83 protein-coding genes, 2 tRNA genes and 3 pseudogenes (1 of these 88 cut by a window edge) are annotated in these 91,597 nt (G+C 63.0%); 57 read left to right on the plus strand and 31 right to left on the minus strand.

Features of this window, described 5'->3' with window-relative positions; genetic code table 11:
• From uvrC to HMPREF3173_RS23810, 4 genes are all read left to right on the plus strand, one after another.
• Window positions 1-1,743, plus strand: the 3' portion of a protein-coding gene (uvrC, locus tag HMPREF3173_RS05640; RefSeq protein ID WP_070571852.1) for an excinuclease ABC subunit UvrC. It extends 81 nt beyond the left edge of the window; the window shows 1,743 of its 1,824 coding nt (coding positions 82-1,824); its start codon lies off the left edge, out of view; it ends in the stop codon at window positions 1,741-1,743.
• Window positions 1,744-1,776: 33 nt separating this feature from the next.
• Window positions 1,777-2,337, plus strand: a complete 561-nt coding sequence (gene pgsA, locus HMPREF3173_RS05645; RefSeq protein WP_043209203.1) for a CDP-diacylglycerol--glycerol-3-phosphate 3-phosphatidyltransferase — start codon at window positions 1,777-1,779, stop codon at window positions 2,335-2,337.
• A 64-nt stretch (window positions 2,338-2,401) separates the two neighbouring features.
• Window positions 2,402-2,477 (plus strand) — tRNA-Gly (locus HMPREF3173_RS05650).
• Window positions 2,478-2,494: 17 nt separating this feature from the next.
• The gene (locus HMPREF3173_RS23810; protein WP_371906662.1) at window positions 2,495-3,001 is read left to right on the plus strand and encodes a nuclear transport factor 2 family protein; all 507 of its coding nucleotides are present in this window, start codon (window positions 2,495-2,497) and stop codon (window positions 2,999-3,001) included.
• Here HMPREF3173_RS23810 and HMPREF3173_RS05660 read toward each other — a convergent pair.
• Together HMPREF3173_RS05660 and nhaA are read right to left on the minus strand one after the other, a co-directional pair.
• Window positions 2,985-4,106, minus strand: a complete 1,122-nt coding sequence (locus HMPREF3173_RS05660; protein WP_070571854.1) for a mechanosensitive ion channel family protein — start codon at window positions 4,104-4,106, stop codon at window positions 2,985-2,987. The two genes, HMPREF3173_RS23810 and HMPREF3173_RS05660, sit on opposite strands and share 17 nt — an antisense overlap.
• 117 nt (window positions 4,107-4,223) lie before the next feature.
• Entirely contained in the window at window positions 4,224-5,417 is a 1,194-nt protein-coding gene (nhaA, locus tag HMPREF3173_RS05665; RefSeq protein WP_070571855.1) for a Na+/H+ antiporter NhaA, read from the minus strand.
• A 463-nt stretch (window positions 5,418-5,880) separates the two neighbouring features.
• Here nhaA and HMPREF3173_RS05670 point away from each other — a divergent pair, with 463 nt between their 5' ends.
• On the plus strand, window positions 5,881-6,852 hold the full coding sequence (locus HMPREF3173_RS05670) for a helix-turn-helix transcriptional regulator (protein ID WP_070571856.1): 972 nt from the start codon (window positions 5,881-5,883) through the stop codon (window positions 6,850-6,852).
• Window positions 6,853-6,878: 26 nt separating this feature from the next.
• Here the strand turns inward: HMPREF3173_RS05670 and HMPREF3173_RS05675 are convergent, their stop codons facing one another.
• The 7 genes from HMPREF3173_RS05675 to HMPREF3173_RS05705 form a co-directional block, all read right to left on the minus strand.
• Window positions 6,879-8,795, minus strand: a complete 1,917-nt coding sequence (locus tag HMPREF3173_RS05675; RefSeq protein WP_070571857.1) for a tyrosine-protein phosphatase — start codon at window positions 8,793-8,795, stop codon at window positions 6,879-6,881.
• A 287-nt stretch (window positions 8,796-9,082) separates the two neighbouring features.
• Window positions 9,083-9,454 (minus strand): RidA family protein, encoded by a 372-nt coding sequence (locus tag HMPREF3173_RS05680; RefSeq protein WP_070571858.1) that lies wholly within the window; start codon window positions 9,452-9,454, stop codon window positions 9,083-9,085.
• A 29-nt stretch (window positions 9,455-9,483) separates the two neighbouring features.
• Entirely contained in the window at window positions 9,484-10,179 is a 696-nt protein-coding gene (locus HMPREF3173_RS05685; protein ID WP_070571859.1) for a DUF3726 domain-containing protein, read from the minus strand.
• Window positions 10,180-10,181: 2 nt separating this feature from the next.
• Window positions 10,182-11,876 carry a hypothetical protein gene (locus HMPREF3173_RS05690; protein WP_070571860.1) on the minus strand — a complete coding sequence of 565 codons (1,695 nt, stop codon included), beginning with the start codon at window positions 11,874-11,876 and terminating at the stop codon, window positions 10,182-10,184.
• 26 nt (window positions 11,877-11,902) lie between these two features.
• The gene (locus HMPREF3173_RS05695; protein ID WP_070571861.1) at window positions 11,903-13,453 is read right to left on the minus strand and encodes a BCCT family transporter; all 1,551 of its coding nucleotides are present in this window, start codon (window positions 13,451-13,453) and stop codon (window positions 11,903-11,905) included.
• 54 nt (window positions 13,454-13,507) lie between these two features.
• A complete protein-coding gene (locus HMPREF3173_RS05700; protein WP_070571862.1) occupies window positions 13,508-14,494 on the minus strand; it encodes a dipeptidase in 987 nt (328 codons plus the stop codon).
• A gap of 13 nt (window positions 14,495-14,507) precedes the next feature.
• Window positions 14,508-15,941: an aldehyde dehydrogenase family protein gene (locus HMPREF3173_RS05705; RefSeq protein WP_070571863.1), complete on the minus strand. Its 1,434-nt coding sequence runs from the start codon at window positions 15,939-15,941 to the stop codon at window positions 14,508-14,510.
• A gap of 95 nt (window positions 15,942-16,036) precedes the next feature.
• On the opposite strand from HMPREF3173_RS05705, the gene HMPREF3173_RS05710 reads away from it, so the two are divergent.
• Window positions 16,037-16,924, plus strand: coding sequence for a LysR family transcriptional regulator (locus HMPREF3173_RS05710; protein ID WP_070571864.1), 888 nt, complete (start codon window positions 16,037-16,039; stop codon window positions 16,922-16,924).
• Between the two features lie 73 nt (window positions 16,925-16,997).
• Here HMPREF3173_RS05710 and HMPREF3173_RS05715 read toward each other — a convergent pair whose 3' ends face one another.
• Window positions 16,998-17,564, minus strand: coding sequence for a hypothetical protein (locus HMPREF3173_RS05715; protein ID WP_256544003.1), 567 nt, complete (start codon window positions 17,562-17,564; stop codon window positions 16,998-17,000).
• A gap of 239 nt (window positions 17,565-17,803) precedes the next feature.
• Here HMPREF3173_RS05715 and HMPREF3173_RS05720 point away from each other — a divergent pair, with 239 nt between their 5' ends.
• From HMPREF3173_RS05720 to HMPREF3173_RS05745, 6 genes are all read left to right on the plus strand, one after another.
• Window positions 17,804-18,784, plus strand: coding sequence for a quinone oxidoreductase family protein (locus HMPREF3173_RS05720; protein WP_070571866.1), 981 nt, complete (start codon window positions 17,804-17,806; stop codon window positions 18,782-18,784).
• A 13-nt stretch (window positions 18,785-18,797) separates the two neighbouring features.
• The gene (locus HMPREF3173_RS05725; RefSeq protein ID WP_070571867.1) at window positions 18,798-19,646 is read left to right on the plus strand and encodes a TauD/TfdA dioxygenase family protein; all 849 of its coding nucleotides are present in this window, start codon (window positions 18,798-18,800) and stop codon (window positions 19,644-19,646) included.
• Window positions 19,647-19,701: 55 nt separating this feature from the next.
• Window positions 19,702-20,754, plus strand: coding sequence for a beta-keto acid cleavage family enzyme (locus HMPREF3173_RS05730; RefSeq protein ID WP_043215843.1), 1,053 nt, complete (start codon window positions 19,702-19,704; stop codon window positions 20,752-20,754).
• A gap of 185 nt (window positions 20,755-20,939) precedes the next feature.
• Window positions 20,940-22,247, plus strand: coding sequence for an MFS transporter (locus HMPREF3173_RS05735; RefSeq protein ID WP_070571868.1), 1,308 nt, complete (start codon window positions 20,940-20,942; stop codon window positions 22,245-22,247).
• Window positions 22,244-22,885, plus strand: coding sequence for a DsbA family oxidoreductase (locus HMPREF3173_RS05740; protein WP_070571869.1), 642 nt, complete (start codon window positions 22,244-22,246; stop codon window positions 22,883-22,885). The genes HMPREF3173_RS05735 and HMPREF3173_RS05740 overlap by 4 nt, the downstream gene beginning before the upstream one ends.
• Complete coding sequence (locus HMPREF3173_RS05745) at window positions 22,882-23,205, plus strand: Rieske (2Fe-2S) protein (protein WP_070571870.1); 324 nt, start codon at window positions 22,882-22,884, stop codon at window positions 23,203-23,205. Before HMPREF3173_RS05740 ends, HMPREF3173_RS05745 begins: the two co-directional genes overlap by 4 nt.
• 32 nt (window positions 23,206-23,237) lie before the next feature.
• Here the strand turns inward: HMPREF3173_RS05745 and HMPREF3173_RS05750 are convergent, their stop codons facing one another.
• Window positions 23,238-24,251, minus strand: coding sequence for an AraC family transcriptional regulator (locus tag HMPREF3173_RS05750; protein ID WP_070571871.1), 1,014 nt, complete (start codon window positions 24,249-24,251; stop codon window positions 23,238-23,240).
• A gap of 276 nt (window positions 24,252-24,527) precedes the next feature.
• Between HMPREF3173_RS05750 and HMPREF3173_RS05755 the strand changes: the two genes are divergently transcribed.
• The 8 genes from HMPREF3173_RS05755 (at window position 24,528) to HMPREF3173_RS05790 (ending at window position 36,152) form a co-directional block, all read left to right on the plus strand.
• Complete coding sequence (locus HMPREF3173_RS05755; RefSeq protein ID WP_070571872.1) at window positions 24,528-25,094, plus strand: RBBP9/YdeN family alpha/beta hydrolase; 567 nt, start codon at window positions 24,528-24,530, stop codon at window positions 25,092-25,094.
• A gap of 76 nt (window positions 25,095-25,170) precedes the next feature.
• Complete coding sequence (locus HMPREF3173_RS05760) at window positions 25,171-27,105, plus strand: DUF1302 domain-containing protein (protein WP_070571873.1); 1,935 nt, start codon at window positions 25,171-25,173, stop codon at window positions 27,103-27,105.
• Window positions 27,106-27,123: 18 nt separating this feature from the next.
• Window positions 27,124-28,485, plus strand: coding sequence for a DUF1329 domain-containing protein (locus HMPREF3173_RS05765; protein ID WP_043215716.1), 1,362 nt, complete (start codon window positions 27,124-27,126; stop codon window positions 28,483-28,485).
• Window positions 28,486-28,546: 61 nt separating this feature from the next.
• The gene (locus tag HMPREF3173_RS05770; protein ID WP_070571874.1) at window positions 28,547-29,614 is read left to right on the plus strand and encodes a WD40/YVTN/BNR-like repeat-containing protein; all 1,068 of its coding nucleotides are present in this window, start codon (window positions 28,547-28,549) and stop codon (window positions 29,612-29,614) included.
• Between the two features lie 28 nt (window positions 29,615-29,642).
• Entirely contained in the window at window positions 29,643-32,117 is a 2,475-nt protein-coding gene (locus tag HMPREF3173_RS05775) for an efflux RND transporter permease subunit (protein WP_070571875.1), read from the plus strand.
• A complete protein-coding gene (locus HMPREF3173_RS05780) occupies window positions 32,110-33,882 on the plus strand; it encodes an acyl-CoA dehydrogenase C-terminal domain-containing protein (RefSeq protein WP_070571876.1) in 1,773 nt (590 codons plus the stop codon). The genes HMPREF3173_RS05775 and HMPREF3173_RS05780 overlap by 8 nt, the downstream gene beginning before the upstream one ends.
• A gap of 11 nt (window positions 33,883-33,893) precedes the next feature.
• Complete coding sequence (locus HMPREF3173_RS05785; protein ID WP_070571910.1) at window positions 33,894-35,534, plus strand: fatty acid--CoA ligase; 1,641 nt, start codon at window positions 33,894-33,896, stop codon at window positions 35,532-35,534.
• Between the two features lie 162 nt (window positions 35,535-35,696).
• Window positions 35,697-36,152, plus strand: a complete 456-nt coding sequence (locus tag HMPREF3173_RS05790; protein ID WP_070571877.1) for an REP-associated tyrosine transposase — start codon at window positions 35,697-35,699, stop codon at window positions 36,150-36,152.
• A gap of 271 nt (window positions 36,153-36,423) precedes the next feature.
• On the opposite strand, the gene HMPREF3173_RS05795 is transcribed toward HMPREF3173_RS05790, so the two are convergent.
• Window positions 36,424-37,338, minus strand: coding sequence for a LysR family transcriptional regulator (locus tag HMPREF3173_RS05795; RefSeq protein ID WP_070571911.1), 915 nt, complete (start codon window positions 37,336-37,338; stop codon window positions 36,424-36,426).
• Window positions 37,339-37,641: 303 nt separating this feature from the next.
• Here HMPREF3173_RS05795 and speB point away from each other — a divergent pair, with 303 nt between their 5' ends.
• The 10 genes from speB to HMPREF3173_RS05845 all read left to right on the plus strand — a co-directional run bounded on the left by speB (window position 37,642) and on the right by HMPREF3173_RS05845 (window position 50,874).
• A complete protein-coding gene (gene speB / locus HMPREF3173_RS05800; protein WP_070571878.1) occupies window positions 37,642-38,613 on the plus strand; it encodes an agmatinase in 972 nt (323 codons plus the stop codon).
• Window positions 38,614-38,628: 15 nt separating this feature from the next.
• Entirely contained in the window at window positions 38,629-40,137 is a 1,509-nt protein-coding gene (locus tag HMPREF3173_RS05805; RefSeq protein ID WP_070571879.1) for an aldehyde dehydrogenase family protein, read from the plus strand.
• Between the two features lie 96 nt (window positions 40,138-40,233).
• A complete protein-coding gene (locus HMPREF3173_RS05810) occupies window positions 40,234-40,413 on the plus strand; it encodes a hypothetical protein (RefSeq protein ID WP_070571880.1) in 180 nt (59 codons plus the stop codon).
• Window positions 40,410-41,888, plus strand: coding sequence for a purine-cytosine permease family protein (locus HMPREF3173_RS05815; RefSeq protein WP_070571881.1), 1,479 nt, complete (start codon window positions 40,410-40,412; stop codon window positions 41,886-41,888). Before HMPREF3173_RS05810 ends, HMPREF3173_RS05815 begins: the two co-directional genes overlap by 4 nt.
• On the plus strand, window positions 41,885-43,570 hold the full coding sequence (betA, locus tag HMPREF3173_RS05820) for a choline dehydrogenase (protein ID WP_070571882.1): 1,686 nt from the start codon (window positions 41,885-41,887) through the stop codon (window positions 43,568-43,570). Before HMPREF3173_RS05815 ends, betA begins: the two co-directional genes overlap by 4 nt.
• A 139-nt stretch (window positions 43,571-43,709) precedes the next feature.
• Window positions 43,710-45,206, plus strand: a complete 1,497-nt coding sequence (locus HMPREF3173_RS05825; RefSeq protein WP_070571883.1) for a MocR-like pyridoxine biosynthesis transcription factor PdxR — start codon at window positions 43,710-43,712, stop codon at window positions 45,204-45,206.
• 114 nt (window positions 45,207-45,320) lie between these two features.
• Window positions 45,321-46,391, plus strand: coding sequence for a sugar phosphate isomerase/epimerase family protein (locus HMPREF3173_RS05830; protein WP_070571912.1), 1,071 nt, complete (start codon window positions 45,321-45,323; stop codon window positions 46,389-46,391).
• Window positions 46,392-46,421: 30 nt separating this feature from the next.
• Window positions 46,422-47,681, plus strand: coding sequence for an MFS transporter (locus tag HMPREF3173_RS05835; protein WP_070571884.1), 1,260 nt, complete (start codon window positions 46,422-46,424; stop codon window positions 47,679-47,681).
• 256 nt (window positions 47,682-47,937) lie between these two features.
• Window positions 47,938-49,440 carry a glycine betaine/L-proline transporter ProP gene (proP, locus tag HMPREF3173_RS05840; protein WP_043214829.1) on the plus strand — a complete coding sequence of 501 codons (1,503 nt, stop codon included), beginning with the start codon at window positions 47,938-47,940 and terminating at the stop codon, window positions 49,438-49,440.
• 312 nt (window positions 49,441-49,752) lie between these two features.
• Window positions 49,753-50,874: a glycosyltransferase 61 family protein gene (locus HMPREF3173_RS05845; protein ID WP_070571885.1), complete on the plus strand. Its 1,122-nt coding sequence runs from the start codon at window positions 49,753-49,755 to the stop codon at window positions 50,872-50,874.
• Window positions 50,875-51,211: 337 nt separating this feature from the next.
• Here HMPREF3173_RS05845 and HMPREF3173_RS05850 read toward each other — a convergent pair whose 3' ends face one another.
• Window positions 51,212-51,880: a DUF3313 domain-containing protein gene (locus tag HMPREF3173_RS05850; protein WP_070571886.1), complete on the minus strand. Its 669-nt coding sequence runs from the start codon at window positions 51,878-51,880 to the stop codon at window positions 51,212-51,214.
• Window positions 51,881-52,115: 235 nt separating this feature from the next.
• On the opposite strand from HMPREF3173_RS05850, the gene HMPREF3173_RS05855 reads away from it, so the two are divergent.
• Entirely contained in the window at window positions 52,116-52,685 is a 570-nt protein-coding gene (locus tag HMPREF3173_RS05855; protein ID WP_070571887.1) for an SPOR domain-containing protein, read from the plus strand.
• A 101-nt stretch (window positions 52,686-52,786) separates the two neighbouring features.
• A complete protein-coding gene (locus HMPREF3173_RS05860; protein ID WP_043214816.1) occupies window positions 52,787-53,212 on the plus strand; it encodes a GTP pyrophosphokinase in 426 nt (141 codons plus the stop codon).
• Here the strand turns inward: HMPREF3173_RS05860 and HMPREF3173_RS05865 are convergent, their stop codons facing one another.
• From HMPREF3173_RS05865 to HMPREF3173_RS05875, 3 genes are all read right to left on the minus strand, one after another.
• Complete coding sequence (locus HMPREF3173_RS05865; RefSeq protein WP_070571888.1) at window positions 53,213-53,905, minus strand: endonuclease; 693 nt, start codon at window positions 53,903-53,905, stop codon at window positions 53,213-53,215. It abuts the gene before it with no gap.
• A gap of 6 nt (window positions 53,906-53,911) precedes the next feature.
• Complete coding sequence (locus HMPREF3173_RS05870) at window positions 53,912-54,154, minus strand: DUF1654 domain-containing protein (RefSeq protein ID WP_043214811.1); 243 nt, start codon at window positions 54,152-54,154, stop codon at window positions 53,912-53,914.
• Window positions 54,155-54,389: 235 nt separating this feature from the next.
• Entirely contained in the window at window positions 54,390-55,478 is a 1,089-nt protein-coding gene (locus tag HMPREF3173_RS05875; RefSeq protein WP_043214809.1) for an asparaginase, read from the minus strand.
• Window positions 55,479-55,833: 355 nt separating this feature from the next.
• Here HMPREF3173_RS05875 and HMPREF3173_RS05880 point away from each other — a divergent pair, with 355 nt between their 5' ends.
• The 7 genes from HMPREF3173_RS05880 to HMPREF3173_RS05910 all read left to right on the plus strand — a co-directional run bounded on the left by HMPREF3173_RS05880 (window position 55,834) and on the right by HMPREF3173_RS05910 (window position 62,953).
• Window positions 55,834-56,787: a sugar ABC transporter substrate-binding protein gene (locus tag HMPREF3173_RS05880; protein WP_070571889.1), complete on the plus strand. Its 954-nt coding sequence runs from the start codon at window positions 55,834-55,836 to the stop codon at window positions 56,785-56,787.
• 160 nt (window positions 56,788-56,947) lie between these two features.
• Complete coding sequence (locus HMPREF3173_RS05885; RefSeq protein WP_070571890.1) at window positions 56,948-58,498, plus strand: sugar ABC transporter ATP-binding protein; 1,551 nt, start codon at window positions 56,948-56,950, stop codon at window positions 58,496-58,498.
• The gene (locus HMPREF3173_RS05890) at window positions 58,495-59,490 is read left to right on the plus strand and encodes an ABC transporter permease (protein WP_070571891.1); all 996 of its coding nucleotides are present in this window, start codon (window positions 58,495-58,497) and stop codon (window positions 59,488-59,490) included. Before HMPREF3173_RS05885 ends, HMPREF3173_RS05890 begins: the two co-directional genes overlap by 4 nt.
• Before the next feature lie 4 nt (window positions 59,491-59,494).
• Window positions 59,495-60,517 carry a LacI family DNA-binding transcriptional regulator gene (locus HMPREF3173_RS05895; RefSeq protein WP_043214798.1) on the plus strand — a complete coding sequence of 341 codons (1,023 nt, stop codon included), beginning with the start codon at window positions 59,495-59,497 and terminating at the stop codon, window positions 60,515-60,517.
• Window positions 60,518-60,526: 9 nt separating this feature from the next.
• Window positions 60,527-61,435: a ribokinase gene (gene rbsK, locus HMPREF3173_RS05900; RefSeq protein WP_070571892.1), complete on the plus strand. Its 909-nt coding sequence runs from the start codon at window positions 60,527-60,529 to the stop codon at window positions 61,433-61,435.
• Window positions 61,432-61,830, plus strand: a complete 399-nt coding sequence (gene rbsD / locus HMPREF3173_RS05905) for a D-ribose pyranase (RefSeq protein ID WP_070571893.1) — start codon at window positions 61,432-61,434, stop codon at window positions 61,828-61,830. Before rbsK ends, rbsD begins: the two co-directional genes overlap by 4 nt.
• Before the next feature lie 115 nt (window positions 61,831-61,945).
• Window positions 61,946-62,953, plus strand: coding sequence for a nucleoside hydrolase (locus HMPREF3173_RS05910; RefSeq protein WP_070571894.1), 1,008 nt, complete (start codon window positions 61,946-61,948; stop codon window positions 62,951-62,953).
• Here the strand turns inward: HMPREF3173_RS05910 and HMPREF3173_RS05915 are convergent.
• Window positions 62,925-63,137: a hypothetical protein gene (locus tag HMPREF3173_RS05915; protein ID WP_070571895.1), complete on the minus strand. Its 213-nt coding sequence runs from the start codon at window positions 63,135-63,137 to the stop codon at window positions 62,925-62,927. The two genes, HMPREF3173_RS05910 and HMPREF3173_RS05915, sit on opposite strands and share 29 nt — an antisense overlap.
• Window positions 63,138-63,408: 271 nt before the next feature.
• Between HMPREF3173_RS05915 and HMPREF3173_RS05920 the strand changes: the two genes are divergently transcribed.
• The gene (locus HMPREF3173_RS05920) at window positions 63,409-63,732 is read left to right on the plus strand and encodes an I78 family peptidase inhibitor (RefSeq protein WP_070571896.1); all 324 of its coding nucleotides are present in this window, start codon (window positions 63,409-63,411) and stop codon (window positions 63,730-63,732) included.
• Between the two features lie 75 nt (window positions 63,733-63,807).
• On the opposite strand, the gene HMPREF3173_RS05925 is transcribed toward HMPREF3173_RS05920, so the two are convergent.
• On the minus strand, window positions 63,808-64,020 hold the full coding sequence (locus tag HMPREF3173_RS05925; protein ID WP_070091905.1) for a cold-shock protein: 213 nt from the start codon (window positions 64,018-64,020) through the stop codon (window positions 63,808-63,810).
• 161 nt (window positions 64,021-64,181) lie between these two features.
• Window positions 64,182-64,484 (minus strand): hypothetical protein, encoded by a 303-nt coding sequence (locus HMPREF3173_RS05930; RefSeq protein ID WP_043215857.1) that lies wholly within the window; start codon window positions 64,482-64,484, stop codon window positions 64,182-64,184.
• Window positions 64,485-64,817: 333 nt separating this feature from the next.
• Between HMPREF3173_RS05930 and thrS the strand changes: the two genes are divergently transcribed.
• From thrS to HMPREF3173_RS05975, 9 genes are all read left to right on the plus strand, one after another.
• The gene (gene thrS, locus HMPREF3173_RS05935; RefSeq protein ID WP_043215858.1) at window positions 64,818-66,740 is read left to right on the plus strand and encodes a threonine--tRNA ligase; all 1,923 of its coding nucleotides are present in this window, start codon (window positions 64,818-64,820) and stop codon (window positions 66,738-66,740) included.
• Window positions 66,740-67,291, plus strand: a complete 552-nt coding sequence (infC, locus tag HMPREF3173_RS05940) for a translation initiation factor IF-3 (protein ID WP_170831750.1) — start codon at window positions 66,740-66,742, stop codon at window positions 67,289-67,291. Before thrS ends, infC begins: the two co-directional genes overlap by 1 nt.
• Window positions 67,292-67,351: 60 nt before the next feature.
• On the plus strand, window positions 67,352-67,546 hold the full coding sequence (gene rpmI / locus HMPREF3173_RS05945; RefSeq protein ID WP_003250667.1) for a 50S ribosomal protein L35: 195 nt from the start codon (window positions 67,352-67,354) through the stop codon (window positions 67,544-67,546).
• Window positions 67,547-67,574: 28 nt separating this feature from the next.
• Window positions 67,575-67,931, plus strand: a complete 357-nt coding sequence (rplT, locus tag HMPREF3173_RS05950; protein WP_003250671.1) for a 50S ribosomal protein L20 — start codon at window positions 67,575-67,577, stop codon at window positions 67,929-67,931.
• Between the two features lie 111 nt (window positions 67,932-68,042).
• Window positions 68,043-69,059 (plus strand): phenylalanine--tRNA ligase subunit alpha, encoded by a 1,017-nt coding sequence (gene pheS / locus HMPREF3173_RS05955; RefSeq protein ID WP_043215859.1) that lies wholly within the window; start codon window positions 68,043-68,045, stop codon window positions 69,057-69,059.
• Window positions 69,060-69,090: 31 nt separating this feature from the next.
• On the plus strand, window positions 69,091-71,472 hold the full coding sequence (pheT, locus tag HMPREF3173_RS05960; RefSeq protein ID WP_070571897.1) for a phenylalanine--tRNA ligase subunit beta: 2,382 nt from the start codon (window positions 69,091-69,093) through the stop codon (window positions 71,470-71,472).
• A gap of 3 nt (window positions 71,473-71,475) precedes the next feature.
• Entirely contained in the window at window positions 71,476-71,778 is a 303-nt protein-coding gene (ihfA, locus tag HMPREF3173_RS05965) for an integration host factor subunit alpha (protein ID WP_003250679.1), read from the plus strand.
• Complete coding sequence (locus HMPREF3173_RS05970; protein WP_043213594.1) at window positions 71,759-72,115, plus strand: MerR family transcriptional regulator; 357 nt, start codon at window positions 71,759-71,761, stop codon at window positions 72,113-72,115. The genes ihfA and HMPREF3173_RS05970 overlap by 20 nt, the downstream gene beginning before the upstream one ends.
• A gap of 100 nt (window positions 72,116-72,215) precedes the next feature.
• Window positions 72,216-72,292: transfer RNA gene (locus tag HMPREF3173_RS05975), tRNA-Pro, on the plus strand.
• A 260-nt stretch (window positions 72,293-72,552) separates the two neighbouring features.
• On the opposite strand, the pseudogene HMPREF3173_RS05980 reads toward HMPREF3173_RS05975, so the two are convergent.
• Window positions 72,553-74,345 (minus strand): annotated as a pseudogene (locus HMPREF3173_RS05980) (DNA/RNA helicase domain-containing protein).
• A gap of 144 nt (window positions 74,346-74,489) precedes the next feature.
• Window positions 74,490-74,873, minus strand: coding sequence for a nucleotide pyrophosphohydrolase (locus HMPREF3173_RS05985; protein ID WP_070571898.1), 384 nt, complete (start codon window positions 74,871-74,873; stop codon window positions 74,490-74,492).
• Window positions 74,874-75,424: 551 nt separating this feature from the next.
• On the opposite strand from HMPREF3173_RS05985, the gene HMPREF3173_RS05990 reads away from it, so the two are divergent.
• Window positions 75,425-75,658, plus strand: coding sequence for a hypothetical protein (locus tag HMPREF3173_RS05990; protein WP_043213600.1), 234 nt, complete (start codon window positions 75,425-75,427; stop codon window positions 75,656-75,658).
• 309 nt (window positions 75,659-75,967) lie between these two features.
• Here HMPREF3173_RS05990 and HMPREF3173_RS05995 read toward each other — a convergent pair whose 3' ends face one another.
• Window positions 75,968-76,879 carry an HNH endonuclease gene (locus tag HMPREF3173_RS05995; RefSeq protein WP_256544017.1) on the minus strand — a complete coding sequence of 304 codons (912 nt, stop codon included), beginning with the start codon at window positions 76,877-76,879 and terminating at the stop codon, window positions 75,968-75,970.
• Between the two features lie 274 nt (window positions 76,880-77,153).
• Window positions 77,154-78,134 carry a sensor domain-containing diguanylate cyclase gene (locus HMPREF3173_RS06000; protein WP_256544018.1) on the minus strand — a complete coding sequence of 327 codons (981 nt, stop codon included), beginning with the start codon at window positions 78,132-78,134 and terminating at the stop codon, window positions 77,154-77,156.
• Here HMPREF3173_RS06000 and HMPREF3173_RS24835 point away from each other — a divergent pair.
• Window positions 78,063-78,275, plus strand: a complete 213-nt coding sequence (locus tag HMPREF3173_RS24835; protein WP_256544026.1) for a hypothetical protein — start codon at window positions 78,063-78,065, stop codon at window positions 78,273-78,275. The genes HMPREF3173_RS06000 and HMPREF3173_RS24835 overlap by 72 nt on opposite strands.
• 146 nt (window positions 78,276-78,421) lie before the next feature.
• Window positions 78,422-79,330, plus strand: a complete 909-nt coding sequence (gene glsB / locus HMPREF3173_RS06005; RefSeq protein ID WP_043213650.1) for a glutaminase B — start codon at window positions 78,422-78,424, stop codon at window positions 79,328-79,330.
• Between the two features lie 74 nt (window positions 79,331-79,404).
• Here glsB and HMPREF3173_RS06010 read toward each other — a convergent pair whose 3' ends face one another.
• From HMPREF3173_RS06010 to HMPREF3173_RS06020, 3 genes are all read right to left on the minus strand, one after another.
• The gene (locus tag HMPREF3173_RS06010) at window positions 79,405-79,875 is read right to left on the minus strand and encodes a GIY-YIG nuclease family protein (RefSeq protein ID WP_070571900.1); all 471 of its coding nucleotides are present in this window, start codon (window positions 79,873-79,875) and stop codon (window positions 79,405-79,407) included.
• A gap of 41 nt (window positions 79,876-79,916) precedes the next feature.
• Window positions 79,917-80,834, minus strand: coding sequence for a hypothetical protein (locus tag HMPREF3173_RS06015; RefSeq protein ID WP_070571901.1), 918 nt, complete (start codon window positions 80,832-80,834; stop codon window positions 79,917-79,919).
• A 95-nt stretch (window positions 80,835-80,929) separates the two neighbouring features.
• Window positions 80,930-81,697: a hypothetical protein gene (locus tag HMPREF3173_RS06020; RefSeq protein WP_070571902.1), complete on the minus strand. Its 768-nt coding sequence runs from the start codon at window positions 81,695-81,697 to the stop codon at window positions 80,930-80,932.
• Window positions 81,698-82,037: 340 nt separating this feature from the next.
• Here HMPREF3173_RS06020 and HMPREF3173_RS23815 point away from each other — a divergent pair, with 340 nt between their 5' ends.
• The 3 genes from HMPREF3173_RS23815 (at window position 82,038) to HMPREF3173_RS06030 (ending at window position 83,378) form a co-directional block, all read left to right on the plus strand.
• Window positions 82,038-82,538: a hypothetical protein gene (locus HMPREF3173_RS23815; RefSeq protein ID WP_139146818.1), complete on the plus strand. Its 501-nt coding sequence runs from the start codon at window positions 82,038-82,040 to the stop codon at window positions 82,536-82,538.
• Window positions 82,539-82,614: 76 nt separating this feature from the next.
• Window positions 82,615-82,926 (plus strand): hypothetical protein, encoded by a 312-nt coding sequence (locus tag HMPREF3173_RS23820; protein WP_139146819.1) that lies wholly within the window; start codon window positions 82,615-82,617, stop codon window positions 82,924-82,926.
• Window positions 82,923-83,378: a hypothetical protein gene (locus tag HMPREF3173_RS06030; RefSeq protein ID WP_070571903.1), complete on the plus strand. Its 456-nt coding sequence runs from the start codon at window positions 82,923-82,925 to the stop codon at window positions 83,376-83,378. Before HMPREF3173_RS23820 ends, HMPREF3173_RS06030 begins: the two co-directional genes overlap by 4 nt.
• A 275-nt stretch (window positions 83,379-83,653) precedes the next feature.
• Here HMPREF3173_RS06030 and HMPREF3173_RS06035 read toward each other — a convergent pair whose 3' ends face one another.
• Entirely contained in the window at window positions 83,654-84,931 is a 1,278-nt protein-coding gene (locus HMPREF3173_RS06035; RefSeq protein ID WP_070571904.1) for a bifunctional O-acetylhomoserine aminocarboxypropyltransferase/cysteine synthase, read from the minus strand.
• Between the two features lie 187 nt (window positions 84,932-85,118).
• Here HMPREF3173_RS06035 and HMPREF3173_RS06040 point away from each other — a divergent pair, with 187 nt between their 5' ends.
• Window positions 85,119-86,756 (plus strand): hypothetical protein, encoded by a 1,638-nt coding sequence (locus tag HMPREF3173_RS06040; protein ID WP_070571905.1) that lies wholly within the window; start codon window positions 85,119-85,121, stop codon window positions 86,754-86,756.
• A gap of 1 nt (window position 86,757) precedes the next feature.
• Here the strand turns inward: HMPREF3173_RS06040 and HMPREF3173_RS06045 are convergent, their stop codons facing one another.
• Window positions 86,758-87,750: a 5'-nucleotidase gene (locus tag HMPREF3173_RS06045; protein WP_070571906.1), complete on the minus strand. Its 993-nt coding sequence runs from the start codon at window positions 87,748-87,750 to the stop codon at window positions 86,758-86,760.
• The gene (locus tag HMPREF3173_RS06050; RefSeq protein ID WP_256544021.1) at window positions 87,687-88,364 is read right to left on the minus strand and encodes a nitrogen regulation protein NR(II); all 678 of its coding nucleotides are present in this window, start codon (window positions 88,362-88,364) and stop codon (window positions 87,687-87,689) included. The genes HMPREF3173_RS06045 and HMPREF3173_RS06050 overlap by 64 nt, the downstream gene beginning before the upstream one ends.
• Before the next feature lie 501 nt (window positions 88,365-88,865).
• Here HMPREF3173_RS06050 and HMPREF3173_RS06055 point away from each other — a divergent pair.
• The gene (locus HMPREF3173_RS06055) at window positions 88,866-90,479 is read left to right on the plus strand and encodes a phosphoethanolamine transferase (protein WP_070571907.1); all 1,614 of its coding nucleotides are present in this window, start codon (window positions 88,866-88,868) and stop codon (window positions 90,477-90,479) included.
• Window positions 90,480-90,536: 57 nt separating this feature from the next.
• Here the strand turns inward: HMPREF3173_RS06055 and HMPREF3173_RS06060 are convergent.
• Window positions 90,537-90,806 (minus strand): annotated as a pseudogene (locus HMPREF3173_RS06060) (GTP-binding protein); the annotation flags it as partial.
• Window positions 90,806-91,076, minus strand: a pseudogene (locus HMPREF3173_RS23825) (phosphoadenosine phosphosulfate reductase family protein); the annotation flags it as partial. The pseudogenes HMPREF3173_RS06060 and HMPREF3173_RS23825, both read right to left, overlap by 1 nt.
• Window positions 91,077-91,597 lie beyond the last annotated feature (521 nt).

Here is a 91,597-nt window from a genome sequence, read left to right on the forward strand (position 1 = left end):
GCGCGGCTGCTCTACGTGGGCAAAGCCAAGAACCTCAAGAAACGCCTGGCCAGTTATTTTCGCAAGACGGGTCTTGCGCCCAAGACGGCAGCCCTGGTGGGGCGCATCGCACAGGTCGAGACCACCATCACCGCCAACGAGACCGAGGCGTTGCTGCTGGAGCAGACGCTGATCAAAGAATGGCGTCCGCCCTATAACATCCTGCTGCGCGACGACAAATCCTACCCCTATGTCTTTCTTTCCGACGGTGAATTCCCACGGCTGGGCATTCATCGTGGCGCCAAGAAGGCCAAGGGGCGTTACTTCGGTCCGTACCCTAGCGCTGGCGCCATTCGCGAGAGCCTGAGCCTGCTGCAAAAAGCCTTCTCGGTGCGCCAGTGTGAGGACAGCTATTACGCCAACCGCACCCGGCCATGCCTGCAATACCAGATCAAGCGCTGCAAAGGCCCGTGCGTCGGCCTGGTGACGCCAGAGGAGTACGCTGAGGATGTGCGCCATTCGATGATGTTCCTCGAAGGCCGCAGCCAGCAATTGGGCAATGAACTCAATGCCGAGATGGAAAAGGCCGCCATGGCCCTGAACTTCGAGAAGGCGGCAGAGTTGCGCGACCAGATCGCCTTGCTGCGCCGAGTGCAGGACCAACAGTACATGGAAGGTGGCTCGGGGGATGTCGACGTCGTGGCTGCCTTCGTCAACCCGGGTGGCGCCTGCGTGCACCTGATCAGCGTGCGGGGCGGGCGGGTACTGGGCAGCAAGAACTTCTTTCCCCAGGTGGGCATCGAGGAGGAGGTGGCCGAGGTCATGGCCGCGTTCTTGTCCCAGTACTACCTGGGCAATGCCGAGCGCGAACTGCCGGGCGAATTGATCGTCAACGTGACCCACGAAGACTTTGCCGCCATCAGCGAGGCGGTGCAGACCCTGCGTGGCCGGGAACTGGCCATCAGCCATAGAGTGCGTGGCACGCGGGCACGCTGGCAGCAGTTGGCGGTCACCAATGCCGAACAGGCCCTCAATGCCCGCCTGGCCAACCGCCAGCATATGGCCGCGCGTTTCGAGGCCCTGGCCCAGGTGCTGGGCCTCGATGAAGTGCCCCAGCGCCTGGAATGCTACGACATCAGCCATTCCAGCGGTGAAGCCACCGTGGCCAGTTGCGTGGTGTTCGGCCCGGAAGGGCCGCTCAAGTCCGACTATCGACGTTTCAACATCGAAGGCGTGACCGCCGGCGACGACTACGCCGCCATGCACCAGGCCCTGACGCGCCGCTTCGGTCGCATCAAGGACGGCGAGGGCAAGCTGCCCGACGTGCTCCTGGTGGACGGCGGCAAGGGACAGTTGAACATGGCCCGCGAGGTCATGCAGGAACTTGCCCTGACCGACCTGACCTTGCTCGGCGTGGCCAAGGGTGTGACCCGCAAGGCTGGTTTCGAAACCTTGTACCTCAACGACGTGGCCCACGAGTTCACCCTCAAGGGGGATTCACCGGCCTTGCACCTGATCCAACAGATCCGCGACGAAGCCCACCGTTTTGCCATCACCGGCCACCGTGCCCGGCGCGGCAAGGCCCGGCGCACCTCGAGCCTGGAGGACGTGGCCGGGGTCGGGCCCAAGCGCCGTCGTGACCTGCTGAAACATTTCGGCGGCCTGCAGGAGCTCAACCGCGCCAGCATCGATGAAATCGCCAAGGCCCCAGGTATCAGTAAAAAGCTTGCCGAGTCGATTTATGCCAGCCTGCATAGCGAGTAGAATGCCACCCTCAACCCGCAGCCAGTCGTACCGATGAATATTCCAAACCTGCTCACCGTTCTACGCGTCCTGCTCATCCCGATCTTCATCCTGCTGTTCTATGTGCCCTATCACTGGAGCTACATTGCCGCCAGCACGGTGTTCGCCATTGCCGCCGCCACTGACTGGCTGGACGGCTACCTGGCCCGTCGCCTGCAGCAGAGCACGCCATTCGGTGCCTTCCTGGACCCGGTGGCGGACAAGCTGATGGTTGCGGTCGCCTTGGTGTTGCTGGTGCAGGTGCATGCCAATTTCTGGCTGACGTTGCCGGCTGCGGTGATCATCGGTCGCGAGATCGTGGTTTCGGCGCTGCGTGAATGGATGGCGGAACTGGGGGCGAGGGCGCATGTGGCCGTGTCCAACCTCGGCAAGTGGAAAACCGCCGCGCAGATGCTGGCGCTGGTCATTCTGCTGGCCAATCCACCGGTGTTGACCTTCTGGGTGGTGCTCGGCTACGCCTTGCTGCTGGTCGCCGCTGGCCTGACGCTGCTGTCGATGGTCCACTACCTGGTCGCTGCCTGGCCACACCTGCGCGAAGGCTCGGAGCAGAAGTAAAAGTTTTTTTGAATCAAAGGGTTGACGTTGTTTTGCAGATCGCTACAATGGCACCCATCACGACGCGGGAATAGCTCAGTTGGTAGAGCACGACCTTGCCAAGGTCGGGGTCGCGAGTTCGAGTCTCGTTTCCCGCTCCAAATTCAGCGTTCATGGGGTGTCAACCGATATCCCGGAACGCTTCCAGAAAAGGCCAAAGATTTTATCTTTGGCCTTTTTTGTTTTCCCGTTTCCAATACGCCACGCCATTCAGAGAGCTCAAGCATCGTTACTTGAACGCCTGCGATCTCAAGGACGTGACCGCGATTCGCGACTGTTTCGCTCAAGGCCCGGTGCTGATCGACTACGGCCCGCTGGGCGTGTTCAACGACCGCGAACCGTTCCTGGCGCTATACCGCGAACTGGCCTGTGTGCCCCGGGTGATCATCTGCACCACGCCGCCAACCCGCAGATCGACTACCAAGACCCAGACAATGCCCAGGCGCGCTGGGCCTTGCACTACCAGAACCGCGACGCTGAAACCGGCGTAACCCGCCAGCTCGGTGGCTTCTACCAGGACTGCTACCGGCGAGAGGCGGGTCAGTGGCGCATCGTCGAAACGGTATTTCGCGGGCACTTCGAAGTGGTGCGGCCAAAGCCCGGACCGATCAGTCCCTGGCCTTGAACACGCCGGCTTCGCGGCCCATCTGGTTCGAAGCCGGAGGCAGGGAGGTCACTTTGATCGCCCGCGCCGGCACGGCGAACTTGGCCCCGATGCTTGCGAACTGCTCGAGCAGCTGGAAGTTGATCGCCTGCTGGATGTCCATGTACAGGTTGTAGCCGGGGTCGAGCACGATGTAGACGCATTCGAACTCCAACGACTCCTTGCCGAAACCGCGCAGGTGCGCGCGGTCGAAGCGTACCTGCTGCTGGGACTTGATCACCTGGGCGACGATGCCCGGCGCCTTTTTCACCGCCTCGGTGGGCGTGTCGTAGGACAGGCCGAATTCAAAGACGATGCGCCGTTCCTGCAGGCGTTTGTAGTTCTGGATGGTGCTGCTGATCATGCCGGCGTTGGCCATGACGATCTGCTCGCCGCCCAGGCTGCGGATGCGCGTGGTCTTCAGACCAATGTGCTCGACCGTGCCGGCCAGTGGGCCGATGACGATGAAATCGCCCACCTCGAATGGCTTGTCCACGGCGATGGAGAGGGAAGCGAACAGGTCGCCGAGGATGTTCTGCACTGCCAGCGCCACGGCGATCCCGCCCACGCCGAGGCTGGCGACGAAGGCGGTGATGTTCACCCCCAGGTTCGACAGCATCGACAGCAACACCATCGACCACAGTAGCACCCGCGCGCCCCAGGCCGACAGGGTGGCCAGGGCGCTGCCTTGGTAGAAGCCCTCGGCGCTGTGCCGCGCGAAATAGCGGGCAAGGCCCAGGGCGATGGCGCGGTTGGCCCACAGGCCGATCTGCAGGGCGGCGACCACGAACCACAGGCTGCCGACCCGGTCCAGCCAGCGCTCGGGCAGGTCCAGCACGCCCAGGCCCACCAGCAGCGCGGCGAGCAGCAACAGCACGTTGCTGGTGCCATCGAGGACTTTGGCCAGGACTTGAGCGAAATGCCCATCGTGGGAGGACCAATGCTGGACCCGGCGCTTGACGAAGCTGATCGCCCAGCGAGCGATCAGGAAGGTGAGGATGCTGACCGCCAGGGCCAGCATCAGGTTGAGTACAGAGATGCCAAAGAGCGTCGTGGTCGTCAGCGATTCGAGGAATCGTTCGTTCATCGTCGGTTGCCCTCCAAGGCAGTGTTGAACACGTGCTCGTTAGAAGGGCATTGGCATCGGGGGTTGGACCGCATGTGTGCGGCCCTCGACGAACGGTGCGCGCGTGACTGCCGCGCTTCAGGCCTGGCGCTTGGGCGCAAAGCGCAGGATGGCGCAGGCGACGAGCGCCGACACCAGCGAGCCGAGCAGGATGCCGATCTTGGCCTCGTCGATCCGCTCGGGCTGCCCTGGGAAAGCCAGCTCGCCGATGAACAGGCTCATGGTAAAGCCGATGCCGCACAGCATCGCCACCCCGTAGATCTGCAGCCAGCTGGCGCCGCGCGGCTTGGCCGCAAGGCCGGTCCTGACCGCCAGCCAGACGCCTGCGAACACGCCCAGCTGTTTGCCCAGCAGCAGGCCCAAGGCAATGGCCAGTGGCAGCGGGGCGAGCACATCGCTCACGCTCAAGTGGCTGAAGGAAACCCCCGCATTGGCAAAGCCAAAGGCCGGCACGATCAAGAACCCGACCCAAGGCGCCAGGGCGTGCTCAAGCTTGAGCAGCGGGCTGGCTTTGCCGACCCCGGCGCTGTAGGGAATCAGCAGCGCGCCGACCACGCCAGCGATGGTGGCGTGCACACCCGACAGCAAGGTGACGTACCACAGCGCCGCGACACCCAGCAGGTACGGCCACAGCGACACCACGCGCAGACGGTTGAACGCCAGCAGCACGAGGATGATCCCGCCTGCTGCAGCCAGGGCCAGCAGATTGATCGACGAGGTGTAGAACAGCGCGATGATCGCCACGGCGCCCATGTCATCGATGATCGCCACCGAGACCAGCATCACCTTCAGCGACAGCGGTGCGTGCCGACCCAGCAGCGCCAGGGCGCCGACGGCGAAGGCGATATCCGTGGCCGCGGGGATGGCCCAGCCGCTGGCAAGGCCCGGCTCGCTGCGCGAGATCGCCAGGAAGATCAGCGCCGGGACGGCCATGCCCATCAAGGCCGGCAACGCTGGCAGGCGGCGTTGCTCCCAGGTGGCCAGACGGCCATCGACCAGCTCTCGCTTGATTTCCAGCCCCACCAGCAGGAAGAACACCGCCATCAACCCGTCGTTGATCCACAGGTGAACGGTCATCGGGCCGAGCTTGTCGCTGAGCGTGGGCCCCACGGGCAAGTGCAACAGGTGTTGGTAAGTGCTGGCCCAAGGGCTGTTGGCCAGGACGATGGCCAGGGCAGCGGTGATCATCAGCAGCACGCCGCCAGTGGCCTCGCTGGTCAGCAGGCGGTGCAGCAGCGACGGCCGCGCAAGGGTGGGTACAGGTGCATTCATACGGGAGTCCTCGTTCATGACGTCACCTTCGCGAGGGCAGCGGCGCGTCGGAATGCGGACACAGCAAAACGATGGCCCCGGACGTTCCGGGCCACTGCAGCAAAGGATGGGAAGAAGGGAAGGGGATGGCGCTCGGAAAGCCCGGCAGAGACATGGCGGAGCGGGAGACGCCAAAAAGGTGTGCAGGCTGCATGCAACATGAAAATAGCTCTCGGAAAACAAATGAATGTTCTCCGTATTCGGGAAGGCTCCCGGGCGCACGCAGCACACGCCAGGCGACAATTCTACGAGGATGATTCGCTATTTTCTGTAGGAATTTACTTCGAAATGTTGCCGCGGTTGTGTTGTGTTTTGCTCAAACCCGGACCGCGTGCTGCGTCAATGTGCAGGTCACGTCGCTGTCATGCCCCCTTGGTAAGGTCCAGGCGCCCATGCGTCCAAACAACAAGAAGGTGACCCTAAGGTGTTTTCCGGCACGCCCCGCAAACAGATCATCCTCCGCTCCCGAGGCCTGCGCAGCGACGCTTTCGGTGCGTTGTTCTCGCGGATGTTCGACAACCTCTATGCCGACTCGCTGGCGCTGTCGGACGACATCGTCATCAGTGGCGTCTATGGGCGGCACGAGGGCGTCAGCTTTCGCCGCATGCACTACCGGGGCGATTGCTCCATCACCTTTGGCGCCCCGCAGGATGAGATCACCTTCGTGCTGCCCAGCGCCGGGCGGGTCGTCTTCGAGCACGGCGTCGAGACGACCGGCAGGCCCGGAATGGGCCTGGCCATCGACAAGCGGACAATCCGGGCCCTGCATTTTGCCGACGACCATGCCCAGTGCGGCATGTCGATCCGCCGGGGGCTGATCACCGAGCGGCTGGCGAGCCTGTTGGGGCGTCCGGTGTTGCAGCCGATCCGCTTCGAGCCTGTGGTTGACCTGGGCCTGGCGGCGTACCCGGGCATTCGAGCGTTGCTCGAGCTGGCCACAGGGAACGAGTTCGACCCGTTGATCCACGCGGGCGTGCTGATGCCGGTGCGGTTGCAGGAAATGCTGGTCGACGCGGTGCTCGAAGCCTGGCCGCACAACCACAGCGAAGCGCTGCGCCGGCCCTCGCCGCAAATCGCGCCGCGGCACGTGAAGCTGGCCATGGACTACATCCGCGCCAACCCCCACAGCCTGACCAGCGGGGCCGAGCTGGCAGCGCTGGCCAACGTTAGCCTGCGGGCTCTGCAGCAGGGCTTCAAGCGGTTCGTGGGGGCATCGATCGTCGATTATCAACGCCAGGTACGCCTGGAGCGGGCCTATGAAGCCCTGGCACGTGGGGAGTCCGGCTCGGTGTCGGAGGTGGCGTTGCGTCATGGGTTCAGCAACGCCGGACGGTTTTCGCACTACTTCCAACAGGCCTATGGCGTGAGCCCCGCTAAGGTGCTGCGGGGAGTGTAAGCCCCCGCTCTGCAGGGCAGTGGAGGTCAGAACGCGTAGCTGGCCTTCAGGCTCCCGCTCACCCCATGGCTGTCACCGCCCCCCATGGCCGCCACTTCACCGCCCACGCTGAACGCACCCAGGTTGGCCATGAGGTTGACCCCGCCGGTGAACTGGTCGCGATTGTCGAACGCGGCGCGTTGTTCGATATCCAGCCCCAGCAGATGACCTTCGCTGTCCACCTGATGATCCCCAAGCACATGCTCGTAACCCACCGAGAAGCCCGGCACCAGCTGCCAGCCGCTGTCCAGGTGCACCGCCGCCAGGTTGCCCTGAAGGTTGGCCACGGCGCTGCGTCGGGTCTGCCCGATGCCATCGACGTCCAGGGCCAGCTCGCTGCCTTTTTCAGTGAACCCCGACAGGTCCACATGACTGACCCTCACGCCCAGGCTCGGTTCCAGCACCAGCGCGCCGCTGTTCAGGCGATAGCCCAAGGCAACGCTCGCCCCCGCCAGGCTGCCGTGACTGTCGCCCTTGGCCCGGCCCAGGCCGCCGCCCAGGTCGCGCTTGCTTTGATAGTCGAACCAGCCGGCGCTGGCCTTGGCATCGATGAACAGCCCTCGCTCCAGGCTGCCGGGAGCGAAGCGGGCACCTGCACTGAGGAAGGTCAGGTCGGTGTCTGCCTCACCGCCAGCGCCGCCGACGTTGCCGTTGCTGTAGCCGAAGCCGGCATAGGCACTGAGCTGCTCGGAAACGCGCTGGGTCACGCCGATCATCAGGCCCTGGCTGTGCTCGTTGCTGCTTTGTGCATGGGACGAGCCGTCGGTACCCACATAGCCGGCCAGCGCCGTGCTCCACAGGCGCGACTGACCAGGCTTGAGGTCCGCGCCATGGGTGAAGGGCGCCGCTGCCTGGTCGATCATCGCGCCCTGGCGCAGCAGGTAGCTGGCCGCATCCGCATGCACCTGGCCCCCGACAGTGGATTCCACGCCCCCCAAAGTGCCGGCATCGATGGCCGATTGCAGGTAGTAGTTGTAGGCGCTGTAAGTGCCAGAGAGCGGGCTGTCCTGCAGGTCCTGCAACAGACGTGCGCCGGCGGCAGCGTTGCCTTGCAGGCTGGCCTGGCCGGGCAGGCTGTTATAGCGGACCATCTTGCCGCGCAGCACGTAGATCGTTTCCTGGGACAGGCCCAGGCCCTGTTTGAGGTAGTTGTCCATGGTGCCGTAGCGCGCCTTGACCTCATCGAGCCCTGCCTGCAGGTAGCTGGCGTCCACGCCGATCATCGGCCCGTAGATGGCCGCCAGGTTCGGCGGTAGCGCTGCCAGCGTCGCCGCGATGCGGTCGGCGGTGTAGTCGTTGGTGGCCAGGTAGTTGGCCATGAGGGTGGCGTCGTCCACCCCGGCGATGCTTTGCAGTACCACGGCGGTCCAGCCGGTGCGGTCCTTGCCGGCGGTGCAATGGAACAATGTCGCGCCTTCGGCGCCGGCCAGTTCGTTGAACAGCACGGTGTACTGGCTGCGCATGCCCGCGTCATAGACGAATGCGCGGTTGGTCTCCTTCATCATGGCAATCGCCTCGTCGGCGTTGTGGAAGGTGATGTTGGTGATGTCCACCCCCGAGGTGGTCGCACCGATGATGTCGATGTTCTGGTAGCGCACGCCGGGCGGCAGGCGGTCAGGCGTGGCGGCGATCTCGTTGGGGGTGCGCAGGTCGAACACCTTGCCGATGTTCAGTCTGGTGAGGGTGGCCATGTCCGCACTGGTCGGTGTCACGGCGTTGGTGCGGTAGAACACGCCGGCGCGCAGGGTCCCATTGTGGGCGGTGCTGTACGCGGTGGTGGTGCCGGCAATGTCGCGGAAGTTGTCCATGCCCACCAGGCGCGGAGTGTTGAGCGGTTCGGCAGCGTGAGCGGCGCCAATGGCGAGGGTGAGCAGGGACAGGGAACACAGGACGCGTGAATACACGGATCTAGCCTCGTTGTTGTGTAGGGGCTAGCCACTATTAGCGCGTTCGTTGGGCCGCGATATTGCCCAGGCCCCTGGCAACGACGATGAGTGCGCGATCGGTCTGCGCGGTGCGCGATCTGTCTATCCACCTCCTGTTCTTGCAGGGTTTTCGAGGCCCATTCGCGTGTAAATCGACACCCACCTGGTCCCCGGTGAATCTTGTGCGAGCGGGTTAACCGAACTGCCGTGAACGGCACGGCCGGTGCCTTGCGCGGGCGAGGCTGCCAGGCAGCCTCAGGGTGGGTTTACACGCAGGCGTAGACCACCAGTTCCACCAGCATTTCCTCCCGCGCCAAACCGGCCACCACCACGGCTGCACGGTTGGGGTAGGGCGCCTGGAAATAATCGGTGTACAGGCTGTTGACCGTGGCCAGGTAACTGCGGTCGGTGACGTAGATCAGCACTTGGGTCACGGCGTCCAGCGAGCTGCCGGCCGCCTCCAGGGTGTGCCGCAGATTATCCAGGGTCTGGCGGGTCTGGGCCTCGATGCCGCCAGAGACGACCTGGCCGTGGGCGTCGATGGGAATCTGTGCGGTGTACAGAGTGCCATTGCCGACGACCGCCCATTCCAATGGGGCCTTGGAGGCGAACAGGTTGGTCTTGATCGCATGTTTCATGAAGGAAATTCCTGAGTGTCCGGTAAGGGTCAGTCGGCATCGCTGCCGCCGCCCGCGCCATGACGGCGGGAGGCTTCGGTGCTTTCGACGAGGATGTGATCGGCCATCTGCTTGAGTCTGCGCCAGGTGTGTTCGCTGACCGTGAACCCTTGGTTGAGCAGGCTGTGGGTCGCGGCGACCGGAGCGATGGCCCGGGCAGGCCGACTGAACAACACCGTGATGCTCTGCTCGATCGCATCCCCGGCGCCGGGCGGGGCGTCGCTGTGCAGTTGAGGATGGTTGGCGTCTGCGGCGAAGCTGGCCACATGGCGCTGGCGGGCATCGTCCCAGCGGGCCTGCACCTGCAGCCCCAGCTCGGCTGCCCGGCTCAGGTAGCCCAGCAACAGCAGACGGTTGTGGCAGTGGTGAATACGCAGCACCGCCTGACCGCTGCGCAGGGCCTTGCCCAGCGCCAATTCCACCACGGTCGCGGCGCAACGCAGCACGCTCTGTCCCTTGGCGTCGATCACCAGCAGGGCGCTGTCTTCGTAGCACAGGGTGAACGGCTGCTCGGCTTCGCTTTGCAGGTAGTCCAGGGCTTTTTCCAGCGTGCCGATGCCGTCCAGCCCCTGCAGGTGCAACCAGCCGACCAGGTCGGCGGCGTCCTCGCAGTCGCCAGCGGCAAAGCCCATGCCTTCGAAGGCCTTGCGGCACATCACCTGGATTTCGTTGAGCGATACGCGCATGGTCACAGCCCCTCCTGCGGCATCACCGCGAAGTTCCAGTCGTCATCGAACGGCTGGCCGATGTCGCTGACCAGCGGCGCGCCCTGGAACAGCGTGATGCGTACCCAGCGACTGGACTTTGGGTCGAACTTGCCCGCGCCGAAGAACGCCAGTTTGCAGCGCAGCAGGTGGATCGGCAGCATGTCCTGGGCCAGCAGGTTGGCGCGGATTTCGCCATAGCTGGTATGCGCCATGCCTTGCAGGCGGCGCACCGTGCCCTTGAACGCCGGTTGGGCGATGAGGAAATGCGCGGTCAGTGCCTGGGGCTGCTCGCGCAGGTGCTCGACTAACGCCCCATGACAGCGCTGGATGTTGCGGGCGATGCCCAGTTGCATCTCTTTTTCGGCGCCCGGCTCCTCGGCGCGCATGCCCAGGCGCGGCTCTTCTTTTTCGGCCGAGCGGTACCAGAAGAAGTGCTCGGCTTCGACATTGCCGAAGTCGTAGGCCAGGGCCCAGGCGTACTGCCGCTCGATGAGTTCACGCAACTGCGCAAGGGGCATCTGGGCATCCAGGCGCAGGCCTTCGACCACACCCATCTGCTCGGCCAGCGGCGTGACCTGCTCGGGGTACAGCTCCAGCAACAGGCTCACCAGCAGTTCCTGGCAACCTAGCCCGGCATGGGCTTCGCTCCAGGCCAGCAGGCGCGGCCAGAGATCGTCGCTTGCCGGCTGGCCACCGAGCCAGTCGGCCAACGCCGACAGCTCGGCGAGGGTGCGCAGGTTTTGCTCGTGCTGGCGCACATCTTCGGTCCGGGTCTGGCTCAGGTGCAGGTGGGCGCGGCTGAGCAACCGGTGAAGGCGGGCCAGATGCGCAGGTTCGGCCGATCGTGCCAGTACCTGCGCCAGGGCGGTTTCCCGCGTGCTGATCCAGCGCTCCACGAGCTGCGGGTGATTGATCAAAAAAGGCGCCATGCCCAGGCCCGTGGCATTGCCTACGCCCAGGTAGCGTTGCAGTGCCGGGGCCAGCTGTACCGCCCGTTGTGGGTTGAGCGCACGGGCCATGTGCTCGATCTGCTCGATGCTGAAATGGCGCAGCAGGTACACCGTGAACATCTGCGCGCTGAACGGCTGGTTGAAGTCCGGGTTACTTTGTAGGCAACCGAAGTCGGCGATGCCGAACTTACCGTTGCCGTACACGGCGGTGGTGCGGTAGAGGTAGCCCACCTCGGCCAGCTGACGCGGGTCCGGTTGCTGACCTTCGGCCAGCGCCACCAGGAACCGGTCGAAGTTGCGCAGGCTGCGGTTGGCCCGGGACAGCACCAGCACACGGGCATCGAAGCGCCCGGCCTCTTGCAGCGGCACGTTGCGCGCAAGGTCGGCCAGTTGCGCGGCGTCGACATCCCCGGCCACCAGCACGAAGGTCACGTCCCACTGGTCGGCGATCACCCGGTCGCTGCGCTTTTCCGGCGGCAGGTAGGCCGAGAAGATCACGCAGTGGTAATGGGCACTCGGCGTGTCGATGCGGTAGATCACAGTGCCGAAACCTTCGCCATCGAGGTCGAAGCGGCTGCGCTGGATCTGCCAGCGCTGGTTCATCATCCGCCGCATGCTGCTGCGCACGAAGCTCAGCGGGCTTTGGAAGTGGCTGCCCAGCCGGGCCAGGTCCATGACCTGGTCGGCAGGGCGCAGCGTGGGGGTGGCAAGCACGGAATTGGACATTGTTGTCGTACCTGGATGCATCATGTTCAGACGCCTTGTTCGCGGGCCATGTGCCGGGCGATGCGCACCGCATCCCACAACGCTGGCAGGATCACCAGCGACACCGGCACCGCGGTGATGACAATGAAGGACTGCAGGGCGGTCACGCCGCCTGCGCCGATGGTGATCAGCACCACCGCCGCCAGGCCCATGCCGATGGCCCAGAAGCCGCACAGCCATTTCTTCGGTTTATCGTTGCTGGACATCGCCAGCGCCACGGTGAAGGCCATGGCATCGCCGTTGGTGGCCACCGAGATGAAGCTCAGGAACAGGAACAGCGCGCTGATCAGGCCGCCCAGCGGCAGGTTCTGCGTCACGCCCAGCAGCAGGTCCTCGGGTTGGGCGCCATGAGCGGTGACAATGCCTGGGGTCTGCAACTCAAGGCCAATGCCGGTCCCGCCGACCACGGTGAACCAGAACATGGTCACCAACGGTGCGATGATCGACAGGGTCATGATGATCTCGCGGATGGTGCGGCCCCGCGAGATCCGCGCGACGTACAGCGCCACCATCGGCGCATAGCCGATGAACCAGCCCCAGTAGAACACCGTCCACCAGTCCAGCCACTTGGGATCGGCGCGGAACATCGTCATCGGGATGAAGTGCTCCACGTGCAGGGCGAAGGCCTGCGGGAAGCCGCCGAGGATGAACAGCGTCGGCCCGAACACCACCATGAACACGGCCAGGCCAATCATCAGCCAGACGTTGATCTCGCTGACGAAGCGGATGCCCTTGAGCCCTACCAGGCAGGAGACGGTGTACATCGCCGTGACCAGCACGATGGTGATCGATTGGGTGACGATGCCGTTGGGCACACCCCACACCGCATGCAAGGCGCTGCTGATCTGCAAGCCCAGGAAACCGATCGGGCCGATGGTGCCGGCGACCACCGCGATGATCGAGGTGGCGTCGGCCAGGGTGCCGATCGGGCCTTTGAGCGCGCGTTCGCCGAACAGCGGGTAGAGCAGGGTGCGCGGAGCCAGCGGCAAGCCTTTGTCGTAGTGCAGGTGCATCAGCACGATCGCCAGCAAGCTGCCGAGCACCGCCCAGGCCAGGAAACCCCAGTGCACGAAGGACTGCGCCAGGGCCGCGGTGGCCGCCGCTTCGCTGTGCGGTTGCATGCCCGCGAACAGCGGTGGCGGGCTGGCAAAGTGCATCAGCGGCTCGGCGGCGGCCCAGAAGGCGCCGCCGCCGGCGAGCAGGGCGCACATGATCACGGCGATCCAGTTGAAGGTGCTGATGTCCGGGCGTTGGGTCACGCCGCCCAGGCGTACCCGTCCGCACTTGGAAAAGCCAATGGCCAGACTGACCACGAAGGTCGCCAGCATCAGCACCTGCCAGTACAGGCCAAAGGCCTTGGTCGACCAGGCGAAGAGGGTGTTGACCAAGGCCGACACCGCATCGATGTCGATCAATGCCGCCAACAGGAATGCGCCGAGAAAGCCGCCGCTGATCAGAAACAGCGGCCAGTCGATGTCCCGCGACAGCGGCAGGCGCAGGGTCTGGTCGTCAGCCGGCAGGGTGGTTGGGTTTTTCATTTAGCCTCCGGAACCTGTGATTGTTGTTTTTGTAAGGCTGTCCGTGCGAGGGGCTCAGGCCTGCGCCGTGGTGGCGGTTTCCAGCAGGCGCAACCAGTTCAGCCCCATGATCTTGCGCACGTCTTCTTCGGCAAAGCCACGGGCGCGCAGGCCCTGGGCGATGTTGGGGAAGTCGCGGCTGTCGCGGAACCATTGCAACGGCGCTGGCCAGTTGGCGTTGTCCTTGGAGCCTTCGCCGTAGTCTTTCTCCTTGCTCCAGCGGCCGTTGCGCATCCATTCGAGCACCGACAGCGGCTGTCCCTGGCACAGGTCGGTGCCGATGCCGATGTGCTCGACGCCCATCAGGTCGGCGGTACGCGCGACCATGTCGCAGAAGCTCTCCAGGGAGCACTCCGAAGCGCCCTTGAGGTGGAACGGGTAGGTGCTAAAGCCCAGCAGCCCGCCGGACTCGGCGATTGCGCGCAGCACCGCGTCGGACTTGTTGCGCTTGGCGGCGTGAAAGCTCGATGGGTTGGCGTGGGAGATGATCACTGGCCGGGTCGACAGCTCGATGGCCTCCAGCGTGCTGCGTTCGGCGCTGTGGGACATGTCGATCAGCATGCCGACGCGGTTCATCTCGGCGATAACTTGGCGCCCGAAGCGGCTGATGCCGTTGTCTTCGCGCTCGTAGCAACCGCTGGCCAGCAGGCTCTGGTTGTTGTAGGTCAGCTGCATGACGAACACCCCGAGCTGGCGGAAGACTTCCACCAGGGCGATGTCGTCCTCGATCGGCGAGCAGTTCTGGAAGCCGAAGAAGATCCCCACGCGGCCCTCTTCATGGGCCAGGCGAATGTCGCTGGCCGAGCGTACCGGGCGGATCAGTTCGGGCCAGGTCTCGAAGCGGCGGTTCCACTCGCCCAGGCGCGACAGGGTTTCGCGAGCGTTCTCGTGGTAGGCGATGGTGGCGTGCACCGCGCTCAGGCCACCGGCCTGCATTTGCTGGAATATTTCCGGGCTCCAGTTGGAGTACTGCAGGCCGTCGATCATCAAGAGGTCGTGCATGGCGCGTATTCCTTCAGGGCCGCAGGTAGGTGGTCTTGACCACGGTGTAGAAGTCGCGGGCGTACTGGCCCTGTTCGCGTGGGCCGAAGCTCGACGCTTTGCGACCGCCGAACGGCACGTGGTAGTCGGTGCCGGCGGTGGGCAGGTTGACCATCACGCAGCCGGTCTGGGCGCGGCGCTTGAACTCACTGGCGTGGCGCAGGGACTGGGTGATGATGCCGGCGGTAAGGCCGTATTGGGTGTCGTTGAGCGTGGCTAGGGCTTCTTCGAAGTCGCGCACACGGATCACGCAGGCGATGGGGCCAAAGACCTCTTCGCGGTTGATGCGCATGTCGTTGCGGCTGTCGATGAACAGTGCCGGGCGCATGTAATAGCCGTCGGTGTCCAGCTGCAGGCGTTCGCCGCCTTCGATCAAGGTGGCGCCTTCGGCCTGGGCCAGCTGCAGGTACTCCAGGTTCTGCTCCAGCTGGCGCGCATCGGCGACCGGGCCGATCTGCACCCCGGCTTGCAGGGCATGGCCGACCTTGAGCTGGCGCATGCGCAGGCGCAGGGCCTCGACGAAGCGGTCGTGGATTGCCTCGCAGACGATCAAGCGCGAAGACGCCGTGCACTTCTGCCCGGTGCCGAAGAACGCCCCGTTGAGCGCGCATTCCACCGCCAGGTCCAGGTCGGCGTCGTCCATCACCACCAGAGCGTTCTTGCTGCCCATCTCCAGTTGGCAGCGCACCAGGTTGCCGGCGGTGGCGACGGCGACGCGGCGGCCGGTTTCCAGGGATCCGGTGAAGGTCAGGGCGTCGATGTCGGCCGAGTTGACCAGGGTTTCGCCAACGTTGGCGCCGCTGCCCATGACCAGGTTGAAGGTGCCGGCGGGCAGGCCTTGGCGGCTGATGATCTCGGTCAAGGCCCAGGCGCTGGCCGGCACCAGATTGGCCGGTTTGAACACCACGGCATTGCCGAAGGCCAGGGCCGGGGCGATCTTCCAGGCCGCCGTGGCCATGGGGAAGTTCCACGGGGTGATGATGCCTACCACGCCCACCGGCTCGCGGTGCACTTCGATGTCGATCCCCGGACGCACGGAGGCGGCGGTCTCGCCCATCTGGCGCAGCACTTCGGCGGCGTAGTAGTGGAAGAACTGGCCGCTGCGGTTGACCTCGCCGATGCCTTCGGCCAGGGGCTTGCCTTCTTCACGCGAGAGCAGCTCGCCGAGTTCTTCCTTGCGGGCGATCAGCTCGTCGCCGATGGCCATCAGCACCTGCTGGCGGGCCTCAAGGCCCGAGGCGGCCCACAGGGGTTGCGCGGCGCGGGCGGCCTGGATGGCCTGGCGGGCCTGTTCGGCGCTGGCCTGGTGGTACTCGCCGATCAGGTCGCGAGTATCCGAGGGGCTGTGATTCGCCAGGGTGGCCTGGCCTTCGCACCACTGGCCATCGATGTAGTTCTTGTACGTCATGGATGAAAGCCTCCGTTTGCCTGGCTCTCATCTTGCGAGCAATATGCAGCAAATAAAAATTAATAAAAAAAATGCTTTGATAAGGATCGCTAACCATGCTGCCCGAACTGAAGATTGCCCAACTGCGCTATTTCGTGCTGGTCGCCGAACTCAAGAGCTTCCACGCCGCCGCACGTCAGGCGTTTCGCACCCAGCCGGCCATTTCCCTGGCGGTGCGGGAGCTGGAGCAGAAACTGGGTCAGGCACTGGTCGAGAAGGGCGGGGGCCGCGTGGAGCTCACGCCGTTCGGCGAGCATTGCCTGCCGCTGTTTCGCGGCTTGATCGAACACCACGACCGCATCGCCCGCGAGGCAACCTTGCTGGCCCGGCACGAGATCGGCCAGGTCAGCATCGCCACTGTGCCCTCGGTGGCCAGCCGCTTGCTGCCAGGGCCGTTGGCGCGTTTCGTGGCCGAGCACCCGAACGTGCAAGTCAGCATCCAGGACGGCACGGCCGAAAGTGTTCAGCAACTGTTGACCAAGGGGCAGGTGGACTTCGGGATCAGCAGCCTGTGGATGGAGGACGAGCAGATCGAGTTCACGCCGATCGCCCATGACCAGGTGGGCGTGGTGTGCCGGGCCGATCATCCGCTGGTGCAGGTGGGCGAGGCCTTGCATTGGTCGCAGCTGCAGGGCCTGCCGATGATCGGCAACGGCACCTCCCGGCTACTGGAAGGCACGGATGCGGCGTGTTTGCTGGAGCACAGCCGGTTGTTCGTCTCCAACATGATTTCGTTGATCGCGATGCTGGAAGAAGGGGTAGGGATCAGCACCTTGCCGTACCTGGCGTTTCCGCTTGAAAACGAAAAGCTCGCCTTCCTGCCCTTGGCCGCGCCCAAGGTGGAGCGCCAGATCGGCATGCTCACCCGCAAAGGGCGCAGCCTGTCGCCAGCGGCGGGGGCGTTGATGGCGTTCTTGCAGGCGCAATTGCCGAGCGCTGAATGAAGGCCCACAGGTACCACGTCGCGCTTGGACCTGTGGGGCAAAACCTACGATGGGCTGCAACACCGCCACACCTTCAGCGAGAGGTCTCGACGCGCAGCACCTCGGTGTAGATGGCATCGACCGTCTGGCCAACCTTGAGGTTCTTCATGCGCGCTTGAAGATCGGGGTTCTCGACCTTGACCACCTGCACTTTGCCTTCAGGCGGCAGCAGGGTCACTTCGTGGTTCTTCAGGTCGATCTTGCTGATCTTGGAGGTGATCTTGACCTGGCGGAACGCCTCGCCGCCGGGGTTGGGGTTGTCCTTGGTGGCGCGGATGGTGCCGGACTCCTCGCTCATCTTCGGCGCGCCACCGACCTCGGTATTGAGTTCGTAGGCGACCGCCCGGGTCACGTAGATGTCCACGTTGTCCCCCACCTTGAGGTTGGGCAAGGCCTTGGCTTTCTCGGTGAGCTGGAAGGTCACAGGTTTCTTGTTGGGGCCTTCGACGGTGACCTGGTAGTTCGGCGCATCCACCGCCAGTACATGGGTGGAGACGTGGCTTTCCAGGGCTTCGCTGCCCAGCGGTAGCGGGGCCGCAACGACGGTGAAACTGGCGGCGCAGGTCAGCGAGGCCAGGGCGAGGGAGCGGGTGAATTTCATCGGGCTTCTTTCCATGTAGTCGATTCCGGTTAGGCGTGCGCTGCGCACGCGCCTAGCAAGCATAGCCAGACCCTGGCGATATGCCTGTCACCAGGATGGCCCGTGACGAAGCGCCGCTCGCTGTCACCAAATGAAAAACCCGTGTCGTCGGATGCGAAGCACCTGCCGGGCGCAGCGCTTAGAGTCCAATCAACCTGAACTGACGCACTGCGTCCAGATCGATCGATTGGAGTGAAAGCATGGCCAAAGTCGTACGCTTCTATGAACCTGGCGGTCCCGAGGTATTGCGCTATGAAGATGCCGAGGTCGGCGAACCGGGGCCTGGCCAGGTGCGCTTGCGCCATGTGGCAGTGGGCCTGAACTACGCCGATACGTATTTTCGCAATGGCACCTATCCGATCCCGATGCCCAACGGCATCGGCGTCGAAGCGGCCGGCGTGGTGCAGGCGGTGGGCGAGGGCGTGACCGGCGTGGTGGTGGGCGACCGGGTGACCTACACCGGCTTTCTCAACACCTTGGGCGCCTACTGCACCGAGCGCCTGATCCCGGCCAATGCGCTGATCAAACTGCCGGAAGCCATCGCCTTCGAAACCGCGGCGGCCATGACCATGCGTGGCCTGACCTCGGCCTACCTGATGCGCCGGCTGTACGACTTCAAGCCCGGTGACTCGGTGCTGCTGCACGCCGCCGCCGGTGGCGTCGGCCTGATCGTCTCGCAGTGGGCCAAGCTGTTGGGCGTGAATGTGATCGGCACGGTGTCCACCGAGGCCAAGGCCGAGCTTGCCCGCGCGCACGGTTGCACTCACACCATCAACTACAGCGTCGAGGACGTGGCCAAGCGCGTGCGCGAACTCACCGACGGGGTCGGTGTGAACGTGGTATTCGACAGCGTTGGCCGCAGCACCTTCATGGCCTCGCTCGACTCGCTCAAGCGTCGCGGGCTGATGGTTTGCGTCGGCACCGCCTCCGGCACCATCGAGCCGTTCGACCCGCAGTTGCTGGCGATCAAGGGTTCCCTGCACCTGACCCGTCCGGCGCTGGCCGACTACATCGCCGATCCGGCCGAGAAAGCCGATCTTGCCGGCGAGCTGTTCGACCATGTCAGCAGCGGTCGCATCAAGATCGAGATCAACCAGCACTACGCCTTGCAGGACGCGGTCCAGGCCCATCGTGACCTGGAAGCACGCAAAACCACCGGCTCGTCGATCTTCATCATCTGAAGAGGGCAACACCATGCACGTAGAACAACTGACCTGCGCCATCGGTGCCGAGCTGATCGGGGTCAAGCTGGCGGATGCGATCCACGACGATGTTCTGTTCGAACAGATCCGTGCGCAATTGCTCAAGCACCGCGTGCTGTTCCTGCGCGACCAGGCCATCACCCGCGCCGAGCATGTGGCCTTCGCTCGGCGCTTCGGTGAACTGGAGGATCATCCGGTGGCCGGCAGCGATCCGGACCACCCAGGCCTGGTGCAGATCTACAAGCGCCCCGACCAGCCGGCCGACCGTTACGAAAACGCCTGGCACACCGACGCCACCTGGCGCGAGGCCCCGCCCATGGGCTGTGTGCTGCGCTGCGTGGAGTGTCCGCCGGTGGGGGGCGACACCATGTGGGCGAACATGGTGCTGGCCTACCAGAACCTGCCGGATGAGGTGAAAGCCAAGATCGAAGGCCTGCGCGCACGCCACAGCATCGAGGCGAGCTTCGGTGCCGCCATGCCGCTGGAAAAACGCCTGGCGCTGAAGGCCCAGTACCCCGACGCCGAGCACCCGGTAGTGCGCACCCACCCGGAAACCGGGGAGCAGGTGCTGTTCGTCAACGCCTTCACCACCCATTTCACCAACTACCACACCCCGCAGCGGGTGCGCTTCGGCCAGGACGCCAACCCCGGTGCCGGAGACCTGCTGCGCTATCTGGTCAGTCAGGCCTACTTGCCCGAGTACCAGGTCCGCTGGCGCTGGTCGCCGGGCAGCATCGCCATCTGGGACAACCGCAGCACCCAGCATTACGCGGTCATGGACTACCCGCCCTGTCACCGCAAGATGGAGCGGGCCGGGATCAAAGGCGATCGCACATTCTGAGTCACCCGCCGCCGGTTGGCGGCACCAGGACAATAACAATAGCGAGGACTACTTCATGCAATTCTTCGACGACTCGTTGCACCCGGAAAACATGGAAAAGGTGGTGATCACCGTGGCCCCTTATGGCCCGGAGTGGATGCCCGAGGACTTCCCCGAAGACATCCCGCTGACCATGGACGAGCAGGTGCAAAAGGCAGTCGACTGCTACGAGGCCGGCGCCACCGTGCTGCACCTGCACGTGCGCGAGCTGGACGGCAAGGGCTCCAAGCGCCTGTCCAAGTTCAACGAGCTGATCGCCGGCGTACGTGAAGCGGTACCGGACATGATCATCCAGGTGGGCGGCTCGATTTCCTTTGCCCCGGAGAGCGAGGGCGAGGCGGCCAAGTGGCTGTCAGACGACACCCGGCACATGCTGGCCGAACTGACGCCCAAGCCCGACCAGGTGACGGTGGCGATCAACACCACCCAGATGAACATCATGGAGCTGCTGTACCCCGAGTACCTCGAAGGCACCTCCCTGGCCCACCCGGCCATCCAGGCGGCCTACAGCGAAATGACCGTGCCAGCCGGGCCGGCCTGGGTGCGCGAGCACCTGCGTCGCCTGCAGGCCAGCAACATCCAGCCGCACTTCCAACTGACCGGCATGCACGCCCTGGAAACCCTCGAGCGCATCGTGCGTCGGGGCGACTACATGGGCCCGCTGAATCTGACCTGGATCGGCATCGGCGGCGGTTTCGACGGCCCCAACCCGTTCAACTTCTTCAACTTCATCCACCGCGCGCCGGATGGCTGCACCCTGACCGCCGAATCGCTGCTCAAGAACGTGCTGCCGTTCAACACCATGGCATTGGCCATGGGCCTGCACCCGCGCTGTGGCAACGAAGACACCATCATCGACCAGCACGGCAAGCGCTTCACCTCGGTGCAGCAGATCCAGCAGACCGTGCGCGTGGCCCACGAGCTGGGCCGGGAAATCGCTACCGGCAAAGAGGCCCGCGCCATCTATCGCATTGGCGAGCAGTACAGCAGCATCGAGCAGACACTCAAGGCCAACGGCATGGCGCCCAACCGCCAGCCCGGACGCAAGGGCGTGCCGCAGCGCGCCTGATGGCGCGTGGGCCCTGTAGACGCGGTCTTGCGGCCCGAAAGATTGACGTCGCTGCAACGATGGCTTGGGCTGCTTTGCAGCCCTATCGCGGCGCAAGACCGCGTCTTTAGAGGCGGCCCAGGTTTTTTGGCTTCATCTCATAACAACAAAAACAACATCCACGCCAGATACCCCAAGGAGGCAGCATGGCCGCCTATCTCGCCAGCGCCGCAGACGATGACGCTGACACTTCCCGTGGCATATCCAGGCGCTATGCCTGGGTGGTCTTTGCCTTGACCTTTGGCCTGTTGATCTCCGACTACATGTCGCGACAGGTACTCAATGCGGTCTTTCCTCTGCTCAAGCAAGAATGGGTCCTGAGCGACAGCCAGCTGGGGCTGCTCAGCGGCATTGTCGCGCTGATGGTGGGGCTTCTGACCTTTCCGTTGTCGCTGCTAGCCGACCGCTTCGGCCGGGTCCGCAGCCTGGTGCTGATGGCCGTGCTCTGGAGCCTGGCCACCTTGGGCTGCGCCCTGGCGCAGAACTACCCGCAGATGTTCGTGGCGCGGTTTCTGGTGGGGGTGGGCGAGGCTGCCTACGGCAGCGTCGGCATCGCCGTGGTGGTCGCGGTATTCCCCCGTGACATGCGCGCCACCCTGGCGGGCGCCTTCATGGCTGGTGGCATGTTCGGCTCGGTGTTGGGCATGGCTCTGGGCGGGGTGCTGGCCGAGCATTTCGGCTGGCGTTGGTCGTTCGCCGGCATGGCGTTGTTCGGGTTGCTGCTGGCCCTGATCTATCCGATGGTGGTCAAGGAGGCCAAGGTCGCGCCGCGGCGGCTGGACAAGGCCCTGTGCAAGGCAGCCCGGCCGTTGCGCACCCTGTACAGCAGCCGCTCGGTGATCGCCGCCTATGTCGGCAGCGGCCTGCAGCTGTTCGTCGGCGGCACGGTGATCGTGTGGATGCCCAGCTACCTGAGCCGCTACTACGCCATGGGCACCGACCGGGCCGGGGTGATCGCCGCGATCATCGTGCTGTGCAGCGGTGTGGGCATGATCCTCTGCGCTATGCTCTGCGACCGCCTGGGGCGTGTGCGCCAGGACCGCAAGATCAGCCTGGCCATTGCCTATTGCCTGGGCAGTTGCCTGCTGCTGTCGGTGGCCTTCGCCTTGCCCATGGGCACGGCGCAACTGGTGCTGATCTGCCTGGGGATGATGGTCGCGGCAGGCACCAGCGGGCCGTCCAGTGCGATGGTCGCGAACCTGACTCACTATTCGGTGCACGGCACGGCGTTCGCCACCCTGACCTTGGCCAACAACCTGCTGGGCCTGGCCACCGGACCGTTGATCACCGGGCGCGTATCCGATGTGCTTGGCCTGCACGCGGCGATGCAGTTGGTACCGCTGATGAGCCTTGGCGCTGCGCTGGTGTTCTTCATCGCCAAGCGTCACTACCACCGGGACATGGCCCGTCTGCAGGACAACGAGCCGACCCTGGTCCCTGGAGCGCAGCCATGATGCAGACGGTGACGTTGGATGTGTTCTTTGACTTCATTTGCCCGTGGTGCCTGATTGGCCAGCGCCACCTGGACCAGGCCCTGGCGCGGTTGCGTCGCGAGCAGCCGCAGCGCCAGGTCCGGGTGCACTGGCAGGGTGTGCAGTTGCTGCCTGGCCTTGCTGCTGAAGGGGTGCCGTTCGAGGCGTTCTACCGCGAGCGGCTGGGCAGCGACGAAGCGGTGCGCCAGCGCCAGGCCCAGGTGCGCGACGCGGCGAGCGCGGTGGGTGAGCACATCGAATTTGCCCGGATCCGGCGCATGCCCAATACCGCCAATGCCCATCGTCTGTTGCAGCGCGTGCAGGCGCTGGGCAACCGGCAACAGGCCGATGCCTTGCTGATGCGATTGTTCGCGGCGTATTTCCATGAAGGGCAGGACCTGGGCGATCGCACGACCTTGCTCGCCATCGCCCAGGGCTGTGGCCTGATGCACGCGCAGGTTGCCGATTGCCTGCGCGAGGATGCACGGCCATTCATGGGCGAGCAGGGGCGGGCGGCGGGTGGGGTGCCGTGTTTTGTCGTCGACCGGCGTCGAGTGGTGTCGGGCGCGCAACCTGCTGATGTGTTGTTCGAGGCCTTGTGCGAAGCGCAACCGGCATGAGCCGGCGTGTCGCGGTGCCTCCGGGCAAGTTGCCGCCGCGTAACGGCAGGGCGTTGTTCGAGTATCAGGATAAAAGCCTGGCCTTGTTCGATGTCGAGGGTGTGCTCTATGTCATCGACGACAGTTGCCCGCACCAGGGGGCCTCGTTGTGCGGTGGGCGCCTGGAAGGACGCATTATCCAGTGCTGCGCCCATGGGCTTCGCTTCGACCTGACCAGCGGGTACCTGCTCAATTCCACGGTGCTAAAGGTGGCCCGTTATCCGGTGGAGCGGGAAGGGGAGGCCGTGTTCATCCTGATCGAGGCCGAGGTGGCCTGCTGATCCCCCGGGGCTGCGCTGCGGCCCCAAGCACTTCAATGCGCCGCCGAGGGCGGATGACTGGCCCGCCAGCTGGCCGGCGGCATGCCGAACTGGGCGATGAACCAGCGGGTGAAGGAGCTGGGCATCGAATAGCCGAGCATGTCGGCAATGCGTCCCAGCGAATAATTGGGGTTCTCCAGGTAGCGCAGCACCAGGTCGCGGCGCACGCCGTTGACCAGGTCACTGAAGGTCACGCCACAGTCCTCCAGGCGCCGCTGTAGCGTGCGCACGTTCATGCCTTGGGTCTGCGCCACCTGTTCGATGGTAGCGCGGCCCATGGGCAGCAGCAGGTAGATGGTCTTGCGCATTTCCAGCTCCAGCGACGGTGTGCCGCTGGCCTGCAGGGTGTCCAGGTAGCGCTGGGCCAGGCGTGCCATGGCTTCGTTGGCCAGTGGGGTGGTGGTGTCAAGGTCGGTCGCCGGGCACACGATGCCGTTGAACTCACTGCCGAACACCAGCTTGCAGCCGAAGATACGCCGGTGGATGGTCGGATCGGCGGGCGCGGTGTGGGTGAAGTTGGCGCTGATCGGCCGCCAATGCGCGCCCAGCAGGGCCGCGCACAGGCGCAGCATCACGCCGATGGCCAGCTCCGTGGCCTGGCGACTGCCGTGGGCGCGGTCGGTGACCACCTCTTCGCGAATGATCACCGTCTTGCCGGCTTCCTCGACATGGATGGCCAAGGCATCGTTGAGCAAGTGCCGATACTGCACGATTACCTGCAAGGCATCGCGCAGGGTGCGCTGGTGGCTGAGCAGCAGGCTGATCTCGCCGAAGTCCGACAGTTGGCGCAGTTCCGCCATGCGCAGGCCGAAGGTCTCGCACTGGCTGGCCTGTGCCGAAGCCTCCAGCAAGGCGATCACCGTGGCGGCTGGGATGCGCTGGTTGGGGTCGTCCAGAAGGCTGGCGCTGAGCCCGACCTGGGCCAGCAAGGCATGGGGGTTCAGCCCCACATGACGGGACACTTCGAGGTAGTTGGTCAGGCTTGCAGCACGTACGAGGGCGGTCATTTTATTGTTTTCCACGCGTTCTCATTAGGTGACCCGCGACGGCCCACGGGTCTCTTCTTATAGCTCGGGTGTCACCAAATGAGAAGCTGCTGTTGGTCTGGAAATTTCGGCCATTTCCCCATAACCCAGGCGATGTCGACCCCCGGCAAAGTCGCTGTCATCAAATGAAAAGTCACTGACGCCCAATGTAAAGCGCCTGGCTGGACCGCTCATTACTGTGAGGTCCAACGCGCCCCTGCGACCAGGTGGCGCACCACCCCTGGCTGAGGTGCCGACGTGGAAAAACTGCATACCAACGCGACCGTCTTGATCGTTCCCGGCCTGCGCGAGCACGTTGCCGAGCATTGGCAGACCTTGCTCCACGCACGCCTGGCCAAGGTGCGTACGGTGCCGCCGCTGGAGATCAATGGCCTGGACTGCAATGCCCGGGTCGAGGCAATCCAGCGCGAGATCGAGCAGATCGACGGCGATGTGGTGCTGGTGGCCCACAGCGCCGGGGTGCTGATGGTTGCCCACTGGGCGGCGCGCCATCAGCGGCCGATCAAGGGCGCGCTGCTGGCCGCACCGCCGGACTTGCAGGCCCAGTGGCCCGCCGCCTACCCAAGCCCCGAACGCCTGCAGGAAAACGGCTGGACACCCTTGCCGCTCGCGCCGTTGCCGTTCCCCAGCATCGTCGCGGCCAGCAGCAACGATCACCTGGCCAGCCTGGACGCCGCCGTCGCCATGGCCAAGGCCTGGGGCAGCGAGTTGCTGGCGCTGGGCGCGGTCGGCCATCTCAACCCGGCTGCCGGTTTTGGCCCCTGGCCCCAGGCCGAGGCGCTGATCCAACAACTCGACCGCTGATACCGCAATACCGCTTGACCAACGCCCGCGCACGACGGGCGGTGAACAGAACAATAACAATAACCGGAGTCACGCAATGCCCAAGTCACGCACCCACTGTCTGCTGGTCTGCACCGTTGGCCTGCTCACCTTGCCTGGTGCCCAGGCCTTCGAAGTCGATACCGGCCATGAGGACTGGTCCGTTCGCCTGGACAACACCGTCAAGTACAACTACGGCGTCCGCACCCAGAGCGCCGACAAGCGCATGCTGGCCACGCCGAACAACAACGACGGCGACTACAACTTCCGCAAGGCCGGTACCACCATCACCAACCGGGTCGACCTGCTGACTGAACTGGATGTGATCTATCAGCAGCGCATGGGCTTTCGTGTCAGCGCCGCCAGCTGGTACGACAAGGCCTACGACAACACCGGCTCCAATGCCAACCCCTTCGTCAACGGCAACGGCGAGCAATCGGGCATCAACCCCAGCCTCAATGGCCTGCCCGGCACCGGTGTGCCGCTGGGCAGCCCGCACCTGAGCAACTACGCCCAGCGCTACTACAGCGGGCCGTCCGGTGAAGTGCTCGATGCGTTCGTGTTCATGCGCACCGAGGTGGGCGAGGCGTCCGAACTCAGCGGCAAACTCGGCCAGCACAACCTGTTCTGGGGCGAGACCCTGCTCAACCCGGTGCATTCGCTGAGTTATGGGCAGTCCGGCCTGGACCTGGCCAAGCTTGCGGCCTCGCCCGGCACCGAGGCCAAGGAGCTGTTCGTGCCGCGTAACCAGCTGTCGGCCTCGTTTTTGGTCAATCCCGAACTGACCCTGGGCGCCCAGTACTTCCTGGATTGGAACGCCGCCCGACTGCCGGAAGCGGGCACCTATTACGGCGGCTCGGACCTGGTAGGCGAGGGCGCCCAGAGCTTCCTGCTCGGTCACACCGGCACCCCGGGGCTGATTCCGGTGCAGGGCGCCTTGACCAACATTCGCCGTGGCCACGACCTCACCCCGCGCAAGCGCGGCGACTGGGGCGTCATGGCCAAATGGTCGCCCGAATGGCTGGATGGCACCTTGGGCTTCTACTACCGCAAGAGCTCGGAGATCCTGCCCCAGGCCTGGCTCGATGCCCGCGGCCTGACCGTCGCTCGCGGCCCGTTCGGCAACCCGCCAGCCGGGCTGCCGGGCGCCGTGGGCAACCTGTACAACTCGCTACAGAGCGCCACGTACCAGTTCGCCTATGCCGACGATATCGACATCTATGGCCTGAGCCTGTCCAAGGACGTCGGTGGCATCAGCGTCGGCAGCGACCTGAACATCCGCCACAACATGCCGCTGTCGAGCATCCCGGCGATCGTCAGCGCGCCCGGCCAGGGCGGCCTGGGCAATGGCTTCGGCCTGTTGCCGCCGCGCCTGCCCAGCAGCGGCGTGGTCTACGAGACCCCACACGATGGCGACAGCATGAGCGCCACCGGCGACACCCTGCACTGGACCCTCAACGGGCTGATGAGCATCGGCGACACGCCGCTGTTCGACTCCGCGACCCTGTTGGGCGAGCTGTTCTACAGCAACCTGCTCAAGCTCGATAGCCACAACGAGGCCTTGTACAAGGGCAAGGGCAGCTACCGCGGCATCGACAAGCCCACCCGTGACAACTGGGGCATTGCGGTCAACTTCACCCCCACCTGGTACCAGGTGTTCTCCGGCGTGGACATGAGCCTGCCGCTGTCGATCAACGTCGGCCTGGACGGTGTGTCGCCGGTCCAGGGCGGTGGCGCCGAAGACACCGGCAACTACGCCGTCGGTGTGAGCGCAGCGCTCTACAACCAGTATTTCGTCGATCTCAAATACGTCGACAGCTTCGGCAAGGCCGAGTCCTGCAAGGACGGCCAGACCGACGGCTCGACCCCCAATGCCCTGGATGGTGAGCAGGATTACACCTGCTATGGCGGCGGCTACGCCTCCTTCTCCGGTGGCGGCGCCACCACCGAGGACCGTGGTGCGCTCTACCTGACCCTCAAGACCACCTTCTGAGTACAGGAACCCCCAATCATGAAAACGTTGCACAACACCCTGCTGGCCTCGTGCCTGTCGCTGCTCGCCCTCAATGTCGCCCAGGCGGCAGTCTCCAGTGACCAGGCCGCGCGCCTGGGCACCAGCCTGACGTCGGTGGGGGCCGAAAAGGCTGCCAGCGCCGACGGCAGCATCCCGGCCTACCAGGGCGGCCTGGTCACCCCGCCGGCCAGCTACCAGCAGGGCGCTAGCATGCGCCCGGACCCCTTCGCCAGCGAGAAGCCGCTGCTGGTGATCAACGCTGCCAACGCCGAGCAGTACAAGGCGCAGCTCACCGCCACCACCCTGGAGCTGCTCAAGCGCTTCCCGACCTTCCAGGTGGATGTCTACCCGACACACCGCACCGTCGCATTGCCGCAGCCGGTGCTGGACAACACCCTCAAGAACGCCACCGGCGCCCGCAGCCAGGAAGGCGGTACCGCGGTGGACAACGTGCTGCCGGGCATCCCGTTCCCGATTCCGCAGACCGGCGCCGAGGCCATGTGGAACTTCCTGCTGCGCTACCAGGGCGTGAGCATGACCGCCAAGTACGACTCCTGGAACGTCGATGCGGCCGGCAAGGCCACCTTGTCCACCACAGGCCAGGCCAACATCAGCTACCCGGTCTATGAGGACATGGGCAAGACCATCGGCGCCAAGGACACCTACTACCAGATGAAACTGGTGTACACCGCCCCAGCCCGCCGCGCCGGCGAAGCGATGATGCTGCGCGACGCCGCCAACCCCCTGGCCCAGCCACGTAGCGCCTGGCAGTACCTGCCGGGCCAGCGCCGGGTGAAGCTGGCGCCGAACCTGGCTTACGACACACCCAACCCGGGCACTTCGGGCTCGGGCACCTACGATGACGTGTTCGTCTTCAACGGCGCCCTGGACCGCTACGATTGGACCCTGGTGGGCAAGCAGGAAATGTACGTGCCGTACAACACCTACAAGCTGACCTACAACACCGATGTCAGCCAGCTGACCACGCCCAACCACCTGGCGCCGCAGTTCGTGCGCTGGGAGAAGCACCGGGTCTGGGTGGTGGAGGGCAAGCTCAAGGACGGCGCGCGCCACATCTACCACAAGCGTCGCTTCTACCTCGATGAAGACAGCTGGGTCGCCCTGGCCTCGGACCAGTACGACGCCCGTGGCCAGCTGTACCGTGGCTCGTTCGCCTTCCTCACCCAGAGCTACGACAAGACCACCCCCGATGCCACGCCGTTCATGATCTACGACCTGATCGGTGGCACCTACAACCTCAATGGCGTGGTCGGTGCCTACGGCGGTATCCGCTACATCGACCCCCTGTCCAAGACCCAATGGTCGCCCGAGTCCCTGGCGGGGGCCGGTATTCGCTGAGTGCCTGGGGCTTGCGCGGTTGCCTTGCGCAGGCCTCGTCCGACGAATCGGGAGGTTCAGGATGTCTGTCTTCAAATCAAGCGCCCAGGTGCTGATGCTCTGTGCCGCCCTGCATGGCCTGGCCCAGGCCGCGCCCTACGTGGATGTGCTGGACCTGCCAGCGATGCCCAGCGCGCTGGCGCCGGTCAGCTCCTTGCGCGATGTGGGCCGTGCCGGTGAGCGGTTGGTGGCTGTCGGCCCCCGTGGGCACATCGTGTATTCCGATGACCACGGCGCGCACTGGCAGCAGGCTCAGGTACCGGTCAGCGCCGACCTCAATGCTGTGAGCTTTCCCACTCCCCGCAGTGGCTGGGCCGTGGGCAACGACGGGGTGATCCTGCACAGCGGCGATGGCGGTGAGCATTGGGAAAAACAGCTGGACGGTCGCGTGCTCGCAGAGCAAGTACTCGCCTGGTACCGCGCCCAGGCCCAGGCCGCCCCGCAGGATGAGCGCTGGGCCGCCTGGGTGGCCGAGGGCGAGCGCCTTGTGGCCGAAGGTGCTGACAAGCCGCTGCTGGATGTGTGGTTCACCGATGAACAGCACGGCTTTGCCGTCGGCGTGTTCAATCTGCTGCTGCACACCACTGACGGCGGGCGCAGCTGGACGCCCTGGCTCGAGCGCAGCGACAACCCCCAGGGCCTGCACCTGACCAGCCTGGCCCAGATCGACGGCGCGCTGTACATCACCGGCGAGCAGGGCCTGCTGCTCAAGCTCGATGCCGCCGGCCAGCGTTTCACCCGGCTGACCACGCCCTACAGCGGCACGTTCTTCGGCATCACCGGCAAAGCGGGGGTGCTGCTGGCCTACGGGCTGCGCGGCCATGCCTACCGCAGCACCGATGGCGGCCTGAACTGGCAGCCGGTGAACACGGGCCTGGCCACCAGCCTCACCGCTGCCAGCCAGGACAGCAACGGCCAGTTCTGGCTGTCGAGCCAGGCCGGTGACCTGCTGCAAAGCCGCGATGGGGGCGCCAGTTTCATCCTGGTGCGCCAAGCCTCGCGCACTCCCGTGAGTGCCAGCGCATTTGACACCGCCACCGACCTGGTGCTGGTGGGCGAGCGCGGCGTACGCACGCTGGCGCTCCAGTAAGCGCCGTCCCTAACAAGAGAAAACCCTGATGGCCGATATCCAACAAGACACCCTGCCGGTGATCCGCAACCTCGAAGACTTCGACACGCGCTCGGGCAACGGGCTGGAGCGCCTGGTGTTCAACCATCGCTTGGCGTTCGTGCTCGCCATGTGCCTGGCCACGCTGGTACTGGGCTATGTGGCGCTGACCCGCCTGGAGCTGCGTCCAAGCTTCGAGAAGATGATTCCGCAGAGCCACCCCTACATCCAGAACTACCTGGACAACCGCCAGTCCCTGCGCGGCCTGGGCAATTCGTTGCGGGTGGTGGTGGAGACCACCGAGGGCGACATCTTCGACCCGGCCTACCTGCAGGCGCTGCGGCACATCAACGACGAGTTGTTTCTCAGCCAGGGCGTGGACCGCGCCTGGATGAAGTCGTTGTGGAGCCCGGCGGTGCGCTGGGCCGAGGTCACTGAAGAGGGCTTCCAGGGCGGCCCGGTGATGCCGGACGGCTACCAGGGTGCCCAGGCGGATATCGAGCAACTGCGTCAGAACATCGAGCGCGCCAACATCGTCGGCAGCCTGGTGGCCCGCGACTTCAAGTCGAGCATGCTGGTGGTGCCGCTGCTCGACCGGGATTCGGCCACCGGCCGTGGCGTGGACTACCACGCGTTCTCCCGTCAGCTCGAACAGCTGCGCAGCCACTACGAAGCGGCCGGCCCCTACAAGGTCCACGTGATCGGCTTCGCCAAGCTGATGGGCGACCTGATCGACGGTTTGATCCAGGTGATGCTGTTCTTCGCCCTGGCAGTGGTCACGAGTCTGGTGATCATCTACCTGTACACCCGCTGCGTGCGCAGTACCTTGCTGGTGGTGTTGTGCTCGCTGACCGCGGTGGTCTGGCAGTTGGGCATCGTCGCCTGGCTGGGCTACGCGATCGATCCGTACTCGATTCTGGTGCCGTTCTTGATCTTCGCCATCGGCGTGTCCCACGCCGCGCAGAAGATGAACGGCATCATGCAGGACATCGGGCGCGGCACCCACCGCCAGGTCGCGGCTCGCTACACCTTCCGCCGCCTGTTCGTGGCCGGGGTGACGGCGCTGCTGGCCGACGCGGTGGGTTTTGCCGTGCTGATGCTGATCGACATTCCGGTAATCAAGGACCTGGCCATCACCGCCAGCATCGGCGTGGCGGTGCTGATCTTCACCTCGCTGCTGTTGATGCCGGTGGCGCTGTCGTACATCGGTGTCGGACGCAAGGCTGCCGAGCGCGCCTTGCGCATCGATTCGCGCGCCGCCGCGCACCGGGGCTTCGGCAAACTGTGGGATGTGCTAGACCGCTTTACCGAGCGCAAGTGGGCCACGGCGGCGGTGCTGGTGTCCGTGGCAATGGGGGCAGGGGGGCTGTGGACCAGCCTGCAACTGAAGATCGGCGATCTGGACAGCGGCGCCCCGGAGCTGCACGCCGACTCGCGCTACAACCGCGACAACGCCTACATCACCGACCATTACGCGCTCTCCAGCGACACCTTCGCGGTCATGGTCAAGACCGCGCCTGAAGGCTGTCTGCGCTACCAGACGTTGGTGTTGGCCGATCGCCTGGCCTGGGAGTTGCAACAGCTGCCAGGGGTGCAGACCACGCTGTCGCTGACCAACGCCGTGCGCCAGATCACCGCCGGTACCTACGAGGGCAACCCCAAGCTCAACAGCATCCAGCGCAACCAGGATGTGCTCAACTACGCCGCGCAGCAGGCCTCGGTCAATGCCCCTGAGCTGTTCAACAACGATTGCTCGCTGATGCCGGTGATCGCCTACCTCAAGGACCACAAGGCCGACACCCTGGACGAGGTGGTGGCTGCCGCCGAGCGCTTCGCCCAGGCCAACAGCAGTGATGATCGGCAGTTCCTGCTGGCCGCCGGCAGCGCCGGGATCGAGGCCGCCACCAACATCGTGGTGCGCGAGGCCAACCGCACCATGCTGTTGCTGGTGTACCTGGCCGTCACGCTGTTCTGCCTGGTGACGTTCCGCAGCTGGCGCGCCACTTTGGTAGCGGTACTGCCGCTGATGCTCACCTCGGTGCTGTGCGAGGCACTGATGGTGGCCATGGGCATTGGTGTGAAGGTCGCCACCTTGCCAGTGATCGCCCTGGGCGTGGGTATCGGAGTGGATTACGCCCTGTACCTGCTCAGCGTGCAACTGCACTACCAGCGCAAGGGCCTCTCGCTGGCCCAGGCCTACCAGAACGCGGTGGCCTTCACCGGCCGGGTCGTGGGCCTGGTGGGCATCACCTTGGCCGCCGGTGTGGTGGGCTGGGCCTGGTCACCGATCAAGTTCCAGGCCGACATGGGCCTGCTGCTGACCTTCATGTTCCTGTGGAACATGCTCGGCGCGCTGGTGCTGATCCCGGCGCTGTCGTACTTCCTCCTGCCCGGCGACGAGGTCCGGGCGACCGTCACCGGCCCCCGCACCCAAGGTGGGCTGCACTCCAACAACCAAGAAGCCGAGTGTTCGTCTCATGTCTGATTACCTTGCGCCTTTGCGCGATATGGATTTTCTGTTCAACGAAGTCTTCGATATCCCGGCCTGGTGGGCGCAGACGCCTGCACTGGTGGAGCAGGTCGATGCCGATACCGCCAAGGCCGTGCTCGAACAGGCTGGTAAGGTCATCGCCCAGGTCGTGGCGCCGCTCAACCGCAGCGGCGACGAACAAGGCTGTCGCTTCGAGGCCGGCACGGTGACGACCCCGGATGGCTTCGTCGACGCCTACCGGACCTACGCGGCCGATGGCTGGGTGGGTGTGACGGGCGCCCCGGCGTTTGGTGGCATGGGCATGCCCAAGGTGATCGGCGCCCAGGTCGAGGAAATGCTCAACGCCGCCAACCTGTCGTTCGGCCTGTACCCGATGCTCACGGCCGGCGCCTGCCTGTCGCTGCTCAACCATGCCAGCGAAGCGCTCAAGGCCCGCTACCTGCCGCCGATGTACGAGGGTCGCTGGACCGGTTCGATGTGCCTGACCGAGCCCCACGCTGGTACCGACCTGGGCCTGATCCGCACCCGCGCCGAGCCCCAGGCCGATGGTCGCTACCGCATCACCGGTACCAAGATCTTCATCACCGGCGGCGAGCAGGACCTGACCGAAAACATCATCCATCTGGTGCTGGCCAAGCTGCCTGACGCACCGGCCGGTGCCAAGGGGATCTCCTTGTTCCTAGTGCCCAAGATGCTGGTCGAGGACGATGGTGAGCTGGGCGGGGCCAACGCGGTCAGTTGTGGCTCCATCGAGCACAAGATGGGCATCAAAGCCTCGGCCACCTGCGTGATGAACTTCGACGGTGCTCTCGGCTACCTGGTGGGGGAGGCGAACAAGGGCCTGAACGCCATGTTCACCATGATGAACTACGAGCGCCTGGGCGTCGGCATCCAGGGCCTGGCCCTGGGCGAACGTTCCTACCAGAACGCCGTGGCCTATGCCCGGGACCGCCTGCAGGGCCGCGCGGCCACCGGCCCCGAGGCGCCCGACAAGGCGGCCGACCCGATCATCGTGCACCCGGACGTGCGCCGCATGCTGTTGACCATGAAGGCACTCAACGAAGGTGGGCGGGCGTTTTCCACCTATGTGGCGCAGCAACTGGACGTGGCCAAGTACAGCGAGCAAGCCGACGTGCGCGGCCAGGCCGAGGCCCGCGTGGCGTTGCTGACGCCGGTGGCCAAGGCGTTTCTGACCGACATGGGGCTGGAGACGACGGTGCATGGCCAGCAGGTGTTCGGCGGCCATGGCTATATCCGCGAGTGGGGCCAGGAGCAGTTGATCCGCGACTGCCGCATCACCCAGATCTACGAGGGCGCCAATGGCATCCAGGCCCTGGACCTGGTAGGCCGCAAGTTGGTCGCCGACGGCGGGCGCAGCTACCAGTTGCTGTCCAATGAGATGCGCGCATTCGCCCAAGGCCTGGCGCCGTCGCGCGGCGAGTTCCGCACGCCGTTGCTGGCCGCGCTGGACAACCTGGACGAACTGACTGCCTGGGTGCTCGATCGCGCCCAGGGCAACCCGCGAGAAATCGGCGCGGCGGCGGTGGAGTACCTGCACGCCTTCGGCTACACGCTGTACGCCTACCTGTGGGCGCGGATGGCCGATGTGGCCATGGCGCAGGAGGGCGCGTTCTACCAAAGCAAGCTGGGCACGGCGCGGTTCTACTTCGCTCGCATGCTGCCGCGCATCCATTCGCTCAGCGCCGTGATCAAGGCCGGCAGCGACAGCCTCTATCTGCTCGACGAGGCGCAGCTGTGATGGAGGGCACCATGATCAAGACTCGCGTCATCGCACCGGCGGCCGAGGCCTACACCTACCCGCTGCTGATCAAGCGCCTGCTGCTGTCGGGCGTGCGCTACCAGCCGGGGCAGGAGATCGTCTACGCCGACCAGTTGCGCTACAGCTACACCACCTTGCAAACGCGCATCCAGCGCCTGGCCAATGTGCTCACCGAGGCCGGCGTGCGCCCGGGAGATACCGTGGCCTTGCTCGATTGGGACAGCCACCGGGCGCTGGAGTGCTTCTTCGCCGTGCCGATGATCGGCGCGGTGCTGCACACGGTCAACGTGCGCCTGTCCACCGAGCAGATCCGCTACACCATGAACCACGCCGAAGACCGGTTGGTGCTGGTGCATGACGACTTCCTGCCGCTGATGGAACAACTGCACGGCGAGTTGAGCACGGTCGAGCGCTTCATCCGCCTCGGCGAAGGCCTGGCGCCGGTGAGCGGCCTGCCGTTGGTGGGCGAGTACGAGGCCTTGCTGGCGGCGGTGGACAGCCACTTCGACTTCCCCGATTTCGATGAAAACTCCGTCGCGACGCTGTTCTACACCACCGGCACCACTGGCGATCCAAAGGGCGTGTACTTCACCCATCGCCAGCTGGTGCTGCACACCCTCAACGAACTGGGCACGCTCGCCGCCTGTGGCGGCGAGCCGCTGTTGCGCACGGGCGATGTGTACATGCCGATCACGCCAATGTTCCATGTGCATGCCTGGGGCGTGCCCTATGTGGCCACGGCGCTGGGTATCAAGCAGGTCTATCCCGGGCGTTACGAGGCCAATCAGTTGGTGCGCCTGTACCGTGACGAAGGGGTGAGTTTCTCCCATTGCGTGCCCACCTTGCTGCAGATGATGCTCGACTGCGAAGAGGGCAAGCGCACAGACCTCAAGGGTTGGAAGATGCTCCTGGGCGGCAGCGCCCTGACCCAGGGCCTGGCCCAGCGAGCCAGCGAGCGGGGGATTCGCGTTCATTGCGGTTACGGCATGTCCGAAACCTGCCCATTGCTCAGCCTGACCTGCCTGAGCGCCGAAGACTTGGCGCTGCCCATGGCGCAGCAGGTTCCCCTGCGCATCGCGGCCGGCGTGCCGATCCCGTTGGTGGATCTGCGCATCGTCGATGGCGAGGGCCAAGACGTGGCCCATGACGGCGAAACCCTCGGCGAAGTGGTGGTGCGTGCGCCCTGGCTGACCCAGGGCTACCTGAACGCGCCCGAGCAAGGCGCCGCGCTCTGGACCGGCGGCTGGTTGCACACGGGCGATCTGGCGTGCATCGACGCGCACGGGGTGATGCGCATCCGCGACCGGATCAAGGACGTGATCAAGACCGGAGGCGAGTGGATCAGTTCGGTAGAGTTGGAAAGCCTGATCAGCCAGCACCCCGGCGTCGACTCGGTCGCCGTGATCGGCCTGCCGGACGAACGCTGGGGTGAGCAGCCGCTGGCCTTGGTGGTCTGCACCGACGGCGTGACGCTGGACCAGCCAGCCCTTGCCCGGCATCTGCAGCAATACGTCGACAGCGGGCGGCTGAACAAGTGGGCCGTACCCCGGCAGGTGCGTTTCGTGGACCAAATCCCCAAGACCAGCGTGGGCAAGATCGACAAGAAGCGCATCCGCCAAACCTGCCTTTAGGCACTGGGCTTTTCGCGGGTAAACCCACCACAAGGGCCTGCGCGGACCAGGTGGGTTTACCCGCGAAGAGGACAACACAAGCATATCCAGAAACCATTCCCCACTTGGGCAGCTCGACCGAATCACTAGGCTTAAGGCGAGACCTGATTCAAGGAAGATCCAATGCCTCTCGCCAAATCCCACCTGCTGCGCCGTGGCCGCTACTCGGCGCCTGGCAGGTTGTACCTGTTGACCACTGTCACGCATCGTCGCAAACCGTTGTTTTGCAATCTTCAACCGGCTCGCCTGGTGATTCACCATCTACGTCTGTTGGACCAGGAGCAGGCCTGTCGATCGTTGGCATGGGTGGTAATGCCGGATCATCTTCATTGGTTGATCGAACTGGAGGTTGCAACGCTGGGCACCTTGATGCGCAGGTTCAAGTCGCGCTCAAGCCGTACCTTGCATCAGTCAGGTGTTGAAGATCATCCGATTTGGCAACCGAGCTACCAAGACCGGGCGCTGCGTCGGGAGGAGGAGGTGAAGGCAGTGGCCAGGTACATGGTGGCCAACCCGCTGCGTGCGGGCTTGGTGAGTAGCATCAGGGAGTATCCGCACTGGGATGCAGTCTGGCTTTGAATCCGTGGTGCGCTCTTCGCGGGTAAACCCGCAGGTATCGCGTCGTCCTAACGTTTGCGCCCGGTCTGACAGGCGCAACACAACCCCAAGAGCGACGCGATCCTTGTGGGAGCGGGTTTACCCGCGAATGCGCCAAAAAGTTCACCTCAAAAACCACTGAATGAAATAACGCCAGCCCAGGCACCGCCGTAAGGGCGCAAAGGTGAACGAGCGTCGCCACGTCAAATGGATAAACCCACAACCTCAAAACCAACCACTGCTCGATCTGGATTCACGCAAGCCCGGGCTGGTACATGCACGTGTTCAGGTCCTCCAGAAACGCCTGCAGGATCGGCGGCGGGGTCACGCCGCGTCGGGTGATGACGTCGAAGGGGGAGGTGAGGTCCAGGGCGTTGGCGCCCAGGCGGTACATCTCGCCGGTCTTGACCCACTGCTCGGCGAAGTGCACCGGCAAGAACCCGATATAGGCCCCGGAGATGATCAAGATCGCCGCTGCCTCGATGTTCTCCACGGTGGCATCGGCCTTGCTCATGCCCAACTGAGTCAGGTCGTACTGCTGCATGTAGCCGCGCACCACGATCCGGCAGGCGCGCACCTCTTCGAGCAGGCGCCCGTTGGCCGGTTTGCTGGCGAACAGCGGGTGGCGACGGCCGCAGTACAGCCCCAGGGCTTCGTTATACAGCGGCAGGTAGGACAGCCCCGGCACCCGTAGGGGAAAGTGCCCGATCGCTAGGTGCAGGCGCCCGTCCAGCACCCGCTCTTCGAGCTCCGCCGGGGCGCCGATGTAAATGTTCAACTGGGCATCATGGCCGCGTGAGACGAAGCGCTGGGTGGTGCGTGGCACCGGTGAGTCGGGGTCGGTCAGCGTGGAGTCGATGATCCCCAGGTTCAGCTGGCCGCTGATGTGCTGCTTGAGCACGTCGGCGTCCAGGCAGAAGCTTTCCACCGCACTCAAAAGCCGCAGGGTGGCTTCATGGATCGCCACGCCCTGCTCGGTGAGGCGAAAGCCGCTGCGCCCGCGCTGGCAGAGCTTGACGCCCAGGCGGGTCTCCAGGTGCGTCATCTGTTCGCTGATGGTCGACTGGCCGGTGTTCAGCGCCGCCTGCGCCGCGGAAAACCCGCCGCACTTGACGATGGTAGCGAACACCCTGAGGAGCTTCAGATCGACATCGTGGAGCTGGATCACCGCGGCCTCCCGGGCCGAGGTCACATCGCAGGCTGCTGATATGAACGCTCGGCTGAATGTGTTTTTGCCAAAGCTAACCCTCTACGCAGAGCAACCGCAATCCCGGCATTTGGCAAAACGCCTGCGGCAGCGTCGGTCTGAACAGATGCAGACATCGGCCGCGCCAGATACTTCGGCGCAGCCGATGTATGCATCTGGACTTGCGCATTTTTCCAAGGCCGAGCCGGGCCCATAGTGGCCTCAACGGTGTCGCACAGTCGCCCCGTCTCCTGACCAGAACAAGAAATGTGGAGAAGCTCTAACATGGCAAAGCATGGTTATGAATCCGGCCGCCTGAACCTGCCCTTCGTGGGGCACTGCACGTTCGCCAAGTCGCCCATCTGCACCGACTGGAATGCCATCGACGCCGATGTCGCGATCCTCGGCGCGCCCAACGACATGGGCACCCAGTGGCGCTCCGGCGCACGTTTCGGACCGCGCGGCATCCGCGAGGCGTCCACGCTGTTCTCCTTCGGCCATTCCGGCGCCTATGACCACGAAGATGACGCCACCTACCTGACCGAAGACCAAGTGCGCATGGTCGATGTGGGGGATGCCGACATCGTCCACACCGACATGGCCACCAGCAACGCCAACATCGAGTCGGCCGTGCGCCAGATCCTTGCCAGCGGCGCCATGCCGGTCGTGCTGGGCGGCGATCACTCGATCCATGCGCCGGTCATCAAGGCCTTCGAAGGGCGCGATCCGATCCACATCATCCACTTCGATGCTCACCTGGACTTCGTCGACGAGCGCCACGGCGTGCGTTATGGCCATGGCAACCCCCTGCGCCGTGCCTCGGAGCTGTCGAACATCACCGGCATGACCCAGATGGGCATCCGCAACGTGTCGTCTTCCAACCGCGACGACTACGACGCCGCCCGCGATGCCGGCTCGAACATTCTCTCGGTGCGCGACGTACGCCGCCTGGGCGTCGAAGGCGTGCTGGCGAAGATCCCCCAGGACATCGACTACTACATCACCATCGACATCGATGGCTTCGATCCGTCCATCGCCCCAGGCACCGGCACGCCGAGCCATGGCGGCTTCCAGTACTACGAAGTGCTGGAGATCATCCAGGCCCTGGCCAAGCGCAGCAATGGGCGCATCGTCGGCATGGACCTGGTGGAAGTGGCCCCGGCCTACGACCCCGCTGGCGTGACGTCCATCCTCGCCGCGCAACTGCTGATGAACAGCATCGGCTTCATCTTCCACGCGCGCGCCAACGCTCGCTGATCCGGAGTTTCCAACGTGGACAACAAGGTAAAGACCTACCTGCAGACCTTCGGTGTTTCCGAGGCGACCCAGCGTTTTCTCACCAAGCAGCAGCACATGTTCATCGGCGGCGCCTGGGTGCAGGCCAGCGATGGTGCCACCGCCGAGGTGATCGAACCCTCCACCGAAGCGGTGCTCACCCGCATTCCCATGGGTACCGCCGAGGACCTGGACCGTGCGGTGAAGGCTGCGCGTGCGCAGTTCGACGGCGGCCCCTGGAGCCAGCTCAAGCCGCTGGAGCGTGAGCGCGTGCTGCACCGCCTGGCGGACCTGATCGAGGCCAACGGCGAGGAGCTGGCGCAGATCGAATCCATCGACATGGGCAAATCGGTCGACCAGGCGCGCGCCGTGGACATCCAGGGCACCATCGACACCTTCCGTTACTTCGCCGGCTGGGCCAGCAAGATCCATGGCCGCACCGTCGAGCCGTCACTGCCGGGCAACTACCTGGCCTACACCCGCAAAGAAGCGGTTGGTGTGGTCGGGGTGATCGTGCCGTGGAACTTCCCGCTGCAGACCATGGCCTGGAAGTTGGGCGCGGCCCTTGCGGTCGGCTGCACCGTGGTGGTCAAACCGGCAGAACTCACCTCGCTTTCGGCCCTGCGTTTCGCCGAGCTGGTGCAGGAAGCCGGGCTGCCCGACGGCGTGGTGAACATCGTCACCGGCCGTGGTAGCGTGGTGGGCAATGCCATGACCAGCCACCCGGGTATCGACAAGCTGAGCTTCACCGGCTCCACCCCAGTCGGCTGCTCGGTGGGCAAGGCCTCGATGGACCAGATGAAGCGCCTGACCCTGGAACTGGGCGGCAAGTCACCGGTGATCGTGTTCGCCGATGCCGACATCGAAGCCGCAGCCCAGGCAGTGGCTAACGGCGTGTTCTTCAACTCGGGCCAGGTGTGCGACGCCGGGACCCGCGCCTACATCGAGCGCAGCGTCTACCCGGCCTTCCTGGAAGCGCTGGCGCGCTACACCGCAACGCTCAAGATCGCCCCGGGCCTGGATCCGGATTGCTTCATCAGCCCCATGGTGTCGCGTCAGCAACAGCAGCGGGTGCTGGAGTACATCGCCCTGGGCAAGGCCGAAGGCGCGCAGGTGTATTACGGTGGCGAGCCGGTCCAAGGCCCGGGTTTCTTCGTGCAGCCGACGATCTTCGCCAACTGCACCCACGACATGCGCATCGTGCGTGAGGAGATCTTCGGCCCGGTGCTGGTGACCCAGCCGTTCGACTCCCAGGAGCAGGCCGTGGAACTGGCCAACGACTCGGTGTTCGGCCTGGCCGCGGCGATCTACTCCAACGACCTGGGCCGGGTCCACGGGCTGATCCCACGTCTGCGGGCAGGGACCGTCTATGTCAACGCGCACAGCACCCTCGATCCATCCATGCCCTTCGGCGGCTACAAGCAGTCGGGCTATGGCAAGGACATGGGCGCCGAACAACTGGAGTTCTTGCTGGAGACCAAGGCGGTCTGGATCACCTTGCCCTGAGGTCCAGGGCTGGCCAGCGCCGCTGAGGTTGGCGGGCGGCGCTGATTTATCGGATGCATCGAATTTCAAGAACAAGAACCTATCGAGGTGATGCCCATGAACAGCCAGGCAGATGTAGAGCGAGCGCAAGATCTGGAAAGGCGCCTGTGCGCCTATGAGGAACTGGAAGGACGGACGGATTGGCCGGGTGCGATGGGCGTCGGTGACTACCTGGCGCTGGCGGTGTTCGCCCTGGTCGTGATGGTGGGCTTCTACCTGTGGGGGGGCCACGCATGAGCCCGTCCAGAGAGCAGGAATTGCGCCTGGCCGCTGAACGCGGCGACACCCCCTTGCTGCCCAGCGAGCGCGTGTGGGGTTTCTGGGGGTATGCCTATGCCAACTCCGCGCTGGCCGTGGCTACCTGGGTGTTTCTGATCGGCGGCGCCACGGCGCTGTTCGTCGGCCCCAAGCAAGGGATCTGCGCCATCGTCATCGGCAACATCGTGGGGGTGATCCTCGCGGCGTTTTCCACCTGCGTGCCGTGCGGCAAGTATGGGGTGGAGCAGTTCACCTTCCTGCGCAGCATGTTCGGCCTCAATGGCAGCCGCCTGGTCTACATCCTGTCGGTAGTGTTGCTCACCATGGGCTGGCTGGCGGTGTTGGGGCTGATGTGCGGGCGTGCGTTGGATAACCTGGAGACCCTGGTGCAGCAAGTCCCGCCCGATGGCGACGGCTGGCTGGTGACCGGTGGCGCCTTGCTGGCCATCGTGCTGGCGGCGCTGGTGGCCATGCGCGGGCCGGACATGATCCGCTTGCTGAGCGCGATCATCGCGCCCAGCCTGATCCTGATCATGCTGGCGCTGATGTACTTCATCTCCCGCAGCCACAGCCTGGACCAACTGCTGGCCATGCCGGCGCTGCAACCGCCGTTCGCCGACTCACGCATCAACTTCATGATTGCCGTGGAGATCAACATCGCCGCTGGATTCTCCTGGTGGCCCTACATCGGCAACCTGTCGCGCCTGTGCAGCAACCAGCGCACGGCCTTCTGGCCGAACCTGGTGGGGATCTTCGGCGCCGCCTCCCTGGGCGAGACCGTCAGCCTGTTCGCCGCGTCGACGCTGGGCAGCAGCGACCCGACCGCCTGGATGCGCCTGGCCGGTGGCATGGTGTTCGGGGTGGTGGCGCTGGGCTTCCTGGCCCTGGCCAACCTCACGGGCATGGTCAACATCCTCTACACCGCGGTCATCGGTTTGCGGCAAGTGACCGCAGAGCGCTTGCGCAGTGTGCGCTGGGGTGTGCTGGTGGGGCTGTTCTGCGTGATTCCGGTGGCCATCGTGCTGTTCTTCCCGGGCATCTATGACGGCTTCTTCATCTTCCTGGTGTGGACATCGGCACTGAACAGCGCCTTGGCCGGGATCGGCATCGCCGACTACTTCTTCCTTCGACGCCAGCGCGTGAACCTGCGCCAGCTCTACGCCCCACAAGAAACATCGCCACTGCGCTTTTGCGGCGGCTTCAACCCCATCGCACTGGTGGCGTTGGTGGCGGGCTTCGTGATCTACGTGGTGGTGTTCAACCCGCAGACCTTGGCCAACACCACCTTCTTCACCTTCGCCACCGCTTCTCTGCCGTCCTGCCTGCTGGCCGGGCTTGTGCACTACGGGCTGACCCGTGCACTGGCCAGGCGCTTTGGCTGGGGCGGCTACCCAACGGGCAATGAACGCAACATCGAGGCAGCAGGCCTCGAAGCAAAGGGCTACAGCAAATGAACAAGCGATATGACTACATCATCATCGGCGCAGGCTCTGCCGGCTGCGTCCTGGCCAACCGCCTGACCGAAGACGCCGGCACCTCGGTGCTGGTCCTGGAGTTCGGCGGCAGCGACCGCAGTGTGCTGATCCAGATGCCCAGCGCCTTCTCGCTGCCGATGAACACCAAGAAGTACAACTGGCGCTACGAGACCGTCGCCGAGCCCCACCTCGATGGCCGGCGCCTGCACTGCCCGCGGGGCAAGGTACTGGGCGGCTCATCCTCGATCAACGGCCTGGTCTACATCCGCGGCCATGCCCATGACTTCGACGAGTGGGAAAGCCTGGGTGCGAAGAACTGGAGCTATCGCAACTGCCTGCCGTACTTCAAGCGCGCCGAGACGTTCAAGTTCGGCGGTGACGACTACCGCGGTGCCAGCGGCCCGTTGGCCACTAACAACGGCAACAACATGCAGAACCCGTTGTACGGCGCCTGGGTGGAGGCCGGCGCCGAGGCCGGCTACATCAAGACCGACGACTGCAACGGCTACATGCAGGAAGGCTTTGGCGCCATGCACATGACGGTCAAGGATGGCGTGCGTTGGTCCACCGCCAATGCCTATCTGCGCCCGGCCATGACCCGGCCGAACCTCACCGTCGTCACCCACGCCATGACCCGGCGCATCCTGCTCGACGGCAAGCGCGCGGTGGGGGTCGAATACGACGAGGGCGGCAAGACTCACAAGGTCTACTGCAATCGCGAAGTGCTGGTGTCCTCCGGTCCGATCGGCTCGCCGCACCTGTTGCAGCGCTCCGGCATCGGCCCGCAGGAGGTGTTGAAGAAGGCCGGCATCGACGTGCGCCACGACCTGCCGGGTGTGGGTGAGAACCTGCAGGATCACTCGGAAATCTACATCCAGTACGCCTGCAAGGAGCCGGTGACCCTCAACGGCAAGATGAACCTGCTGGGCAAGGCGATGATCGGCCTGCGCTGGCTGCTGTTCAAGGATGGCCTGGGGGCGAGCAACCACTTCGAGGCCGGTGGCTTCATCCGCTCGGCCAAGGGCCTGCGCTGGCCGGACATCCAGTTCCACTTCCTGCCGGCGGCCATGCGCTATGACGGCGATAAACCATTCAAGGGCCATGGTTTCATGGTGCTCACCGGGCCCAACAAGCCCAAGAGCCGCGGCCATGTACGGGCGCTGTCGGCCGACCCGTACCAGCACCCGGAGATCCGCTTCAACTACCTGCAAAGCGAGGAGGACAAAGAAGGCTTCCGACGCTGCGTGCGCCTGACTCGGGAGATCATCGCCCAGCCAGCCATGGACCGCTTCCGGGGCGAGGAACTCGCGCCGGGGGCCCATGTGCAGACCGATGAGCAGATCGACGCCTTCGTGCGCGCCAACATGGAAAGCACCATGCACCCCTGTGGTTCCTGCCGGATGGGCGAGGATGACATGGCGGTGGTCGACTCCGAGCTGCGTGTTCGTGGCCTGCAAGGGCTGCGGGTGATCGATTCCTCGGTGTTTCCGAGCGAGCCCAACGGCAACCTCAACGCACCGACCATCATGCTCGCCGAACGCGCCTCGGACCTGGTACGCGGCCGCCAGCCCCTCGCGCCTGCCGATGTGCCGGTCGGGCTGGTGGAAGGCTGGGAAGAGCAACAACGTAGCGCTGAGCCCGTGCGCAAAGTGCGGGCCTGAGCCGCGCTTCGATCACGGTAGGAGCGGGGTTACCAGCGAAAGCGTTGGTGAATCCACTATCGCATTCGCGGGTAAACCCGTTTCATGGAAGGTGAGCGCCAGCGCACAATAGCCCTCTGGCCCTCAGGACACGAAATCCATGAAAACCCCCGGTGGCGTGCTGCTCAGCGGCGTCGAGCTCGATCGCGGCAGCTCGGTCCCGCTCTACCGCCAACTCTACCTGCAACTGCGCAAGCAGATCCTCAGCGGTCGCCTGCCGGGCGGCACGCGACTGCCATCCACCCGTACCCTGTGCAAGGAGCTGTCGCTGTCGCGGATCACGCTGCTCAACGCCTTCGACCTGCTCACCGCCGAGGGCTTTCTGGCCTCGCGCACTGGGGCGGGCACCTACGTGGGCCACGAATGGCAGGGCAGGGTGGCCCAGGCCGACCTGCCCATCAACCCCCCGCGGCTGTCGAGCCTGAGCCAGGCCGTGCATTCGCTGCGCAGCGAGCATTTCAGCGGCATCTCCTACAGCGCCTGGGATCCGCAGCGCCCGGTATCCCTGCTGCCCAGCCATCCGGCCTACGATGCGTTTCCCATGCCGGTGTGGAAGCGCCTGATGAACCGCCACCTGCGCAAACCGGACAAAGCCCAGCTGGCCTACGGCGAGCTCAAAGGCTTGCAGCGCTTGCGCGAGGCCATCGTCGAATACGTGTTCGACGCCCGCGGCATCGAGTGCAGCGTGGAGCAGGTGGTGATCACCTCCGGTGCCCAGCAGGCGTTCAACCTGCTGGGCATGCTGCTGCTCAACCCCGATGATCGAGTGTGGATGGAAGACCCTGGCCACATCGCCGCGCGCATCGCCTTCCAGGCATTGGGCTGCCAACTCGTGCCCCTGCGGATCGACGAGCAGGGGCTGGACGTGCAGCAGGGGATACGCGAATGCCCTGAGGCGCGCCTGGCCTTCACCACGCCCTCACGCCAGCATCCTCTGGGCACCACCATGAGCTACCCGCGCCGCCAGGAGCTGATCGACTGGGCCGCTCGCAGCCAGGGCTGGATCGTCGAAGACGACTGCGACAGCGAGTTCCGCTACGTGGGCCGGCCGCTGCCGGCGTTGTTCGCCATGGACCCGGGGCAGCGAGTGATCTACGTCGGCACTTTCAGCAAGGTGCTGTACCCATCGTTGCGCCTGGGCTATGTGATCCTGCCCGAGGCGCTGGTCGAGCCGTTCTGCGCGATCCGCGCGGTGATGGACCGCAGCCCCTCCACGCTGCACCAGGCGACCACTGCCGACTTCATGCTCGACGGCCATTTTCTCGGGCACATCCGCCATATGCGCGCGCTCTACCAAGAGCGCCAGGCCAGCCTGGTGGAGGCGCTGCAAGGCCAGTTGGGGGGATTTCTTTCGGTGGCGCCGGTGGAGGCCGGGCTGCACCTGATCGGCTGGTTGCCCGAGCAGGTCGACGATGACGCCCTGGCCCGTGGGTTGGGTAATCACCAGGTCTACACCTATGCGCTGAGCGACTATTGCCTGCAGCGCTACCTGCCGCCCGGGCTGCTGCTGGGCTTTGCCGCCACGCCCGCCGAGCAGGCCGCGCAGCGGGTGCGCGAGCTGGCCCAGGCCCTTGAAGCGTTGGGCATGCACGGCTGAGCTCGGGCTTCAAAATGGCTATACCAACAAAAGGTTAATGGCTCTATGGATGGGGCCACTTCGGAGCGATAAAGGCACGGCCGGCCACCCCGGCATCGCTCTGAGGAAATGACAATAATGAATCCTATCCAAGCCCGTTTCGCCACGCTCATGGGCCATAACGCGCAGGCGCCGTGCACGCCCGTGCTACTCACCGCCGACCTTGCCCGCCGCCTGCTGGCGCGTCTGGACAGTCTGCGGCTGTTCGCCCACGGTTACCCGCTTCTGACCAACCTCACCCACGGACGGGTCACCCCCGAGGACATGCTCGACTTTGCCTACCGGCATGGGCTCGACGGCCTCTCGCTGCACCTGCTCGATGGCGAGCACAACAGCCTGTCGCGCATGCCGGCCGAGCGCCTGGCGGCCTTCGCCGACAAAGCCCGCGGCCTCGGGCTGGACGTGCACCTGGAGATCAGCAGCACGCTGCCCGCGGACGTGGACCAGGCCGTGACTGTCGCCCGTGCCATCGGCAGTCGCAACATCCGCGTGTACTCGCGCTACGAAGGGCACCTGTCGCGGGTGATGGGCATCATCGAGGACGACCTGCGCCGCCTGGCGCGCTTGGCCGACGAGCACGACCTGAACTTCGACTTCGAGCAGCACGAAGAGCTCAAGAGCGACGAGATCGCCACCTTGCTGCGCCGGGTCGGGCATCCACGGCTCAATGCCTTGTTCGACTTCGGCAACATGATCAATGCCTGCGAGCAGCCGTTGCCTGCGCTGGCGAACCTGGCGCCCTTCATTCGCCAGGTGCACCTCAAGGGCGTGCGCGTAGTGCCCGAGGCCAATGGCTTTGGCCATTACGGCGTGCTGCAGGGCAGCGCCGAAGACCAGTTGCCTGGTGCGCGCATGCTGCTGGAGTTGTTGCTGCTGGGCGAATCCACGCCTCAAGTGGTGGCGTTCATCCTCGAGCAGGAAAACCACTACATCGCCCCGGCGTTCCGCCAAGTGGGCGAGGAGGCCGACCCCTTCATCGTCTACCGCGAGATGAGCGAAACCCCGCTGCCGCCCGGCTACAGCCTGGAGCAGATGCTGGCGGACGAGCATCGCTGGGCCAATGACCAGGTGCGCTACGTCCGCGAACTGCTGGCCCAGATGCGCCTGCTGGCCGAACTGACCCTGGCCGATGCCGCCGTAGCCTGACCCTCAACCTGGAAACCGTGGAGAACAACAATGACAGCTTCGGTCAAAGCCAAGTGGCTACGCTTTTTGATCCTCGTCCTCGGCGGCGGGACCATCTACAAACTCTCCAACCTCAAGGATGCCTTCTACATCCCGATGCAGGAGCACATGGGCCTGACCCATACCCAGATCGGCACGCTGCTGAGCGTCAACGCTATCGTCGCTACTGCGCTGTTCGTGGTGGGTGGCTTTCTGGCTGACCGCTTCGAAACGCGCAAGCTCATTCCGCTGGGGCTGGTGAGCATCGGTGGTCTGGGCCTGTACCTGGCAAGCTTCCCCGGCTACAGCCAGTTACTCATCATCTTCGGCCTGCTGGCGGTGTGCGCCGACTGCATCTTCTGGCCCTCGCTGCTCAAGGCCATCCGCAACCTGGGCAATGACCAGGAGCAAAGCCGCATGTTCGGCCTGCTCGAAGGCGGGCGTGGCGCGGTGGACACCCTGGTGGCGTTCTCCGCCCTTGGCGTGTTCGTTGCCCTGGGCTCCGGTGCGGCCGGGCTCAAGGCAGCCATCGCGTTCTATTCGCTGATCGACATCGGGGTCGGCGTGCTGGCGCTGTTCCTGCTCAAGGACACCCGCCAGGGCAACAGCACCCGCGAGCCCATCGGCCTGTCGGGGCTGCTGGAGGCGGTGCGCATGCCGGGGATCTGGCTGGTGAGCCTGAACGTGTTCATGGTCTACATCGTGTACTGCGGCCTGACCTACTTCATCCCGTACCTCAAGGACATGTACCACCTGCCGGTGGCACTGGTGGGCGCCTACGGCATCATCAACCAGTACTTCCTCAAGGTGCTGGGTGGCCCGGCCGGTGGCTTCATCGCCGACAAACAGCTCAAGAGTTCGAGCCGCTACCTCAAGTGGGCCTTCGTTGCCTTGCTGCCGCTGATGCTGGTCATCCTCAGCATCCCGCGTGGCGAGAGCTACATCTACGCGGGCCTGGCGGCGACGCTGTCCTTCGCCCTGGTGGTGTTCACCATGCGTGGGGTGTTCTGGGCGCCGATGAGCGAAGTGGGCATCCCTTCGCGCATCACCGGCTCCGCGTTCGGCATCGGCTGCCTGATCGGCTATGCGCCGGGCATGTTCGCCTACGTCATCTACGGCGCGCTGCTGGACCACTACCCAGGTGAGCAGGGCTACACCTATGTGTTCAGCCTGATGAGCGTGCTGGCGGTGGTGGGTGTGGTGGTGTCCAGCCTGCTGCAGCGGATGGTCAGACGCCACCGAGAGGCAGTCGGGGCCCAGGCGATCGCCTGATCCCGATTGGGGCGCTGACTTTTGGGCGGGCACGATCCCTGTGGGAGCGGGTTTACCCGCGAATACGTTGGTGAATCCATGACCGCACTCGCGGGTGAACCCGCTGCCATAGGGACAGTTAGTCTTTGGGTAAATCTGTTCTCAAAGAAGGCTGCGCCGTGCACCGCCACAAAGCCTGCACAGCCTCCTCGGTGAATTTTTTTACGTTCCGCTGTATCTGATGCCATAGAGCTTGCATCCGCGACAGGGAGCGACCATGAAATCACGGAAAAAGACCGTCAAGCCGATCGGCTTGCAGGACATCACCATCGTCGACGACGCCAAGATGCGCAAGGCGATCACCGCCGCGGCGCTGGGCAATGCCATGGAGTGGTTCGACTTCGGTGTCTATGGCTTCGTTGCCTATGCACTGGGTAAGGTGTTCTTCCCTAACGCAAGCCCCGGGGTGCAGATGATCGCGGCACTGGCCACGTTCTCGGTGCCATTCCTGATCCGCCCGCTGGGTGGGCTGTTCTTCGGCGCGTTGGGTGACCGCTATGGGCGTCAGAAGGTGCTAGCGGCGACCATCGTGATCATGTCCTTGAGTACGTTCGCCATCGGGCTGATCCCGTCCTATGCCTCGATCGGCATCTGGGCGCCGATCCTGTTGCTGCTGGCCAAGATGGCCCAAGGGTTCTCGGTGGGCGGCGAATACACCGGGGCGTCGATTTTCGTGGCCGAGTACGCACCGGACCGCAAGCGGGGCTTTCTCGGCAGTTGGCTGGACTTCGGTTCGATCGCAGGGTTCGTGCTGGGCGCGGGCCTGGTGGTGCTCATCTCCACTGCACTGGGCGAGGCGGCGTTTCTGGAGTGGGGCTGGCGCTTGCCGTTCTTCCTGGCCTTGCCGCTGGGCCTGATCGGCCTTTACCTGCGCCACGCCCTCGAAGAGACGCCAGCTTTCCAGCAGCATGTCGACAAGCTGGAGCAGGGCGATCGCGAGGGCCTGGCTTCAGGCCCGAAGGTGTCGTTCAAGGAGGTCGCCACCCAGCACTGGCGCAGCCTGGTGACCTGCGTGGGTGTGGTCATCGCCACCAACGTCACCTACTACATGCTGCTCACCTACATGCCCAGCTATCTGTCCCACAACCTGCACTACAGCGAAGACCATGGGGTGCTGATCATCATCGCGATCATGGTCGGCATGTTGTTCGTGCAGCCGATCATTGGCCTTTTGAGCGACAAGGTCGGCCGCCGGCCTTTCATCATCGGTGGCAGCGTGGGGCTGTTGGTGCTTGCCATTCCGGCGTTCATGCTGATCAACAGCGGCGTGCTCGGAGTGATCTTCGCCGGTTTGCTGATCCTGGCCGTGCTGCTCAATTTCTTCATCGGGGTGATGGCTTCTACCTTGCCGGCGATGTTCCCCACCCATATCCGCTACAGCGCTTTGGCCAGCGCCTTCAACATTTCGGTGCTGATCGCCGGGCTGACCCCAACCATCGCCGCCTGGCTGGTGGAGAGCACCGAAAACCTGTACATGCCGGCCTACTACCTGATGGTGATCGCATTGGTGGGGTTGGCCACGGGCGTGTCGATGAAGGAGACGGCCAACAAACCCCTGCACGGCGCTGCCCCCGCTGCCTCGGACATCGAAGAAGCGCGCGAGCTGCTGCAGGAACACCACGACACGCTGGAACAGAAGATCGAAGACATCGACGCGAAGATTGCCGAGCTTCAAGCCCAGCGCGCACGTTTGGCGCAACAGCATCCTCATATCGACTGACGGCGCAAAGCGGAGTCTGAATGTTCATTGCAAGTGCAAACTATTTAAGTCGGGTGATTAATTTGACGCCATAAAATAATTGGCAAATACCCGAGGTAGAGCGCTTGCAAAGTCATTTGTTGGCACCTTTACTTGTTACTGGATATGAGGGGCGCTGTTTCAATGAAGCGTGGCTTTCATATCAATGAGTTAAAGGGTGCATTGACGTTTCGCGTTGATATTCCGGCCTATTTGTCAGGTTCATAAAGGGTGGCTACATCCTTTATGGGTTTGCCGTTGCTGACGGGTCCCGCTCAGTGGGGAGGACTGTTCATGGAAAGTGAGGTGTCGGCGTTCAGTCAATTGGATCCCCATCATCGTCGGCACTGGACATTGGCCGCGTATAAATACATCGCGCGAAAACGGCTGGCGCGTCATGTCGATATCAGCCTGAAAAGCATCGCGGAAAAAAGCTGGGACATCGCCCCAGGTTGCCTGTCGTTCTCTCCGCCAGCCATTGCGCTGCCCGGCCAGCTGGAGCGTGTCACCGGCTGGGAGGAAAAACGCTTCTATCCATATGAACACCCGGCCCGCACCATGGCAGGGTTGGGCGAAGTGGTGCAGGGCCCGACCCGGGGCTATCTGCTCAAGGACGTCTGGTTGATCGACGGTGTGCTGTACAAGGGGCGGGCCAGTTTCTGGCTTTCCCAACGGCCCAGGGCATTCCCACCTGTGGTCGTGGAGCATGAGATCGATCGCGGGGCGATCTACTGTTCGGTCAACGGCAATACCTGGTTCGGCAACTGGATGGTCGAAGACTGCGTGACCTATCCCCTGGCCGCCGAGGAAGGTGTGCCGGTCACTGTCGGGCCGTCAGCGCGGTTTCCTATCTACACCCAGGCGCCGCCCTACGAAGACTGGCTCGGCATGAAGCCAAGGCGCCTGAGTGGCGCCTACTTCCATGAACTGGTGCTGTTCGATGACTTCTGTAACAACCGCAACAAGTATCTGCGTTTTCGCGCCATGGGTGACAAGCTGCTGTCGCGGGTGAACTATCAGGCGCACCCCGGCGTGTTCTTGCTGCGCGGTGGCGACGGCGACCTGCGCTTGCTGCGCAACGAACTGGAGTTGGCCGAGCACCTGCGTCGAACCCGTGGTTTTCACGTGGTCGATCCGCTGAAAAGCGACGTGCCGTCCATCGTTGCGGCCTGCGCCGGGGCGCAGGTGGTGATCGGTGTCGAGGGCAGCCAGCTGGTGCATGGGGTCAATGTCCTGCAACCGGGCGGTGCTTTGCTCGCCCTGCAGCCGCCCAATCGCTTCGTCAGCTACTACAAGTACCACACCGACCGAGACAACCAGCATTTCGCCTATGTGGTCGGCACCCCCGATGGCGACGGTTTCAGGATCGACATCGAGGAAGTGGAGCGCACGTTGGATTTGATTCCACCGCCGTGAGCCGTGACCTAGAGCACGTTCAGGATGTGGCCCGGGCCAGGAGAAGGTTTGCCGTCTTCACCATTTGAATCCACTCCTGCTCGGTCACCAACCTCTTCTGCCGGGGGCGGTCACGGACCTGTTCGAATGGGTGCAAGGTCTTCCGCAGGAGCTCGAGATGCTGGCGGCGCATATGTGTGCATTGGCCGAAGCCTGTGATCTGGATGCCGTGAGCGCGCTGCTCGAAGCCGTGCCCGCGACAAAACCGTGAGGTCGTGCAGGTTTCACGGGTAAACCGGACACCGAACCGATTCACCCGCGAAGCGGGCGCCACGCAGAAGAGCAGCGCCGACCAGGATTATTTCTTCAGGGCCTGGTACGACTTGACCATGTCCTGCGCCCAACCGTCGAGCACGGCCTTGGCATCTTTGGCCTGCATGACTTGCGACGAGTTTTCCAGCTCTGTGCCGGCGCCTTTGCGCACCACCTCGGCCACTACCTGGTTGTTGCTGCCATCGATGAAGGCCGCCTCGGTGGCGATGCTGGTGTCTTGGTCGCGAATGCCGGTGGCGGTGCTGATACCGGCGGCGATCAGGGCGATCGGGATCACTTCATACGGGCGCAGGCTCTTGGTGGAGGCGCTGACCGCAGTGATCGCCGGGCGCACGACCAACACGCCTGGGCCTGGGCTGGTGGCCAGCGGCAGGACCTTGGAGAAGTGTGATTTCAAGGTCTGGTCGTAGTACTGGGTGATGCCTTGAAGCGTGGACTGCGGAACCTTCTCGGTCGGCTGCGGCCGCGGATAGAGCTGGCTGGGCTCGATGTAGACGCTGCGGAAGGCGTTGACGTCGACGCCAGGCTTGATCCAGCGCATCACCGGCGCACCGGAGGGGGACTTTTCTTCCTTGAGGATGCTGTAGTCCTTCAGAAAGCCGGAATACTGATCGGACTCCACGTATTTGCTCGCGCAACCGGAGAGCAGTAGCGAGGACAGGCACAAGGTTGTAGCGAACGACTTCAGGTTCATTCAGGTTCTCCTTGGGACATTGGCATCGCGCGGTGGCCTTGGATTCGAGTTCGTGTGACGGTGTCGTGGAAACGCAAGGTCGCGCGCCCTCCAATGATATGTAGCGCACAGTTGCCGAAGTTGCTGGACAAAGTGTTGTCCGACAGTGCATTTGTCGGGTCAAAGCCATGTTGCTGAGTCAGATCAAGGTGTCGCTCATGCTAGAATCCGCCGCTTCGAATCAGGAGGTAGACGCGTGCGCAAACTGGCAGTGGTAATGGCAGTGCTGGCCCTGACGGGCTGTGAGAACGAGGTCGAGGGTGTCCACAAACAGGTGGCCGAACACCTGCACAACCCCAAGACGGCCAAGTTCGCCAACGTGCGGATCGACACCCAGGGCTCGATCTGCGGCCAGGTGCGCGGCAAGGACGACGCCGGGCAGTACGAGGCGTACCGCAGTTATGTGGCGATCAAGCACGATGGCCAGTATGAAATCCTCGTCGATGACACCGGCAACAACCTGCGCATCCGTGAGGTCTGCGGCGGTGCCGAGCTGCAACGCCGCGCCGATGCCCTGGCTGACCAGCCGGCCCCGGAAGGCTGGGATGTGGAAGTGATCCAGGGGGCCAACATGGGGGCCTTGACCGACATGACTGCCCGCCTGATCGAAAAGGGCATCCCGTCCTCGGTCGAGTATCGCAATGGCAAGCCGGTGGTGTTGATGGGGCCATTCCCCACCAAGGCCGAGGCCGAGGCACGCAAGGCCGATGTCATGGCGCGCCTGGGCACGGACTCGATCGTCATCCAGCACGGCGCACAGCGCTAAGGCCACGGGCCGCACAGCGGCTCCAGGGCGTCAAAAATGCATGTCCGGGGCGTGTGCGGCTATGCTTGCAGGGAAGCAGGTGGTTGAGGGGGAAAGGCCTCATGTCTACGCTAGAACGGGCCATTGCCGTCGCTGCCAGGGCGCATGAAGGGCAATACGACAAGGGTGGGGCGGCCTACATTCTCCACCCGTTGCGGGTGATGATGCGGGTTTCGACGCCCGAGCAGCGGATCGTCGCGGTGCTCCACGACGTGTTGGAGGACACCCCGCTGACCCTGTCGGACCTCGCGCGCGAAGGCTTCCCCCTGAAGATCCTCGCCGCCGTGCTGGCGTTGAGCCGGCGTGAAGGCGAGAGCTACGAAGCGTTCGTGGTGCGCCTGGGCGGCGACCCGCTGGCGCGGCAGGTCAAGCTGGCGGACCTGGCCGACAACAGTGACCTGTCGCGTATCCCATGCCCGGGCCCGGCGGACCTGGCCCGGCTTTGCCGCTACCAGCAGGCCAGCGCCTACCTGCAGACCCTCAACTGATCAGCCACAGGCCTGCATGTTCACCGGCCCGACGAAGTCGTTGCCATGGCCCATCACGCACGCCACCTGTTGGTTGCGCTGCAACTCCCAGGTCTGCGGTGGATAGGTCTTGTTCCAGGCCTCGAACAACTGCCGGTCTTGCTTGGACAGGCGCAGGTTGTACTGCTTGCTCATATAGAAGTAGGTGCGCGCGATCATCCCGCGGATCGACGGGCGCGGCATCACTTTCTTGGCCTTGAAGTCCACCTGGGTCAGGCAGCTGCCGTACTGGCCCTGTTGCTGCGGCAGCCAGCCGAAGCTGTAGTTGCTGCGGTCGCCATTGACCTCGCCGATGCTCGGTACCAAGTTGTGCAGGTCGGCTTCGGCGCGTTTGTACACCTCATCGTGGCGCGAGCAGTTCTTGCGTCCACCATTCTGCCAGCATTGGCGCTGATGGCCGATCTGCCAGGCAGGCACGATGTGTTCCCATTCGATGCGCGAAGCGCGTTGGGCATTCTTGCGCGGGGTGTAGCCGCAGGAGGCCAGGTCCACTTTGTTGCCTTTGTACTTGCAACCACAGTAGAACTCGGTGGATTGCGGTGCATACAGGCGCCAGGCGACCTTCTTGGCTTCCTGGAAGGTGCGTGGGGCGTCGGCGTGGGCAGTGACAGCGGTGAACAGCAGGCACAGGCCTGCGAAAAGCGAAACTCTCATGCGCGGTCAGTCTTCCTTGGGCACAGTCCAGAAGATCTGCACGCCGCCGTCATCGCGGTGGGCGAGGGTGACGTTGTCGTTTTCGGCGATTTCCTCGAGCAGGGTTTCCCAGTCGTCGGGCGACTCGTGCTCCAGGCGGAAGATCAAGGCCGCGCGGCTGCGCTGGGCGATGGGGCTGTTGATGATCTTCTGGATGCGCAGACCCAGTTGTTCGTAGGTGCTAGGGGATGCTGCAGAGGTACTGGCCACGGGGCTTTTCCTTGTTTTGCTGTATGCGCATACAGTATTTCACTGTAAGGCATTTCGCAACAGCGTGTAAGGCGAAAGCGTCTATGACCGCAGGGATGGAATTGGTTCACTCACGGGTGAATGCAGTTGCGGGTAAGCCCGCTCCTCCCACGTCCGCTCTGGGCACTGTGGGAGCGGGTTTACCCGCGAATGGGCCGGCTCAGACAACGCGCCGGCCCGACGTCATGGTAACGAATCAATACTCCCAGAAGATCCGCTGCAGCTCCTTGCTGTCCTGGGTCTTGGTCATCGCCACCATCGCCAGGATCCGCGCCTTCTGCGGATTCAGGTCATGGGCCACGACCCAGTCGTTCTTGTCGTCAGGCTGTTCGGCGTTGCGCAGCACGAAACCACCCTGATTGACGTGGGACGAACGAATGATCTGAACACCGTTCTTGCGCAGCTCTTGCAGGGCTGGCACCACCCGCGACGATACCGAACCATTGCCAGTGCCGGCGTGGATCAGAGCCTTGGCGCCATTTTGCGCCAGCGCCTTGTAAGCGGTGTCGGTCACGTTGCCGTAGCCATAGGCGATGTCCACCTGGGGCAGGGCGCTGATCTGCTTGATGTCGAACTCCGAGTTGACGGTATGGCGCTTGGCTGGCAGGCGGAACCAGTAGGACTTGCCTTCGACCACCATGCCCATCGGGCCCCAGGCGCTCTTGAACGCTTCGGTCTTGATGTTGACCGACTTGCTCACGTCACGGCCGGACTGGATCTCGTCGTTCATGGTCACCAGCACCCCTTTACCGCGGGACTGCTTGTCGCTGGCTACTGCTACGGCGTTGTACAGGTTGAGCATGCCATCGGCGGACATGGCGGTGCCCGGGCGCATGGAGCCGACGACCACGATTGGCTTGTCGGTCTTCTCCACCAGGTTGAGGAAGTAGGCGGTTTCTTCGAGGGTATCGGTGCCGTGGGTGATGACGATGCCGTCGACGTCCTTGCTGTCGGCCAGCTCCGCGACGCGTTTGCCAAGCTTGAGCAGGTCGTCGTTGCTGATGCTCTCGGAGGCGATCTGCATCACCTGCTCGCCGCGCACGTTGGCCAAGGTGGCCAGCTCCGGTACGCCGGCGATGAGTTTGTCGACACCGAGCTTGGCGGCCTGGTAGGTGGCGCTGTTGGCGGCGCTGGCACCGGCGCCGGCGATGGTGCCGCCGGTGGCGAGGATGACCACGTTGGCCAGTTTCTGCTGTTGCTCGGCTTCCTTGGCGCTAAGGCCGGTCGGCAGGATCAGCAACAGGGCGAGGGCGCTTGGGGCGAAGGTTTTCACTGCAGCATTCATGTTTTTATTTTCTCTCTTCCAAATGAGACGGTTGGCTGTGTCGCGCCCTAGAGCAGGCAGGTTTCGTACCAGCGGGGGCCGTGGCCCCAGCAAGGGCTGGATGAGGCCGTGATCAGGGCGCGTTACGACAAACCTGTGAGACTGGTTCGGGCTGCATGACAGCCTGTTCCGTTCGGTATCCCGAATGAGAGTAGGAAAAGGTGTTCGGTTTTTCGGAAATTTTTCGGATAATCCCGACGTACGCGGCCTGGGCAAAACCGCGTGAGGGATTTGACAAAAGCAGGTCTTGTTTCCATAGTTACGCAACGCAAACGTTTGCGATCCGATAAAAAACACAAGATTCGGAGTCAAATTCATGAAATTGCCATTCCCTGGCCGCTTGCTGGCCCTGGCTGTCTTCTCCACGCTTGCCCTCACACTCCCCGTGTCCGCCGCCCAGGCCCAGGACAAACCCAAGGTCGCCCTGGTCATGAAATCCCTGGCCAACGAGTTCTTCCTGACCATGGAAGACGGCGCCAAGACCTACCAGAAAACCCACGCTGATGATTTCGACTTGGTGGCCAACGGCATCAAGGACGAATCCGATACTGGCAACCAGATCCGCATCGTCGAGCAGATGATCGTCTCCGGCGTCAACGCCCTGGTCATCGCTCCGGCCGACTCCAAAGCCCTGGTGCCGGTGATCAAGAAGGCCATGGACGCGGGCATCACCGTGGTCAACATCGACAACCGCCTCGACCCCGACGTGCTCAAGAGCAAAGGCCTGAGCGTGCCCTTCGTCGGCCCCGACAACCGCAAAGGCGCACGCTTGGTCGGCGACTACCTGGCCCAGCAGAAGCTCAAGGCCGGGGACCAGGTCGGTATCATCGAAGGCGTGCCGACCACCACCAACGCTCAGCAGCGCACCGCAGGCTTCAAGGACGCCATGGAAGCTGCGCAGATGAAAGTGGTCTCGGTGCAGTCGGGCAACTGGGAGATCGACAAGGGCAACGCCGTCGCCGCCGCCATGCTCAATGAATACCCAGATCTCAAAGCATTACTGGCCGGCAACGACAGCATGGCCCTGGGCGCTGTGTCGGCGGTGCGGGCGGCAGGCAAGACCGGCCAGGTGCAAGTGGTTGGGTACGACAACATCCGCGCCATCAAGCCCATGCTCAAGGACGGCCGTGTGCTTGCCACCCTCGAGCAGCATGGCGCCGACCAGGCAGTGTTCGGCATCCAGGCGGCCTTGCAGATGCTCAAGGGCGAAAAGCCTGCGGTGGATGCCGACAACGTCATCCAGACCCCGGTCGAACTGGTTACCGAATGATGATTCGGCATCGCGGCGCCGGTTTCGCCGGTAGAACCGCACCCACAGGTACAGCAGGGTTTTCCAGGCCTGCGCAAGGTCTGTGGGCACCGGCTCACCCGCGTGGAGGCCAGCACAGCCAATACAAGACCGCTGCGTTCCCTGGGGCGGGGTGTCTGCCATGAAAGAAGCGAATGAGGTCACCCTTGCTGTCAGCGGCCTGGGCAAGACTTACACCCAGCCGGTGCTCGGCGATGTGACGCTGGAGCTGCGCGCTGGCGAAGTGCTGGCGCTCACCGGCGAGAACGGCGCGGGCAAGAGCACGCTGTCCAAGCTCATCAGCGGCCTGGAAACGCCCACCACAGGGCAGATGCGCTATCGCGGCGAGCCCTACGCGCCCGGCAGTCGCAGCGCGGCCGAGCGCCTGGGCGTGCGCATGGTGATGCAGGAGCTCAACCTGCTGCCCACCCTGACCGTGGCCGAGAACCTATTCCTCGACAACCTGCCCAGCCGCGCCGGTTGGATCAGCCAGAAACGCCTGCGCCAACTGGCTACCGCCGCCATGGCCCAGGTCGGCCTGGATGCCATCGACCCGGACACCCCGGTCGGCGAGTTGGGCATCGGCCATCAGCAGATGGTGGAGATCGCCCGCAACCTCATTGGCGATTGCCATGTGCTGATCTTCGACGAGCCCACGGCGATGCTCACCGCTCGCGAAGTGGAGCTGCTGTTCACTCAGATCGAACGCCTACGCCAGCGCGGCGTGGCCATCGTCTATATCTCCCATCGCCTGGAAGAGCTGCAGCGCGTGGCCCAGCGTATCGCCGTGCTGCGCGATGGCAAGTTGGTGTGCGTCGAGCCGATCCAGCGCTACAGCAGCGCCGAGCTGGTCAACCTCATGGTCGGTCGCGAGCTGGGCGAGCATATCGACCTCGGTCGTCGCGAGATCGGCCAGACGCTGCTCAAGGTCCACAAGCTCAGCCGTGGCGACAAGGTGCGCGAGGTGTCGTTCGAGGTCAGGGCAGGGGAGATCTTCGGTATTTCCGGCCTGATCGGCGCCGGACGCACCGAGCTGTTGCGCCTGATCTACGGCGCCGACCGCGCCGACAGCGGGCAGATCGAACTTGGCCAGCCCTTGCAGCCGGTCACCCTCGATTCGCCCAAGGCGGCGGTGCGCGCGGGCATCGCGTTGATCACCGAGGACCGCAAGGGCGAAGGCCTGCTGCTCACTCAATCGATCAGCGCCAATATTGCCCTGGGCAACCTGGGGGCGGTGTCCCGCGCGGGCATACTCGACGCCGAAGCCGAGCGCGCCCAGGCGCTGCGCCAGATCAATGCCATGCGCATCCGCAGCGCCAGCCCGGCCCAGGCCGTGGGCGAGCTCTCCGGCGGCAACCAGCAGAAAGTGGTGATCGGCCGTTGGCTGGAGCGCAACTGCCAGGTGCTGTTGTTCGACGAGCCGACCCGGGGCATCGATGTCGGCGCCAAGTTCGACATCTATGGCCTGCTGGCCGAGCTGGCGCGCCAGGGCAAGGCCTTGGTGGTGGTGTCCAGCGACCTGCGCGAGTTGATGCTGATCTGCGATCGCATCGCTGTGCTCTCGGCGGGCCGGCTGATCGACACCTTCGACCGCGAGCGCTGGAGCCAGGATCAACTGCTCGCCGCCGCCTTCGCCGGCTATCAGAAACGTGACGAACTGCTGCATGAAGCAGCTCCCAGGATGGACCCATGAAGACCACACCCCTCGACACCCCGGGCCGTGCCCCCGCGCGCCGCAGCGCCAATTACTTCGGCCTGGGTACCTACCTGGGCCTGGCCGGCGCCTTGTTGGCGATGATCGTGCTGTTCTCGTTCTTGAGCAGTCACTTTTTGTCCTACGCCACCTTCAGCACCCTGGCCAACCAGATCCCGGACCTCATGGTGCTGGCGGTGGGCATGACCTTCGTGCTGATCATCGGCGGTATCGACCTGTCGGTGGGCTCGGTGTTGGCCCTGGCCGCCTCGGCGGTCAGCGTGGCGATCCTGGGCTGGGGCTGGAGCCCGTTGCCTGCGGCGTTGCTGGGCATGGCCGTGGCGGCGCTGGCCGGCAGCGTCACCGGTGGCATCACCGTGGCCTGGCGCATCCCATCGTTCATCGTCTCCTTGGGCGTGCTGGAGATGGCCCGAGGCCTGGCTTACCAGTTCACCGACTCGCGCACCGCCTACATCGGCGATGCCTTCGCCTGGTTCTCCAACCCCATCGCCTTCGGTATTTCGCCAGCCTTCATCATCGCCTTGCTGGTCATCGTCGTCGCCCAGCTGGTGCTGACCCGCACGGTGTTCGGCCGCTACCTGATCGGCATCGGCACCAACGAAGAGGCCGTGCGCCTGGCCGGCATCGACCCGCGCCCCTACAAGGTGCTGGTGTTCGCCTTGATGGGCCTGCTCGCGGGCCTGGCCGCGCTGTTCCAGATCTCCCGCCTGGAGGCCGCCGACCCCAATGCCGGCGCTGGCCTGGAGCTGCAGGTCATCGCCGCCGTGGTCATCGGCGGCACCAGCCTGATGGGCGGGCGCGGCTCGGTCATCAGTACCTTCTTCGGCGTCCTGATCATCTCCGTGCTGGCCGCGGGGCTGGCGCAGATCGGCGCCTCCGAACCCACCAAACGCATCATCACCGGGGCGGTCATCGTGATCGCCGTGGTGCTCGACACTTACCGGAGCCGGCGCGCAGGCCGGCGGAACTGAACCCATGGCAACCATCAAAGACGTCGCGGCACTGGCAGGTATTTCCTACACCACCGTGTCCCATGTACTGAACAAGACCCGCCCGGTCAGCGAGCATGTGCGCCTGAAGGTCGAGGCGGCCATCGCCGAGCTCGACTACGTGCCCAGCGCCGTGGCCCGTTCGCTCAAGGCCCGCAGTACCGCCACCATCGGCCTGCTGGTGCCCAACAGTGTCAACCCGTACTTCGCCGAGTTGGCCCGGGGTATCGAGGACGGCTGCGAGCGCAACGGTTATTGCGTGATCCTCTGCAACTCCGACGACAACCCGCAAAAGCAGCGCAGCTACCTGCGGGTGTTGCTGGAAAAGCGTATTGACGGCCTGATCGTCGCCTCGGTCGGCCAAGACAGCGACCTGCTGGAAAGCTTGGCCTGCGTGCGCACGCCGATGGTCATCGTCGATCGCGCCCTGGATGGCATCGATGCCGACCTGGTACGCATCGACCACGAACAGGGCGGCTACCTCGCCACCCGGCACCTGCTGGACCTGGGTCACCGTGACATCGCCTGCATCGGCGGGCCGGCCGACTCAGGGCCTGCCCAGTTGCGCCTGGCGGGCTACCGTCGGGCCATGGCCGAGCAGGGCGTGGCGGAGGGTGAAAACCGCATTCTGCACAGTGACTTCAGCAGTCCCGGTGGCTACGACGCCGCGGTGCACCTGCTCGACGGCCCGCGGCCCACGGCGATCTTCGCCGGCAACGACATGATCGGTTTTGGCGTGTTGCGTGCGGCGGCCGAGCGCAACATCCACGTGCCGGGCGAATTGTCGGTGGTCGGTTTCGACGACATCGAGCTCAGCCGCTATGTGTACCCGCCGTTGACCACGGTCGGCCAGTCGATCCGCGAGCTGGGCGAAAGCGCCGCGCAACTGCTGCTCTCGCGCATCGCCACCCCCCGCAGCGGCGGCGTGGAGCAGCGCATCGTCGCCCCGCGCATCGTGTTGCGTGAATCCACCGGGCCGCGCCCGGACTTGTTCAATGATTACCGTTAAGGAGTGACCATGAGCGCCAAGGTCGTGGTGGTCGGCAGTCTCAACATGGACCTGGTGGCCCGCACCCAGCGTTTGCCCCGGCCCGGCGAGACGCTGGCCGGCGACAGTTTCTTCACCGTGCCCGGCGGCAAGGGTGCCAACCAGGCGGTGGCCGTGGCTCGGCTTGGGGCCAGCGTGGCCATGGTCGGCAACGTGGGCGACGACGCCTATGGCCAGCAACTGTGCAAGGCCCTGGAGCAGGAGGGTATCGATTGCCAGGCGGTGGGCGTATGCCCGGGCGTCTCCAGCGGCGTGGCGCTGATCATGGTCGATGCCGCCAGCCAGAACTCCATCGTCATCATCCCTGGTGGCAACGGCCAGCTGATGCCGGCGTCCGTGCAGCGTTTCGACGCTCTGTTGCAAGCGGCCGAGGTGATCATCTGCCAGCTGGAAGTGCCCATGGCCACGGTGGCCTGGACGCTGGCCCGTGGGCGTGAACTGGGCAAGACAGTGATCCTCAACCCCGCGCCTGCCACCGGCCCGCTGCCGTCGGACTGGTTCGCCCATATCGATTACCTCACGCCCAACGAGAGCGAGGCCGAAGCCTTGACCGGGCTGCCAGTGACCGACATCGACAGTGCACGCCGCGCGGGTGAACGGCTGTTGCAACTGGGCGCGGGCAAGGTGATCGTCACACTGGGGGCGCAGGGGGCGTTGTTCGTCAGCCCTGCGGGGAGCCGGCATTTTCCCGCCCCGGTGGTCCAGCCCGTGGACACCACGGCGGCGGGGGATACCTTCATCGGCGGCTTCGCTGCCGGCCTGGTGCGCGGCTTGGAGGAGGGCGAGGCCATCGCCTTCGGCCAGCGGGCCGCCGCGTTGTCGGTGACCCGCGTGGGCGCCCAGCCTTCGATCCCCTATTTGGCGGAGCTTGCGCCATGAAGAAGACCGGATTGTTGAACGTGGCGTTGTCCAGGGTGATCGCCGGGCTGGGCCACGGCGACATCCTGGTGATCGGCGATGCCGGGCTGCCGGTGCCGCCGGGCGTGGAACTGATCGATCTGGCCGTAACGCCCGGTGTGCCGGATTTCGCCAGTGTGTTGCAGGCGGTGCTGGAAGAGATGCAAGTGGAGCGGCATGTGCTGGCCGAGCAGATGCTCGAGGTGGCGCCACCGGCCCTGGCGCAGGTACAGGGGTTGCAAGGACAACTGGGCGTGCGAGAGCTGCTGACCCACCAAGCGTTCAAAGAGCTCTGCCGCCGGGCCAAGGCCGTGGTGCGAACCGGAGAGTGTAAGCCCTACAGCAACATCGCCCTAGTGGCGGGTGTCACGTTCTGAGGTCAAGGCTCACTCGCGGGTAAGCCCGGTCCTGCGCCGAACCCTGTAGGAGCGGGTTTCCCCCGCGAAGGGCCGCAACGCGGCCCCAATACCGAAGGCAACAAGGAGTGCCCCCATGCTCAAACACCTCCTCAAAGGAGTCATCCTTATGTCAGCCGTGGCCACCACCATCCTCCAGGCCGCCCCGCGTGATGTGATCATCGACACCGACCCGGGTGCCGACGACGTCGTCGCGCTGCTGCTCGCCATGGCCTCGCCCGAGGACCTGAACATCCGCGCCATCACCACCGTGGCCGGCAACGTGCGCCTGGACAAGACCTCGCGCAACGCTCGCCTCGCGCGGGAATGGGCTGGGCGCGAAGACATCCCGGTCTACGCCGGGGCAGGGCGCCCGTTGGTGCGCAAGCCGATCTACGCTGACGATATCCATGGTCGGGAGGGCCTGGAAGGGGTGAAGGTCCACGAGCCCAAACAGGGGCTGGCCCAGGGCAATGCCGTGCAATACCTGGTCGATACGCTGTCCCACGCCGAGCCTCACAGCATCACCCTGGCCATGCTCGGCCCGCAGACCAACCTGGCCCTGGCGTTGATCCAGAAGCCCGAGATCGCCAAAGGCATCAAGGAAGTGGTGGTAATGGGTGGTGCTCACTTCAATGGCGGCAACATAACCCCGGTGGCCGAGTTCAACCTCTACGCCGACCCCCATGCCGCAGAGGTGGTGCTGGCCAGCGGCGTCAAGCTCACCTACGTGCCCCTGGACCTGACCCACAAGGTTATTACCAGTGAAGCGCGCTTCAAGCAGTTGGCGGCCATCAACAATCAGGCCAGCCAGCGTGTGGTGGATATCCTCGATGCCTACGTCAAGCACGACATGGACCTGTACGGCATGCCCGGTGGCCCGGTGCACGATGCCAGTGTCATCGCCTACCTGATCAAGCCCGAGCTGTTCAGCGGTAGGCGGGCCCACCTGGAGGTCGACAGCCGTGAAGGCCCGACCTTCGGCCAGACCGTCGTTGACTGGTACGCGGTGCTCAAGCGTCCGGCCAATGTGCTGTGGCTGAACGAGGGCGATGCCCAGGGCTTTTTCGACCTGCTCAGCGAGCGCTTGGCTCGATTGCAATAGCGACGTGCGGGGCGTAGCGCTCGAACACCTGCTCGATGAAGCTGCGCGCTGCTTCGCTGCCGCGGTCGCGAACCAACAAGTCGATGGCGATCAGCAGCAGTTCTTCAGGGGTGCTGGGGCTGTAGGCGCTCTGGCCCTCGGCCCATTTGACCTTGATGTCGGCGTCGATGCTGTGGCTGCTCATGGGAGGCTCTCGTGGCAAGCCTGGGCTAAGGGTCGAACACCGGACCCTGGCGTTCGAAGGGAGGCGTTTGCGCTCCGGTTGTTGCAGTAAATCATGCCTTTGCATTCGTCGCACGACCGCTGGCGAATAAACCGCCAGGCGTACGGCGCAAAATCCAGTCACGATTCCCTTTCGCCATCAGGGGCCGGTTCAGGCAGACTTGCCCGGTTTTGCAACAAAAGTTGAGCGGAGCTGTCGCATGAGACAGTTCCCATGATGATTAGGAGGATTCATGTTCCGTACCCGTGCTTACCTGGCGACCTTGCTGGCGGCTGCAGTCCTGGCAGGTTGCAGCACAGGCGGTTCTTCCAGCGGTGGCGACAAGGCCCCAGGCACCTCGGCCGACAACGGCGGTCGCTGCGAGGCCAGCGGTGCCGACTTCACCATCGGCAAGCAGGCCACCCCGGCGCTGCTGGAGCAGGCACGCAAGGCCAGCGGTTCGCAACTGGCACGTATCCTCAAGCCTCACGACGTGATCACCCTGGAGTACCGCTCCGAGCGGCTGAACCTGAACGTCGATGACAAAGGCGTGGTGACCCGCGTCAACTGCGGTTGAGGTTTCGCCTGCGACAAAAGCGAACACCCACAAAAAACCCGCCATGAAGGCGGGTTTTTTGTATTCGTATCCGAATTACTCCGGACGAACCTGCGCAGCCTGCATGCCCTTCTGACCGCGTTCGGCAACGAAGGAAACGGACTGGCCTTCTTTCAGGCTCTTGAAGCCGTCGGTTTCGATGGCCTTGAAGTGTACGAACAGGTCGTCGCCGCCGCCTGCTGGGGTGATGAAGCCGTAGCCTTTTTCATCATTGAACCATTTGACGGTGCCGTTTTGGCGATTGGACATGGGGTGAATCTCCAGAAACATGGTTTTTTTTCGAGGTGCGATGTTGCCGAGGCTACGCAGCACCGGCGACATCATAGTCTAATTCTGCGTATCTAGCGCCTGTTACCTTCGCAGGATACTGATCCACGGCAAATAATGCGTGCATCGCCCCGCAAAAAGGCTCAGCTCTTAGGTGCGCAGGCCTGACGTACCACGGTTTGCGCCCGCTGCATCAGCTTGGCATCGACACCGTCCTTGCTGTCCAGGTCTTCGATTTCCGCCTTGGTGAAGTTCTTCTCGATCGCATCAGCGCCGCACTTGCAGTGCTGGTCCGCCGTTTTCGCATCGACACCTTGAGCCGACGCTACCTGGACGCACTGCTCCATGTAGGCGCCTTTCTTGCCGGCAGGCCACTCGGCATGTGCCGCCAGGGGCAGCAGCAGGGCGCTGGCGGCGGTCAGGGCCAGAAGAGACTGAAGTCGCATAACCACACACTCCTTGGGTTGGATCTCATCAAGAGTAGGATGCTTCAGAAACTCTGAGGTGGAATTTTCCGAACAAGTTCACCCAGACGGCTTAATTTCCAAATATTTCTGCCTGCCGCCCAAGCCGCGTGCTAGCATGCTCGGCTTGCAGCTGCACCCTGGCAGCTGTTTTCCATTTTTCTTTCCAGTCACTCTGGTTCGTCCCTGGTTGGCCGAAAGGCTCCTGCCACTGTGAGGCAGGCTTTCCCGCGGGAAAGGCAGGTCGGATCTTGTACTGGCTCATCCCAACCCATGTGACCTTTGGTAGGGGTCACCACTAGGAGAGGAGGCGCCATGCCCGTAATTACTCTTCCCGATGGCAGTCAACGTACGTTCGACAAGGCCGTCACCGTTGCCGAAGTCGCCGCCTCCATTGGCGCGGGCCTCGCCAAGGCCACGCTGGCCGGCAAGGTCGATGGCAAGCTGGTCGACGCCTGCGACCTGATCGAGAACGACGCCACGCTGCAGATCATCACCCCTAAAGATGAAGAGGGACTGGAGATCATCCGTCACTCGTGCGCCCACCTGGTCGGCCACGCAGTGAAACAGCTGTACCCGACCGCCAAGATGGTGATCGGCCCGGTGATCGACGAAGGCTTCTACTACGACATCGCCTACGAGCGCCCCTTCACCCCAGAAGACATGGCCGCCATCGAACAGCGCATGCAACAGCTGATCGACAAGGATTACGACGTCATCAAGAAGATGACCCCGCGCGCCGAAGTCATCGACGTATTCAAGAGCCGTGGCGAAGACTACAAGCTGCGCCTGGTCGAGGACATGCCGGACGAACAGGCCATGGGCCTGTACTACCACGAAGAATACGTCGACATGTGCCGTGGCCCGCACGTGCCGAACACCCGCTTCCTCAAGGCGTTCAAGCTGACCAAGCTCTCCGGCGCCTACTGGCGCGGCGATGCCAAGAACGAGCAGTTGCAGCGCGTGTACGGCACCGCCTGGGCTGACAAGAAGCAACTGGCTGCCTACATCCAGCGCATCGAAGAAGCCGAAAAGCGTGACCACCGCAAGATCGGCAAGCAGCTGGATCTCTTCCACCTGCAGGAAGAAGCCCCGGGCATGGTCTTCTGGCACCCGGCTGGCTGGACCGTCTATCAGGTGCTCGAGCAGTACATGCGTGGTGTGCAGCGCGAAAACGGCTACCTGGAGATCAAGACGCCGCAGGTCGTCGACCGCATCCTCTGGGAGCGTTCCGGCCACTGGTCCAACTACGCCGAGAACATGTTCACCACTTCGTCGGAAAGTCGCGATTTCGCGGTAAAACCGATGAACTGCCCGTGCCACGTACAGGTGTTCAACCAAGGCCTGAAGTCCTACCGTGACCTGCCGCTGCGCCTGGCCGAGTTCGGTGCCTGCCACCGTAACGAGCCGTCCGGCGCCTTGCACGGCATCATGCGTGTGCGTGGCTTCACCCAGGACGACGCCCACATCTTCTGCACCGAAGATCAGGTGAAGAAAGAAGCGGCCGACTTCATCAAGCTGACCCTGGATGTCTACAAGGACTTCGGTTTCACCGACATCGCCATGAAGCTCTCGACCCGTCCCGCCAAGCGCGTGGGCTCCGAAGAGCTGTGGGACCGCGCCGAAGGCGCCCTGGCCGATGCGCTGAACGAGTCGGGCCTGGAGTGGGAATACCAGCCGGGCGAGGGCGCTTTCTACGGTCCGAAGATCGAATTCACCCTGCGTGACTGCCTGGGCCGTAACTGGCAGTGCGGCACCCTGCAGTACGATCCGAACCTGCCGGAGCGTCTGGATGCCAGCTATATCGCCGAAGATAACAACCGTAAGCGCCCGGTCATGCTGCACCGTGCGATCCTCGGTTCCTTCGAGCGCTTCATCGGCATGCTGATCGAGCACTACGCGGGCGTATTCCCGGCGTGGCTGGCCCCGACCCAGGCGGTGATCATGAACATCACCGACAAGCAGGCCGATTTCGCACTCGAAGTGGAAAAATCCCTCAATGGGGCTGGTTTCCGTGCCAAGTCCGACTTGAGAAATGAGAAGATCGGCTTTAAAATCCGCGAGCATACTTTGCTCAAGGTCCCATACCTTCTGGTTATAGGGGACCGCGAAGTCGAAACGCAGACCGTTGCAGTACGTACCCGTGATGGCAAAGACCTGGGCTCCATGCCCGTCTCCCAATTCACTCAACTGCTCGCTGACGCCGTGGCTCAGCGCGGTCGCCTAGAATCGGAGTAATGACTATTAAGCGTGAAATGAGAAACGATAAACGAACTGCACCGAAAGCCCCGATCAACGAGAATATCTCGGCACGCGAGGTTCGGTTAATTGGCGCTGACGGCGAGCAGATTGGCATCGTCTCGATTGATGAAGCGCTGCGTATCGCTGATGAAGCGAAGCTGGATCTGGTGGAGATCTCTGCAGACGCGCAACCGCCTGTCTGCAAGGTCATGGACTACGGCAAGCACCTCTTCGAGAAGAAGAAGCAGGCCAACGAAGCCAAGAAAAACCAGAAGCAGATCCAGATCAAAGAAATCAAGTTTCGTCCAGGGACGGAAGAAGGGGATTACCAGGTAAAACTACGCAACCTGGTACGTTTCCTTAGCGATGGGGACAAGGCCAAGATCTCTCTGAGATTCCGCGGCCGTGAGATGGCCCACCAGGAGCTGGGCATGGAGCTGTTGAAGCGGGTCGAAGCTGACCTCGCCGAATACGGCACCGTTGAGCAGCATCCGAAGATGGAAGGACGCCAGCTTATGATGGTCATCGCCCCCAAAAAGAAGAAGTAATCTCCCGGGCACGGCAGGCCTGATGATTATGTGTAATTTTATCGAATGCGGAGTTCCAACATGCCAAAAATGAAAACCAAGAGCGGTGCTGCGAAGCGTTTCCTGAAAACCGCTTCCGGCTTCAAGCACAAGCACGCTTTCAAGAGCCACATCCTGACCAAAATGTCGACCAAGCGTAAGCGTCAACTGCGCGGTGCCAGCCTGCTGCACCCGTCTGACGTGGCAAAAGTCGAGCGCATGCTGCGCGTACGTTAATTCTGGTCAACGATAGAGGAAGTTACTCATGGCTCGTGTAAAGCGTGGCGTCATCGCTCGTAAGCGTCACAAGAAAATTCTGAAACTGGCTAAAGGCTACTACGGTGCACGCTCGCGCGTATTCCGCGTTGCCAAGCAGGCTGTCATCAAGGCTGGCCAATACGCCTACCGTGACCGTCGCCAGAAGAAGCGTCAGTTCCGCGCTCTGTGGATCGCTCGTATCAACGCCGGTGCCCGCACCAACGGTCTGTCCTACAGCCGTCTGATCGCTGGCCTGAAAAAAGCGTCGATCGAAATCGACCGCAAGGTTCTGGCCGACCTGGCAGTGAACGAAAAAGCGGCGTTTGCTGCGATTGTCGAGAAAGCTAAAGCCGTCCTGGCTTAAGTACCCACGACAATCATCCGGCGGCGCTTTGCGTCGTCGGGTGTAAAACGTCATCGATAGGGGAAGAGCCTTCAAAAGCTCTTCCCCTATTTTCGTATCTGGAGTCTGTACATGGAAAACCTGGACGCGCTGGTTGCCCAAGCCCTCGAGGCCGTGGAACGCGCTGAAGACATCACTACCCTGGAACAGATCCGGGTCCAATACCTCGGCAAGAAAGGCGAGCTGACCCAGGTGATGAAGACCCTGGGCAACCTGCCAGCCGAAGAGCGCCCGAAAGTCGGCGCGCTGATCAACGACGCCAAAGAGCGCGTCACCGACGTGCTCAACGCACGCAAGGCTGCCTTCGAAGAAGCCGAGCTCAACGCTCGCCTGGCCGCCGAATGCATCGACGTGACCCTGCCAGGCCGTGGCCAGACCACCGGCGGGCTGCACCCGATCACCCGTACCCTCGAGCGCATCGAGCAGTTCTTCACCCACATCGGCTACGGCATCGCCGAAGGCCCTGAGGTCGAAGACGACTACCATAACTTCGAAGCGCTCAACATCCCCGGCCATCACCCGGCCCGGGCGATGCACGACACCTTCTACTTCAATGCCAACATGCTGCTGCGCACTCACACTTCGCCTGTGCAGGTGCGGACCATGGAGTCCAGCCAGCCGCCGATCCGCATTGTCTGCCCGGGCCGCGTCTATCGCTGCGACTCGGACATTACCCACTCGCCGATGTTCCACCAGGTCGAAGGCCTGCTGGTCGATCGCGGCATCAACTTCGCCGACCTCAAGGGCACCATCGAAGAGTTCCTGCGCGTGTTCTTCGAGAAAGAACTGGCGGTACGCTTCCGTCCGTCGTTCTTCCCCTTCACCGAGCCTTCGGCTGAAGTCGACATCCAGTGCGTGATGTGCTCCGGCAATGGCTGCCGCGTGTGCAAGCAGACCGGCTGGCTCGAAGTCATGGGTTGCGGCATGGTCCATCCGAACGTGCTGCGCATGTCCGGCATCGACCCGGAAGAGTTCCAGGGCTTCGCCTTCGGCATGGGCGCCGAGCGCCTGGCCATGCTGCGCTATGGCGTCAACGATTTGCGTCTGTTCTTCGACAACGACCTGCGGTTCCTCGCCCAATTCCGCTAGGCCCAATCGACGCACTTTCTAGGAGAACAGCATGAAATTCAGTGAACAGTGGCTGCGCGGTTGGGTAAACCCGCAAGTCTCCCGTGACGAACTGGTCGCCCGCCTGTCCATGGCCGGCCTTGAAGTCGACAGCGTGACCCCCGCTGCCGGCCAGTTCAGCGGCATCGTGGTGGGCGAGATCCTCGCCACCGAACAACACCCGGACGCCGACAAGCTGCGCGTGTGCCAGGTGAGCAACGGCCAGGAAACCTTCCAGGTCGTCTGCGGCGCTCCGAACGCGCGCCCAGGCATCAAGATCCCGTTCGCCATGATCGGCGCCGAACTGCCGGGCGACTTCAAGATCAAGAAGGCCAAGCTGCGCGGCGTCGAGTCCTTCGGCATGCTGTGCTCGGCCGCCGAGCTGCAGATCAGCGAAGAGAACGACGGCCTGCTGGAGCTGGCGGCTGACGCCCCGGTCGGCGAAGACATTCGCCAGTACCTGAACTTGGACGACGCCAGCATCGAGATCGGCCTGACCCCGAACCGCGGCGACTGCCTGTCCATCGCAGGCCTGGCCCGCGACGTCAGCGCCCTGTACGACGTGCCGGTCACCCGTCCTCAAGTGCCAGCCGTTGCCCCGGCCCACGACGAAGTGCGCCCGGTCGAAGTCTGCGCGCCGGCGGCCTGCCCACGTTACCTGGGCCGCGTCATCCGCAACGTCGACCTGAGCAAGCCGACCCCGCTGTGGATGGTCGAGCGCCTGCGCCGCAGCGACGTGCGCAGCATCGACGCTGCCGTCGACATCACCAACTACGTGATGCTCGAGCTCGGCCAGCCGATGCACGCCTTTGACCTCGCCGAAATCAACGGCGGCATCCGCGTACGCATGGCCGAGGAGGGCGAGAAGCTCGTCCTGCTGGACGGCCAGGAAGTCGCCCTGCGTGCCGACACCCTGGTCATCGCCGACCACACCCGCGCCCTGGCCATCGCAGGCGTCATGGGTGGCGAACACAGTGGCGTGAACACCGAGAAGACCCGCGACCTGTTCCTGGAAAGCGCCTTCTTCGAGCCGATTTCCGTCGCAGGCAAGGCCCGTTCCTACGGTCTGCACACCGATGCCTCGCACCGCTACGAGCGCGGCGTCGATTCGCAACTGGCCCGTGAAGCCATGGAGCGCGCCACCGCCCTGGTCCTTGAGATCGTCGGCGGCGAAGCCGGCCCCATCGTCGAGGCCGTGAGCGAGCAGCACCTGCCGAAGGTCGCGCCAGTCACTCTGCGCGCCGAGCGTATCAACCAGATGCTTGGCATGGACATGGACGCTGCCCAGGTCGAGCAACTGCTCAACGCCCTGGAGCTGAAAACCAGCGCTGATGGGGTAGGGCAGTGGACTGTCGAAGTCCCAAGCCACCGCTTCGACATCAGCCTCGAAGTCGATCTGATCGAAGAGCTGGCCCGCCTGTACGGCTACAACAACCTGCCGGTCCGCTACCCGCAAGCCCGCCTGGCTCCGCAGACCCGCCCGGAAGCCCGTGGCGAGCTGCCGACCCTGCGCCGCCTGCTGGTCGCCCGCGGCTATCAGGAAGCGATCACCTACAGCTTCATCGACCCGAAACTGTTCGAGCTGTTCACCCCGGGCGTCGAGCCGCTGCTGCTGGCCAACCCTATCTCCAGCGACATGGCCGCCATGCGCGCGTCCCTGTGGCCGGGCCTGGTCAAGGCGCTGCAGCACAACCTCAACCGCCAGCAGGACCGCGTACGCCTGTTCGAAAGCGGCCTGCGCTTCGTCGGCCAACTGGGCGACCTGAAGCAGCAGCCGATGATCGCCGGCGTTGCCACGGGCAGCCGCCTGCCGGAAGGCTGGGCGAACGGCCGTGACAGCCTCGACTTCTTCGACGTGAAAGCCGACGTGGAAGCCCTGCTGGGCTACTCGGGCGCCCTGGAAGACTTCACGTTCGTCGCCGGCAAGCACCCAGCCCTGCACCCTGGCCAGACCGCCCGCATCGAGCGCGACGGCAAGGAAGTCGGCTACATCGGTGCCATCCACCCAGAGCTCGCCAAGACCCTGGGCCTGGAGCGTCCGGTGTTCGTCTTCGAGCTGGTACTGGGCGAAGTGGTCGAAGGCCGTCTGCCGAAGTTCAGCGAACTGTCCAAGTTCCCAGAAGTGAGGCGTGACCTAGCTTTGATCGCAGGACGTGATGTTGCTTCTAGCTCCGTGCTTGAAGTAATTCGTGACAATGCGGGCGAATGGCTCACAGACCTAAGGCTGTTTGACGTCTACCAGGGTAAAGGCATTGATCCTGATAGAAAAAGCCTGGCCGTCGGCTTGACCTGGCAGCATCCATCGCGCACTCTTAACGACGATGAGGTGAACACTACCCTGCAAAACATCCTCACCTCGCTTGAACAAAGGTTGAACACCACGTTAAGGAAATAGCGTATGGGTGCTCTGACGAAAGCTGAGATGGCCGAAAGGCTGTACGAGGAGCTGGGGCTCAACAAGAGAGAGGCCAAGGAGCTGGTCGAGCTGTTTTTCGAAGAAATTCGGCACGCACTTGAAGAGAACGAGCAGGTCAAGCTGTCCGGTTTCGGCAACTTCGACCTTCGCGACAAACGTCAGCGGCCGGGCCGCAACCCCAAGACAGGGGAAGAGATCCCGATCACCGCTCGCCGCGTCGTCACCTTTCGTCCAGGGCAAAAACTGAAAGCCCGGGTTGAGGCCTATGCTGGAACCAAGCCATAACGACGAGTTGCCCCCCATTCCGGGCAAGCGCTACTTCACCATCGGTGAGGTCAGTGAGCTCTGTGCGGTAAAACCGCACGTGCTGCGTTATTGGGAACAGGAGTTCCCGCAACTCAACCCGGTCAAGCGCCGCGGCAACCGACGGTATTACCAGCGCCAAGACGTGCTGATGATCCGGCAGATCCGCGCGCTGCTATATGACCAAGGCTTCACCATCGGCGGGGCGCGACTGCGCCTCTCCAGTGACGAGGCCAAGGATGACACTACCCAGTACAAGCAACTGATCCGGCAGATGATTGCCGAGTTGGAGGATGTGTTGGTGGTGTTGAAGAAGTGAACCGAACCCGATGAATGGAAAGTTTTTTGAAAAAAAGCTTCCATTATTCAAAAGGTTAGGGTAGATTCTTCACCGTTCTCGGCAGTATCGAGAATGATGTCGGGGCGTAGCGCAGCCCGGTAGCGCACTTGCATGGGGTGCAAGGGGTCGAGTGTTCGAATCACTCCGTCCCGACCAAAAATCCCTAAAAAATCCAGTCACCGCAAGGTGACTGGATTTTTTTATGTCTGGTGGTTTTCGAGTGCCTCGGGAGACTGGGCGGCACGGCGAGTGGTGATCAGCTTGGATGAGTAGCGATTGTTCGTAGAGGAGTCAATTTCAGGGCTTTGGGCGAAACTAGGATCGATTCAGTATCATTTAATGAGGCTGCAAGGCTTAAGCTTTATGCCAGCGGATCGTCATGACTTGATCCGCAGCTGGCAAGCTAAGGTTATAAGTTACGCCATCGAGGCAGTGGATTGCTTTAGCGCGGAGGCATTGGCCTCCAGTTTCACTGACATCGAGCGCTCCTGGAAGTACCGTGCAGTCTGCTCATCCGTGCAGTACAGGTAACACCCCTTCATCCCGCGTGTCATCAGAGTGCGGTAGGTGTTCTTGATGATCAGGTCGACCAGCTTACGGGTCTCTTCCGGCTCAGACTTCATGCGAGTCTTGTAACCCCGAGTCGAGCGATCCTGCTTATCGCGCATTTCCGGTGCGGTGACGACTCGGCCATTCCTGATAACCAGGTCCGGCCCGATGATCACGCCGATATAGTCCACTTCCAGCCCTTGGCAGGTATGGATACACCCCACTTGCTCAATCGAGTTTTCGGCGATGATCCAAAGACTACCGTCCTGGTCGAGATTCCATTTACGCCGATAATTTTCACCGATCACGATGTCGTAGGCAGACGCCTGCTTTTTGCTGCTCCAGGGCCAGCAGTAACCAGCCACTACGCGGGATTTGTTTTGGCTGTTCTTCTCTGAATGGCTTCATGTAGCGCTTCAAGTGTTTCGAATACCTTGAACTCATAGGTGCTTGTATCGAGATGACGGTTGGCGGTGTTTCGAATCTCCAGTACATCATCGAGCCAAGCGAGGTATCCATCCGAACCGTTGCATCGGAACTGTGAGGCCAGGCTGTATTCTTCGACCTCGGCGCCCTTGGCTTTGGCAAATGCATGGATGGCTTCGCGGCTGCCAATATCGCTCAAGGTTACGCGCTGGTCTTCGTCGATAAAGAAGATCGTGCACTTGGAGGAGTTGATCAGTTCCTTGATCTGGTTCTCGCCGAGGTTGCCATAAAGCCCGCTTTTTTCATTGAGGCGGTGGGCTTCGTCCACGACCAGGAAATCGTAGGTGTTCGCTTCGGTATCGACGAACGCGCCGGAGCCAGTAAACATGTGAGAGAAGCGGCTGCGAGTGATGGAGCCGGCAAGCTTGCTCTCATAGACCTTACGCGGTGCAGCATTCTTCGACACGTACTTACCGACCAGACCATGGCTGGTGAGTTTGACTAACAGATTGAGCGCCACCACGGTTTTACCGGTGCCGGGCCCTCCTTCAATGATGACGACTCTGGGATGCTCTGCGGACGAGGCTGTACCAGCGGCGGCAGTGGCTTCGAATACTTCTTTCTGGTCGTCGATCAGAATGAATTCAGGCTGCGCTTTGAGTAAGCCTTTCAACGAGTCGGCCAACGCTTTTGATGGCCGGATCGGGCTGGCCATGAGGTCATGCAGCACGCTGTTCTCATCACCCATGGCGATGTGCTGCTTGATATAGGTACGCATGCGAGCGAGCTCTTCTTTACCTTTGAGGAAGAGCGGGGCCTTAATGATGTAGTCCTGATAATGCTGGGCATCGATCATGCCATCGCCTACGTAGTTGTGCAGGTAGGCGCATGCATTGACTTGGATGCCGCCGGAATATACTGCTTCGTTGAAGCCTTCTAGCAACGAGGCGTACGACCAAGCTTGGTAAGACGGATGAACTGTTTCACGCAGACCGCCGCCCAGCGCCGTTTTGACGATAGCGTCCCTACCCGTCGCCTTGGCCGAACTCCATTGCTTGAGTTCAACCAACAGGGCATTGCGTTGCCCTTGGGCGTTATACCCGGTGAGGGTAATGTCGATGCGCTTGGAGGTTTGCGGAATGTGCAGCTCAATCGCTACCCCCATGTCATCCGGGATCTCGGTATCGCGCAGTACCTTCGCCATGGCGCCGAGGGAGTTCTTCCAGGCGTTCATCTCCGCAACGGCCACGGCTTTGCCGGTCGCAGTTTTGAAGCTCTGTAAGATCACGTCTTCGATGTCATCGTTATCGTTGTCGTGCAAAAACCGTACTTTGGTCGCTTCGTAAACGATCAAGGCCTTTCTTATTCAAGGCTGCAATCAGAGCTGGTCGTATTTCTTGGCGGTATCCCGAGCCTTATCGACGGGGTATTTTTCGCCGTTGATTCGCAGCTTGTTTTGCACGGCAGCATTGAGGTCGACGCCCAGGACCGATGCCAGGCGCACCAGATACATCAGCACGTCGGCCAACTCGTCTTGAACTGCTTGGCCGGTCTCTGGCGAGCGAGCGGCAGACTTCGATGCTTCCTCGGTCAGCCATTGGAATATCTCGTTCAGCTCTCCCACTTCGCCGTTCAGCGCCATGACCAGATTCTTGGGCGAGTGGAACTGAGCCCAATTGCGGTCAGTGGCGAACTGCTCAAGCGCCTGTGCGAGTTGGCTGACTTCGACGAGTGTGGGCGAGGAGGGTGTTTGGGCTGTCACGGATGCTTCCTGTGGTGTCGAGCAGGCGAACAGGGCGGGCGTGCCATCGTTTCGCCTTTTTACGTATGCTCGACACCTTACTTCCTTCAGCCTGAATGAGGAAGATCGTAAGAATAATCTATGTCCTCTGCATGATTTTTGCGCATGGCCTAGAAGTTACAGCTGCCTTCCAAGCTAGAAACCGCTATTGAGATGTTCACTGAGCGTGCTGTTGATGAAACGTGGTGGAGCTACTTGCAATAGCTGCGGTGGCTTGGATCAGACTTTCCCACTTCCCTGTAGTCCCTTTCCCAAACATACTTCTACCGCCTTCCAGCCCATTGCTGTCGCTCCATCAGCGCTCTAGTCTCGCCGGGTCGTTGCAAATTCAACGACCGGTTTTGACAGACCGATCCTGATTTTCGGACCACAGCGCATCGCTTTATGGCAGCTGTCGTGGGGCACTTCGGTGCGCCGAGTTCCGATATCCTCGGTCTGTCAACCCGCGTACAGCTGCCACCCATTTGTTTGACAGCAGAGACGTGGCAGCTCCATTGATATCGGAGTTTGTCATGCTCAAAATCGTCCCCGACCCACCCATACCATCCGAATCCCTCACCACCCTCGAAGAGATCCTCATCCAGATCTCCGAATACCTCGTCTGCGCCCTGACCGTTTCCCAGCACAGCGTCCAGCTTCACGCCAAGCCTCCCGGCCAGGTCCTGGCCTTGGCAGCCATGCACGAAATCGAGCGCGCCCACGCCTTGGCGGAGATGGCGCTGAGTCGTGTGCAGGCGCAGCACTGATCACCTGCAGTCCGTTTCCGAAATGACGCGAGTTCCCTCGTAAGCCTGTCCAGATGATCTAGCCTCGCAGTGTTCGTCGTTCTTCATCGACCAGGGCTGGCCAGGCTACGGGCAGAGATCTGCGTAGGGTTGCGCAGGTTGATTTGGTCGCTCTGGTTGGTGTTGAGCGACGAGCCCTTGAATCAGTGAGCGCCTCTGGTGGATACCCAGGGGCGCTTTTTTTTTTGCGTTGAGGGCAAGTGATGAAAGGCAGGGACAGCCTGGCGGGCCATCGCGGCACAAAGACGCTTTTACACAGGGGGCGTGCAATTAGCGGGCAGCAATCGCGTTGAAGCGAAACGCCAGCGCTGGGAGGCTAGGGCGGTCTGCTTCGTTTTCCGGCAGATACAAGGGTTGGCCTTCCAGCGAAACGTATTCGCTCTGCTTCAACGCGTCGGCGATGCCAATTTGCATATCGCTTGGGTTGACCCATAACAGCCCCAAGTCGAACAGGGTATGCACGTCAGCCCTCAGTAACAGCCCATTGGTAACTACGTTGGTTTCATCGCCGAGGTAGGGGTGGATATGGGCTGCTTCCAACACCTGCGGCAAGGTGCAGCCTGTCATGGCGCAGCGGCCTTTGTAGGCCTTGAGCAATTGCTTTCGGAATTGAGGTTGGCCGCGTCGCCGAACGATCGACGCCAGGGTGCGCGTGCGCGCGTCGCTCAAGTCATCGGGATTGAAGGCGCCTTGGGTGTCCAGTGCTTGCTCGATCGTTACCGGAAGATCTTCTCCAGCCGCGACTGGTACACGCTTCAATACGAACGATGTCGGTCGACTGCCTTCACTGCCTTCACACGTGAAAACACCCTCGTACCGAAAACCCGCATTGGGATGTTCGTACTTCGCTTTGCGATAGAAAACCAGCAACTCCAGGCCTCGCTGACGATGCTCCAAGATGAGGGCATCGGTTCGCCCCATGGTTTGTCCTTGCATGCGAAGGGTGTCGCCTTGCAGGGTGTCTTCGTATTGGGTTCTGTCAGACGTCTTGTGTTCGGTGATGAACAGCCAGACAGAGTCGTACCCCTTCGGGCGGAAGATCCCGGTGTTGAGCGTGGCGTCGTGAATGTCGAAGCGTGCCTTGAGGTCCGCTCGGCTGTAAACGCTGCCTGGCTCCAACTGCTGCGATGTGAATACGCTGGGTGAGATTCCGTTAGGTGGAAGAGTGGAGGGCAGCGTCACGAGGGCATCCTTGCAAGCGAGGGCAGGGGCCTACATTTCGCCGCTGCCAGGGATGCCCGATACCTTACTTCCTTCAGAATTAATCAGGAAGCATGTAGGAGAATTCTCTAGTTACAGAGGGCAGGGGTGGGGATTGATAGGCGCCTCTGATGGCTGTCAGAAGCGCTTTTTGTGCCCGCGGCGCAAATCAAGCACCGAGCAGCCCATCACTGACACAAGCCCGCTCCCGAACGTAAAGCGTTTGCCTTTGGCGTTGAATGTAAGCCTGCCGCCCTCACACCGGCGGCCTGACATACACAACCTGGTCACGCCCATTCTGCTTGGCGGCATAGAGCCCTTTGTCGGCGCGCTCCAGTGCGTCATCGATTTTTTCACCCGGGGCGAAGAGGGTGCAGCCGATGCTCACGCTAACCTTCAACTCAGCGCTGGGCAGTTGCATTGGGTTGCTACCGATCTGTTCACGAACGCGCTCGGCAATCCGCTTCAGTTCTTCGTTGTCGTTGACCTGCAAAATAGCGACGAATTCTTCTCCGCCGTGGCGCACGAGCAGGTCGTCGGGGCGAAGGGCGGCTCGCAGGCGGCGGGCGCATTCACAGAGCACTTTGTCTCCGCTTGCATGGCCGTACGTGTCGTTGATGGATTTGAAATGATCGAGGTCTGCGTAAATCGCAGCCAGGCGTAAGCCACTGGCTGCGGACATACGCCGTTGGTGCTCTTCAAACGCGGTCAACGCGCCGCGGTTCCACAGTTGGGTCAAAGGGTCGAGCAGCGCTTTACGGTGCTCTCGATCCATTTCAAGGCGCAAGTCGCGGTTGGCCTGGGCCAACGCGCGCAGTTGCAGATAGCCCTCTGCGAGGGTGGCCAGGTCCTTGAAGTTCGCTTTTTGGGCGTCGCTGAGCACGCGGGGGCGGGGGTCGAACATGCATAGGGTGCCGATGGCCTTGCCGTTGCCAGCGCGTAGCGGGTGGCCGGCATAGAAGCGGATATGGGGCGCGTTGAGCACCAGCGGATTGTCAACGAAGCGCTCATCGTATCTGGCGTCGGGGACCATCAAGGTATCTTCACCGAGAATGGCGTAGCCGCAGAAGGAAATACTCCGTGTCGTTTCGCTTACCTCCAGCCCGATTCGGGCTTTGAACCACTGCCTGTCCTGGTCGATGAGGCTGATGAGCACCGTGTCCACGTGGGCCAGATCCTGGGTGAGCCGTACCAAGGTATCGAGGTAGTGCTCGGCTGGGGTATCGACCAGGTTCATGTCATCGAGGGCGCGCTGGCGAAGCGCTTCGTCAACGGGCAAAGGGCAAGCTGGCATGTTCAATCTCCCATTCCTTGGTTCACGGCTTCCGGCGTTGGCAAGGTGCAGTTTCTGTTCATCGTCAAACCGAGCACAGCATAGGTTATGGGCATCAAGACTACGACAGTACGGACACGCCTGAACGCCCCGTCATCCATTTCTTCGCGAACATGTGATTTCTCCCACTCGATTGTCGTCAAGAATGCCACCCCTCGCTGTCGTCTGGGGGACTGATGACTGGGCCTTCCATGCAAACGCTGTTGAACGAAATTCTCGACGAAGTGCGTCCCTTGATCGGCAAGGGCAAAGTGGCTGATTACATTCCCGCGTTGGCCGATGTGCCCGCGAACCAGCTGGGCATCGCGGTCTATGGCAACGATGGCAGTTATTACTGCGCAGGCGACGCGCTGGTGCCGTTTTCGGTGCAAAGTATTTCCAAGGTGTTCAGCCTAGTCCAGGCGATCGAGCACTCGGGTGAGGCGATCTGGGAGCGGCTGGGTCATGAGCCTTCGGGCCAGCCGTTCAATTCCCTGGTGCAGCTGGAGTTCGAGCGCGGGCGTCCGCGTAACCCATTCATCAATGCCGGGGCGCTGGTGATCTGCGACATCAACCAGTCGCGTTTCGCCGCGCCCACGTTGTCGATGCGCGATTTCGTGCGGCGGTTGTCGGGCAATCCGCACATTGCGATCGATACCCGGGTCGCTGACTCGGAGTATCAGTTCCGCGCGCGCAACGCGGCCATGGCTTATCTGATGCAGTCATTCGGCAACTTCCATAACGAGGTCGAGACGGTGCTGCGCAGTTATTTCAGCTACTGCGCGCTGCAGATGAACTGCCTGGACTTGGCCAAGGCGTTCTGTTTCCTGGCCAACGATGGGTTCTGCAAGCACAGCGGCAACCAGATTCTGACCCAGCGCCAGACTCAGCAGGTGAACTCGATCATGGCCACCAGTGGGCTGTATGACGAAGCCGGGAATTTCGCCTACCGCGTGGGCTTGCCCGGCAAAAGCGGCGTAGGCGGCGGGATCGTCGCGATCGTGCCAGGGCAGTTCACGGTCTGCGTGTGGTCACCGGAGTTGAACGCCGCGGGCAACTCGCTGGCCGGGATGGCAGCGCTCGAGTTGCTCAGCTCACGGATCGGATGGTCGGTGTTCTGATCGGCACTCGGCCGCAATACCGTTACAGCACGAAAGCTCCAGGGCTGTCGTGCTGTAAAACCCCTCCGCGCAGCCTACCGCCAGTAATACCCCGAGCACTCATGTTGAAGCGCCCCCGGGAACTCCCAGTTGCGAATCAAGTACTGCTCCGCACCCGGCATCGCGCAGTCAATATGGCGGCAGTTGAGCGCCGGTTTGTGCGCTGCAATCAATACCGACTCCACGGCGCGGATTGCTTGCGCGGTGAGCTGTTGCCCCTCTTCAAGGGTGCCCAGGGAGACCGAGAGATTGGCGTGATACCAGAACCGGCCCTTCAGATGCTCCCCCAGCCGCGCCCGAAAAGACCGGCCAGTGGCGGACATTTTCGTCTCGCCAATATACAGAAGCACATCCGGTCCATAGACCGGATGACGCCCGTAGAGGCAGTAAAAACCGGTGCGCTGAAAACCGTCTGCCTCCGGCAGCCCGTGCACCTGTTGGTCGGGGTCATAGTGGATCTTGATCCGATCGGACCAGGAAATATCGACAACGGTGAATTCGGTCATGGCGCTCTCTTGGCGGGTCTCAAGCTGGCGTGTTGACAGTGTCATCTGCGCTCGAGTTGGCGATATTGATGCAGGGCATGGAGGGACAAGGCCAGGACCACGGGGATGTGCAAGGCCATGGAGATCGCCCCGATGTCGTACCAGACGTGGGCAACCGTATTGAGATAGAAGAACAGCGCAAACAGCCCAAATAATGATTGCTGGAACAACTGCGGCTTGTCTTTTTTCAAGTGGCTGCGTGTTCTGTCGAAGGCAATGCCGCTGAACACGATGCTCAACAGGAACCCGAGAATTGGGATGAGCAGGAGCGGGTGGGCGGTTCCTGTGTCGGTCATCCTGCGAGCAAGGAAGAAGTACTCGCCGGCCAGGAGGATCAGCGAGGACGTCAGGATGAAGGCGAACAGGTAGAAATACCCGTTCAGAATGCATTCGAGTACCGGTTTCTCCTGGCGTTCTTCTTCCTGCCGGTTTCTCGGCATACTCACTGCGGCCGTCAGCAACCCACCGCCCAGCCCCCCGAGTGTCATGGCGGTGAAGGTGGTCAGCACGCCAGCCAGCTCGATCTTGCCGAGCAATCGCTCGCGCTCGTTTTTCAATGAGGCGGCATTGGGTGCAGGGTTGGTGGTCTTGTCAGGCGTGGGCCTCCCACTCCCAGGGGCCGGCGTTTCGAGCCCGGATAATTGCTGCTCTACATCGATCAAGCGTTTCTTGGCACTGAGGCTGTCAGCTGCGATATCCGCTGTGATGGTCACCGCCCCACAGATGGCGATGACAAAACCCAGCATCAATCCGCGGGCGGTGCTCAGTTTCAACGGGATGATGGAGGCGAAAAACGTCACGATGCCCCAGACGACGAGCATCTCCAGGAAAGGGGTTTGTATCAGCTCATTCCAGTTGTCGAGCCTGGAAAGGTATTGCTGCTGTAGGGTCTGGAATAGCGGTTGGATACTCGACTGCACTTATCTGTCCGAAGTCGCGAAAAGAAGGTCCAACCTGTTAGATCGCCCTGGGTTTGCAGATCTTTAATGATTTGCAGGGCGTTTCTAACGCTAAATCAGCGTCTACGGCGCAACATCGCTGCCAGCGCCACCGTCAACACCACCGCCAGCACCACGGCCAAGGCAAAGGTCGCCGCGATCCCCAACCGCTCCAGCAACCCTGCGACCACCAGATAAAACGCGATAACCCCCACCGCCCCGATGGCATTGCCCCGCACCATCGCCGCCATCCCCGCGCGCCCGCCCTGCACATGGGCGAACACCACCAATGGCCAGGCAATCACCGGAATCGGCGCCAGCATCCCGCTCGCTGCCGGCCCCAGCCAGCTGGCAAAGCCGGTGGTGACCATCAGCAAGGTGGTGGCGGCCACCATGCGCAGGGGGATTTCCCAGTAGCGATGACGGGGTTTGGCCAGCAGGTCTGGTTTGGGCTCGCGGTCACTGGCGCGGATCAGCCAGGCGATCAGTGCCAGGGAGACGGCAATCGACAGGTACAGGCTGCCGCCGTGGGTAAAGGCGTAGGCGGCCACGGCGTAGAGCGCCAAGGCCAGCAGGGCGGCCCAACCGATGCCAGTGCGTCGAGTCGCGTACAGGTAGCAGACATAGGTGGCTTGCACCGCTGCAAGGCCACCGAGCGCACCGGGTACGGCGTTCAGCATGAACGCGGTGCCTTGTTCCAGGCACAGGAAGGTCATCACCAACGCGGAGGTGATGGGCAAGCCGGACAACAATCCACCCAGCAGGCCACCCCAGCGCCGCGAAGCGAGGGAGACGCCCCACATCAGTAGCGGGGTGACGATGAGCTTGAGGTAGAAGAGCGTCATTGCCGGCGGCTCGTCCGCGTCGATTGTACCGGGGGGCCAGAGGGCGTGGGGATGGCGCGGTCTTCCGGCTTCATGCAATCGGTCCTTGAGCACAGGCGGGTGTGACCGAGCATGCGGTGCTCCAGTGTTGATGGTCAACCCTTGTGCGCGCCGTTGCTGAGGCGGCTATTCGGGGCCGGCGAAAAGGCCTCGAAGGGGCGGGCAGGGAGATGACGAGGTTCTTCGGAAGGCACCGACATACAGGCCATCAGGGGCTCCGTACGCTACGGGTTTTGCACGCGGCGACTGGTTTTCCGCCATCTCGGTTCTTCAGACAGGATGCTTGATGAGACTTACACGCTTGGACGAACTCGGAGCACGCCCCTCGACCTACCTGGCGCGGATGCGCATCGAGCAACTGATCGATCTGCCTCGGTTGTTTGCGGTGATCGATGCCGACCCGGCGCTGATCGGGGCGGGTGTGGTTTATATCGATGCGCAGTACAACATCGTCAACCTGCGTAGGTTTCAGGCGGTGTGCAGTGTGGTGCCGAAGCGGGTGGTGATTCAGGAGCTGAGGCGGCATGTTACGCCGCAGCAGTATGTGGAGCAGGTTCAGCGAGGTTCGCGCGAGTCTCGGCTCCTTGAAGAGATGGCCAATATGGGGGTGGCTTGTACTGGCGCGGTCTTGAGTGTGGCACTTGTCATTGTGGGTGGCGGAGTGTCTGCTGTTTCTGCAGGGCTCGCTACGCCGATAATGTATCTCGGGATGGCGGGTGCGGTAGTGTCGGTCGTTCAGTGCGGTATCGGTATCAGAAGGGCAAGAGCCGAATACACCAACCCTGGACTTGTCGATCGGTAACGATCAATGGGTCCTGTCAGTAAGCCGGTTGCTTGATGCGATTTCGTTGCTTGCGGTCCTTGCGGGTAGCTACAACATGATCAAGTACCTGCAGCATTTGAGGTCTGTGACGGGACGTAGCTGGTCCGAGTTATTGAGGCCCTTGGGACGACAGCAGCGTAAGGCGTTGAACAATGAACTGCTTCGCATCAGTCATCCAAGCCTTACGAAAAAACAGCTAAAGCTAGCGCAGCAGACTGGTCAGATGAAAAAAAGGCTCACCGATATAGAGATGAAGAGGGTGACATCTATTCAGATACGTGAGTCCCTGGCTAACGTACTTGGGATCGCCGGAAATGCGACTGTGCAGTCTATCGTCGTTAGTACTGTCGAGCTTGATACAAAATGACGTATATAAGAAAAGAGCTTCCGATCTGGATCAGGCCTTATTTCACGATCTTCTCCGCCGTCTTTGTTCTCTCCATTGTCGCAGGAGTTAACGGGGTTACGAGTGTCGCGGAAAAATTCCTCACTGGCCCTATGCAAGAGCATGCTCTGGATGCCACGGCAGGCTCCATTAGTTTGGTTGTCTTGGTTCAGATTCTCTTGATTTTGAGAGCCCATGTACGAGCGCTGAAAAGTTTAGTGGTGCTGCTGGTAATTGCGCTGATCAGCACCCTCGCAACCTATACGACCTCATCCAATGCCCAAGTGACCGTCATGTCCGCCATTCTCCCGTTGGCGGCCTTATGGCTGCTGAACACCCGCCGCTTCCGAGGCCTCTGGAAACGCCTCTGCGTCATGCGCAGGCGCCGTACCCGCCATCGGCGCCTGCTCAGGCAACTCAAGCGAACGCGTTAGACTTTTGATCTTTTTGATTACGGCGTCGTCTTCGAGGACGCCTTCGCGGGTAAACCCGCTCCCACAGGTTCCGCTGTGCTATCAAGAACTCCGCTGTACCTGTGGGGGTAAACCCACAGGCTTGAGTTGTTCCCACAAGTCGATACATGCAGGTCCCTGTGGGAGCGGGTTTACCCGCGAACAGGCCCGTGCCGCAACACAAGACCGTTGTTCCTGCCTGGCCGCTCCCGCAGCGCGGCAGACAACAGGCGGGGCCTGTCAGCGATAGCGAGTCATCACCCGCGGCTCGCATCCAGCGCCTGCGCCAGGTCCGCGATGATGTCATCGCAGTGCTCGATCCCGATCGACAACCGCACCATGTCCCGTGGCACCCCAGCTTTTTCCAGCTCTTCATCATTGAGTTGGCGATGGGTGGTGGACGCGGGATGGCAGGCCAGTGACTTGGCATCGCCGATGTTCACCAAGCGCACCACCAACTGCAGCGCATCGATAAAGCGTGCGCCGGCTTCTTGCCCGCCTTTGATCCCGAACGAAAGAATCGACGCCGGTTTGCCGCCGGTGTAGCGGCGCGCTAGCGCGTGCTCCGGATGGTCCGGCAAGCCGGCGTACTTCACCCAGGCGACCTGCTCATGCCCTTGCAGGTAGTGGGCGACCTTCAGGGCGTTTTCGGTGTGTCGCTCCATGCGCAGGGCCAGGGTTTCCAACCCCTGCAAGATCAGGAAGGCGTTGAACGGCGACAGCGCCGCTCCGGTGTTGCGCAGCGGCACCACGCGGCAGCGGCCGATGAAGGCGGCGGGGCCGAAGGCTTCGGTGTAGGTCACGCCGTGGTAGGACGGATCGGGGGTGTTGAGCAGGGCGAAGCGTGCTTTGTTATCGGCCCAGGGGAACTTGCCGGAATCGATGACGATGCCGCCGATGCTGGTGCCGTGGCCACCGATGTACTTGGTCAGCGAGTGCACGACGATGTCGGCGCCGTGCTCGAACGGGCGACACAGGATTGGGGTGGCGACAGTGTTGTCGACGATCAATGGCACACCGTGACGGTGGGCGGCATCGGCCAGGGCCTGGAGGTCGACGATGTTGCCGGCCGGGTTGCCGATGGATTCGCAGAACACCGCCTTGGTACGGTCGTCGATCAGCGCTTCGAGGGCGGCGATATCGTCATGCGGCGCGAAGCGGGTCTGGATGCCCATGCGTGGCAGGGTGTGGGCCAGCAGGTTGTAGGTGCCGCCGTAGAGCTTGGCCACCGAGACGATGTTGTCGCCGGCCTCGGCGACGGTCTGGATGGCATAGGTGATGGCGGCCATGCCCGAGGCCACGGCCAGGGCGCCGACGCCGCCCTCCAGCGCCGCCATGCGCTGCTCAAGGACGTCGTTGGTGGGGTTCATGATGCGCGAGTAGATGTTGCCGGCTACCTTCAGATCGAACAGGTCGGCGCCGTGCTGGGTGTCGTCGAAGGCGAACGAGGTAGTCTGGTAGATCGGGACGGCCACGGCCTTGGTGGTCGGGTCGGGGCTGAAGCCCGCGTGGATGGCCAGGGTTTCCAGCTTCATGTATCGATCCTTGAGTCGTGGTGGAAGCGTTTGAGCATGGAGGCTGGGGGGAGGGTGGTCAAGGTGATGGAAGGCGGGTGATCTGCTCGAAAAGTTGACGTGTATGAATACTCACCGTTGGTGCGTGTCCGGCGCTGCTGTACCTTGGCGGTCAACCAACTCAGCGACTTTTCAGGACAGCAAGCAGATGGATCGGAAGACGTTTCTCGCGCAACCGGATGTGAATGGCTTCATCGAGTGGCTCCAAGCAACGCTTGGGCATCTGCAGGTGCACCTGCGCTTGCGGCGCAGCAAGCAGGTGAAGGGTGGCCTGGATCTGCAAGTGGTGGGCCTGGAGCAGGTGCATGCGGCGTATCGCTGGGGCGCGGGGTGGCAGGATTACCATACCGGGCAATGGGTTGCCTCCACGGACTGGGCCAGCACCAAGGCCTCGCTCGATCTGCTGCGCAGCCGCTTGGCCAGCGCGCTGGCCTCGGGTTGTGACGATGCGACCTACAATGCCTGTCGCGCGGTGTTGCAATGGGGCGGTGTCTGGGGAGCTGTCCCGTTCTTGGGCGAATTGCGACGCAAGGGCAAACTGGTCGAGTACCTGAATGCGTGCCGGCCGTTGTTCAGCCTCGATACGGACCAAACACTTTCGGACCTGAACGAGCGCAGCATCCAGCGCTTCGACGCGGGGCTGACCAAGATCCATGCCCTGATCGACACGACCGGTTCGCCGATCTACGACAGCCGTGTCGGCGCGGCCATTGCCATGCTGTACGCCCGCTACCGGGTAAATGCCCAAGGGCGCGCGCAACTAAAGTTCCCCAGCGGTGCCGCGCGGGGCAAGCAGATACGTGATCCGGGCGAATTTGGCTACGCGGCTGCGCCGCAGTTCTTCACCTCGAAGGTCTCGGACCACATCTGGGCACGAAGCCAGGTCGAGCTAGGGTGGATCATCCAGGCGGTGCTCGAGCGCCTGCCTGGGATGTTTTCCGGCTCGTTGGCCGAGCGCAGCCACTGCTTCGAAGCGGCGCTGTTCATGATCGGTTATGACCTGCGTTGCCTGGTGCCGGATGCCGATGTGGTCGCTGTGCCAGGCGATGCGGCCAAGGCGGGCAAGCGAAGCAGAAAGCCTCGTGCCACTTGGGTGAAGTCTTGTGCAGTGTTTCCGCAGATCTTTCAGGACTACCTCGAGTGCAGCCAGTCCGTGGGCCATTGCGTCGAACTTAAACACTTTCGGCAATGGCAGGTTCGGGCCAAGGGACGCACACCTGGGACCGCCACCGCTTACTGCACGCCTCTTAGACACAGCGAACTCGACTTGGTCCGCTTCAGCCTCTCGGAAGTCGAGGCGATTGCCAATGGCGGCGCAAAGGGGTTGGAAGTGCTCAGTGGAGGCATCATCGAGTTCAACGCTGGCGATGAGTATGAGCAGGTGTATCTGGTGAATGTTTATCTCTCCGGACGTGCGACCGAAATGGCCCGCAAGCATTCTGTATCTGCTTCCGAACTCATCTTCCGTGCGAGATTTGCCGGTGGTACTGGGACCGCTTATCTCATCGTCAATATGGGCAGCAGGCTAGGCAAACACTTCGCTTTAATAGCTGATGGTCTGCCCACCGCCTTGTTCGAAACCTTCTTCGGCCAGGCCCTCATGAACCTGGACGAAGAGCTGCTCGAGGCGCTGGACCGCATCAAGTCCGGTGCGACCGAAGAGGAAGAAGACGACCCGGAATACAGCCCCGCATTCGCCGCCCTGATCCACGAAGCCGCCGCCGGTGAGTTCATTGAACTCGAGGACGGCGATCTGGACGCCCTGATCGAGAGCTACCGGGAATAACTCAGTCGTTATCCGAGGTCACTACGGGCCACTGTGCAGGTTCGGCCAGCGCATCGCCCGTTTCCCGACGCTTGTTCGCCACCCCGAATGGCACATGCACCATCGGCAGATCCCCAGCCACCGACGTCAGGTGGCTGCGTTGGTCGTCGAAGAACATGTGCGGCTTGAGGATCGACAGCACGCGGTCTTTTTCCATGCCGCCCAGGAAGAACGACTCGTCCGGCGACACGCCCCAGTTCTTCAAGGTGGTCACCACCCGCTCATGGGACGGCGCATTGCGCGCGGTGACGATGGCGATGCGCAGGATGCGCTGGTAGTCCGGGCACTGGGCCAGTTTCTGGTCCTCCAGGGTGCGGATATGCGAGAGCTTGCGGTAGAGGTCCGCCAGCGGGCCTGGCTGGTGGGGGATGGCCTTGCGGTCGCGCTCGTGGGCCAGGAACTCGCCGAGGTCGTGATGCTGCTTGTACACGCTCTCGGCCTCGTCATCGGCGATCACGCCGTCGAAGTCGAAAGCCACCCTCAGCTCGGTGTCGATTTCATCGTCGTAGATGCGCGTGGGCAGCACAAGGCCGGCGGGGTAGTCGGCGTCGATGGCGCGCTGGACGTCTTCTTCGTGGGCGCTCAAGAACAGCGAGGCATTGAAGGCCGGGATGTACTCGTAAGGCGAGCGGCCGGACATGAATGCCGCCCGGGTGATGTCCAGGCCGTAGTGGTCGATCGAGCGGAACACCCGCAGGCCGGTCTCGGGCGAATTGCGTGAGAGCAGCACCACCTCCACCGGCAACTGCGCGGGAAAGGCCTTGTTGATGCTCAGAAAGCGCCGGATGAACGGGAAGGCGACGCCCTTGGGGAAGGGCTCGTCGAGGTTCTGCTCCTGGTGCAGACGGTACGCCTCGACCCCCTCGGTCTTGTAGATGTCGTCGGACACGGTCAGGTCGAACAGCGCGCTGGAGGCGACGCCGACGACAAGTTTCTGCTCGATGGGGTAGGGCATGTGGCCTCCTGGGGCTGCTGTGCAAGCCAGATTATGCCAGCCTGGTAGTTCAGCGGGATCGGCCGCAGCAGCAGGTTGAGCGGCATCTGGCCACTGGGGCGGGAGAGGGTGAGCACCTCCAGCTCATCCAGCCCGCGCTGGCGCTGGCGCAGCACGGCCTGGATCGCCTGCTGCAAGGCGCGGTTTTCGTGGTTGAGGTAGGCGCACAGCTTCTCTTGTCGGCACACCAGGCCGTCGCCTTCATCGAACAGCCGCTGGGCCGCACTGTTGCAGCGCAGCTTGCGGCCGTTCTCATCGAGGATCACCGTACCGACCATCAAGCGGTCGATGGTCGCGGCATATAGCTGGCGCTCGGAGTCCAGCCGATCCACGGCCGAGTGCAGGTCCACCGCCGGCTGCACGTGTGGCAGCAGCAGGCGCACCAAGGCGATTTCCTGTGTATCGAAGTCCGCACCGGCATGCCCGCGGCTGGCGAACAAGGCGCAGTGCATCCCGGCGTTGGTCACCATATTGGCCACCAGCACGTGGCGCAGGTCCAGAGGTTGCAGGTAGTTGCGGTAGAAGTCGTGGGCCAGCCACAGCGCGCTGCCCATCACCTGGTCGGCCGTAGCCACTTGATTGGCTGGCCAGTCGAGAAACGGACAGATGGAAGTAGTACTCGCTGTAGGACGGCTCGCCGGGCAGCAGCGGACCGTGGCTGGAGGCGTTGACGATCGGGCCGGGGCGTTCGTGCTCGGGGTTGCGCAGCACCAGGGTGATGAAGCTGGCGTCAAGGCGCTGGCGCAACTGTTCGAGAAAGCTGCCCCAAGGCGTGGATTCGAGAGGGCCTTGATAGACCAAGGCGAGCAAGGCACTGAGCGCGTCGGTAGCGATGGGAGCCGGATGATGAACGGTCATGCTGCGCCTCGCGGGGTATCGGGAAGGGCAGTATTGATGGGGGACTTGCCGTGTAAATTGTCTGTTTGGACTAACTTAGAATGCTCGGGGGGATCCTGCCGCAACCGTCAGCGCCGGCGTCCAAGGAGAAGCCCGATGATCTATGCTCGTTCGTATGCCAGCAACGGGGTATCGCGCAGGGACGCACCTCTCCATGGGCGCCCGACGAGCATTAGAAAATGAAACTCCCCACGTTGAAGCAAGAATGGCCGAACCTGGTGCTCTGGGCGTTTTTGCTATCGCCCATCATTATCCGCACCCTCGCCAACCCGTACGCGAAGATCGACCTGCTGGCGCTCTACACCGTCGCCATCTCGTTGCTGTGGCTGGCGGCGATCCGTTTTGCCTCCACCGATCAATTCAAGCTTCATGTTGGGTTGTTGCCGTTCTATCTGTTGGCCACCATCGACCTGTTCCTGACGCTCAACTTCAACTCCCGGTTGACGGCGGCCTACCTGTTCATCGGGCTGACCAACTACAAGGAAACGACCGACTTCCTGCTGACTTACTGGAAGTCCATCACGTTCGTGCTGGCGGTATTCGCGGCTTGTTACGGGATCGGTCTGGCCGGCCTGTATCGGCGTCAGCTGCCCAAGAGCCGGTCGCTGTTCGCCCTGAGCCTGTGCGCCTTGCTGCTGGGGTATGGCGCGTACTTCTACAAGACCGTCACGGTCAATTCGCTGGGCAAGGGCGCCGTGCTCGACCTGGTCGCCAAGGACCAGAGCACGCCGGTGGGTTACCTGTCGCAGATCGGCCTGACCGCCTACCTGCACGGCGAAACCCTCGAATACATCAAGCAGCGCCAGGACACCGAGGTCAACATCACCCGTGTCTCGAACGATTCGAACATCGAAACCCTCGTTTTTGTGATCGGCGAATCCTCACGGCCACACAACTGGTCGCTCTACGGCTACCACAAGCCAACCACACCGAACCTGGACAAGCGCCTGGGGCTGTTCAAGTTCAACCGCATGTGCACCACCGCGCCCTACACCGCGTTTGCCGTGCCGTCGATGCTGAGCCTGTCGCCGATCTCCGACTGGGACCAGATCGCCTCGACCAAATCCCTGGTGGGCATCTACCGTGCAGCGGGCTACAAGACCCATTGGTTGTCTGTCCAGGAGGTCGACAGCTTTGGTGGGATCATTCCGCAGATTGCCGCCGAGGCGCACAGCCGGCAGTACTTCGAGCGCAGCTATGACGCCGCGCTGCTGCCTGTGCATGAGCAAATCCTGCATTCGGCCGCTGCCAAGCAGGCGATCTTCATTCATATCAAGGGCAGCCATTTCGATTACGAGCGCCGGTATCCGGACAGCTTCGGGCAGTTCCAGCCCGCCACCGACAGCGCCAAGGACAGACTCGTCGCCCATTACGACAACACCGTGCTCTACACCGACTGGCTGCTGCACACCCTCATGAATCAACTGGAGGCCAGCAACAAACCGTCAGTGCTGGTCTACAGCTCCGATCATGGCCAGAACCTCATGGATGATGATCGGGGCTTGTTGGGGCATGGCATCGGCAATGAATACGACTTGTCGGTCTCGGCGTTCGTCTGGGCCACGGACAACGTGTCGCGCCACCAGAGCGCGAAGCTCGAAAAACTCAAGCAACGCCAAGACCAACGGGTGAGCATTGCCTCCCTGCCGCATACGCTGCTGGGGCTCACCGGCGTTTACACGGACGGCTACAACAGTGCCGAGGACCTGCTCAGCGACGACTTCGTCGACTCCAACTGCCCCTATCTGCTCGGCTCGGGTTTCGTGCCCTCGTTCGAGTTCGGTACCCGCTGAGCCGTCAGGTGCGGGCACGTCGGCGTGGCACCGCGCCCGCTGCGCTCATAGCGTGAGCAAGGTGATGCCTTGCTCACGCTCGGCGGCCAGGCCGTCCACCAGCAGGGCGAAGTCCAGCTCCTCGCCTTGGGTGCCGAGCTTTTCCGAGTCGGCTTCGAGCTGGCCGAACTGGTCTTCGAACAGCACCTTTGACTCGTACAGCAAGCGCCCGATCAGCGTGCTCTTGCCGTCGTCGACACTGCCACAGGTGATGAAGCGCAGCAGTTGCTTGTGCTGTTGCGCCTGAAGGTACGGGGTGAGTTCGTCGTGCTGGGTGATGGCGTTCATCAGAAGTACCCCTCTTGTTTTTTCTTCTCCATGGAGCCGGCCGAATCGCTGTCGATCAGGCGGCCTTGGCGTTCCGAGGTGTGGCTGACCAGCATCTCGCTGATGATCGCCGGCAGGTCATCGGCGTCGCTGTCGATGGCGCCGGTAAGCGGGTAGCACCGGGCGCTCCTTGGCGAAGTACAGCGGCACGATGGGGATCTGCTCGAGATAGATGTATTGCCAGATGTCCAGCTCGGTCCAGTTCGACAGCGGGAACACCCGCAGGCTCTGAGGATCGACCAGACCAGCTCTGCAGGGGCGGCGATATCCACGGTGACGGAGCGAACCAGGTTTTTTTCTGTTGTCATCAAGGTGTCCTCGTTGGATGGCCCGTACCTTGGCCAGGCGCGGGAGAGCCGGGTGGCCCAACAAGGGATCGTGACCCGTTGTGACGGGGCGCTCCTCGTCCGTTTGGATGAGCACACTGGGTCTGATGGCGACACCACACGAGCACCGAAGGTTCGGTGGAGTCCGCTGTAGGAAAACAGGCGCCCAACGGAGGAGGCGGGAAAACCACCACACTGTCAGATCGCTGAGCTTTCACCGCGTGTGGGGGTGCTTAGGATGCTGAAAAAGGGGCGGGTTATCTCGTAATGACTGAAGGAGCAAGTCTTGAACATTTCCCTATTCAGCAACACACCTACCGTCACGGTGTCGGACAATCGCGGCTTGCCTGTACGCAATGTCGCCTTCCACCGCCATCCCGATGCACCAGAGGTGACGGACACGCGCATCACCTACCATCGCCACGA

This window comes from Pseudomonas sp. HMSC08G10, from assembly GCF_001808425.1.
GTDB classification, from domain to species: domain Bacteria; phylum Pseudomonadota; class Gammaproteobacteria; order Pseudomonadales; family Pseudomonadaceae; genus Aquipseudomonas; species Aquipseudomonas guariconensis.

Excerpts from the sequence above, each read along its gene's own strand:
- pgsA (WP_043209203.1), top strand. The coding sequence starts at position 1,777 with ATGAATATTCCAAACCTGCTCACCGTTCTACGCGTCCTGCTCATCCCG.
- HMPREF3173_RS05660 (WP_070571854.1), bottom strand. The coding sequence starts at position 4,106 with ATGAACGAACGATTCCTCGAATCGCTGACGACCACGACGCTCTTTGGC.
- nhaA (WP_070571855.1), bottom strand. The coding sequence starts at position 5,417 with ATGAATGCACCTGTACCCACCCTTGCGCGGCCGTCGCTGCTGCACCGC.
- HMPREF3173_RS05680 (WP_070571858.1), bottom strand. The coding sequence starts at position 9,454 with ATGAAACATGCGATCAAGACCAACCTGTTCGCCTCCAAGGCCCCATTG.
- HMPREF3173_RS05685 (WP_070571859.1), bottom strand. The coding sequence starts at position 10,179 with ATGCGCGTATCGCTCAACGAAATCCAGGTGATGTGCCGCAAGGCCTTC.
- HMPREF3173_RS05690 (WP_070571860.1), bottom strand. The coding sequence starts at position 11,876 with ATGTCCAATTCCGTGCTTGCCACCCCCACGCTGCGCCCTGCCGACCAG.
- HMPREF3173_RS05695 (WP_070571861.1), bottom strand. The coding sequence starts at position 13,453 with ATGAAAAACCCAACCACCCTGCCGGCTGACGACCAGACCCTGCGCCTG.
- HMPREF3173_RS05700 (WP_070571862.1), bottom strand. The coding sequence starts at position 14,494 with ATGCACGACCTCTTGATGATCGACGGCCTGCAGTACTCCAACTGGAGC.
- HMPREF3173_RS05705 (WP_070571863.1), bottom strand. The coding sequence starts at position 15,941 with ATGACGTACAAGAACTACATCGATGGCCAGTGGTGCGAAGGCCAGGCC.
- HMPREF3173_RS05710 (WP_070571864.1), top strand. The coding sequence starts at position 16,037 with ATGCTGCCCGAACTGAAGATTGCCCAACTGCGCTATTTCGTGCTGGTC.
- HMPREF3173_RS05715 (WP_256544003.1), bottom strand. The coding sequence starts at position 17,564 with ATGAAATTCACCCGCTCCCTCGCCCTGGCCTCGCTGACCTGCGCCGCC.
- HMPREF3173_RS05720 (WP_070571866.1), top strand. The coding sequence starts at position 17,804 with ATGGCCAAAGTCGTACGCTTCTATGAACCTGGCGGTCCCGAGGTATTG.
- HMPREF3173_RS05725 (WP_070571867.1), top strand. The coding sequence starts at position 18,798 with ATGCACGTAGAACAACTGACCTGCGCCATCGGTGCCGAGCTGATCGGG.
- HMPREF3173_RS05730 (WP_043215843.1), top strand. The coding sequence starts at position 19,702 with ATGCAATTCTTCGACGACTCGTTGCACCCGGAAAACATGGAAAAGGTG.
- HMPREF3173_RS05735 (WP_070571868.1), top strand. The coding sequence starts at position 20,940 with ATGGCCGCCTATCTCGCCAGCGCCGCAGACGATGACGCTGACACTTCC.
- HMPREF3173_RS05740 (WP_070571869.1), top strand. The coding sequence starts at position 22,244 with ATGATGCAGACGGTGACGTTGGATGTGTTCTTTGACTTCATTTGCCCG.
- HMPREF3173_RS05745 (WP_070571870.1), top strand. The coding sequence starts at position 22,882 with ATGAGCCGGCGTGTCGCGGTGCCTCCGGGCAAGTTGCCGCCGCGTAAC.
- HMPREF3173_RS05750 (WP_070571871.1), bottom strand. The coding sequence starts at position 24,251 with ATGACCGCCCTCGTACGTGCTGCAAGCCTGACCAACTACCTCGAAGTG.
- HMPREF3173_RS05760 (WP_070571873.1), top strand. The coding sequence starts at position 25,171 with ATGCCCAAGTCACGCACCCACTGTCTGCTGGTCTGCACCGTTGGCCTG.
- HMPREF3173_RS05765 (WP_043215716.1), top strand. The coding sequence starts at position 27,124 with ATGAAAACGTTGCACAACACCCTGCTGGCCTCGTGCCTGTCGCTGCTC.
- HMPREF3173_RS05770 (WP_070571874.1), top strand. The coding sequence starts at position 28,547 with ATGTCTGTCTTCAAATCAAGCGCCCAGGTGCTGATGCTCTGTGCCGCC.
- HMPREF3173_RS05775 (WP_070571875.1), top strand. The coding sequence starts at position 29,643 with ATGGCCGATATCCAACAAGACACCCTGCCGGTGATCCGCAACCTCGAA.
- HMPREF3173_RS05780 (WP_070571876.1), top strand. The coding sequence starts at position 32,110 with ATGTCTGATTACCTTGCGCCTTTGCGCGATATGGATTTTCTGTTCAAC.
- HMPREF3173_RS05785 (WP_070571910.1), top strand. The coding sequence starts at position 33,894 with ATGATCAAGACTCGCGTCATCGCACCGGCGGCCGAGGCCTACACCTAC.
- HMPREF3173_RS05790 (WP_070571877.1), top strand. The coding sequence starts at position 35,697 with ATGCCTCTCGCCAAATCCCACCTGCTGCGCCGTGGCCGCTACTCGGCG.
- speB (WP_070571878.1), top strand. The coding sequence starts at position 37,642 with ATGGCAAAGCATGGTTATGAATCCGGCCGCCTGAACCTGCCCTTCGTG.
- HMPREF3173_RS05810 (WP_070571880.1), top strand. The coding sequence starts at position 40,234 with ATGAACAGCCAGGCAGATGTAGAGCGAGCGCAAGATCTGGAAAGGCGC.
- HMPREF3173_RS05815 (WP_070571881.1), top strand. The coding sequence starts at position 40,410 with ATGAGCCCGTCCAGAGAGCAGGAATTGCGCCTGGCCGCTGAACGCGGC.
- betA (WP_070571882.1), top strand. The coding sequence starts at position 41,885 with ATGAACAAGCGATATGACTACATCATCATCGGCGCAGGCTCTGCCGGC.
- HMPREF3173_RS05825 (WP_070571883.1), top strand. The coding sequence starts at position 43,710 with ATGAAAACCCCCGGTGGCGTGCTGCTCAGCGGCGTCGAGCTCGATCGC.
- HMPREF3173_RS05835 (WP_070571884.1), top strand. The coding sequence starts at position 46,422 with ATGACAGCTTCGGTCAAAGCCAAGTGGCTACGCTTTTTGATCCTCGTC.
- proP (WP_043214829.1), top strand. The coding sequence starts at position 47,938 with ATGAAATCACGGAAAAAGACCGTCAAGCCGATCGGCTTGCAGGACATC.
- HMPREF3173_RS05845 (WP_070571885.1), top strand. The coding sequence starts at position 49,753 with ATGGAAAGTGAGGTGTCGGCGTTCAGTCAATTGGATCCCCATCATCGT.
- HMPREF3173_RS05850 (WP_070571886.1), bottom strand. The coding sequence starts at position 51,880 with ATGAACCTGAAGTCGTTCGCTACAACCTTGTGCCTGTCCTCGCTACTG.
- HMPREF3173_RS05860 (WP_043214816.1), top strand. The coding sequence starts at position 52,787 with ATGTCTACGCTAGAACGGGCCATTGCCGTCGCTGCCAGGGCGCATGAA.
- HMPREF3173_RS05865 (WP_070571888.1), bottom strand. The coding sequence starts at position 53,905 with ATGAGAGTTTCGCTTTTCGCAGGCCTGTGCCTGCTGTTCACCGCTGTC.
- HMPREF3173_RS05875 (WP_043214809.1), bottom strand. The coding sequence starts at position 55,478 with ATGAATGCTGCAGTGAAAACCTTCGCCCCAAGCGCCCTCGCCCTGTTG.
- HMPREF3173_RS05880 (WP_070571889.1), top strand. The coding sequence starts at position 55,834 with ATGAAATTGCCATTCCCTGGCCGCTTGCTGGCCCTGGCTGTCTTCTCC.
- HMPREF3173_RS05885 (WP_070571890.1), top strand. The coding sequence starts at position 56,948 with ATGAAAGAAGCGAATGAGGTCACCCTTGCTGTCAGCGGCCTGGGCAAG.
- HMPREF3173_RS05890 (WP_070571891.1), top strand. The coding sequence starts at position 58,495 with ATGAAGACCACACCCCTCGACACCCCGGGCCGTGCCCCCGCGCGCCGC.
- HMPREF3173_RS05895 (WP_043214798.1), top strand. The coding sequence starts at position 59,495 with ATGGCAACCATCAAAGACGTCGCGGCACTGGCAGGTATTTCCTACACC.
- rbsK (WP_070571892.1), top strand. The coding sequence starts at position 60,527 with ATGAGCGCCAAGGTCGTGGTGGTCGGCAGTCTCAACATGGACCTGGTG.
- rbsD (WP_070571893.1), top strand. The coding sequence starts at position 61,432 with ATGAAGAAGACCGGATTGTTGAACGTGGCGTTGTCCAGGGTGATCGCC.
- HMPREF3173_RS05910 (WP_070571894.1), top strand. The coding sequence starts at position 61,946 with ATGCTCAAACACCTCCTCAAAGGAGTCATCCTTATGTCAGCCGTGGCC.
- HMPREF3173_RS05915 (WP_070571895.1), bottom strand. The coding sequence starts at position 63,137 with ATGAGCAGCCACAGCATCGACGCCGACATCAAGGTCAAATGGGCCGAG.
- HMPREF3173_RS05920 (WP_070571896.1), top strand. The coding sequence starts at position 63,409 with ATGTTCCGTACCCGTGCTTACCTGGCGACCTTGCTGGCGGCTGCAGTC.
- HMPREF3173_RS05925 (WP_070091905.1), bottom strand. The coding sequence starts at position 64,020 with ATGTCCAATCGCCAAAACGGCACCGTCAAATGGTTCAATGATGAAAAA.
- HMPREF3173_RS05930 (WP_043215857.1), bottom strand. The coding sequence starts at position 64,484 with ATGCGACTTCAGTCTCTTCTGGCCCTGACCGCCGCCAGCGCCCTGCTG.
- thrS (WP_043215858.1), top strand. The coding sequence starts at position 64,818 with ATGCCCGTAATTACTCTTCCCGATGGCAGTCAACGTACGTTCGACAAG.
- infC (WP_170831750.1), top strand. The coding sequence starts at position 66,740 with ATGACTATTAAGCGTGAAATGAGAAACGATAAACGAACTGCACCGAAA.
- rpmI (WP_003250667.1), top strand. The coding sequence starts at position 67,352 with ATGCCAAAAATGAAAACCAAGAGCGGTGCTGCGAAGCGTTTCCTGAAA.
- rplT (WP_003250671.1), top strand. The coding sequence starts at position 67,575 with ATGGCTCGTGTAAAGCGTGGCGTCATCGCTCGTAAGCGTCACAAGAAA.
- pheS (WP_043215859.1), top strand. The coding sequence starts at position 68,043 with ATGGAAAACCTGGACGCGCTGGTTGCCCAAGCCCTCGAGGCCGTGGAA.
- pheT (WP_070571897.1), top strand. The coding sequence starts at position 69,091 with ATGAAATTCAGTGAACAGTGGCTGCGCGGTTGGGTAAACCCGCAAGTC.
- ihfA (WP_003250679.1), top strand. The coding sequence starts at position 71,476 with ATGGGTGCTCTGACGAAAGCTGAGATGGCCGAAAGGCTGTACGAGGAG.
- HMPREF3173_RS05970 (WP_043213594.1), top strand. The coding sequence starts at position 71,759 with ATGCTGGAACCAAGCCATAACGACGAGTTGCCCCCCATTCCGGGCAAG.
- HMPREF3173_RS05990 (WP_043213600.1), top strand. The coding sequence starts at position 75,425 with ATGCTCAAAATCGTCCCCGACCCACCCATACCATCCGAATCCCTCACC.
- HMPREF3173_RS06000 (WP_256544018.1), bottom strand. The coding sequence starts at position 78,134 with ATGAACCTGGTCGATACCCCAGCCGAGCACTACCTCGATACCTTGGTA.
- glsB (WP_043213650.1), top strand. The coding sequence starts at position 78,422 with ATGCAAACGCTGTTGAACGAAATTCTCGACGAAGTGCGTCCCTTGATC.
- HMPREF3173_RS06010 (WP_070571900.1), bottom strand. The coding sequence starts at position 79,875 with ATGACCGAATTCACCGTTGTCGATATTTCCTGGTCCGATCGGATCAAG.
- HMPREF3173_RS06020 (WP_070571902.1), bottom strand. The coding sequence starts at position 81,697 with ATGACGCTCTTCTACCTCAAGCTCATCGTCACCCCGCTACTGATGTGG.
- HMPREF3173_RS23820 (WP_139146819.1), top strand. The coding sequence starts at position 82,615 with ATGATCAAGTACCTGCAGCATTTGAGGTCTGTGACGGGACGTAGCTGG.
- HMPREF3173_RS06030 (WP_070571903.1), top strand. The coding sequence starts at position 82,923 with ATGACGTATATAAGAAAAGAGCTTCCGATCTGGATCAGGCCTTATTTC.
- HMPREF3173_RS06035 (WP_070571904.1), bottom strand. The coding sequence starts at position 84,931 with ATGAAGCTGGAAACCCTGGCCATCCACGCGGGCTTCAGCCCCGACCCG.
- HMPREF3173_RS06040 (WP_070571905.1), top strand. The coding sequence starts at position 85,119 with ATGGATCGGAAGACGTTTCTCGCGCAACCGGATGTGAATGGCTTCATC.
- HMPREF3173_RS06045 (WP_070571906.1), bottom strand. The coding sequence starts at position 87,750 with ATGCCCTACCCCATCGAGCAGAAACTTGTCGTCGGCGTCGCCTCCAGC.
- HMPREF3173_RS06055 (WP_070571907.1), top strand. The coding sequence starts at position 88,866 with ATGAAACTCCCCACGTTGAAGCAAGAATGGCCGAACCTGGTGCTCTGG.